114 protein-coding genes (2 of these 114 cut by a window edge) are annotated in these 112,585 nt (G+C 58.2%); 42 read left to right on the top strand and 72 right to left on the bottom strand.

Going from position 1 to position 112,585, the window contains the following annotated elements:
- The 3 genes in view from QPM17_RS04520 to nhaB are tightly spaced (at most 35 nt apart) and all read right to left on the bottom strand, a layout consistent with a single transcriptional unit that may run on beyond the window.
- On the bottom strand, window positions 1–411 hold the beginning of the coding sequence (locus QPM17_RS04520; protein WP_285389135.1) for a universal stress protein. 516 nt of this gene lie to the left of the window's left edge; the window shows 411 of its 927 coding nt (coding positions 1–411); its start codon is at window positions 409–411; its stop codon lies beyond the left edge, outside the window.
- 1 nt (window position 412) lies between these two features.
- Window positions 413–1,900 (bottom strand): SulP family inorganic anion transporter, encoded by a 1,488-nt coding sequence (locus QPM17_RS04525; protein ID WP_285389136.1) that lies wholly within the window; start codon window positions 1,898–1,900, stop codon window positions 413–415.
- Between the two features lie 35 nt (window positions 1,901–1,935).
- Entirely contained in the window at window positions 1,936–3,441 is a 1,506-nt protein-coding gene (gene nhaB, locus QPM17_RS04530; RefSeq protein WP_285389138.1) for a sodium/proton antiporter NhaB, read from the bottom strand.
- 291 nt (window positions 3,442–3,732) lie between these two features.
- Here nhaB and QPM17_RS04535 point away from each other — a divergent pair, with 291 nt between their 5' ends.
- A complete protein-coding gene (locus QPM17_RS04535; protein WP_285389139.1) occupies window positions 3,733–4,068 on the top strand; it encodes a TraR/DksA family transcriptional regulator in 336 nt (111 codons plus the stop codon).
- Between the two features lie 10 nt (window positions 4,069–4,078).
- Here the strand turns inward: QPM17_RS04535 and QPM17_RS04540 are convergent, their stop codons facing one another.
- Window positions 4,079–4,699, bottom strand: a complete 621-nt coding sequence (locus QPM17_RS04540) for a LysE/ArgO family amino acid transporter (protein ID WP_285389141.1) — start codon at window positions 4,697–4,699, stop codon at window positions 4,079–4,081.
- Window positions 4,700–4,782: 83 nt separating this feature from the next.
- Between QPM17_RS04540 and QPM17_RS04545 the strand changes: the two genes are divergently transcribed.
- Together QPM17_RS04545 and QPM17_RS04550 are read left to right on the top strand one after the other, a co-directional pair.
- Complete coding sequence (locus QPM17_RS04545; protein WP_285389142.1) at window positions 4,783–5,673, top strand: LysR family transcriptional regulator ArgP; 891 nt, start codon at window positions 4,783–4,785, stop codon at window positions 5,671–5,673.
- Window positions 5,666–6,946, top strand: coding sequence for an MgtC/SapB family protein (locus QPM17_RS04550; RefSeq protein ID WP_285389143.1), 1,281 nt, complete (start codon window positions 5,666–5,668; stop codon window positions 6,944–6,946). Before QPM17_RS04545 ends, QPM17_RS04550 begins: the two co-directional genes overlap by 8 nt.
- A gap of 6 nt (window positions 6,947–6,952) precedes the next feature.
- On the opposite strand, the gene alkB is transcribed toward QPM17_RS04550, so the two are convergent.
- Window positions 6,953–7,603: a DNA oxidative demethylase AlkB gene (alkB, locus tag QPM17_RS04555; RefSeq protein WP_285389145.1), complete on the bottom strand. Its 651-nt coding sequence runs from the start codon at window positions 7,601–7,603 to the stop codon at window positions 6,953–6,955.
- Window positions 7,604–7,721: 118 nt separating this feature from the next.
- Here alkB and djlA point away from each other — a divergent pair, with 118 nt between their 5' ends.
- On the top strand, window positions 7,722–8,507 hold the full coding sequence (djlA, locus tag QPM17_RS04560) for a co-chaperone DjlA (RefSeq protein ID WP_285389147.1): 786 nt from the start codon (window positions 7,722–7,724) through the stop codon (window positions 8,505–8,507).
- A gap of 7 nt (window positions 8,508–8,514) precedes the next feature.
- Here djlA and QPM17_RS04565 read toward each other — a convergent pair whose 3' ends face one another.
- Complete coding sequence (locus QPM17_RS04565) at window positions 8,515–9,141, bottom strand: methyltransferase family protein (RefSeq protein WP_285389149.1); 627 nt, start codon at window positions 9,139–9,141, stop codon at window positions 8,515–8,517.
- Between the two features lie 176 nt (window positions 9,142–9,317).
- Here QPM17_RS04565 and QPM17_RS04570 point away from each other — a divergent pair, with 176 nt between their 5' ends.
- Window positions 9,318–10,790, top strand: coding sequence for an amidase (locus QPM17_RS04570; RefSeq protein WP_285389151.1), 1,473 nt, complete (start codon window positions 9,318–9,320; stop codon window positions 10,788–10,790).
- Here QPM17_RS04570 and QPM17_RS04575 read toward each other — a convergent pair.
- Entirely contained in the window at window positions 10,763–12,643 is a 1,881-nt protein-coding gene (locus QPM17_RS04575) for a sensor domain-containing diguanylate cyclase (protein WP_285389153.1), read from the bottom strand. The genes QPM17_RS04570 and QPM17_RS04575 overlap by 28 nt on opposite strands.
- 272 nt (window positions 12,644–12,915) lie before the next feature.
- Here QPM17_RS04575 and QPM17_RS04580 point away from each other — a divergent pair, with 272 nt between their 5' ends.
- A complete protein-coding gene (locus QPM17_RS04580; RefSeq protein WP_285389155.1) occupies window positions 12,916–14,730 on the top strand; it encodes a sensor domain-containing phosphodiesterase in 1,815 nt (604 codons plus the stop codon).
- Here the strand turns inward: QPM17_RS04580 and QPM17_RS04585 are convergent.
- Both QPM17_RS04585 and QPM17_RS04590 read right to left on the bottom strand, forming a co-directional pair.
- Window positions 14,697–17,792, bottom strand: a complete 3,096-nt coding sequence (locus QPM17_RS04585) for an efflux RND transporter permease subunit (protein WP_285389157.1) — start codon at window positions 17,790–17,792, stop codon at window positions 14,697–14,699. The two genes, QPM17_RS04580 and QPM17_RS04585, sit on opposite strands and share 34 nt — an antisense overlap.
- Window positions 17,793–17,797: 5 nt before the next feature.
- Entirely contained in the window at window positions 17,798–18,880 is a 1,083-nt protein-coding gene (locus QPM17_RS04590; protein WP_285389158.1) for an efflux RND transporter periplasmic adaptor subunit, read from the bottom strand.
- Between the two features lie 294 nt (window positions 18,881–19,174).
- Between QPM17_RS04590 and ilvG the strand changes: the two genes are divergently transcribed.
- Both ilvG and QPM17_RS04600 read left to right on the top strand, forming a co-directional pair.
- Window positions 19,175–20,875 carry an acetolactate synthase 2 catalytic subunit gene (gene ilvG / locus QPM17_RS04595; RefSeq protein WP_285389159.1) on the top strand — a complete coding sequence of 567 codons (1,701 nt, stop codon included), beginning with the start codon at window positions 19,175–19,177 and terminating at the stop codon, window positions 20,873–20,875.
- A complete protein-coding gene (locus tag QPM17_RS04600; protein ID WP_285389160.1) occupies window positions 20,872–21,150 on the top strand; it encodes an ACT domain-containing protein in 279 nt (92 codons plus the stop codon). The genes ilvG and QPM17_RS04600 overlap by 4 nt, the downstream gene beginning before the upstream one ends.
- A 406-nt stretch (window positions 21,151–21,556) precedes the next feature.
- On the opposite strand, the gene cynS is transcribed toward QPM17_RS04600, so the two are convergent.
- Genes cynS through QPM17_RS04620 form a run of 4 tightly spaced genes read right to left on the bottom strand, consistent with a single transcriptional unit; the run spans window position 21,557 to window position 25,231 of the window.
- Complete coding sequence (cynS, locus tag QPM17_RS04605; protein WP_285389161.1) at window positions 21,557–22,000, bottom strand: cyanase; 444 nt, start codon at window positions 21,998–22,000, stop codon at window positions 21,557–21,559.
- A gap of 30 nt (window positions 22,001–22,030) precedes the next feature.
- The gene (locus QPM17_RS04610; protein WP_285389163.1) at window positions 22,031–22,924 is read right to left on the bottom strand and encodes an ABC transporter ATP-binding protein; all 894 of its coding nucleotides are present in this window, start codon (window positions 22,922–22,924) and stop codon (window positions 22,031–22,033) included.
- Between the two features lie 55 nt (window positions 22,925–22,979).
- The gene (ntrB, locus tag QPM17_RS04615; protein ID WP_285389165.1) at window positions 22,980–23,807 is read right to left on the bottom strand and encodes a nitrate ABC transporter permease; all 828 of its coding nucleotides are present in this window, start codon (window positions 23,805–23,807) and stop codon (window positions 22,980–22,982) included.
- A 2-nt stretch (window positions 23,808–23,809) separates the two neighbouring features.
- Window positions 23,810–25,231, bottom strand: coding sequence for an ABC transporter substrate-binding protein (locus QPM17_RS04620; protein WP_285389166.1), 1,422 nt, complete (start codon window positions 25,229–25,231; stop codon window positions 23,810–23,812).
- A gap of 316 nt (window positions 25,232–25,547) precedes the next feature.
- On the opposite strand from QPM17_RS04620, the gene QPM17_RS04625 reads away from it, so the two are divergent.
- Window positions 25,548–27,476 carry a sigma 54-interacting transcriptional regulator gene (locus QPM17_RS04625; protein WP_285389168.1) on the top strand — a complete coding sequence of 643 codons (1,929 nt, stop codon included), beginning with the start codon at window positions 25,548–25,550 and terminating at the stop codon, window positions 27,474–27,476.
- Window positions 27,477–27,535: 59 nt separating this feature from the next.
- On the opposite strand, the gene QPM17_RS04630 is transcribed toward QPM17_RS04625, so the two are convergent.
- Window positions 27,536–28,579: a proline racemase family protein gene (locus tag QPM17_RS04630; protein ID WP_285389170.1), complete on the bottom strand. Its 1,044-nt coding sequence runs from the start codon at window positions 28,577–28,579 to the stop codon at window positions 27,536–27,538.
- Window positions 28,579–29,727: a zinc-binding dehydrogenase gene (locus tag QPM17_RS04635; protein WP_285389171.1), complete on the bottom strand. Its 1,149-nt coding sequence runs from the start codon at window positions 29,725–29,727 to the stop codon at window positions 28,579–28,581. The genes QPM17_RS04630 and QPM17_RS04635 overlap by 1 nt, the downstream gene beginning before the upstream one ends.
- 174 nt (window positions 29,728–29,901) lie before the next feature.
- On the opposite strand from QPM17_RS04635, the gene QPM17_RS04640 reads away from it, so the two are divergent.
- Window positions 29,902–30,330 carry an SRPBCC family protein gene (locus tag QPM17_RS04640; protein ID WP_285389172.1) on the top strand — a complete coding sequence of 143 codons (429 nt, stop codon included), beginning with the start codon at window positions 29,902–29,904 and terminating at the stop codon, window positions 30,328–30,330.
- 141 nt (window positions 30,331–30,471) lie between these two features.
- Window positions 30,472–31,278 (top strand): oxygen-binding di-iron domain-containing protein, encoded by an 807-nt coding sequence (locus tag QPM17_RS04645; RefSeq protein WP_285389174.1) that lies wholly within the window; start codon window positions 30,472–30,474, stop codon window positions 31,276–31,278.
- A 3-nt stretch (window positions 31,279–31,281) separates the two neighbouring features.
- On the opposite strand, the gene QPM17_RS04650 is transcribed toward QPM17_RS04645, so the two are convergent.
- Together QPM17_RS04650 and QPM17_RS04655 are read right to left on the bottom strand one after the other, a co-directional pair.
- Complete coding sequence (locus QPM17_RS04650) at window positions 31,282–31,686, bottom strand: hypothetical protein (RefSeq protein ID WP_285389175.1); 405 nt, start codon at window positions 31,684–31,686, stop codon at window positions 31,282–31,284.
- A 159-nt stretch (window positions 31,687–31,845) separates the two neighbouring features.
- A complete protein-coding gene (locus QPM17_RS04655) occupies window positions 31,846–32,268 on the bottom strand; it encodes a tetratricopeptide repeat protein (protein WP_285389177.1) in 423 nt (140 codons plus the stop codon).
- A gap of 180 nt (window positions 32,269–32,448) precedes the next feature.
- On the opposite strand from QPM17_RS04655, the gene QPM17_RS04660 reads away from it, so the two are divergent.
- The gene (locus QPM17_RS04660) at window positions 32,449–33,183 is read left to right on the top strand and encodes a YebC/PmpR family DNA-binding transcriptional regulator (RefSeq protein WP_285389178.1); all 735 of its coding nucleotides are present in this window, start codon (window positions 32,449–32,451) and stop codon (window positions 33,181–33,183) included.
- A gap of 1 nt (window position 33,184) precedes the next feature.
- Window positions 33,185–33,898 (top strand): glutamine amidotransferase, encoded by a 714-nt coding sequence (locus tag QPM17_RS04665; protein WP_285389180.1) that lies wholly within the window; start codon window positions 33,185–33,187, stop codon window positions 33,896–33,898.
- A gap of 2 nt (window positions 33,899–33,900) precedes the next feature.
- Here QPM17_RS04665 and QPM17_RS04670 read toward each other — a convergent pair whose 3' ends face one another.
- From QPM17_RS04670 to QPM17_RS04680, 3 genes are read right to left on the bottom strand one after another with little or no spacing between them, the layout of a single operon-like run.
- Window positions 33,901–34,251 (bottom strand): FHA domain-containing protein, encoded by a 351-nt coding sequence (locus QPM17_RS04670; RefSeq protein WP_285389182.1) that lies wholly within the window; start codon window positions 34,249–34,251, stop codon window positions 33,901–33,903.
- A gap of 16 nt (window positions 34,252–34,267) precedes the next feature.
- Entirely contained in the window at window positions 34,268–35,014 is a 747-nt protein-coding gene (locus QPM17_RS04675; protein ID WP_285389760.1) for a PP2C family protein-serine/threonine phosphatase, read from the bottom strand.
- Window positions 35,014–36,672 carry a serine/threonine-protein kinase gene (locus tag QPM17_RS04680; protein ID WP_285389184.1) on the bottom strand — a complete coding sequence of 553 codons (1,659 nt, stop codon included), beginning with the start codon at window positions 36,670–36,672 and terminating at the stop codon, window positions 35,014–35,016. Before QPM17_RS04680 ends, QPM17_RS04675 begins: the two co-directional genes overlap by 1 nt.
- A gap of 217 nt (window positions 36,673–36,889) precedes the next feature.
- Here QPM17_RS04680 and QPM17_RS04685 point away from each other — a divergent pair, with 217 nt between their 5' ends.
- From QPM17_RS04685 to QPM17_RS04700, 4 genes are read left to right on the top strand one after another with little or no spacing between them, the layout of a single operon-like run.
- Window positions 36,890–38,326 carry a phospholipase D-like domain-containing protein gene (locus QPM17_RS04685; protein WP_285389185.1) on the top strand — a complete coding sequence of 479 codons (1,437 nt, stop codon included), beginning with the start codon at window positions 36,890–36,892 and terminating at the stop codon, window positions 38,324–38,326.
- A gap of 19 nt (window positions 38,327–38,345) precedes the next feature.
- Window positions 38,346–39,443, top strand: a complete 1,098-nt coding sequence (locus QPM17_RS04690; protein ID WP_285389186.1) for a carboxysome shell carbonic anhydrase domain-containg protein — start codon at window positions 38,346–38,348, stop codon at window positions 39,441–39,443.
- A gap of 20 nt (window positions 39,444–39,463) precedes the next feature.
- Window positions 39,464–39,865: a PA2779 family protein gene (locus QPM17_RS04695; RefSeq protein ID WP_285389188.1), complete on the top strand. Its 402-nt coding sequence runs from the start codon at window positions 39,464–39,466 to the stop codon at window positions 39,863–39,865.
- Window positions 39,866–39,877: 12 nt separating this feature from the next.
- Window positions 39,878–40,870, top strand: a complete 993-nt coding sequence (locus tag QPM17_RS04700) for a PA2778 family cysteine peptidase (RefSeq protein WP_285389190.1) — start codon at window positions 39,878–39,880, stop codon at window positions 40,868–40,870.
- On the opposite strand, the gene QPM17_RS04705 is transcribed toward QPM17_RS04700, so the two are convergent.
- From QPM17_RS04705 to QPM17_RS04715, 3 genes are all read right to left on the bottom strand, one after another.
- Window positions 40,867–41,523, bottom strand: coding sequence for a class I SAM-dependent methyltransferase (locus QPM17_RS04705; protein WP_285389191.1), 657 nt, complete (start codon window positions 41,521–41,523; stop codon window positions 40,867–40,869). The genes QPM17_RS04700 and QPM17_RS04705 overlap by 4 nt on opposite strands.
- Before the next feature lie 6 nt (window positions 41,524–41,529).
- A complete protein-coding gene (locus tag QPM17_RS04710; protein WP_285389192.1) occupies window positions 41,530–41,853 on the bottom strand; it encodes a putative signal transducing protein in 324 nt (107 codons plus the stop codon).
- A 77-nt stretch (window positions 41,854–41,930) separates the two neighbouring features.
- Window positions 41,931–42,308: a thiol-disulfide oxidoreductase DCC family protein gene (locus tag QPM17_RS04715; protein ID WP_285389194.1), complete on the bottom strand. Its 378-nt coding sequence runs from the start codon at window positions 42,306–42,308 to the stop codon at window positions 41,931–41,933.
- Window positions 42,309–42,415: 107 nt separating this feature from the next.
- Here QPM17_RS04715 and QPM17_RS04720 point away from each other — a divergent pair, with 107 nt between their 5' ends.
- The 3 genes from QPM17_RS04720 (at window position 42,416) to QPM17_RS04730 (ending at window position 44,431) form a co-directional block, all read left to right on the top strand.
- Complete coding sequence (locus QPM17_RS04720; RefSeq protein ID WP_285389196.1) at window positions 42,416–43,642, top strand: RNA polymerase sigma factor; 1,227 nt, start codon at window positions 42,416–42,418, stop codon at window positions 43,640–43,642.
- 84 nt (window positions 43,643–43,726) lie between these two features.
- Window positions 43,727–44,053, top strand: a complete 327-nt coding sequence (locus tag QPM17_RS04725; protein ID WP_285389198.1) for a VOC family protein — start codon at window positions 43,727–43,729, stop codon at window positions 44,051–44,053.
- An 18-nt stretch (window positions 44,054–44,071) separates the two neighbouring features.
- Window positions 44,072–44,431: a YciI family protein gene (locus tag QPM17_RS04730; RefSeq protein WP_285389200.1), complete on the top strand. Its 360-nt coding sequence runs from the start codon at window positions 44,072–44,074 to the stop codon at window positions 44,429–44,431.
- A 99-nt stretch (window positions 44,432–44,530) separates the two neighbouring features.
- Here the strand turns inward: QPM17_RS04730 and QPM17_RS04735 are convergent, their stop codons facing one another.
- Complete coding sequence (locus QPM17_RS04735; protein ID WP_285389201.1) at window positions 44,531–45,037, bottom strand: cupin domain-containing protein; 507 nt, start codon at window positions 45,035–45,037, stop codon at window positions 44,531–44,533.
- A gap of 165 nt (window positions 45,038–45,202) precedes the next feature.
- Here QPM17_RS04735 and QPM17_RS04740 point away from each other — a divergent pair, with 165 nt between their 5' ends.
- Genes QPM17_RS04740 through QPM17_RS04750 form a run of 3 tightly spaced genes read left to right on the top strand, consistent with a single transcriptional unit; the run spans window position 45,203 to window position 47,371 of the window.
- Window positions 45,203–45,856, top strand: a complete 654-nt coding sequence (locus QPM17_RS04740) for an RNA polymerase sigma factor (RefSeq protein ID WP_285389203.1) — start codon at window positions 45,203–45,205, stop codon at window positions 45,854–45,856.
- A complete protein-coding gene (gene rsrA / locus QPM17_RS04745) occupies window positions 45,853–46,089 on the top strand; it encodes a mycothiol system anti-sigma-R factor (RefSeq protein ID WP_285389204.1) in 237 nt (78 codons plus the stop codon). Before QPM17_RS04740 ends, rsrA begins: the two co-directional genes overlap by 4 nt.
- 52 nt (window positions 46,090–46,141) lie before the next feature.
- Window positions 46,142–47,371: a MerC family mercury resistance protein gene (locus tag QPM17_RS04750; protein WP_285389205.1), complete on the top strand. Its 1,230-nt coding sequence runs from the start codon at window positions 46,142–46,144 to the stop codon at window positions 47,369–47,371.
- Here the strand turns inward: QPM17_RS04750 and arfB are convergent.
- Both arfB and QPM17_RS04760 read right to left on the bottom strand, forming a co-directional pair.
- A complete protein-coding gene (gene arfB / locus QPM17_RS04755) occupies window positions 47,362–47,775 on the bottom strand; it encodes an alternative ribosome rescue aminoacyl-tRNA hydrolase ArfB (protein WP_285389206.1) in 414 nt (137 codons plus the stop codon). The genes QPM17_RS04750 and arfB overlap by 10 nt on opposite strands.
- Window positions 47,769–48,761, bottom strand: a complete 993-nt coding sequence (locus QPM17_RS04760) for a CobW family GTP-binding protein (RefSeq protein ID WP_285389208.1) — start codon at window positions 48,759–48,761, stop codon at window positions 47,769–47,771. Before QPM17_RS04760 ends, arfB begins: the two co-directional genes overlap by 7 nt.
- Before the next feature lie 151 nt (window positions 48,762–48,912).
- On the opposite strand from QPM17_RS04760, the gene QPM17_RS04765 reads away from it, so the two are divergent.
- On the top strand, window positions 48,913–49,482 hold the full coding sequence (locus QPM17_RS04765; protein WP_285389210.1) for a DJ-1/PfpI family protein: 570 nt from the start codon (window positions 48,913–48,915) through the stop codon (window positions 49,480–49,482).
- A 47-nt stretch (window positions 49,483–49,529) separates the two neighbouring features.
- Complete coding sequence (locus tag QPM17_RS04770; protein WP_285389212.1) at window positions 49,530–49,898, top strand: ribbon-helix-helix domain-containing protein; 369 nt, start codon at window positions 49,530–49,532, stop codon at window positions 49,896–49,898.
- A gap of 15 nt (window positions 49,899–49,913) precedes the next feature.
- On the opposite strand, the gene QPM17_RS04775 is transcribed toward QPM17_RS04770, so the two are convergent.
- On the bottom strand, window positions 49,914–50,606 hold the full coding sequence (locus QPM17_RS04775; protein ID WP_285389214.1) for an SDR family oxidoreductase: 693 nt from the start codon (window positions 50,604–50,606) through the stop codon (window positions 49,914–49,916).
- Between the two features lie 176 nt (window positions 50,607–50,782).
- Here QPM17_RS04775 and QPM17_RS04780 point away from each other — a divergent pair, with 176 nt between their 5' ends.
- The gene (locus QPM17_RS04780) at window positions 50,783–51,643 is read left to right on the top strand and encodes a PA4780 family RIO1-like protein kinase (RefSeq protein WP_285389217.1); all 861 of its coding nucleotides are present in this window, start codon (window positions 50,783–50,785) and stop codon (window positions 51,641–51,643) included.
- Here the strand turns inward: QPM17_RS04780 and QPM17_RS04785 are convergent.
- The 8 genes from QPM17_RS04785 to QPM17_RS04820 all read right to left on the bottom strand — a co-directional run bounded on the left by QPM17_RS04785 (window position 51,640) and on the right by QPM17_RS04820 (window position 58,687).
- Complete coding sequence (locus tag QPM17_RS04785) at window positions 51,640–52,035, bottom strand: hypothetical protein (RefSeq protein ID WP_285389218.1); 396 nt, start codon at window positions 52,033–52,035, stop codon at window positions 51,640–51,642. The genes QPM17_RS04780 and QPM17_RS04785 overlap by 4 nt on opposite strands.
- A gap of 23 nt (window positions 52,036–52,058) precedes the next feature.
- Window positions 52,059–52,592, bottom strand: a complete 534-nt coding sequence (locus QPM17_RS04790) for a hypothetical protein (protein WP_285389219.1) — start codon at window positions 52,590–52,592, stop codon at window positions 52,059–52,061.
- 125 nt (window positions 52,593–52,717) lie between these two features.
- Window positions 52,718–53,392, bottom strand: coding sequence for a polyamine aminopropyltransferase (locus QPM17_RS04795; RefSeq protein ID WP_285389220.1), 675 nt, complete (start codon window positions 53,390–53,392; stop codon window positions 52,718–52,720).
- Window positions 53,393–53,737: a YdbL family probable chaperone protein gene (locus QPM17_RS04800; RefSeq protein ID WP_285389222.1), complete on the bottom strand. Its 345-nt coding sequence runs from the start codon at window positions 53,735–53,737 to the stop codon at window positions 53,393–53,395.
- Window positions 53,738–53,766: 29 nt separating this feature from the next.
- Complete coding sequence (locus QPM17_RS04805; protein ID WP_285389224.1) at window positions 53,767–53,985, bottom strand: YnbE family lipoprotein; 219 nt, start codon at window positions 53,983–53,985, stop codon at window positions 53,767–53,769.
- 15 nt (window positions 53,986–54,000) lie between these two features.
- Window positions 54,001–55,926 carry an intermembrane phospholipid transport YdbH family protein gene (locus tag QPM17_RS04810; protein WP_285389225.1) on the bottom strand — a complete coding sequence of 642 codons (1,926 nt, stop codon included), beginning with the start codon at window positions 55,924–55,926 and terminating at the stop codon, window positions 54,001–54,003.
- A gap of 7 nt (window positions 55,927–55,933) precedes the next feature.
- Window positions 55,934–57,502 (bottom strand): bifunctional GNAT family N-acetyltransferase/carbon-nitrogen hydrolase family protein, encoded by a 1,569-nt coding sequence (locus QPM17_RS04815; RefSeq protein WP_285389227.1) that lies wholly within the window; start codon window positions 57,500–57,502, stop codon window positions 55,934–55,936.
- Between the two features lie 144 nt (window positions 57,503–57,646).
- Window positions 57,647–58,687: a sodium:calcium antiporter gene (locus QPM17_RS04820; protein WP_285389229.1), complete on the bottom strand. Its 1,041-nt coding sequence runs from the start codon at window positions 58,685–58,687 to the stop codon at window positions 57,647–57,649.
- Between the two features lie 81 nt (window positions 58,688–58,768).
- Between QPM17_RS04820 and ftsH the strand changes: the two genes are divergently transcribed.
- Together ftsH and QPM17_RS04830 are read left to right on the top strand one after the other, a co-directional pair.
- Window positions 58,769–60,658 carry an ATP-dependent zinc metalloprotease FtsH gene (ftsH, locus tag QPM17_RS04825; RefSeq protein WP_285389230.1) on the top strand — a complete coding sequence of 630 codons (1,890 nt, stop codon included), beginning with the start codon at window positions 58,769–58,771 and terminating at the stop codon, window positions 60,656–60,658.
- Between the two features lie 70 nt (window positions 60,659–60,728).
- Complete coding sequence (locus QPM17_RS04830; RefSeq protein WP_285389232.1) at window positions 60,729–61,847, top strand: GGDEF domain-containing protein; 1,119 nt, start codon at window positions 60,729–60,731, stop codon at window positions 61,845–61,847.
- Window positions 61,848–61,855: 8 nt separating this feature from the next.
- Here QPM17_RS04830 and QPM17_RS04835 read toward each other — a convergent pair whose 3' ends face one another.
- Both QPM17_RS04835 and QPM17_RS04840 read right to left on the bottom strand, forming a co-directional pair.
- Window positions 61,856–62,965 carry an ABC transporter substrate-binding protein gene (locus QPM17_RS04835; RefSeq protein ID WP_285389233.1) on the bottom strand — a complete coding sequence of 370 codons (1,110 nt, stop codon included), beginning with the start codon at window positions 62,963–62,965 and terminating at the stop codon, window positions 61,856–61,858.
- On the bottom strand, window positions 62,952–64,682 hold the full coding sequence (locus QPM17_RS04840; protein WP_285389235.1) for a chloride channel protein: 1,731 nt from the start codon (window positions 64,680–64,682) through the stop codon (window positions 62,952–62,954). The genes QPM17_RS04835 and QPM17_RS04840 overlap by 14 nt, the downstream gene beginning before the upstream one ends.
- Before the next feature lie 106 nt (window positions 64,683–64,788).
- On the opposite strand from QPM17_RS04840, the gene QPM17_RS04845 reads away from it, so the two are divergent.
- Both QPM17_RS04845 and QPM17_RS04850 read left to right on the top strand, forming a co-directional pair.
- Window positions 64,789–65,844 (top strand): alpha/beta hydrolase, encoded by a 1,056-nt coding sequence (locus tag QPM17_RS04845; protein ID WP_285389236.1) that lies wholly within the window; start codon window positions 64,789–64,791, stop codon window positions 65,842–65,844.
- Between the two features lie 136 nt (window positions 65,845–65,980).
- Window positions 65,981–68,551, top strand: coding sequence for a GcvT family protein (locus tag QPM17_RS04850; protein ID WP_285389238.1), 2,571 nt, complete (start codon window positions 65,981–65,983; stop codon window positions 68,549–68,551).
- 28 nt (window positions 68,552–68,579) lie between these two features.
- On the opposite strand, the gene QPM17_RS04855 is transcribed toward QPM17_RS04850, so the two are convergent.
- Window positions 68,580–69,962 carry an L-serine ammonia-lyase gene (locus tag QPM17_RS04855; RefSeq protein WP_285389240.1) on the bottom strand — a complete coding sequence of 461 codons (1,383 nt, stop codon included), beginning with the start codon at window positions 69,960–69,962 and terminating at the stop codon, window positions 68,580–68,582.
- 309 nt (window positions 69,963–70,271) lie between these two features.
- Here QPM17_RS04855 and gbdR point away from each other — a divergent pair, with 309 nt between their 5' ends.
- Window positions 70,272–71,396: a choline metabolism transcriptional regulator GbdR gene (gene gbdR / locus QPM17_RS04860; RefSeq protein ID WP_285389241.1), complete on the top strand. Its 1,125-nt coding sequence runs from the start codon at window positions 70,272–70,274 to the stop codon at window positions 71,394–71,396.
- On the opposite strand, the gene QPM17_RS04865 is transcribed toward gbdR, so the two are convergent.
- Genes QPM17_RS04865 through QPM17_RS04880 form a run of 4 tightly spaced genes read right to left on the bottom strand, consistent with a single transcriptional unit; the run spans window position 71,388 to window position 76,900 of the window.
- Complete coding sequence (locus QPM17_RS04865; protein WP_285389242.1) at window positions 71,388–73,124, bottom strand: formate--tetrahydrofolate ligase; 1,737 nt, start codon at window positions 73,122–73,124, stop codon at window positions 71,388–71,390. The two genes, gbdR and QPM17_RS04865, sit on opposite strands and share 9 nt — an antisense overlap.
- On the bottom strand, window positions 73,105–74,034 hold the full coding sequence (locus tag QPM17_RS04870) for a methylenetetrahydrofolate reductase (RefSeq protein ID WP_285389244.1): 930 nt from the start codon (window positions 74,032–74,034) through the stop codon (window positions 73,105–73,107). The genes QPM17_RS04865 and QPM17_RS04870 overlap by 20 nt, the downstream gene beginning before the upstream one ends.
- Window positions 74,035–74,052: 18 nt before the next feature.
- Entirely contained in the window at window positions 74,053–75,414 is a 1,362-nt protein-coding gene (locus tag QPM17_RS04875; protein WP_285389246.1) for a glycine cleavage T C-terminal barrel domain-containing protein, read from the bottom strand.
- The gene (locus tag QPM17_RS04880; RefSeq protein ID WP_285389248.1) at window positions 75,404–76,900 is read right to left on the bottom strand and encodes a hypothetical protein; all 1,497 of its coding nucleotides are present in this window, start codon (window positions 76,898–76,900) and stop codon (window positions 75,404–75,406) included. The genes QPM17_RS04875 and QPM17_RS04880 overlap by 11 nt, the downstream gene beginning before the upstream one ends.
- A gap of 190 nt (window positions 76,901–77,090) precedes the next feature.
- Here QPM17_RS04880 and QPM17_RS04885 point away from each other — a divergent pair, with 190 nt between their 5' ends.
- Both QPM17_RS04885 and QPM17_RS04890 read left to right on the top strand, forming a co-directional pair.
- A complete protein-coding gene (locus tag QPM17_RS04885) occupies window positions 77,091–77,444 on the top strand; it encodes a gamma-glutamylcyclotransferase family protein (RefSeq protein WP_285389250.1) in 354 nt (117 codons plus the stop codon).
- Window positions 77,445–77,493: 49 nt separating this feature from the next.
- Window positions 77,494–77,907, top strand: coding sequence for a DUF2721 domain-containing protein (locus QPM17_RS04890; RefSeq protein ID WP_285389253.1), 414 nt, complete (start codon window positions 77,494–77,496; stop codon window positions 77,905–77,907).
- Here the strand turns inward: QPM17_RS04890 and QPM17_RS04895 are convergent.
- Genes QPM17_RS04895 through QPM17_RS04925 form a run of 7 tightly spaced genes read right to left on the bottom strand, consistent with a single transcriptional unit; the run spans window position 77,846 to window position 82,386 of the window.
- Window positions 77,846–78,892: a serine hydrolase domain-containing protein gene (locus QPM17_RS04895; protein ID WP_285389256.1), complete on the bottom strand. Its 1,047-nt coding sequence runs from the start codon at window positions 78,890–78,892 to the stop codon at window positions 77,846–77,848. The two genes, QPM17_RS04890 and QPM17_RS04895, sit on opposite strands and share 62 nt — an antisense overlap.
- Entirely contained in the window at window positions 78,889–79,974 is a 1,086-nt protein-coding gene (locus QPM17_RS04900) for a sensor domain-containing protein (RefSeq protein WP_285389258.1), read from the bottom strand. Before QPM17_RS04900 ends, QPM17_RS04895 begins: the two co-directional genes overlap by 4 nt.
- Before the next feature lie 10 nt (window positions 79,975–79,984).
- A complete protein-coding gene (locus tag QPM17_RS04905) occupies window positions 79,985–80,422 on the bottom strand; it encodes a PaaI family thioesterase (RefSeq protein ID WP_285389260.1) in 438 nt (145 codons plus the stop codon).
- A 35-nt stretch (window positions 80,423–80,457) separates the two neighbouring features.
- Window positions 80,458–80,853 (bottom strand): acyl-CoA thioesterase, encoded by a 396-nt coding sequence (locus QPM17_RS04910; RefSeq protein WP_285389263.1) that lies wholly within the window; start codon window positions 80,851–80,853, stop codon window positions 80,458–80,460.
- 35 nt (window positions 80,854–80,888) lie between these two features.
- Complete coding sequence (thpR, locus tag QPM17_RS04915; RefSeq protein ID WP_285389266.1) at window positions 80,889–81,479, bottom strand: RNA 2',3'-cyclic phosphodiesterase; 591 nt, start codon at window positions 81,477–81,479, stop codon at window positions 80,889–80,891.
- Window positions 81,472–82,062 carry a CPBP family intramembrane glutamic endopeptidase gene (locus QPM17_RS04920; protein ID WP_285389267.1) on the bottom strand — a complete coding sequence of 197 codons (591 nt, stop codon included), beginning with the start codon at window positions 82,060–82,062 and terminating at the stop codon, window positions 81,472–81,474. Before QPM17_RS04920 ends, thpR begins: the two co-directional genes overlap by 8 nt.
- Complete coding sequence (locus QPM17_RS04925; RefSeq protein ID WP_285389268.1) at window positions 82,063–82,386, bottom strand: antibiotic biosynthesis monooxygenase family protein; 324 nt, start codon at window positions 82,384–82,386, stop codon at window positions 82,063–82,065.
- A gap of 330 nt (window positions 82,387–82,716) precedes the next feature.
- Here QPM17_RS04925 and QPM17_RS04930 point away from each other — a divergent pair, with 330 nt between their 5' ends.
- Window positions 82,717–82,923, top strand: a complete 207-nt coding sequence (locus QPM17_RS04930) for a cold-shock protein (RefSeq protein WP_027831301.1) — start codon at window positions 82,717–82,719, stop codon at window positions 82,921–82,923.
- A 148-nt stretch (window positions 82,924–83,071) separates the two neighbouring features.
- Here the strand turns inward: QPM17_RS04930 and QPM17_RS04935 are convergent, their stop codons facing one another.
- The 3 genes from QPM17_RS04935 to QPM17_RS04945 all read right to left on the bottom strand — a co-directional run bounded on the left by QPM17_RS04935 (window position 83,072) and on the right by QPM17_RS04945 (window position 84,539).
- Window positions 83,072–83,266, bottom strand: coding sequence for a hypothetical protein (locus QPM17_RS04935; RefSeq protein WP_285389270.1), 195 nt, complete (start codon window positions 83,264–83,266; stop codon window positions 83,072–83,074).
- Between the two features lie 115 nt (window positions 83,267–83,381).
- Window positions 83,382–84,053: an SDR family oxidoreductase gene (locus QPM17_RS04940; protein ID WP_285389271.1), complete on the bottom strand. Its 672-nt coding sequence runs from the start codon at window positions 84,051–84,053 to the stop codon at window positions 83,382–83,384.
- Between the two features lie 27 nt (window positions 84,054–84,080).
- Window positions 84,081–84,539, bottom strand: a complete 459-nt coding sequence (locus tag QPM17_RS04945) for an MgtC/SapB family protein (RefSeq protein ID WP_285389272.1) — start codon at window positions 84,537–84,539, stop codon at window positions 84,081–84,083.
- A gap of 149 nt (window positions 84,540–84,688) precedes the next feature.
- Here QPM17_RS04945 and QPM17_RS04950 point away from each other — a divergent pair, with 149 nt between their 5' ends.
- A complete protein-coding gene (locus QPM17_RS04950; protein ID WP_285389273.1) occupies window positions 84,689–85,525 on the top strand; it encodes a M90 family metallopeptidase in 837 nt (278 codons plus the stop codon).
- Window positions 85,526–85,534: 9 nt separating this feature from the next.
- Here QPM17_RS04950 and QPM17_RS04955 read toward each other — a convergent pair whose 3' ends face one another.
- Both QPM17_RS04955 and QPM17_RS04960 read right to left on the bottom strand, forming a co-directional pair.
- Entirely contained in the window at window positions 85,535–86,008 is a 474-nt protein-coding gene (locus QPM17_RS04955) for an ion channel (protein ID WP_285389275.1), read from the bottom strand.
- A gap of 29 nt (window positions 86,009–86,037) precedes the next feature.
- The gene (locus QPM17_RS04960; protein ID WP_285389277.1) at window positions 86,038–86,262 is read right to left on the bottom strand and encodes a hypothetical protein; all 225 of its coding nucleotides are present in this window, start codon (window positions 86,260–86,262) and stop codon (window positions 86,038–86,040) included.
- A gap of 157 nt (window positions 86,263–86,419) precedes the next feature.
- On the opposite strand from QPM17_RS04960, the gene QPM17_RS04965 reads away from it, so the two are divergent.
- From QPM17_RS04965 to QPM17_RS04975, 3 genes are read left to right on the top strand one after another with little or no spacing between them, the layout of a single operon-like run.
- Window positions 86,420–87,160 carry an ABC transporter ATP-binding protein gene (locus QPM17_RS04965; protein ID WP_285389279.1) on the top strand — a complete coding sequence of 247 codons (741 nt, stop codon included), beginning with the start codon at window positions 86,420–86,422 and terminating at the stop codon, window positions 87,158–87,160.
- Between the two features lie 4 nt (window positions 87,161–87,164).
- Window positions 87,165–89,543 carry an ABC transporter permease gene (locus QPM17_RS04970; RefSeq protein ID WP_285389281.1) on the top strand — a complete coding sequence of 793 codons (2,379 nt, stop codon included), beginning with the start codon at window positions 87,165–87,167 and terminating at the stop codon, window positions 89,541–89,543.
- 19 nt (window positions 89,544–89,562) lie between these two features.
- Entirely contained in the window at window positions 89,563–90,771 is a 1,209-nt protein-coding gene (locus QPM17_RS04975) for an efflux RND transporter periplasmic adaptor subunit (protein ID WP_285389282.1), read from the top strand.
- 4 nt (window positions 90,772–90,775) lie between these two features.
- On the opposite strand, the gene nuoN is transcribed toward QPM17_RS04975, so the two are convergent.
- The 13 genes from nuoN to ndhC form a co-directional block, all read right to left on the bottom strand.
- Window positions 90,776–92,215 (bottom strand): NADH-quinone oxidoreductase subunit NuoN, encoded by a 1,440-nt coding sequence (gene nuoN / locus QPM17_RS04980; RefSeq protein ID WP_285389284.1) that lies wholly within the window; start codon window positions 92,213–92,215, stop codon window positions 90,776–90,778.
- A complete protein-coding gene (nuoM, locus tag QPM17_RS04985; protein ID WP_285389286.1) occupies window positions 92,215–93,747 on the bottom strand; it encodes an NADH-quinone oxidoreductase subunit M in 1,533 nt (510 codons plus the stop codon). The genes nuoN and nuoM overlap by 1 nt, the downstream gene beginning before the upstream one ends.
- Window positions 93,744–95,612, bottom strand: coding sequence for an NADH-quinone oxidoreductase subunit L (gene nuoL / locus QPM17_RS04990; RefSeq protein WP_422732723.1), 1,869 nt, complete (start codon window positions 95,610–95,612; stop codon window positions 93,744–93,746). The genes nuoM and nuoL overlap by 4 nt, the downstream gene beginning before the upstream one ends.
- Window positions 95,609–95,917 carry an NADH-quinone oxidoreductase subunit NuoK gene (gene nuoK, locus QPM17_RS04995; RefSeq protein WP_285389287.1) on the bottom strand — a complete coding sequence of 103 codons (309 nt, stop codon included), beginning with the start codon at window positions 95,915–95,917 and terminating at the stop codon, window positions 95,609–95,611. The genes nuoL and nuoK overlap by 4 nt, the downstream gene beginning before the upstream one ends.
- Complete coding sequence (nuoJ, locus tag QPM17_RS05000) at window positions 95,914–96,432, bottom strand: NADH-quinone oxidoreductase subunit J (RefSeq protein ID WP_285389289.1); 519 nt, start codon at window positions 96,430–96,432, stop codon at window positions 95,914–95,916. Before nuoJ ends, nuoK begins: the two co-directional genes overlap by 4 nt.
- Window positions 96,433–96,450: 18 nt before the next feature.
- Window positions 96,451–97,035 carry an NADH-quinone oxidoreductase subunit NuoI gene (nuoI, locus tag QPM17_RS05005; protein WP_285389290.1) on the bottom strand — a complete coding sequence of 195 codons (585 nt, stop codon included), beginning with the start codon at window positions 97,033–97,035 and terminating at the stop codon, window positions 96,451–96,453.
- A gap of 9 nt (window positions 97,036–97,044) precedes the next feature.
- Window positions 97,045–98,022 carry an NADH-quinone oxidoreductase subunit NuoH gene (gene nuoH, locus QPM17_RS05010; protein ID WP_285389291.1) on the bottom strand — a complete coding sequence of 326 codons (978 nt, stop codon included), beginning with the start codon at window positions 98,020–98,022 and terminating at the stop codon, window positions 97,045–97,047.
- Window positions 98,019–100,736: an NADH-quinone oxidoreductase subunit NuoG gene (nuoG, locus tag QPM17_RS05015; RefSeq protein WP_285389294.1), complete on the bottom strand. Its 2,718-nt coding sequence runs from the start codon at window positions 100,734–100,736 to the stop codon at window positions 98,019–98,021. The genes nuoH and nuoG overlap by 4 nt, the downstream gene beginning before the upstream one ends.
- 8 nt (window positions 100,737–100,744) lie before the next feature.
- Entirely contained in the window at window positions 100,745–102,106 is a 1,362-nt protein-coding gene (locus QPM17_RS05020) for an NADH-ubiquinone oxidoreductase-F iron-sulfur binding region domain-containing protein (protein ID WP_285389296.1), read from the bottom strand.
- Entirely contained in the window at window positions 102,103–102,615 is a 513-nt protein-coding gene (gene nuoE, locus QPM17_RS05025; protein WP_285389297.1) for an NADH-quinone oxidoreductase subunit NuoE, read from the bottom strand. The genes QPM17_RS05020 and nuoE overlap by 4 nt, the downstream gene beginning before the upstream one ends.
- 2 nt (window positions 102,616–102,617) lie before the next feature.
- Window positions 102,618–104,390: an NADH-quinone oxidoreductase subunit C/D gene (gene nuoC, locus QPM17_RS05030; RefSeq protein ID WP_285389299.1), complete on the bottom strand. Its 1,773-nt coding sequence runs from the start codon at window positions 104,388–104,390 to the stop codon at window positions 102,618–102,620.
- 50 nt (window positions 104,391–104,440) lie between these two features.
- A complete protein-coding gene (locus QPM17_RS05035) occupies window positions 104,441–105,118 on the bottom strand; it encodes an NADH-quinone oxidoreductase subunit B (RefSeq protein WP_285389301.1) in 678 nt (225 codons plus the stop codon).
- Between the two features lie 69 nt (window positions 105,119–105,187).
- A complete protein-coding gene (gene ndhC / locus QPM17_RS05040) occupies window positions 105,188–105,604 on the bottom strand; it encodes an NADH-quinone oxidoreductase subunit A (protein ID WP_285389302.1) in 417 nt (138 codons plus the stop codon).
- 196 nt (window positions 105,605–105,800) lie between these two features.
- On the opposite strand from ndhC, the gene QPM17_RS05045 reads away from it, so the two are divergent.
- Together QPM17_RS05045 and QPM17_RS05050 are read left to right on the top strand one after the other, a co-directional pair.
- Entirely contained in the window at window positions 105,801–106,241 is a 441-nt protein-coding gene (locus tag QPM17_RS05045) for a universal stress protein (RefSeq protein ID WP_285389303.1), read from the top strand.
- A 144-nt stretch (window positions 106,242–106,385) separates the two neighbouring features.
- Complete coding sequence (locus QPM17_RS05050; protein WP_285389305.1) at window positions 106,386–108,785, top strand: DUF748 domain-containing protein; 2,400 nt, start codon at window positions 106,386–106,388, stop codon at window positions 108,783–108,785.
- A gap of 1 nt (window position 108,786) precedes the next feature.
- On the opposite strand, the gene QPM17_RS05055 is transcribed toward QPM17_RS05050, so the two are convergent.
- A complete protein-coding gene (locus tag QPM17_RS05055; RefSeq protein WP_285389306.1) occupies window positions 108,787–109,356 on the bottom strand; it encodes a hypothetical protein in 570 nt (189 codons plus the stop codon).
- Between the two features lie 258 nt (window positions 109,357–109,614).
- Here QPM17_RS05055 and QPM17_RS05060 point away from each other — a divergent pair, with 258 nt between their 5' ends.
- The gene (locus tag QPM17_RS05060) at window positions 109,615–110,148 is read left to right on the top strand and encodes a host attachment protein (protein WP_285389309.1); all 534 of its coding nucleotides are present in this window, start codon (window positions 109,615–109,617) and stop codon (window positions 110,146–110,148) included.
- 39 nt (window positions 110,149–110,187) lie between these two features.
- On the opposite strand, the gene QPM17_RS05065 is transcribed toward QPM17_RS05060, so the two are convergent.
- The gene (locus tag QPM17_RS05065; RefSeq protein WP_285389310.1) at window positions 110,188–110,700 is read right to left on the bottom strand and encodes a copper chaperone PCu(A)C; all 513 of its coding nucleotides are present in this window, start codon (window positions 110,698–110,700) and stop codon (window positions 110,188–110,190) included.
- Window positions 110,701–110,918: 218 nt separating this feature from the next.
- Here QPM17_RS05065 and QPM17_RS05070 point away from each other — a divergent pair, with 218 nt between their 5' ends.
- Window positions 110,919–111,578, top strand: a complete 660-nt coding sequence (locus tag QPM17_RS05070; RefSeq protein WP_285389312.1) for a tellurite resistance TerB family protein — start codon at window positions 110,919–110,921, stop codon at window positions 111,576–111,578.
- Window positions 111,579–111,604: 26 nt separating this feature from the next.
- Here QPM17_RS05070 and QPM17_RS05075 read toward each other — a convergent pair whose 3' ends face one another.
- The 3 genes in view from QPM17_RS05075 to QPM17_RS05085 are tightly spaced (at most 39 nt apart) and all read right to left on the bottom strand, a layout consistent with a single transcriptional unit that may run on beyond the window.
- Window positions 111,605–112,123 carry a phosphate-starvation-inducible PsiE family protein gene (locus QPM17_RS05075; RefSeq protein WP_285389315.1) on the bottom strand — a complete coding sequence of 173 codons (519 nt, stop codon included), beginning with the start codon at window positions 112,121–112,123 and terminating at the stop codon, window positions 111,605–111,607.
- Between the two features lie 36 nt (window positions 112,124–112,159).
- Entirely contained in the window at window positions 112,160–112,498 is a 339-nt protein-coding gene (locus QPM17_RS05080) for a zinc ribbon domain-containing protein YjdM (RefSeq protein WP_285389318.1), read from the bottom strand.
- Window positions 112,499–112,537: 39 nt separating this feature from the next.
- Window positions 112,538–112,585, bottom strand: partial view of a histidine phosphatase family protein gene (locus QPM17_RS05085; protein WP_285389321.1) — the final stretch only. 537 nt of this gene lie beyond the right edge of the window; only the last 48 of its 585 coding nucleotides appear in the window; the start codon falls outside the window, past its right edge; the stop codon is at window positions 112,538–112,540.

Genomic DNA, 112,585 nt, shown 5'->3' on the forward strand with positions numbered 1-112,585 from the left:
CAAAGACTCGGTGAGGTCGCCATGGCGCTGACGCTTGATGACATCATCGATACCCAGCGTCTTCACTCGATCTTCGGCTTCATCCAGCATGTGATGGCCGTGCTCCAGCGCCAGCTTCGATCGCTTGCGATCCAGCTCGGCCAGTTCGTCCATCAATTGTTCCCGGCTTCCAAGGCCAATGCTGCCTGCCAGATCCGGCTCTGTGGGATAGCGTTCTTCGTCCAGCACGTGCAGCAGTGTCATGGGGGTTTCCATGTGCTTGCTGGCCCAGGCGGCGTAATCACACACAGCCGGTGCGGCCCTGGAGCCGTCGATACAGGCAACTACTCGTAGCATCTCAACCTCGCCTTGGTGATCGTTATGGTTGTTATTCTGACCGGGATCGTTGTTGAATTCCTTGGCTTGTGTCATATCAGTGCCCCATCAGCTGGTCAACGGCATCAGGTTTGTCGTGCACCCCGAAACGGTCGACGATGGTGGCACTGGCTTCGTTCAACCCGATGATCTCCACCTCGGCGCCTTCGCGTCGAAACTTGATGACAGCCTTGTCCAGAGCACCGACCGCGGTAATATCCCAGAAATGCGCGCGGGTCAGATCAATCACCACATTATCGACTGCTTCCTTGAAATCAAAGGATTCCGTGAATTTTTCTGAGGAACTGAAGAACACCTGCCCCACGACATTGTAAGTGCGGGTATCGGTCTTATCGTCGAACTCGGAGGTCACCAGCATGTAATGGCCCACCTTGTTGGCGAAGAACAACGCCGCCAGCAGAACACCTGCCAGCACACCGAACGCCAGGTTGTGCGTTGCTACCACCACGATAACCGTCACCACCATAACAATGTTGGTGGACAGCGGGTGCTCCTTCAGATTCTTGATAGAGCCCCAACTGAAGGTACCAATAGATACCATGATCATCACCGCCACCAGAGCTGCCATGGGAATCTGGACCAGCCACTGGTCCAGCACCAGCACCATAACCAGCAGGAAAACACCCGCAGAAAGGGTTGAGAGACGGGTACGGCCCCCGGATTTGATGTTGATGATGGACTGACCAATCATGGCGCAGCCCGCCATGCCCCCCAGCAGGCCAGAACCGATATTGGCAATGCCCTGGCCTTTGCACTCGCGGTTGCGGTCGCTGGTGGTATCAGTCAGATCATCCACAATGGTGGCGGTCATCATCGATTCCAGCAGGCCAACGACCGTCAGCCCCACCGAATACGGCAGAATAATCATCAGGGTCTCCAGGTTCAGCGGTACGTCCGGCCACAGGAAAATCGGCAGGGTGTCCGGCAACTGCCCCATGTCGCCCACGGTGCGGATATCAATGTTATAGATCATCGCAAAAGCGGTCAGCGCAACAATGCAGATCAGCGGTGATGGCAGGATACGGCCAACCACCGGAATCAGCGGGAACAGGTAGATAATGCCGAGCCCTGTGGCAGTCATGGCGTACACATGCCAGGTGACATTGGTCAGCTCCGGCAACTGGGCCATGAAGATAAGGATGGCCAGGGCGTTCACGAACCCGGTGACCACCGAGCGCGATACAAACCGCATCAGGCCGCCCAGTTTGAGGTAGCCGGCGCCAATCTGCAGCAGACCGGTGAGCAGCGTAGCCGCCAACAGGTATTCCAGGCCATGTTCCTTGACCAGGGTGACCATCAGCAATGCCATGGCGCCTGTGGCCGCCGAAATCATACCCGGGCGCCCGCCCACAAAGGCAATAACCACCGCAATACAGAACGAGGCGTAGAGCCCTACTTTTGGATCCACACCGGCGATAATGGAGAAGGCAATGGCTTCGGGAATCAGGGCCAGCGCCACCACAATACCAGCGAGCAGATCACCCCGTATGTTGGAGAGCCAGTCAGCTTTGAGCTTGTTTACCATAGTTGATGTCCAGTCAATTCGTTCAGGGGGAGAACTTACAGAAAGTTGATGACCGCCAGCAGACCAACCGATCCGAGAACGACGGTGTAGGGAAAGGCCATGATCACCATTCGGCCGTAGGACAGCCGCACCAGGGGTGCAATGGCGGATGTCAGCAGGAACAGGAATGCGGCCTGACCATTGGGCGTTGCTACGCTAGGCAGGTTGGTGCCGGTGTTGATGGCAACAGCCAGATCCTGGAAATGCTCCCGGGAAATAGCGCCCGCATCCAGCGCCTGTTTGATTTCACTGATGTAAACCGTGGCAACAAAGACGTTGTCGCTGATCATCGACAGCAAGCCGTTTGCCACGAAGAACAGCGCAGGCTGATGCACTTCTGGCTGCGCCAGCACGAAGTCGATGATCGGCTTGAACAGATGCTGCTCATGAATCACCGCCACCACGGCAAAGAACACCACCAGCAGCGAAGTGAACGGCAGGGATTCCTGGAACGCCTTGCCTATCTGGTGCTCGTCCGTGACACCGGTAAATGAGGTGATGAGGATAATTACCAGCAGCCCGATCAGCCCCACTTCCGCAATATGGAACGCCAGCCCGATCACCAGCACAACAGCAGCCACGGCCTGAACCCACAGGGCCGCCTGATCTGCCTTCGTGCGCTTCTTGCGTTCGTTGTCCGCAAAGTCTTCCAGCACCTGGCGAACCGGCTTTGGCAGTCGCGCACCATAGCCAAACCAGCGCAGTTTCTCCAGGCACCAGCAGGTAAACAGGCCAGCAACCAGAACCGGCAAGCTGATGGGCGCCATACGCTGGAAAAACTCGGCAAAGTTCCAGCCCACCACTTTCGCGATCAGCAGATTCTGGGGCTCGCCAACCATGGTCGCAACGCCGCCCAGAGCGGTGCCGATAGCGCCATGCATCAACAGGCTGCGAAGAAAGGCGCGGAATTCTTCCAGGTCTTCGCGATGCAGTTCCACCACATGCTCGTCGCTCTGGGCGTTATGGTTGCCGTGATGGTAACCCTTGCCCGAAGCGACTTTGTGATAGACGGAATAGAAACCCACCGCCACACTGATGATAACGGCGGTGACCGTCAGCGCATCCAGAAATGCGGAGAGTAACGCGGCCGCCGCGCAGAACAGCAGGGAAAGTGCCGATTTGGAGCGCACGCCCACCAGTATCTGGGTGAAGGTCACCAACAGCAGCTCTTTCATGAAGTAGATGCCAGCGACCATGAACATCAGCAACAGAATGACCGGCAGGTTGACCAGCACCTCGTGGTACACCGCGTCCGGCGTCGCCAGCCCGATCAGCAACGCCTCCACCGCCAGCAGGCCACCGGGTAGCAGTGGGTAGCATTTCAGCGCCATGGCCAGGGTGAAGATGAACTCTCCCACCAGAAACCAGCCTGCCGTTGCAGGACCAAGCAGCCAGACAATCAGGGGATTGACGACCAGAAACAGGACAATAACCTGCTTGTACCAGACCGGCGCGTTGCCGAGGAAATTGTGGGTAAAACCTGAAATCACTGTTTTGGGCATGGGGAACCGAACGACTTGAGACGAAAACTCAGAGACAATAGAACCGTGGTACCCGCCGTAAGCGAATACAGGCTATCAGCTCAAGGAATTAACCTGGAGGGTGTGCGGAGCGCTAGGGTGGAGTGATCGTCGGGAATGTCTCGGAGACGTTCATTAAAGTCAGTTCATAGGCCGTGAAATTAAGGCGGCGAAGCTTACCAGAACGAGCCCGGGAAAGTAACCGGCATCCCGGAAATGTCTTAGCGTCCTAGATAGAAATTGCGACCCAAACACTGGTGGGATCTGATCATCATGAAAAAAAGCGAGCTGGAAAAATTCCGCAAACTGCTGCTGGACTGGCGCGACGACCTGCACTCAACGAGTGGGGTGCGTGAAGAAGGCAGTGGCACGGTGCACCTGGACCAGCAGAGCGTCGGGCGATTGTCGCGGATGGACGCACTGCAAGGCCAGGCGCTGGCCAAAGCAGGCAAGGAGCGGGCCGAACTGAAGCTGCGACAGATTGAGGCTACTCTGACCCGGATCGACAACAATGACTTCGGTGACTGCATGGAATGCGGCGAACCCATCAACACCAAACGCCTGGAAATCGACCCCACCGTGCTCTACTGCATTGAGTGTGCCCGTTAACCAGCAGTTTTTAAATGGCAGGTCCAGACAACCCGTTACTGGCAAGGTGAAAGGCGATCACCGCCATCATCGAACCGATAGCCCCGTCAATGAACCGCCATGCCATGGGGCTGGCCAGCCAGGGCGACAGCGCAGCACCGCCGAAGGCCAGCAGGCCGAACCACAATATCGAGGCACTGCTGGCTCCGGCCACAAATACTGCAGGGCTTTCCTGCTGGGCGCCGATGGCAGGAATCAAAAGCAAGGTGTCCAGATAGACCTGCGGATTCAGCAAGGTGACCGCCAGGGTGGTCAGCACCACCACCCGAAGGCTGGTAGCCGCCGATGCATCCGCACCCAGCCCTTTCCTCCCGGTGGCCACCTTGTAGAACGCGGCCAGTGCCAGCCAGCCCAGGAACACCACCCCCAGCCAGCGCAGAACATCCAGCGCTTCCGGTACGGCCATCAGCGCTGCGTTGACGCCGAACATACCGGCGGTGAACAGCAGAATGTCTGCTGTCATGCAGATGCCCGCGCTATACCAGTGGTGCTCACGGCGTATCGCCTGGCCCAGGATATAGGCGTTCTGTGCACCGATGGCGATGATAATCCCGCCACAAACGATTAACCCTGTCAGGTAACTTGTCAGCATTCTTACCTCCCGATCTGCTGGAAGCTTACTTGGGGATAGCTATACTTAAAAATCATAAACCTTATATCCCATGAATTTTTCTTATGCTGGACTACAAACTGCTTCAAGCACTGGCTGCGGTTATCGAAAATGGCGGATTCGAGCGTGCCGGCGAGATACTCGGGCTGACCCAGTCCGCCGTATCGCAACGCATCAAGTCGCTGGAAGTGCGCCTAGGCCAGCCGGTACTGGTCAGGCATCCGGAGCTGCGGGCAACACCAGCCGGTAACAAACTGCTCAACCACTTCCAGCAGGTGCAACTGCTGGAACGGGATCTCCGCAAAACTATTCCCGCCCTCGCCGAGGACACAACGCGACTGCGGGTTGCCATCAACGCTGACAGTCTGGCCACCTGGTGGGCCTCCGTCGTCGGCGACTTCTGCAGCCGCGAAGGCGTGCTGCTGGATCTGGTGGTTGAAGACCAGGATGTCGGCCTGAAACGCATGCGTGACGGTGACGTGGCGGCCTGCCTTTGCAGCAGCAGTCAGCCTGTGGCCGGAGGACGATGCGTGGCTCTTGGTGACATGGTCTATATGCCGCTTGCTACACCGCAATACATTCACCGCTTCTTCCCCAACGGCATTACCCCGGACGCCTTTGCCTCCTCACCAGCCATTGTGTTTGGCCCCAATGACCAGCTACAGCATCGTTTCATGGCCGGTTGCGGCTATCACGGGCGTTTTCCCTATCACCTGTGCCCCTCGTCCGAAGGGTTCGTTCAACTTGCCATGGCCGGCATGGGCTACGGTATGATTCCGGCTATTCAGGCCCGAAAATGGCTGGACGAAGGCAGCCTCGTCAATCTGGCTCCGGGTCATGAGCTGGCAGTGCCACTTTACTGGCACTTCTGGCGCCACAGCGGAGCATTACTCCAGCGCCTCACCACCACCCTTGAAGAGGCCTTCACACCCAACAACGGAATACTCCATGGATGAAGTGACGAGCCAGTTTATTGTTAACAACCAGACCACCCTGAACCTGGCCATTGCCCTCCTGCTTGGGGGCATCATCGGTCTGGAGCGTGGCTGGGATGCCCGGGAGCAGGCGTCCGGTGAGCGAATTGCCGGCATTCGCACCTTCGCCCTGATTGGTCTGCTTGGAGGTGTCGCCGCACTACTGGCAAAGGAAGTCACCGAATGGGCATTTCCGGTACTACTCATCAGCGTAGTGGCCATTGCCCTCGTGGCTTTCAGTGAACGTCTGTCCCACATCCGCAATTTCAGCATCACCGGCACCATCGGCATGGTGCTCACTTTCTGTTATGGCGCAATTGCAGTGGCTGTGGACCCGGCCATCGCTACCGGCGGCGCCGTGGTTACCGCACTGATTCTGGATAACAAGAAGGAAATTCACGGGCTGGTCGAAAAACTACAGGCCCATGAGCTGGACGCAGCGCTGAAACTGTTGGTTATTTCGGTGGTAATGCTGCCACTACTACCCAATGAAGACCTGGGCCCCGGTGGCGTTCTCAATCCCCGGGAAATCTGGTGGATGGTGGTGCTGATTGCCTCGGTGTCCTTCGTCGGCTACTTTGCCATCCGTCTGGCTGGCACCAGCAAGGGTATTCTGTTTACCAGCCTGTTCGCAGGGCTGAGTTCATCAACGGCCCTGACTCTCCACTACGCCCGGCAATCCAATCTCTCGCCAGACGTCAGTCCACAGTTTGCCAGCGGCATTCTCATCGCCTGCGGCACCATGTTTCCCCGCATCCTGATTTACTGTGCCCTGATCAACCCTGCGCTGTTACCGAGGCTGGTGTGGCCAGTGGCGGTAATGACGCTTCTTCTGTACTTGCCAGCACTCATTATCTGGCAGCGCAACCGGGGTCGTCTGGAAGTGAGCCGCCCGGAACTGACCCAGAACCCGCTGGACCTGAAGTCAGCTCTGGTCTTCGGCGTGTTACTGGTGGCCATCCTGCTGCTGGGCGAATTCCTGCAGGAGTGGCTGGGTGACCTTGGGATCTACATGCTGGCCGCGACATCCGGCGTTGCGGACGTAGACGCCATCACCCTGTCCCTTACGCGAATGTCCCAGGACTCCCTGGCTCTGCAGACGGCTGTCATCGGGATTGTTATTGCAGCGGCTACCAATAACCTGGTGAAATCAGGCATTGCTGGCGCCATCGGTCGGAAAGAGCTGGGCATGAGGGTTGCTGGCCCCATGATGCTGTCCCTGGTCGCGGGGCTGGCAGTTGCCTGGCTGCAATAACGCCAGTTAGCGCGCTCGTCTGAAGGTCAGGTTGTAACGGCATGCGCCGGTTAACGGATGGTCCGCGGCTTTGAGCGTTAACACGCCGTGATACCGTAATCGAGCCGGGCCTCCCCAGACCACCACGTCTCCGTGCTCCAGCGGCACTCGCCCTGGCCGGTCGCTACGCCGCATGCCGCCGAACTGAAAGGTCACAGGCGTGCCCAGGGACACCGACACAATAGGCTGGTCAAAATCCTTTTCGTTCCGGTCCTGGTGCAGCCCCATTCTGGCGCCAGGCAAATAACGGTTTATCAGACAGGAGTCCGGTTCAAACTCGGCATAACCGGCCTTCAGGGCAGCGTCGGCTGCCAGGATGCGAAACAGTGCCGGCATGTTTGACCAGGGGGCTCCCGAAACCGGGTCCTGCTGTTGATAGCGATACCCCTTCGCATCCGTTACCCAGCCCCAGTCACCGCAACAGGTCATGGCTACGGACATGGTATGGCCGCCCGGCGTCTGCATCTGTCGGAAAGGTGCCTGTCCGGCTACCCGTTCAATCTGCGCCAACAGTTCCGCACCACTTTCACGGGCAAGTCCACGCAGCACAATGGCCCCCTCACAGATGGGTTCGGCCCGGGGTTCCGGTGGCGATTGATCAAAAAGATCCATGGTCATGATGTTTTCACCCTACTTACTGAAATGAAAATTCATCCATTGCTACGGCTAGTCTGCGAATTCTCTCCTGAAACCCGTATACTTTGCGCAGTTTTACACACTTGAGAAGGACTCTGTCATGTTCGGCCTGTTTATCGGCGGTTTAATCGGCTACCTGTTTGGCCGCTTTCCCGGGTTATTGATCGGTGCAGTCGCGGGGGTACTTTTAACCCGTTACATCAAGAGCCGCCTGTGGCAGAAATTGCGTAACGTACAGACGGATTTTCTGGAATCCGTGTTTGCGGTGATGGGCGCCCTGTGCAAAGCCGATGGCGTGGTTACCCGGGACGAAATAAAGGTAGCCGAAGGCCTGTTCGACCGCTTCCGCCTTTCCGGTGAAAGCCGGGAACGCGCCAAGGCCGCCTTCAACCGTGGCAAAGCCAACGATTTTGATCTGGACGCGGAACTGCAGCACTTCCTGCGGGTGAGCGGGCGCCAGCCTGCGTTGCTACAGATGTTCCTTCAGGTACAGGTATCCGCGGTTGCCGCTGATGGGGTGGTGCACCCCGCCGAACATGAAATGCTGGTGCGTATTGCCCGCGGCCTGGGGCTGCCCGAAGCTCAGGTGGACCAGCTGGAAGCCATGCTGCGGGGGGCTCACGCCGGCCAGACCGGTGGTGCAGGCCAGGCCTCATCCGCCAGCCAGATTGAGGATGCCTACAAGGCGCTGGGGGTGTCTCCCTCGGCAAGTGATGCGGAGATCAAGAAGGCCTATCGCAAGCTGATGAGTGAAAACCATCCTGACAAGCTGGCCGGGCGCGGCATGCCCGAGAGCATGCGGGAGATGGCGGAAGAACGCACCCGAGAGATCAGCCATGCCTACGATGTGGTCAAGGAAGCCCGTAAACAATCCTCCGCGGAATAAAACCGGTTCAGAGCCAGCGCGACACCCGCCTGCGATAGGCCTCGTAGGCATCACCAAACACGTGGGAGAGTGCCTTTTCCTCTATCCTCGCCTGTCGCATCAACACTGTCACACCAGCAATCAGGCATACCAGGGAAAATACTGAGGGCAGAGCCAGGAAAAACCCCAGCTGACCCAACATGACCGTCATGAACACCGGGTTACGGCTGCGACTGTAGGGGCCGCCGGTGATCAGATGGCGATCCTGTCCGGGATCGACGCCAGAGCGCCAGTCCTCATGCATGTAGGCCTGCAGGTAATTGACCAGGCTGAAAGACAGCAACAGAAGTACCATCCCCGTTATCAGTACCGGCCCATGATACAGCGAGCTGAACACCCCCAGCCACGGGTCTATATCCACAAAGATACGCAGCACAACTACCGCAAGAATCAGGGTACGGAAGACATTGAAAATATGCCGGTGCCACCAGCCTGCGGACGCTTTCTTACCGTAGTTGATAAACGAGAAACCCATTCTTGCTGAAAGGCCAAGGCTCCGGCAGGTGAACTGCAGGCCGATCATCAGGAAGAAAATACCGAGGAAATAACGGACAAGTGGCTCGGCGAACGTGTCAAAAGTATTCAGAGCTAGCATTAATTTCACTTACTGCGATGATTGTACCCAGAACCAAGCTTATAGCCTGTCAAGGATGCTGAAAACCGATTTTTTCCTTTTGTGCGCGCCCAAGCAATTTCCTGATATGACATATCGTCACGTTTAAACTTTCTATACAGTGAACACAGTCCCGGAACTGACACGGAGTAACTGCCTTGACTGGACAACAACATCCACAGACCCTGCACACCTTCAGTGACGATCTGCTCGGGCAATACGACGCCACCGCACTGGCCGCACTGATTCGCGATGGCCATATCTCTCCGGACGAAGCCCTGGAAGCTACGCTGTCGAGGGCCAGGCTGGCCGAGCCCTTTATCCATGGCCTGGTCACCCCCATCCCTGACGAACGTAGCAAACCCATCGTGAAGGAAGCCGCGTCTGTGAAGACAGGTACCGGCACCTTTGCCGGTGTCCCTACAGTAATCAAAGACAACACTGACATAAAAGGATTTCCCACCACACACGGCACTGCGGCTATTCGGCCCGATCAGGCGACTGGAACCAGCCCGTTTGCCCGTCAGTTGCTGGCTCAGGGCCTTGTCTGTTTCGGCAAAAGCACGCTGCCAGAGTTCGGTTTTAACGCGACCACGGAACCGGCCCACGATACCCCGACCCGCAACCCCTGGAACCTGCAATTCTCGGCTGGCGCATCATCAGGGGGATCCGCAGTCATGGTAGCCGCCGGCGTTGTTCCCATTGCCCACGCCAACGATGGTGGCGGCTCCATCCGCATTCCTGCTGCCTGTTGCGGATTGGTGGGCCTGAAGCCGACCCGTGGTCGACTGATCGACAACGACGCGGCAAAATCACTGCCCATCAATATCGTCAGCGATGGCGTGGTCACCCGCAGCGTCAGGGACACAGCGAACTTCTATTCCGCAGCAGAGCATTATTTCCGGAACCCGAAACTACCGCCTATCGGTAAGGTGGAAGGGCCGTCCGCACGCTCGCTGAAGATTGGCCTGGTCATGGATTCCATTAACGGCCACCCAACAGACACAGCCACCCGGGAGGCGGTTGAATCCACGGCACGGGCCCTGGAAAAGCTGGGACACACAGTAGAGCCGGTGGACGTCCCCGTTGCGTCATCCTTTCCGGAGGACTTTGCACTCTACTGGGGAATGCTCGCGTTCGGGGTTCGCTCCAATGGAAGGCGGCTGATTCATCCGAGCTTCGACAAGTCACGGGTGGATGGTTTGACGCTGGGGCTGGACAAAGCATTCAGAAAGCAGTTCTACAGGCTGCCGGCTACCCTGTGGCGACTGCACCGGTCCCATCATGATTATGCCCGGGCCATGGCAGGTTATGATGCAGTGCTTACGCCGGTGCTTGGACACACAACGCCGGAAATCGGCTATCTGAGCCCAACAGTGGATTTCGACAGCTTGTTCGACCGCCTTACCCGCTACGTGAGTTTTACTCCGCTGGCAAACGCCACTGGCGCTCCTGCCATCGCATTGCCAGCCAACCTGAATCACCACAACCTGCCCGTTTCCGTCCAGTTAATGGGGCGCCACGGTGGCGAACGGACGCTGCTGGAGTTGGCCTTTGCCCTGGAGGACGCCATGGACTGGCCAAAAATCGACGGAGAACACATTCAGGTGCCTGCTGGAGCCACCTCCTGAACTGGCGGAAGCTTACTGGCAACCACCTGGTTCCGTCCTCGCTCCTTGGCTTCGTAGAGCGCTCCGTCTGCCCAGCAGAAGATGGTCTTGGTGGCGTCGGCTTCGTTGGGGCAGTTCGAGCACACACCGATGCTCACGGTCAGATGCAGTACTTCGTCCGATATCCGGAACCCGGTTTTCTCAATCTCCTGACGGATTTTTTCAGCAACCCTCAAGGCCCCCTCCTCAGGCGTATCCGGTAACAGAACCACAAACTCCTCGCCGCCGTATCTGGCGGCCAGATCCTCGGGCCGGGTAACGTATCGGTGGATACAGTCGGCAACCATCTGAAGGCAATCGTCACCCACCAGGTGGCCATAAGTGTCATTGAACGTTTTAAAGTGGTCGATATCCAGCAACAACAGCGAGAGCGGTTGACCAAACCGGTACGCCTTTACCACTGCAGAGCTGAACACCCGATCAAAATGGCCCCGATTCTTGAGGCCGGTCAACGCATCCGTGGAGCTGAGCTCCCGCAACTGTTCGTTGAGGGACTCAAGATCCCGGGTACGCTCGTGTACTCTCTGCTCGAGCAGCGTGTTGGCTTCCTGCTGGACACGAAGGGATTCCTCCTGCGCCATTCGCGCTTTGCGCTCTTCCTGAAGCAACCGCTGCTGAGCCTCAAAAGCACACTTTTTCTCCTTGTTGAGCCGGTCTGCCAGGGCCAGCGACAATAGGATGACGCCAATGGCGGAACCTACCTGGGTCGCGTTTTCCGTTAGCAGGTTTCGGGGCAACATGGTGAATTTGCTGAGGGCCAGAACGATTCCGCCAAACAGCATGAACACCCAGGCAAGCGCATAATAACGGGCAGCGGGATCCTTCTTGATCCAGCGCACAATGCTCAGTACCAGCATGGTGGTGCACCCGAGGAAGGCCACCAGAATGGTAGGCAGGATCATCAGCCGATACGGAACCAGTATCCCGGCTGCCGCCATCAGCCCGGCAACAATCATCAGTGACGCCGTCAGTCGATTCAGTATCGGGTGATTCCGGCGGGTCACATTGATAAATCGAATGCTGAAAGCCCCCCCGAAAAAGACGACAAGATTGAGAAATACAATAATCGCCTGGTCGTTCCAGCGGGTGGCTTCGGGCCACAGATACTGGAAGCTGACACCATGCAGGCTAGCCAGGAACAGGGGCATGGCCGATATATAACCAACGTAATAGAGAAAGCTGCGCTCTCCCACTGCCATGTAGACAAACAGGTTGTAAAGAATCATCACCAGTACAATGCCAAAGTAGATACCTTCAAACATGCTGCGGGACTGCTCCGCCACGTAATAGGCGTCCTGATCCCAGAGTGTCAGCGGAACCTGCATGGAGCTGGTGGTGTCGATTCGGAGGTAAACGGAAACGTTCCCGTCAGTCGGCAGTGAGAGCGGCACAAGAAAATTACGATGATAGATCAGACGATCGTAGAACGGTTTCTTGTCTCCCAGAAAGTGCCGCTCAGTCATTTTGCCATCATCAATCAGATAGACTTCGATGTGGTCCAGCACCGGGTAGCCGATTTCCAGTAACAGGGGATCGGTGGCCTGACCCTGGTTCTCGATCTGGACCCGGAACCAGTACACATCATCGCCATACCCAAGACTTACACTGTCCTTACCATTGCGTTGCCACTGGCTGTCAGGAAGCTCCCGCACCGAATCAAGGGAGGCAGGGCCGGAGGACTCCGGCCAGTATTCCACGAACGGGGATAGCTCCATGCGCCTGGAATGATCATCCCAGGTCGCCGGCTGGGCCAGGGCCAGCATGGGCAAGCCTGCAACAAGAACCAGCAACAACTGCACCAGAGTTCTATTCAAAAGTGGCCCCGCAGTGGAAGATGTCTATTTCGATCAAAGTCCGTCGGAGTATGACCCAGAAACAGGAACTTCGCCGTAAATACAAAAAAATGCTTCAATCGGACAACAAATCTTCACAGATTGACATTTTCCCGCAACGCCTCACCCTGAGCGTTGGACAGAGCGGCAGGCCGGTGCCAGTATATAATTAAGGAGCCAGGAACGACTCTGGCCAACCGCTCGCTTCCATTCATCACTGAAAGCCAGAGTTTATGCAGGATACGGACACCTTTGTGAACTTTCACAAGGCACTGATGGAGCTTAGCCACAGCCCGGCCTTCATCAACAGGGAGCGCAACCAGAAACTCGCCGCACTGACAGCGCTCTGTGCCAGACTGCTCAACGTTGAACGGGTCAGCGTCTGGAAGTTTCCGGAGCAACGTGACCGTATCGAATCAGAATGGCTGCACACGCCCGATGGGGGCACCGGGAAAACAACCAGCCTGTATCAATCGAGCAACCCTGATTATTTCTCTGCACTGGAAAGCGAGCGGGTGCTGTCTGTTCCTAACGCCCATGAAGATCCACGGACCCGTGCCTTTACAGCGGATTACCTCGCACCGAAGGGTATAAGTTCCATGCTGGATGCCCCGGTTTTTGACGGTGCCCGGCTCAGCGGTGTGGTCTGCCTTGAGTCCATCACTCCACGGACGTGGACCCTCCCGGAAATATCCTTTGTTATCGCGATCGCCGACACCATCAGCCTGATGAATACCCATGAAGCCTGGCTGGATTCGAAACAGGCACTGGAATACGCCACCCGCTACGACTCCCTGACGGGGCTGTTGAACATCAGCTCGCTGCGGGACCGCATCAATTATCTGGTGGGCAAGCTGGAAAGGCGTGGGCTTGGCAGCCTGGCGCTTATATGGGTGGACGTGGACCGGCTGAAATCCATCAATGACGGGCTCGGGGCTCAAGTGGGAGACACCGTTATTGAAGAGATCGGCCAGCGGCTCAAGCAGATCAAGGTGCCCGGCAAAGACCTTCTCGCCCGGATTGGCGGCGATGAGTATGCCCTGATCATCCGCAACCACACGCTGCCTGATACGCTGGAAAATACCGCCTCAAAAGTCAGGCACGAAATCGGTAAACCGATTCGTGTGAACGGGCACTCGATCAGGGTCGGAGCCAGCGTGGGCATCTGCCACCTGCCCGGCGACTGCAAAACTACGGAGGATTTACTCCGTGGTGCTGAAGCGGCGATGTATAACGCCAAACACAAAGGCCGGGACCGCGCGTGCTTCTTCGATTCCAGTATCCAGGTCAGCGCCCGCTCACGCTTTGAGATGGAAAATTACCTGCGTACTGCGATAACGGAGCAGAAACTCGAGGTGTTTTACCAGCCGATTGCCAATGCCGCCGGATCCAGTGTGGAATCTGTCGAAGCACTGGTTCGCTGGCAGCATCCTGAGCGGGGCTGGCTGTCGCCCATCGAGTTCCTCGACATCGCCAGGGGCGGTGGGTTGATGTATGCCCTTGGTGAGTGCGTATTGCGCCGCGTTTGCGAGCACTGGCAATGGGCCCGCAGCAACCAGATCGATGTGCCTGAAGTGTCAATAAATCTGGCTCCCGAACAGCTACTGGTCTCCGAACTTCCCCGTCTGATAAGAACCGTCTGTGCCGAGCACAATGTTCCAGTCAATACCCTGCACTTCGAGGTTACCGAGGATGCCATTCAGGGGGACTTCAGCGCCATCACCGCCATTCTTGAGGAGCTGGTTGCCGACGGCGCGCAACTGTCCATTGATGACTTTGGTACGGGTTACTCGTCCCTGTCGCGGCTCAAGGGCCTGCCTTTTTCACGCATCAAGATCGACCGCTCCTTCATCAGCAACATCCCTGATGACGAAGACGATTGTGCCATCATTCTGTCCATTCTCGGGCTGGCGCGAGGCCTCGGCCTCTCCGTCGTAGCCGAAGGCGTGGAAACCAAAGCTCACGAAACCTGGCTGCGTGAACAAGGTTGCGACTACCTTCAGGGCTATCTGTACAGCAAACCCCTACCCTTCGATCAACTGGTCGAGCGGTTCTTTGCCAGTAAGTAGCGTAGCTGTCTCAGCTTACGCCCGGATTTGTCACCCAGAACCAGCAACGCAGGTGTAAGTAACAGGGTCAGTATGGTCGCAAAGGCCAGCCCACCGGCAATGGCACTGGACAGCTGCGTCCACCACTGTGTTGATGGCGCGCCAAGACCCAGGGATGGTGTTATCAGATCCACGTTCACCCCAAGCACCATCGGCATTAATCCCAGAATGGTTGTAATGGCGGTTAACAGTACCGGCCGAAGGCGTAAACATCCGGTTTCCAGAGCGGCCTCAAAGGCTTCCAGACCACTCTCACGCATTTTGTTGTAAGTGTCGATCAGAATGATGTTGTTGTTCACTACAATGCCTGCAAGCGCAATGATGCCCATGCCCACCATCACGATGCCAAAAGACTGGCCGTTGAGCAGCAGACCAAGCAGCACCCCGGCCGTGGACAACACAATGGCAGAGAGAATCAGCAAGGTCTGGTACAGGGAATTGAACTGTGTCACCAGAATCAGCAGCATCAGTGCAATGGCCACCATGAAAGCAGAGGTCAGGAAATTGGACGCCTGTTGCTGATCTTCGTTTTCACCGGCAAAACGGATCGACACGCCCTCAGGTGTTTCCGGCATCTCCTGCTGCAACGTTCTTAGCAGTTGGTCTACCTGGCGGCCAGGCTCCACGTCTGACTTGATCGTTACTGTTCGCTGGCCGTCGACCCGGACAATGCTTCCGGTTTTATCGCCAGGCTGCAGTTCCACAAACTCGGAGAGCGGAACCTGCCCACGGTTGGTATTGATGGTCTGGCGCTGGAACTGATCCAGCTCACGCCAGTTGTTGGGCACCCGCACGGCAATATCCACTTCATCACGCACATCCTCCGGACGATACGTGGCCAATACCAGGCCGTTGGTAATCAGGCGAACAGCGCTTCCGACACTCAGTACGTCGGAACCGAAGCGGGCGGCCGCTGAACGGTCCACATTCAGCCGCCATTCGATACCTGGCAGACTGCGGTCGTCCTCGATATCCACAAAACCGTCGATGGTGCCCATACGTTCGTGGATCAACTCCACATACTGGTCCAGTTTGCTGCTGTCGAGGCTGCTGACCATCAGTTCAATAGGTTTACCGCCGGCGGGACCGCCTTCCTGTTTGCGGAATTCCAGTTCGATGCCGGGAATATCCGCCGTGCGCTCACGGAAGTCTTCCAGAATCCTGGTGGCCGGCCGGCGCTCGAACCAGTCGGTAAACTGGAACTGCAACACGCCGACCACATCCGGTGCCATCTGGTTGCCGGCACTGACCATGGAGCGGGCATACAGAGCCTTCACTTCAGGCAAGCCCTGCAGGCGCTGCTCAACTTCCCGCACAATGACGTCCCGCTCTTCCACTGACAGATCGCCTCGCGCCCTCACCTGCACCTGGGCCGAGTCAGGCTCGACACTGGGAAAGAACTCAACGCCGTGATTGAATTTGCCATACGCCGCGTAGATCACCAGCACGACAGCGAGGACACCCAGCAGGGTAAAACCCGGCATTGCCAGTAAGCGCCCCAGAAGATTCCTGTACAGCCCTGTCATTCGCCCGTCCGGTGATGCCTGGCGCTTCCGCTTGCCGCCACTGATACTGCCTAGAACCGGCAGAAACACCAACGCCATGGCCAGGGAAGCGATCAGACAGATGATGACGGTCATGGGCAGGAACTTCATGAATTCACCCACCACGCCGGGCCAGAACAACAATGGGATGAAGACGGCCAGCGTGGTCACGGTGGAGGCGATAATGGGCCAGGCCATCCGGCTGGCAGCCTCACCCCAAGCAGACCGCACAGGCTGTCCCTCGGAGAGATTTCTGTCGGCCAGTTCCGACACCACAATTGCCCCATCCACCAGCATGCCGGCCACCAGGATCAGGCTGAACAGAACCACAATATTGAGGGTAAGACCCATGCTCCAGATCACCAGGATACCGGTGAGGAAGGCTCCGGGTATGGTCAGGCCTACCAACAGGGCGGAACGGGGGCCCATGGCGGCAATGATCAGGATAATGACCAGCACAATGGCGGTCAGCACGTTGTTGAGCAGGTCGCTGAGGATATCCCTTACCTCACCGGATTGATCCATGATGTAGCGGACTTCCAGCTCTTCTGGCAGCTCCGACTCTGCGGCCCTGATCAATTCTTTGACCTGGCCGACAGTTTCAATAATATTGGCGCCGGTACGCTTGGAAATTTCCAGCACCAGGGCAGGCTCGCCGTTGATCCTTGCGAAGCCGGTGGGGTCCTTGAAAGTACGCTGGAGCATGGCGACGTCACCGAAAGTCACCACGGTGTCGCCATCCACCTTGATGGGCATGGACATCACGTCCTCCACGGACTCAATCACGCCGGGAACTTTCATGGTCATGCGGCCAGCGCCGGTATCCAGGCTGCCGGCGGCCACCAGCTGGTTATTACGGGTGACCAGCGACGCCAACCGATCAAAATCAATGCCGTAGCTTTCCAGTACCTGTGGGTCGACAACGATTTCCAGCAGGTCCTCCCGGTCGCCGCCGATATCCACTTCCAGTACTTCCGGGATCCCTTCAATGGCGTCCTGCAGGCGCCGGGCAATAGTGACCAGTTCACGCTCCGAAAGTGGACCGGACAGACCGACAGACATCACCGGGAACAGCGCGACATTGATTTCGTTAACTCTGGGCTCGTCCGCTTCCCCCGGCAGTTTGCTGCGGGCGGTGTCCACCTTCTCGCGCACGTCCTGAAGCGCCATGTCCGGGTCGAAGCCGGCATCAAACTCCAGCATCACCGAGGCATGGCCTTCCGATGCGGTACCACGCATTTCCTTGATCCCTTCAAGGGACCGCAGCTCCTGCTCCATGGGCCGGATAAGCAGCCGTTCAGCGTCTTCCGGGCTGATGCCTTCCAACGTCATGGACACGTAGATCATAGGGATGGTGACGTCGGGATTGGCCTCCTTGGGAATGGCCTGAAATGCGGCAATTCCCCCCAGAATAAGAAACACCAGCGTGAGAAAAGTTGTTCGACTGCGGTCAAGCGCAGCAAATATCAGGGTTCGCATGCTGGTCAGCCCCGATCCGAATCGCGGTTTACCGGCCGCACCTGTTGCCCGATCGATACAAAGCCGGCGCCACGGGTGATCAGCCGGATTTCCTCTGGCAAACCGGTTACCCAGGCGCCATCCGTTGTGACATTCAGCAGTTTGACGGTGGTAAACACAACCTGGTTATTCTCGCCCACGTAGCGAATACCGGGGCGGCCATCGTCGCCAAGGCTCAGGTAGGCTGGTGAAATAAACATCGCTCTGACCTCCGGCAGTGAAATCCGGAGCGTGGCGCTCCCGCCGGCGACCCGCTTGCGGTCTGGGTTCTCCACCGTCACTTCAACGGCAAAACTGCGGGTTTGCGGGTCTGCCGCACTGGCAACAAAGCTCACCTGCCCCTCCAGCATTTCGCCGTCCAGGGTGTGAATCGTGGCTTTCTGGCCTTCCTCCACATTACCCACTGACTGCTGTGGAATCTGCCCGGTTGCTTTGAGGCGGTCAATCCTTACCAGCTCCAGCAAAGGCGAGCCCACCTGAACCAGGTCACCCAGATCCACATCGCGGCGATTGATCGTGCCGTCGAACGGTGCACGGGGGGTCAGGTTATCCACTGCCAGGCGTGCCCGGGCCAGTTCGGCCCTGGCAGCCGAGAGTTCACTCTGCAGGGTCAGCAGTTCAGATTCTGAAGTAAGGTCACGGGCCCGAAGCTGTTGGGCAGCCGAGAGATCTGCCTCCAGCTTGCGGATGCGGGACTGCCATTGTTCCACGGCTGCACCACGCCCATCCTCGGAAAGGCGTAACAGAACCTTCCCTTCCTCCACCCGTTCACCCTGCTCTACCATCAGCTCTTCCACGGTACCAGCCGCACGCGCCCCTATGGATACCGCCCGCCAGGGCTCAAGTTGCCCCTGAAGCATCAGCCCTGGCTCGTATGGCCTGGCCCGGAGTATATCCACCTGCACCGACGGCATACCCTTGTCCTGGTCAGGTGTCGCTTCCGGCGCCTCATCACGAGCTTCCTTGACGTTCCCCGTTGCCATCCAGACAACCAGTAACACCAGCACCAGCAGAGAAAGGCCGATGGACCCCAGTTTTGCTTTTGTCATTGATTGCTCACAGGTTGAACAGGTGATTTCGGTAGAAAACGGTTGCATCCGGTTATTTTCGTGGGGTAGATTCTACACATAAATTTTTTACAAATTCAGAGCATATCCTGATTTTATGAATCTCAACGCAGTAGTCGTCCTCGTGAAGCTAGTCCTGGTGGTCGTGGTACCGTCCGGGGGCTTTTGCGTGGACAAGCGGGTGAGATAGCAACAACCTGACAAGACACGAGAAGCCCCCGGCACCGAAAGGTCCCGGGGGCTTTTTTTTGCAGCAAGAAAAAGGGAAAAACGACCATGAACGGCGCACAGCACATTCTTGAAGCATTCCACCGCCACAACATCAGCACGGTTTTCGGTTATCCGGGCGGCTGCATCATGCCGCTATACGACGCGCTGGTGGATGATGTGGGCGTGGAACATGTGCTGTGCCGACACGAACAGGGCTGTGCCCTCGCCGCCGACGGCTATGCCCGGGCCAGCGGCAAGCTCGGCGTATGCATTGCCACCTCCGGCCCCGGTGCCACCAACCTGGTTACCGGAGTCGCCAATGCCCACAGGGATTCCATCCCCATGCTGGTAATCACCGGCCAGGTGCCCTCTGGCCTGATCGGCACCGATGCCTTCCAGGAAACCGACGTGCTGGGCATGACCCTGGGGATCGTCAAACACAGCTATCTGATTGACGACGCCGACACCCTGCCCGCCATTATGGAAGAAGCCATGGAACTGGCCCAAAGTGGTCGACCGGGGCCGGTATGGATTGATATTCCGAAGGACCTTCTGCTGGCCGAGGTCGCCGATGCGCCCTTCCCCGCATCAGAGCCACGTGAAAGCAGCTGCCCGGACCTGAACCAGGCACTGGCCATGCTGCGCGCCGCACGCAAACCACTGCTCTACAGCGGTGGCGGGATCAGCCTGGCAACCGCCGAAGACAGTTTCCGGATATTTGCCGAGTCCTCCGCCTTGCCGGCGGTGGTTACCCTCAAGGGCATCGGCAATCCCGGCAAGCATAACCCTCACAACCTGGGTATGCTGGGCATGCACGGCTCCCGCGCCGCCAACAAAGCCGTGGATGAATGCGATCTGTTACTGGTCATTGGCGCCCGCCTTGACGACCGCGCCACCGGCAAGCTCGAAGGCTTCGCCCCCAATGCAAAGATGATTCATATCGATGCCGATGCCGCTGAGATCAACAAACTGCGCCCGGCTGACGTGGCCATCCGTGGGGATCTGAATGATATCCTGGCGACACTGGCCGGTGCATTGGCGGACAGACCACTGGCCATCGGGGACTGGCAGAAGCAGTGCCGTAACTGGCACACCACCGGGGGCTTCCAGGCTGCCGACAACGAAGAACCCCTGGCCCCCATCACCGGCCCTGCGTTTATCCGTCAGCTCTCCCGGATTGCCCCGGACGACACCGTTATCGCCTGCGATGTGGGCCAGCACCAGATGTGGGTCGCCCAGCACTATGAATTCGACCACCCGCGCCATCATCTCACCAGTGGCGGCCTGGGCACCATGGGCTTCGGCCTGCCTGCGGCCATCGGCGCCCAGTTCGCCGACCGCAACAGCACCGTCATCAACGTAACCGGCGACGGCTCGTTCATGATGAACGCCCAGGAACTGGCTACCATCCGCCGCTACAACCTGCCGGTAAAACTCATCGTCATGGACAACCAGTGCCTGGGCATGGTGCGCCAGCAACAGGAGCTGTTCTACAACAACCGGGAAAGCCAGATAAACCTGGACGACAACCCGGACTTCGTGGCCTTGGCCCGCGCCTTTGATATCCCGGCGTTGCACATCGAACGCACCGACCAGATCCGCCGCGGTATCGAGACCATCCTGGCCTTTAAAGGCCCGATGCTGTTGCACGTGGCCATCAGCCGGGAGGAGAACGTCTGGCCCATCGTCAAACCCGGCGCCAGCAACCGCGACATGATCGACGAAACCCGACGCGCCAGCACTGCCAACAAGGAGCACGTAGCATGACCCCGCAAACAGATAGCCCCATACCCAGCTATACCCTCAACTGCCGCATGTCCCGGGAAGCCGCCGCCCTGGAGCGCCTGTGCCAGGTCGTCCGCATCCGCGGCTTCCGCATCGCCACCATGGCGGTCGAATCCGCCGGAGACCATCTCGACATCGCCCTGACCCTGGAAGGCACCCGCCCCATCACCATGCTCCAATCCCAACTGGAGAAACTGCATACGGTTTCAGAAGTCGTCCCTGATCAGGGTTCTGGAGTTCAGGTTCAGACTGCCTGAGACATTGGGAGTTGCCCTCTTTTTTGTAGCCTGTTGGGTTTGCGGGCGGATACGGGGGGTGGGGGTATTTTTTCTTCTGGAAAAAGAACTCGCTTCGCTCAGACATCTTTTTCCTTGCCAGAAAAAATACCCCCACCCCCCTATCGACGTGCAGTACAGGGATACGAAGGTCGAGTGGGCCTTCGTGTGCACGGGACGCCCGATAACTAAGGATCGACCTTACCGGTTGTCTTTTCCTGCGATCCCGCCGTTGTCAGCTCGGCGCGGGGTGGTATCTGGATTTTTTGCCAGAAAAAGATGTCTGAGCGAAGCGAGTTCTTTTTCCAAAAAAATACAGATGCCACCCCGCAAGCCCGCCCCAAAACCGGCAGGCTACAAGAGCAGGCAATTCCCAAGCCAAAAGAAATCACCAGGCCTTATAGGGCAGGAACTTGCCGTTCATGGTGACCACAACGCGGTCGCCCTTCGGGTTCTCCTCCTTCTCGATGTCCATGGTGAAATCGATGGCGCTCATGATGCCGTCGCCGAACTTTTCGTGGATCAGCGCTTTCATGGTGTCACCATACACGCCGACCACCTCGTAAAGACGATAGATCAGCGGGTCCTGGGGCACGCCGCCGTCCCAGGATTTTTTGGGAAACTCCTGCAGGGCCTGCGCTACGTCCTTGTCGAGGCCGAGGGTTTCACACAGGGCAAAGGCCTTGTCTTCGGAAAAACTATTCATGCCGAAACACACGGATGTGGTGAACACCGGCGACATGCCGATGGACTCGGCAATGGCTTCCCAGGTCATGCCTTTACCCACTTTGGCTTCCAGGATTTTTGCGGTCATCAGTTCTTTGTTCATCATGATCATGTCCTCTTGTGACAATGGTTGCTTTCAGGCATTAACCGCTTTTGCGGCAGATTCTTCAGTCGGTGTCGGGGCGGGCTTGGCCATACCCTTTGCCGGTTCGACGAATTTCGGACTGCCATCGTCTTCGGGCAGTGCTGCGCCACTGCGATTGACCAGGAAATCCACCAGGTAATCGCGGGTTTTGTGGTAGGCGGGGTTCTGGAAAATGGTGGCGCGGGAGCGTGGATGGGGCACGTCCACTTTCACGCTCTCGGCAATGCGCGCGTTGGGGCCGTTGGACATCAGGAAGATGCGGTCGGACAGCAGAATGGCTTCGTCCACGTCGTGGGTGATCATGAATACGGTCTGCCGGGTTTCTTCCCATATCTTGACCAGTTCGTCCTGGATGACGCCACGGGTCAGCGCATCAAGCGCTCCGAAAGGTTCATCCAGAAGTAACAGTTCCGGTTGCGTGGCAAAGGCCCGGGCGATACTCACCCGTTGGCGCATGCCGCCAGAGAGCTGGGATGGCTTGCGGTCAAGTGCATGGTCCAGGCCCACCATCTTCAGGTAGCGCTCACTATGCTCTCTTACTTTCTCTTTCGACCAGGAGGGCCAGCGGGCGCGAACAGCAAAAACGATGTTGTTCAGCGTGGTCTTCCACGGCAACAGGCTGTAGTTCTGGAACACCACACCGCGGTCCAGGCTGGGGCCTATTACTTCCTTACCGCTCATCACCAGGTTGCCTGAACTGGCCTCATCCAGGCCTGCGAGAACGTTCAGGATCGTGGATTTTCCGCAGCCGGAGTGGCCTATGATGCAGACAAATTCGCCTTTCTCCAGGCTGAAACGGATGTCCTCGAACACGGTGAACTCGTTACCCTGACCATCCGGGTATACTTTCGACAGACCGTCGACTTCCAGGAATGATTTACTCATGACACGTCTCCATTCGGAGGTTGAAGCCGGCGCCATAAAAGGTGCGCCGGGCACTTCACTCTTTGTATTCCACCAGGCGCTGGGCCTTGCCCAGGGCCAGGTCCAGCAGCATACCTACCACGCCAATCATCAGGATTGAGAAGATCACACTGGCCAGGTCCAGGTTGTTCCACTCATTCCAGACGTAATAGCCGATACCGGTGCCGCCCACGAGCATTTCCGCTGCCACAATGACCAGCCAGGCAATGCCAATGGATATCCGCATGCCAGTCATAATGGTCGGAGCGGCGGCAGGCAGGATGACCGTCAGCGCAGTACGCAGGTGACCCAGTTCGTGGGTGCGGGCAACGTTGATCCAGTCTTCCCGCACATTGGCGACGCCGAAGGCAGTATTCAGCAGCATCGGCCAGATGGAACAGATGAAGATCACGAAGATGGCAGAAGCGTCCGAGTCCTGGATGATGAACAGCGCCAGAGGCATCCACGCCAGGGGCGAAATCGGTCGAAGCACCTGGATGTAGGGGTTCAATGCCTTATACATCAGTGGCGACATGCCAATCAGGAAACCAACGGGTAAGGCAATGGCCATGGCAGCCAGATACCCTGTCAGTACCCGATACACGGAATAGCCCAACTGGATGCCAATCCCCTTGTCATTAGCGCCAGCGTCGTAGAAAGGATTCGACAGCTCTTCCCAGGCCAGCCTGATCACCGCCGAAGGAGGCGGTACCCGTGACTCCTGTTCCGCTCCCCCCATGAGCATTTCATATTCGCTCATGCTCTCCTGGGCCGCAGGAGGCTGGGTGGACATTTCCCAGGCACCCAGTGCCAGGACCAGGAAGCTCACTGACAACAGTGCAGCGCGCACATTCAGCGATGCCATGGCTACACCCTCCCAATCGCAAAACTGCGGGCGTAGGCTTCGGGGCTGGCCGGATCAAAGGTCTTGCCCATGATGGTGTGGGTTTTGTAGGTCTTGCTTGGAGCGGTGTAGCCCATCTCTTCCATCAGCCTGCCGGTCTCACCCGCCAGATATACCTGCTCGGCAATGCCTCTGTAGTCCACATCTCCTTCGATATACCCCCAACGTTTCATCTGCGTCAGTATCCACACACCCATGGAATGCCAGGGGAAGGGATCGAAATCGATACGGTCGGGCACGTTCTGGACCTCACCCAGACCGTCGGCATAGCGGCCCGTCAGTACCTGCTGAATGACCGGCACTGGCTGGTTGAGATAGTTTTTCGGTGCAATGGCCTCGGAAATTTCCTTACGGTTTTCCGGAACGTTCGAGTATTGGGTGGCATCTATGATGGCCCGCAACAACGCCCCGTAGGTGTTGGGATTGTCAGTGGCGAACTTCTGGCTGCAGGCAAAGGCGCAGCATGGGTGCCCCTCCCAGATATCCTTGGTAAGCATGTGGATGAAGCCCACTTTCTCCCAGACCGCTCGCTGGTTGAATGGATCTGGAGACAGGTAGCCGTCAAGATTGCCTGCACGCAGGTTGGCGACCATCTCGGGTGGCGGAACCACGCGGATCTGAACGTCGGTGTCCGGATCTATGCCATTCTCGGCAAGATAGTAGCGCAACAGGAAGTTGTGCATGGAATATTCGAACGGCACCCCAAATTTGAAGCCTTTCCACTGTTTGGGGTCACGCTTGTCCTTGTGGTCAACGTGCAGGACTATTGCCTGGCCATTGATATTTTCCACAGCGGGCATGATGAAAGGTTCCGGCGTGGACCCGGCTCCCATGGTCATCGCCAGGGGCATCGGGGTGAGCATATGAGAGGCGTCATATTCCCCTGCCAGAGATTTATCCCGAGCCACGGCCCAGCCGGCGGTTTTGGTCACGGTGACGTCCAGACCATATCGCTCATAGAATCCCAAAGGGTGGGCCATGATAATCGGTGTGGCACAGGTGATGGGTACAAAACCCACGTTCAGTCTGGTCTTCTCCAGCTTTCCCAGAGATTCCTTGACGGCCGCCTTGGCCTTGTCCATTGGGAACACACTGCCAAGCAAGGCGGCGGCAGTGCCTGCCCCCATCAGTTTCATGAAGCTGCGGCGGCTATGGTCGTTGTGACCAAAGACAGAGCGCACAACGGCGCTTTCAATCGCCCGGTCCATCATGGCTTCGGAGTCCTGCAGGCCCGCATCGGCATCGCGCTTGTCCTGAGGTGTCATCGCTGACGATGCCAGCGCACTGGCGGTGCCGGCACCTTTACAATCCTGACAGTCACATTGCCTTCCGTGAATCAGGGTTTGATCCCCGTCGAATGGATTTCCAAGGCTCTTGGTCGTCATGGTGCACTCTCCCCAAACTGGTTCTCTTCGCACTTATCTGGTGCGCGATGAGTGCCGGGCCGGGCAGGACCATCACCAATCGCGAACCTCCTTCACCAGCTATCGCAGGGTTCGTGCCATGTTCCTCCTATTTTTTTATCCATCTGTTTTTATTCAACTTTACTTTCTGACAAAGCAGCGCTCACCACTACGATTTTTCGTACTCCACGAAACTTCGTGCCCTTGAGCACGAATATTCGTAGTTGGCACGGCAATTGACTCTCCTTTCCCAAATGCCCGGTAAACCCCGGATCAACAAAGATGCCAGGAGGCACCAATGCCAGAGACCAGTGCCGAATTAACAATGCCTTCCAGCCAAATGCCTGGTGGACACTGGGTCGATCACCTGCCAGAACCTGCGCTGCTCGTGGACACGGCACTGGATGTCATACTGGCGCTGAACTCTGCCATGGCCAGGCTGGTGGGCTGCAGCCGGGGTGCCCTGTTGGGCCGCCGCTGTACCGGACTGTTCCAGGACCAACGCCCTCAGCTGATTGCGTTCACCGAGGAAACCCTCTTCCGTGGCAGCGCCTGGAGCCGGGAATTTACACTCCAACACCGGAATGGCCGTGTCATTGAACTGGAAATATCATCTTCACGTGCCGGTGAAGCCGAGGATCACCAGGTTTTGTTCCTGTTGCGTGACCGAAAATTACTGAGAACCCTGCGCGAGCGACACGAAGTCAACCACTACCATCGGGGAGGGTTGCTGGAATGGCGACGGGTGGCTGAACTGTTTAACGATATGGAACGGGAGAACCAGCTTATCCTCCATGCAGTGGGAGAAGGTATCTACGGCGTTGACGCCGAGGGCCGCACCACCTTTGTAAACCCCGCTGCCGAACGAATGCTTGGCTGGCGCTGCGACGAACTTATGGGCCGAGTGATCCACCGGGTCATGCATCATTCCCATGAAGACGGTTCCCTGTTTCCTCTCAAAGACTGCCCCATATACGCTGCTTTTCGCGATGGCAGCATCCGTCGGGTTGGTGAGGACTGGTTCTGGCGCAAAGATGGCTCGGGCTTTCCCGTTGAGTACACCAGCACACCCATCATTGATAACGGACATCCCGTAGGTGCGGTTGTGGTTTTCCGGGACATATCGCCACGGTTACAGGCCCAGAAAGAACTGCAACAGGCTCTGGAGGAAGTGGAGAGTCTCAAGCACCGGCTTGAGATCGAGAATGCCTATCTGCAGGAAGAGTTAAGTGCTGAGTATCACTTCCACGAAATTGTCGGCCAGAGCGATGCCATAAAGGGAATTGTCCGTCGTATTGGTCTGGTCGCCCCGACGGATGCCAACGTGCTGATCACCGGTGAATCCGGCACTGGCAAGGAACTCATTGCCCGGGCGATTCACCAGGCCAGTGATCGCAGGGACCGACCGTTGATCCGGGTTAACTGCGCTGCCATTCCCAAAGACCTGTTCGAGAGTGAATTCTTTGGCCACGTCAAAGGCGCTTTTACCGGAGCCTTCAGTGATCGAGTTGGCCGGTTTGAGCTGGCCGATGGCGGCACCCTGTTCCTGGACGAGGTGGGCGAAATCCCCCTGGAACTGCAGGGCAAGCTGCTACGAGTGCTGCAGGACCAGCAATTCGAACGTGTGGGTGAGAACCGCACCCGGGCCGTAAACGTTCGGGTGATCGCCGCTACCAATCGTGAACTCAAAGCAGAAGTTCAGGAAAAACGCTTTCGTGAAGATCTCTATTTCCGTCTCAATGTATTCCCAATCGAATCAGTACCCTTGCGCCGGCGCATCGAGGATATACCGATGCTGGCCCAGGAGTTCCTGGAACGGGCCTGCGTGAGGTTTAACCGCCCTCGCCTGACATTACGGGTGTGCGATGTAGAGGTTCTCAAGGGATACCACTGGCCGGGAAATGTCAGGGAACTGGAGAATGTCATCGAAAGGCAGGTTATCACTGCCGAACGTTTCCTGGACTTTGACCTCCCATCAAGAGATGTCTCAGCAGGACCTGCAGCAGATACGCCCCCTCCGCGCCATTCAGGGTCGCAGGTAATGACCGAGCATGAACTTCAGGAACTGGAGAAGAAGAATCTGATCAGAGCGCTGACCGCTACCCGGGGCCGGGTTTTCGGTGACGACGGGGCGGCCGTCATGCTGGGCATGAAACCCACTACCCTGTCATCACGCCTTAAGAAACTGAACATCAGCCCGGCTGGCTTCAGGCCAGGTCCGGAGTAATACCAACTGTGCGAGAGGATAAGACAGCATAATCCAGCCAGCGAACTCGTGCTTTCTGATTAATCCGGATGAGCGCTGGTCAGAATATGGGTCAGCCCCCCGCAGTCGACCATCGAGTCTTCACAGTTAACAACAATATCCGCACGGCTCAGCACGTAACTCTTTCCGGTAATGGTATTTTCCACCACTTCGTGATCCCCTTCCTGGCGCACACTCGTGAACTCGCCGATGAAGCCGGTTTCCCGCAGGGAAACAGTTTCCAGGCGGTCCCCCGGTTTGATCATGCCCTCGTAGTTCATCAGCGCAAGCCGCGCCGAGGTGCCGGTACCCGTTGTGCTGCGGCAGATAACACCAGGGTGCACATAGGTGGCTGACCGGGAGCGATAGAAGTGATCCGACAAATGCTCCAGCGGCCCCATGAAATGGAGAAAAGGCAGTGGCCCCACATCGCCCAGGGTGTAGTGGGAGAAACCCCGTTCCGCCTGAATCGCTTCAGTAATATGGTAGGCGCACTCGGCGAGCTGACGCTCTTCATTCAGGTGCAGGGAAAACCCCAGACTTGATGCGTCCACGAGGGCATAGAAGCCACCACTATACGCAACACTGTAGGTCACATTACCAATCGACGGTACGTTGATGCTGGCCCGGTAGGTATGGATATAGCTGGGAAGCCCCCCACATGTAATGGCTTCCACGACACCGTCACGTACAAGGGCATCAATATGGACCAGGCCTGCCGGTGCCTCCAGAACAAAGCTCTGCCAGCCCTCACGCTTGGGTACGATACCCGTCTCAAGTACTGCCGTGGCTGTGCAGATGGTGTTTGACCCTGAGTAGATCGGGTATCCCATCACCTCCATGATAATGTAGCCTGCCACTGCCTCGGGATCGCTCGGTGGCACCAGCAGATCAACGGACATTTCCGGGATGCCATAGGGCTCATGCAGAAGCAGCCTGCGAAGGCCGTCCGCCTCATCGCGCAGGTATTCCATCTGTGCCCGAACGGTATTTCCGGGTAGCTGGCAGATACCGCCAGTCACAATCCGGCTCACGTCGCCGCCGGCATGGGTATCCATCAGTTGCAGGTTAAGTTCAGGATGCATTACTGCTTCTCCAGGGCAAAAGGGGCGCCATGCTCGGCCCACTGAGCATCAGGGACTATCACGATCTTGCCCAGGTAGTTGCTACTGCGGTTAACGAAGTAACGTTCCGCCTCGTGCAAATCCGAGAGCCTGAAGGCTGCGTGCAGCACCGGCTTGAGCTGGCCACCGCGTATCCATGTGACCAATTGATCCGCCTCTTCCCGGGTGCCATGGGACACCCCGAAAACCTGCACCTGGTAAAGATAGATGCGGGTCCACATAATTTCACTGACATTGCCCGCACTGGCACCGGCAATGCTCAGGCGCGGGTAGTCGCCGCGGCTGTTCATATCGAAAATCATGGTATCTATAAACTGGTCGGTCATATCCCCACCGGCCAGGTCCATCACCGCATCAATGGGGCGCCCTCCGGTAACTGCGCGAACCTTGTCGGTGAAGTTGGTCATGTCCGAGCGATCCAGCACAGCGGCGGCGCCCAGCTTGAGTAGCGCCTCCGCCTTGTCCTTCTGGCTCAGTGCATAGGGGGTAGCGCCCATTATCCGGCAAAGCTGAATGAGCGCAGTACCGACACCCCCACTCGCACCGGTAACAAGTATGCGCTCTCCGGCCTTTACCCTTGCAGAGGTAAGCATGTGCAGGGCGGTCTGGTAGGAACACATACCCATAGAGGCCAGTTCAGCATCAGCCAGATCAGCATTTTCGATGTGGTGGAACTGGTCGGAGGACACCGCAATATACTCGGCGAAACCGCCATCGGCACCGTGACCGTAATAGTCCGGTGTGAGGTTGATGTCACGGCGGTCGTCGGCGTACAGATTGAAATCCAGCAGGCCTCGCTGACCCACTCGGGCCTCATCAACACCTTCACCAACAGCAACCACATGGCCGACTACATCCGCCCCCTGAATCCTGGGGAAGGTCAGCGTGGCTGAGCCGCCCATCTGAAAGGAGGTCACCTCGCCCTTGTCCTTGGTCGGATAAAGGCCTTCCCGTGCCTTGCGGTCAGTATTGTTCTTGGCGGTGGCGGTTACACGGACAAGAACTTCTCCCGCAGCGGGTTCGGGGGTGGGTACATCTTCGGTATATTCCAGTTTTTCAATGCCACCATGCCCGGTGAGCAGCATAGCTTTCATGGTCTTTGGGATCATGGGCGTTCTGCTCCTGTATCTGCTGGGTATCTGGTCAGGATAGGTTAGATTTCTGGTGGTGTCAGGAGGGTAATGGTGAAGATCGGGCCATATCGGGGTCATCGGTGCCCTACGACTTTTGTTGTAGCACTTAACCGGATACTCTGTGTGGAACAGTGTCTTAAGAGTGCAGTTATGGCAACCTACAAGATTGAAATTGATGAAACCTTTGATGTGCCGCGAAGCAGGGTGTTTGCCCTGTTTGCCGACCACGAGCGCTTCGGTAAGCTGCTGGGCGCCCCGGTAAAGAGAATTCGTGACAGTGACCAGGCCGACCCCAACGGCGTCGGATCTATCCGCAAAATCGGGCTCGGCCCCATCGGCCTCAAGGAAACAGTGATTACCTTTGAGCCGGACTTGCTGATCGAGTACACCATTTCCAGCATGAGCCCCATTCGCAACCACCTGGGCAGAATTCGCTTTGAGGATGTCGCTGACGACAAAACCCGGGTTCTGTACACCATTTCTTTTGACGACATTGTGCCCTACACCGGAAAACTGGTGAGTTCAGCACTGGATCAGGGCATACGCAAAGGTATTCGGCGCGTTCCCAGGCTTGCCTGAGTGTCGCCACAAAACATTACTTGATGGATGTCAGTTTATTGACCTGACGCAAAAGGTCGCGTTTGCCAATTTTGTACCCTCCCGGAAATTTTGCAGTATCCGGCCATTCGGGCCGGATAGTCAGCCTACCGGGAGACAAGAATGGCAGCGGAACCCATTGTTCTGTTTGATAACGGGCACCACAAATGTCTGATGTTCGATTCACTGGTAACCGGCGAGGGCGTGCAGTCCAACCAGTTCCTCATAGTTGATGGCAAACATGAGGCCCTGATTGATCCGGGCGGGGATCTGACCTATACCCCCCTGTCGGTTGCTGCCTCGCGGTATATGAACATCCGCGACATGGACTATGTGTTCGCCTCCCACCAGGACCCGGATATCATCGGTGCTATTGACCGGTGGATCGTTCACACCCGCGCCAAAATTGTCACCTCCAGACTCTGGGCGCGCTTCCTGCCGCACCTGGTATCCGGCTATGTGACCGGGCAGCTGAGCGGGAGCGTGTACGACCGTATTGTGAGTGTACCGGACGGTGGCATTAACGTGCCTTTCGGTGAATCCTTTATCCAGTGCCTGCCGGCCCATTTCATGCATTCGGTAGGCAACCTGCAGTTCTATGATCCGGTCTCGAAAATCCTGTTTTCGGGGGACCTTGGAGCCTCCATGGGTGGCGAGCACGAGCACGAGCCGGTGACAAACTTCGACAAGCACATACCCAACATGATCGGCTTCCACCGTCGCTACATTGCATCACGTAAGGTGTGTGAGTTGTGGGCCAACATGGTACGGCAGATGGAAGTAAGCGCCATCGTGCCGCAACATGGTAAACGTTTTGAAGGACCGGCAATGGTGGAACAGTTTCTTAACTGGGTATCCAGCGTTGACTGCGGCATTGACCTGGTCAGCCAGGAAAATTATCGCCGACCGGTGGACTATCTCTCGGCGTAACCGCTAGCGGACACCGGCAGGGCCTGCACCGCGACCCTGGGGTGCAGCGCTTGGTTGGCCCTGAATCCGGCGGCTACGGGGATCGTCACCGGAAGATGACGGCAAACCTTCAATGCTCTCCGGATTCACCCCCTGGGCCCGGGCGCGGTCTGCCATTTTCAGGCGGTGTTCATCCAGAATGGCCTGGCGCTCCTGCTGACTGCCGGCCGACCGCATGCGATCCTGCAACTGCTCCCTCTCCTCGGGCGTCATAAGCCCGGAGCCGGTCACGGGCTGGCCGCCCTGGGCACGCATCTGATTCTGGACTTGCACCTGGTCCTGCTGGGGTAAGGATTGCTGGGCCACAGCCAGCCCTGGCATTGCCATTAACAGGGTGAAATTCAGAAAGACAACTGCTGAACGTTTCATCGTTCCGCTCCCGGTCCAAGGATCGCCAGAGTATGTCTGGCAACCGCATCAGTTAGCTATTGGCCCGAGCATACTTACGTTTACCTCGCGAATAAATGGGAGGCTCCGAATCCCTGACATCAATGACCGGATGGTAACACTCCGGCAACCGCTGCCCTGTCAGGGATCCTCGGCCGCCATGACCTGCCAGTAGTGAGCCTGGATCGGGTTTGCCTCGACACCAGTGCCGTCGGCATACGCTCTTGCAACCTCAGCCATACTCAGCCTGTTGCCGGCTTCGGCTGCTTTCAGATACCACCTGAAAGCTTCAGAATCACTCTGCTCCACCCCCAGACCTGCGGCGTACATATTTGCCAGGTTGTACATACCCTGATGGTTGCCCGCCTCGGCAAGTGCCTGGTAGCGTTCGAATGCCAGGTCATACTGGCCCATCTTGTAAACTGCATAGGCCTCCAGAACCCTGACCATTTCGCGAGCCACGCCCAGTTGCTGGTCGGAGTCATCACTGTGTGCGGCTTGCGGTAGCAGCATCATAAAACCCGCGGCCATGGCTATCAGACTGGTGGCGTGTCGAGGTGTCATGGAAGCCTCCCGGCATCAAGGGACACTCTCACGCTATCAGTTGGAAAACACAGCGTCTTTGACCCTAAAGTGCCGAAGGTTTACAACTTTGGGTGGGGCAGGCTGACGGTAAATAACGCTGTCACCGGTGTGTCTTGTCGAGTAAAATCCGCACTTTTGAAACAATATCGAGGCAGCGAAATGGGCAGAGCCTATCAGAACCGCAAAGACTCCATGGCCAAAACGGCCGCCGCCAAAACCAAGGTTTACAGCAAATATGGCCGTGAAATCTATGTCTGCGCCAAGTCCGGTGGCCCGGACCCGGACAGCAACCTGTCACTGCGTGGCCTGATAGACCGCGCCAAAAAGGATCAGGTGCCCGCGCATGTCATAGAGAAAGCAATCGAGAAAGCACAGGGCGGAGCCGGTGAGGACTTCTCCCCTGCCCGCTACGAGGGTTTCGGGCCCGGTAACTGCATGGCCATCGTGGATTGCCTGACGGATAACCCCAACCGTACCTTTGGTGACGTTCGCCTCGCTTTTACCAAAACCAAATGCAAAATTGGCACCCAGGGCAGCGTCAGCCACATGTTCGATCACTGCGCCATATTCGGGTTCAGGGGCGATGATGAGGAAGCAGCCCTCGAAGCGCTGATGATGGCTGATGTGGATGTTACCGACATTGAACATGAGGACGGCATGATTACCGTGTTTGCTCCCCATACGGAATACGCCAAGGCCCGGCAGGCACTGCAGGAGGCCTTTGAGGGCCTGGAATTCGAAGTGGATGAGATTCAGTTCCTGCCCCAGACCACCACCACCATCGAAGGCGATGACATTGGGCTGTTCGAGAAATTCATGGACATGCTCAACGACCTGGACGACGTTCAGAACGTCTACCATAACGCAGTGATCGCCGACGTACAGGAGCAGTAAATTGCCAAGGGTCGTCATTCTGAAAACCGGTACCACTTACCCCACCATCCGCGAAGCATTCGGGGATTTCGACAGCTGGTTTGTAGCCGGGCTTGCGCCGGAGCTCAACCTGCAGGTGGTGGACGTGACCGTTGACGACCTTCCGGGCCGGCCACAGGAGTGGGACGGTATTGTCGTCACCGGTTCGCCGGCCATGGTCAGTGACCGGGCACCGTGGAGCGAGCAGACCGCCAGTTGGCTGGCCGAGGCGGTCGCGGCTGAAATACCGATTCTGGGGGTGTGCTATGGCCATCAATTGCTGGCCCATGCCCTGGGTGGCGAAGCGGGCTTTCATCCCGGGGGCCGGGAAACCGGGACCCACCAGGTAACATTGCTGGATGCGGCGGAGGATGATCCACTATTCAAGGGGCTTCCCCGCGAGTTCCCGGCCCAGCTGACCCATCGGCAGTCCGCCCTCCGGCTGCCGGAAAATGCTGTCCTTCTGGGCTGTAACGACTTTGAGGCTCATCAGGCGTTCCGGGTTGGCCCCTGTGCCTGGGGTGTTCAGTTCCATCCAGAGTTTTCATCGGACATCATGCGGGCCTACCTCAAGGTCCAGGCACCGGACCTTGTCAAAGAGGGGCTTGATGCCGACTCCCTGCTGGCAGGAGTGAAAAACGCACCGGAGGCCTCCTCCCTTCTGGACCGTTTCTCGCAGATTGTCATGAACCCCTGACTCTAGTCGAGAATATAGGCTGTTTTTTCCATGGCATTCTCGTCTTCATCAACAAACCGGAATTCATTCCAGCCAATCCGTACCAGATCATTACTGTTCAGGCGCTGACGTCCACTGATACGGATGTCGTTGACGAAGGTGCCGTTGGTGCTGTTACTGTCGGTGATGTAGTAATCCACCGTACCGTCCAGGTAGGCATTGGGTACCGACTCGATGATGGCGTGACGACCGCTGACGGAAATCTCGTCGATGCGGATATCGTTATCTGCGCCCCTGCCGACACGAACCTCGGGCTGGTCCAGCTCGAAGGTATTCACCACAACGTTGTCCACCAGTTGGGAAAGTGATGCCATACACAGGGCTCCTTCTCTAATCAAGTATCAGAAGAACAACAGAGACGTTGTCCGGTGCTTCATTGTCCAGGCTTGCATTGACCAGCGCCCGAGCCTTTTCTTCCGCCGACTTCGGGCCTGACATCAAGGGTATCCAGTCAGCCTCTGGCAGGGCTTCTGTAAGGCCGTCGGAACACAACAGCAGGTAATCGCCCGGGACCAGACGGACCCGCTGGTAGCTGGCATGCGCGGAAGAGGCTCCCAGAGCCCGGGTGAGTACGTTGCGGAATGGTACGTGGGGTACGTCATCCGGCTGGATACTGCCATCTTCCAGCATATTCTGAACCACTGTGTCGTCCCGGGTCAGACACCGCAGTTCGTTCTCGTGCACAAGATAACAACGGGAGTCACCCAGGTGGGCGATATGGGCTTCGCCATCGATGACCCAGGCAATAACCAGAGTGGTACCCATTCTGGCAAGCTCCGGTTCCGTTGCCCGTCGCTCCTGTATGCGCTCATTCGCAAGGTTTATGGCTACCCGTATGGCCTCCTCTGGCTCGGCCGATTGAAAAGGGGCTGCAGGCACCAGGCAGGCTCTCAGAGACTCCATTACTGTGTCTACCGCGATCTGACTGGCAATTTCTCCGCCCTGATAGCCCCCCATACCATCGGCGACCACCAGCAATGCCTGTCGGTTATCGTCACTGATCAGCCAGTCAATGGCATCCTGATTAGCTGCGCGCACGGACCCCACATCGGTAAGGCCGGCTATTCGGGGAGTCATCACGATGCTTCCTCCTTCGCCTCACGGGATACCTGCCGCCGCAGTGCTTCTGCCATGGTCGCGGCACTAGAGAAGCGCTTGTCCGGTTCCCGTTGTATGGCTTTGTTGATAAGACGCACAATGCCATTAGGCAGCTCCGGATTAAACTCCCGGACACTCCTCGGGCGCTTGTTCAGAATCTGATAGGTCAGATTCGCCAGCGTATCACCCTGATAGGGCGTTTCTCCGGATACCAGTTTGTACAGTGTAATACCCAGGCTGTAGGTATCAGACGCGCCAGTTACCTTCTGGCCCTTAAGTTGCTCGGGAGACATATAGAGCGGGCTTCCCATAACGTTACCGGTGCGGGTCCTGGAATCATCCGAGATCTTGGCTATTCCGAAATCGGTGATTTTGATTTCGCCGTTGTCCGGGTTGAAGATGATGTTGCCCGGCTTTATGTCGCGGTGAATAATCTTCTGGCGATGAGCATAGTCCAGGGCATCCGCGACTCTGGCAACGATGTCCAGCACCGTTGCCAGCGGCAGCAGCCGACCCGGCTTGCAGAAATCACTGAGCGGGCGCCCTCGGGCATAGTCCATGGCAATGAATGCCAGGTCCGCTTCCTCTCCCACGTCATACACGGTGACAATGGCCGGGTGACTGAGGCGCCCGGCAGCCTCCGCTTCCCGGAAGAACCGGGACTTCAGGTCTCGCAGCTCACTGTCATCGAAAGCCTGATAGCTGAGTGTCTTGATCGCCACTGTGCGGGCGATTTTCGGGTCGGTGCCAAGATAGACCACCCCCATGGCGCCACGCCCGATCTCCCGTTCAATCTCATAACGGCCCAGGGTTGGCCGGCTCACACTCTGCTCCGGCAGCACCAGCGTTCGAGTACTGTCGAAGCCTCCCGCTACCGCCGCGGCACCTTCCGTATTCAGGCTTTCCAGGGCCGCCAGGCGCTTGTCTGTATCCCGATACTTACGTTTCTGTTCGAGGATCTGACGGTACGTGGCACAGGCCTTGTCATACTGGCGTTTGCGCTCCTGCTGGATCGCGATATCGTACTGCAGGCCAAGGGTGTCCTCACTCGGAGGGCATTCTGAAAGCACTTCCAGCGCCTCGTCCGGCTGGCCCTGCTGTAGTAACAGTTTGCCGAGACGGGTTCTGGCTGCCTGTACATTCTGTGACAGCGACACGATGTCCCGCCGGGGTTGCAGCCAGAACAGCATGATGATGTAGCCTGTCACCAGCAGGGTGACCACTTCCCCGAGCGGCAGCCAGGCACTCTGGTAAAACATGAAGGCAGCCTGAAGCACCACCAGTGATCCCGCGAGCAGCAGAATAACAGGCAGGGCCACGCCGGCACCCATCCGGGGAACCGCAAGCACCAGGAACAGCGCAGCCCCCATGATACCGGAACGGGTGGCAACGTCAGACCAGAGAGGTTCGGAAAGCCCCCGGGTCTCCAGGGCCTGGGCGAAGTCCCCTGGCGGCATATTCATCACCGCGCCGGTGTCACCAATACCGGAAGGATTTCCGAGAGAGCCAAACAGAATGCGGTCCAGCCAGCCCAGCATCGGGATTGCCTCTCCCATAAAGACAAAGGCGAGCGCAAGCACAACTATGAGCAGGCGCAGACTGAACAGGCGGGAAACTACAAAAGCCAGTGAATTCACAGGAGCCGTTATCGTAAATGATTGATCCTGCAAGTCTAGAAAGTGTTCGCCGGCAGCGATAGGTTACCAGGGGCTGTTTTTTGTAAATGTTTGTGCAGGTGGGACCCGTATCACGCCTCCAGCGGAATAAGCCTTTGATGACAATGGTGTAAAGGACGAAAACAACCATTCTGCCGTATAGTTCGCTGTATGGACGTCTCCGCCAGGAAGCATGACAATGACATTCAAGTTACTGATTGGCCTACTTGTTCTGGCAATCATTACAACCGGCCTTTACCACTCGATCAAATCCCTTCCCCAGGGACTCAGTTACCAGGGTGATGAACAGCCACTTACCGACGCCAGGCTGCTCATCGACAGAACCCTGCACTTCGGCAATGAAGAGCCGCGGCTGGACCACGAGATCTTCGCTGAGATCTTCGAGATGATTGCCAACGCTCAAACCTTCGTGCTGGTGGACATGTTCCTCTTCAACGATAGCCGTGCCGACGGCAGCCGCCAGCTACCGCTGGCACGCATGCTCACGGATGCTCTGATTGCAAGGAAAGACGCTCATCCAGACATGGATATCATTGTGATATCCGATCCCATCAACACGGTCTATGGCGGCACAGTGTCCCCACATTTCAAGCAACTTCGTCAGGCGGGCATTCCGGTGGTGGAAACCCGATTGCAACGTCTGCGTGACAGCAATCCTGCCTGGTCGGGGTTGTGGCGTGTCTGCTGCCAGTGGATGGGCAATTCCGCGTCTGCCGGCTGGCTGCCCAATGTGCTGGGCACACAACCAGTGACAGTTCGCAGCTATCTGGCACTGCCCAATTTCAAAGCCAACCACCGGAAAACCCTGGTAACCGACAGCGGTGAGGGCTTCCGGGCTCTGGTAACGTCCGCCAATCCCCATGACGGCAGCAGCCGCCACAGCAACATTGGCCTTCGATTCGGAGGGCCTGCTGTCGCCGACCTGCTAAGAACTGAGCGTGCCGTGCTGACGATGTCGAGCGCCGATACCACCGCAGTGGACAAGGTGCTGACCAGCCTCCCCGAATCAGAGGCCGAATCGGCGGACACCATCAGGGTGGTTACCGAGTCAGCGATCCTCACGTCAGCCAGAGAAATCATAACCACCGCAGCACCCGGCGACCGCCTGGATCTTGCGATTTTCTACCTGTCCCATCGTACCGTTTTGCAGGCGCTGAAAGAGGCCCACAACCGGGGCGTGGAAGTACGCATTCTACTGGATGCCAATGTCGACGCCTTCGGCCTCAAAAAAAGCGGCATTCCCAACCGGCAGGCCGCCATGGAGCTCCACAACGCCGGTATAGCGGTGCGCTGGTGCCACACCGAAGGCGAGCAATGCCACACCAAGCTTCTTGTCAGGCGCGATCTGAACGGTACTGCACAGCTTCTGCTGGGCTCCGCCAATTTTACCCGCAGGAACCTGGACAACTTGAACCTCGAGACCAGTGTTCATGTACGATCAGACGTTGACTCTGGAATCGTCCGCAAGGCATCGGGCTTTTTCGAGGACCAATGGAGCCACGGCCCCGGAGAAACACCCGTCATGAGCCTGCCATACGAAGCCTGGACGGACGAATCCCGGTTAAGATACTGGCGATACAGGTTGATGGAGGCCACAGGACTGTCTACCTTTTAGATTTGAAGAGGTAACTGTAATGAGCACGCCCGTGCATTCCCGGCCGATCAATGAGCGGATTGACTGGCTGATGGAACTGAGCCGAAACCACTCGGCAGGTTTCTGCAGCCCGGAGAACCACCTGGCCCGTCAACGCTACCTTGCTGAACACAACACCCTCATCATTGCCATGAAGTGCATGGATGGTCGCATTCACCTGCCCCATGTCACTCGCACACCACTGGGAATCATCCAGCCCTTCCGTAACCTCGGCGGCATTTTTGACCTGGGCTGGCCCTACCTGGGAGACCTGCTGGCAGATACAGTGCAAAATGCAGTCAGTGCCGGAAGACGGGTGCTCATTATCATCACCTACCACTATTCCAGGGGGGCAACGGAACGGGGGTGTGCGGGCTTCAACTGCGACCGTGATGCCGCCATGGCCCACGCCTTCGGCATCCGCCGACAGGTCGAGACATTATTCGGTAGAGGACACCAGACGGTGTATCCCCTGGTTTGTGGATTTGAAACCGATGAAGACGCCCTGGTTCTCCATGGTCCGAATGATCAATACCTGGATCTGTCCACCATTCCTCTCTCGGCAACCGACGAGACTGACTCGAAGATAGCAGCTCTGTATCCGGATATGCCGGGAGCGGTGCAGCGGGATCTGTTACCCCTGGTTCGTGGCAATATCCAACACATTGCGGAAATCAGGAAAAGCGACCGGGAACTGAACATTGAACACCGGGAGTGGGTCATCTGCGTGGGAAGAGGCTTCGACTTTCTCCATGCGCCCAATCTTGCCCTGATTGTTGGCCCCTACAGCCCCGACCTGGCACACCCCATACGCCAGGCTGCCGGCATCATCAGGGCCAATATGGAGAGCGGCCGGATACCGGACGACGGATTTCTTTTGCTGTCTTCCGCCCCCTATAAGGAACCTGGAACCCAGAAAGCGCGTGCTACTCTTAAGTCCGCTTTTCTACTGGAATTTGCGGCTAACGTTATTGAACAGGATTTTCCCGAACTGGCAGAGCGGATGGTCACCCGGTCAGCTATCCTCAACTGGCCGGAAAGACGTCTTGAAGTGCAGTCCGCAAAACCGAAGCCGGAACACGGGAATCGTGTTTCATAATCAAGAGCAAGGAGAGACGAATGGAAACTATCAGAAAACATCTGCGGTACGTGTCATTTTTCATGGCCATCATGATGGCCTTTGGCACCGTCTGGGCATCGTCTGCAACAGCAGGTGTCGTTGGCACCGGCGAACTGCTGACGGAGCAACGTGCCGATCTTGACCGCCAGTCACTGCTCGAGATGCTTGAGCGCGACGAAGTGAAAGACAAGCTTGCGCAAATGGGTGTCAGCCAGGAGCAGGTCGAAGAGCGCATCCAGAACCTGACCCCCCAGGAGCTGTCGGCGTTCGAGCAGCAACTGGCGGAAGCGCCAGTGGGTGAAGACGTTGTTGGCATTATCGTGCTGTTCCTGCTGGTCTTCGTCGTCACCGACATGCTGTGTGCTACCAACATCTATCCTTTCATCAACTGTATCCGGTAGCGCGCTGACTTCGTGACTATCTCCACCGATCCGCGTCTGCTGCGAATCGTTGCCAGTGCTTTACTGGCAACGATTCTGGTGGGCTGCGCCAGCCGTCCTCAGTGGCCCGAACCAGACACTCTGGATATGCCCCCTGACGCTGAGAAGCGTGTGGTACTGGACAACGTCCCCTTTTTCGCACAGGAGCGCTATCAATGCGGTCCTGCTTCCCTGGCCATGATGCTTAACAGCCAGGGCCTGAACACCAATCCGGAAGTTCTGAAGGAGCTGGTCTACCTCCCGCAACGCCAGGGCAGCCTGAAGGTGGAGCTGGTAGCAGCTGCCCGAGCCCATGGGCTGCTGGTCTATCCACTGGATGGTTCACTGGAAAGTCTTCTGCAAGAGGTGGCCGCTGGCAACCCGGTACTGGTGATGCAGAACCTCAGATTCGGGTGGTGGCCGCAGTGGCACTTTGCCGTGGTTATGGGATTTGATGCCGAAAAACGGAACATTATTCTACATACCGACACCCGTGATTATCACGAGGAAACGGTGGAGGTGTTCACGGCCACATGGCAGCGCGCAGAAAACTGGGCTGCGGTTATGCTGCCTCCCGACCAGTTACCGGCAACCGCAGAACCCCTCCCTTACCTGATGTCAGCCAATGATCTGGAAACCACTGGCCGGACCCGGGCCGCAACGGCTGCCTACCGGACCGCGGAGCAGGCGTGGCCGGACCAGCCAGCCGCCATCATGGGGCAGGGAAATATCGCCTGGGAGCAGGGCGACCTGGAACTGGCCACGCGCCACTACCAGCGCCTGACCCGGAAATTTCCCGGTGTGGCCGCCGGCTGGAATAACCTGGCCCACTCGCTGGCCGCCCTGGGCTGCGTCAACGCTGCTGAAACTGCGGCCAGCTGCGCCGCCGAGATCAACCCCGAACGTTTTGGCGGGTCAATCCCGGAAGTACTCAACCGGGACAGCACAGGCACCTGCCCGGTGTTGGAATGCCCAGCTTCCGATTAAACCTTCTGAAATAGCGCCACGTCCTTGGCCGGAATATCCAGTGACCAGCCATGGGCCCCGGCGAGCCACTCCATGGTGGCCCGGCGATAGAACACGATATGAGTCGGGTCCCGCCGGTAATGCCAGTTGGCAAAGCGCTCATCATCGGTCTGAAAACAGGTCATAACACCCAGCCAGCCTCCGGGCGCCAGCAGCCCGTCCAGCTGCCGGAAGACCTCCGCCGGACGATGCAGATGCTCCACCACTTCCGTGCAGGTAATAACATCATACTGCCGTTCCAGCACGGAACGCTCCGGATAGAAAAAAGGATCGTATAGTGCCATGTTCATACCCGCCTCCCCCAGCATGACCGCCAGCGCGGGCCCGGGACCACAACCGAAGTCCAGACCACAGGCCCCCGGTTCCAGTCGTTCAAGCAACGGAGTAGTCAGTTTTGACAGAAAACGGCGGTAGCCTTCGTCCTGCGGATTGTTGTCGTGCAGCTCATAGATCGCCTTTTCCTGGCATTCGTCCAGCCAGTCAGCCTCATCCATGACGGTCGCCTCGCAGTTTCCGCAGCGGTGATAGCGGGTGTTATTGATGATCTGAAACGGCACCAGGGCCGGAACTTCGCAAACCGGGCAAAGGGCATTCAATGAGCTCAATTCTTCCATCAACAGTTACAACGCTCCGAACAGCAACACCATTACAAAAGCCAGAACCAACAGAAACCAGGTCGCGTAGCGATTGGCGCGATCTTCAAGCTGTTCCTCATCCGAACGGGGTTCCGACGGTGTAGAAGACTCGTACTCGGCGACCAGCGCACGGGCCAGCGAATAATCGTCATCTTCAACATGGACATTGGTAAACCCTGCAGCACCAATCTCGCCCATGGCACCCTGCAGGTAATGACCTCCAACATGGGACTCAATGCCCCTTGATTCCAGCAGGCCAGCGACAATATGGGCTTCCGCCAGGTCACGGGCACGATAGGCTATTTGCATTGGCAGGCTCCGCAAGCTCAGGGAAAGGCTTACCTGAACCCTAGCCTGAATGTCGCCATTCGTCGACCTGTGTCCGATTACTTTGGCATTCGCCCGGTTCTCTCCAGTCGCTCACCAACCCACTTGTGATAAAGCTTCGCCAGCGCCGGCCGTATCAACGGCAACCCGATCAGCCAGGCGAGGGGTTTCAACAGCCATACCCGTGACATCAGCAGAATATAGGCATCCAGCTCCCGGTGGATATTACCCTGGCTATCTTCCACGTGCAGTTCCTGAAGTGCGGCGTCTGGCTCAATGCCCCGCTGTTTCAGCTCCTCGTCACGGCCGGTGATGTCGACCCACTCCACCGATTCGCCGGTCCTGCCTGCGAGTCGCTCGTAGAGCTTGCGATCCTTGACGCAGCTGGGGCAGGCGCCATCATAAAATACTCGAAGCCGATCGTCCGGTTTACTCATAGCGCTCTCCGTTTCTTGCATTCCATTCACTTGATTACACGATAAAACAATGATTACTGTTATCAAAATGGCCAGAGGATCAGCACAAGGGACGGGGTGTAGCGCCAATGGATACAGAAAGCCAAATCAACGACATCTACCATCGACAGTCCCGCAGGGTACAGGCAACACTCATCCGCGCCCTGGGCGATTTTGATCTGGCGGAAGAAGCCATGCAGGAGGCATTCACCGCAGCCATACAGCAGTGGCCGGAACAGGGTATACCGGACAATCCCGCTGCCTGGCTTATAAAGACCGGCCACCGACGGGGTATCGACCATATCCGCCGGTGCCAGACCGCCAGCCACAACCTTTCCCGTCTCGCTGAAGATACCCCCGTCACATCAGAGCCAGACACCAACCACATTGACGATGACCTGCTGCGACTGATCTTCACCTGTTGCCACCCCGCCCTGGCGGTTGAGGCACAACTGGCATTGACGCTGCGCGAAATTTGCGGACTTACCACCGAGCAGGTTGCCAGCGCCCTTTTGCAGAAGCCCGCCACGACAGCCCAGAGGATCGTTCGTGCCAAACGCAAAATACGGGAAGCCAATATCCCCTACGAGGTGCCGGAGCGCCGCGAGTTACCCGAGCGCCTCAAGAGCGTCCTCAAAGTCATCTACCTGATTTTCAATGAGGGTTACTCATCCAGTGAAGGTGATACCGTTGTTAACGTCAGTCTGGCTGGCGAGGCCATCCGCCTTGCCCGCCTCCTTGCCAGGCTTTTGCCTGGAGGGGAAATATTCGGACTGCTGGCGCTTATGCTATTGCACGATTCACGGCGCAATGCCAGACAGGATGAAAGCGGCGCACTAATCACTCTGGAAGAGCAGGACCGAGAACTCTGGGACCATGAGCAGATCAGTACAGGACTGGCGTGGCTGGAGCAGGCCCTGCGACTGACCCCGACAGGCCCCTACACCCTCCAGGCCTCAATTGCCGCGGTCCACGCCGAAGCCACCAGCACCGAACAGACCGACTGGGGGCGCATCGCGAGACTTTACGAAGCACTCTACCGGCAAATGCCCTCCCCGGTGATCGCCCTGAATCGCGCGGTAGCTGTTGCCATGCGGGACACGCCCGAGGACGGCCTGAAACTCCTTGACCAGCTTGCGGGCCACAAGGCCATCCAGAACTACTACCTGTTCCACGCCGCCCGTGCCGACCTCTTCCGCCGTTCAGGCGACCTGCCGGCGGCAAGGATAGCCTATCAGCAGGCCCTTGCCCTTACCCAACAGGGCCCGGAACAGCGCTTTCTGAGCCAGCGGCTGACAGACCTGGATAACGCCTGACAAATAATTTTCCCCTGGCTGTCGATCTGTCGCGCTCCTGGGCGACCTGGTTATACACATCATCAAGATGGCCAGATCGAAGCCATGATAACCCACGGCGAAACGCCGGCCGCCGAGGAAACGCCAGCAGAATGGCACGACAAGATCATCCACTCGTCCCTGAACCTGGGGGGCCGCCGGATCATGGGGGCGGACATGTCGGGTGACTGCTACACCAAACCCCAGGGTGTCCAGGTACATCTCGAGTACAGCGACGTGAGCCAGGCGGAACGGGTTTTCAATCGGCTGGCGGAGGGGGGCAATGTCTTCATGCCCTTTGCGGAAACCTTCTGGGCCCATCGCTTCGGCATGGTAACGGACCGCTTCGGAACGCAGTGGATGATCAGTAACGAAATCGAAGGCTGCAACTGAGGCTACAGGGAGAACTGCATGAAATACGTAGCACTGGTGTACTACCAGGAAAGCATAATCAACAGCATGACCGAGAAAGAGTGGCATGACCTCAACCAGGAATGCATTGCCGGAGTGGAGAGACTCACCGATCAGGGCAAGTTCATAACCGGTCAACCACTGCAACCGATTGAGGCGGCGACAACGGTAAGGGTCAGGGACGACGAAGTACTGATTTCAGACGGCCCGTTTGCCGAAACCAAGGAACAACTGGCCGGCTTCTACCTGCTGGATGCCAACGACCTGAACGAAGCCCTGCAGTTGGCAAGCCGGATTCCGCCCGCGCGTTTCGGCAGCATTGAAGTCCGGCCGGTTCGTGAACTTCCCCCGAAAGACTGAGACAGAGGAGAAATACATAAAATTCCCCAGCAGAGCGGCAGTGGTTTTGAAACAGTAGAGGGCGGGTAATCGAGTGGCGCCGGCCCCGGCGCCACTGCGTTACTTCCTGGGGTCATCTTCCGGATTCAGATACTCGATACCCCATGGGCCGGTTCCATGCAGCTGTATGACGACTTCCTCCTCAGTGTAACCGAACATGGGGTCTCCCGGTGACATGATGGCAACGCTGCCCTCGGGCAGTGCCGATGCCTTGTCACGGTCGATCTCCTTTCCGTGGGCGAAATGAAACGTACCGGACAGCACCGTCACCCGTTCATATGCGGGATGTATGTGTGGGGCGATCTCGTAGTCCGCCGGTAACTTCAGCCGCATGGTAAACGGCTCTTCTTTGGAAAGATCTCCCTCGATGATCGAGATTTTTGCTCCGGGAGCCATGGAGCCCACGGGGCCCCACTCCAGATCCGAGGGTGTGACCATCATGTGCCCTTCGCCCTGATACGGCGTTGCCGCCATTGCGAGAGGTGATGCGATAAGTAATGTAACCAGTACCAGACTGCAACCGATACTGTAACGATAGGGTGAACGAATGGTTGTGTTGCCTGCCATGGGTTCTATCCTCCTTATAAGTGTGGTTGTGGGCCGGGAACCATCCCGGTCGGCCACAAGGACGCACCAGCGACCATCTTTGTTCCCGCCGTCAGGCCCGATGATTACCGGGAACTTTTCCGCCGGCTGGTGCGTCCTTGCGGCAAGATGGGGGGGGGGAAACACATGGCAACCGGCACACGGCTCAAGGTTCCTGTAAGCCAGCCACGGGAACGCAAAGAGCAGTTTGAAAAACAGGTAACGTGCCTGATGGACCGCCTGTACGGCACTGCCCTGCGCCTGGCAAGACATCCGGATGATGCCGAGGATGTGGTTGCCGAAACCATCTCCAACGCCTGGAAGAAACTGGACCAGCTGGACGACCTGTCTCGCATGGAGGGCTGGCTGTTCAGAATTCTCCACCATACGTTTGTATCCCAATGGCGACGCCGGCAGTGTCGTCAGGACAGGGAGGTAGAGCTCGAACCAGGAGACAATGACAACCCGTTTTCCCTGTTCGAGAAACTGCACCAGCCATTCCTGCTCTGGTGGGGAGCTCCAGAGAAAGAGTTCATGAACGCGTTGCTGCAGGAAGACATCAGTAAAGCCATCGATAACCTGCCGGATGCCTATCGCATCGTGATCGTGCTGGTCGAGGTTGAAGGTTACAGTTACGAGGAAGCGTCCAGGCTGCTGGATCTGCCGATGGGTACAATACGATCCCGCCTGTGCCGGGCCCGCAGTCTTCTGCAGAAGGCGCTCTGGCAGCAGGGCCATGACGCAGGGCTGGCCAGATGCGGCGGTCATTCACCGGGAAACACCAGTGGAGGTGATGTATGAAGGAGTCCTGGATTTCCTGTGAAGAGGTTATCACTCGACTGTTCGACTACCTGGACCGTGAAATGGACAGCGACACCAGTGCCGAAATAGAACGGCATCTGGAGCGCTGCCACGACTGCTTCAGCCGGGCAGAGTTTGAGCGTAGACTCAGAGAACGGATTGCCACCAGTGGTCGCCAGGAAGCGCCACAACGGTTGCGCCGCCGGATAAAAAACATCATCGAGCATTTCTGACACGTCAGGCGCTGACGGGATTGACTGGGTGCACTGAGAGAGGGACGCCATCATGGTTGCCATTCTTGGATACTCGCCACAACAGATCACCGAGGCGGTTCAGCAGATGTACACCGCAGTGGCGGAATTGCCCGATACCCGCTTTCATTTTCCGGTTGGAAGAGAGGCCTTCCACTTTCTTGGCTATGCGGCCAGCGATATCGACACCCTACCTCAGGGTATCCGGGAGTCCTTTGCCGGTGTCGGCAATCCCTTTACAGCGGGGACCCTGCGGCCCGGCGATACCGTACTCGACATAGGCGCTGGCGCCGGCAACGACTCCCTTATCGCAGCCAGACAGGTTAGCCCTGATGGTCGGGTGATTGCGCTGGACCTGACGTCTGCAATGACCCGGAAGCTAAAACACCACACCGAGAACCAATACCCCCGTGTCGAGGTCATTCAGGCCTCTGCGGAACGTCTGCCTCTGACAGACGAGAGCATCGACAGCATCACCAGCAACGGTGCTCTGAACCTGGTACCCGATAAACGACAGGCTATCCGTGAAATGTTCCGGGTGTTGAAACCCGGTGGACGGCTGCAACTGGCCGATGTGGTCATCAACAGACCGGTCAACGTCAACTGCGATTCCGATCCACGCCTGTGGGTGGAATGCGTGGTTGGTGCCACGGTGGAAGACAGCCTGCTGGCCATGCTTGGGGATGCAGGGTTTGAAAACATTCGCATCCTGCGCCGGCTGGACTACTTCGCCCACAGCCCCAGCCAGCAAACCCGTGAAATTGCTGAAAGTTTTGGAGCCCACTCAATTGAGTTGACAGCCAGTAGGTCCGAAAAGGCACCCGCCCGGTTCAGCCAGTGGCTCAGGCGCTGTCATCCGAAACGCTGGCTGGCAGACCTTCACCGCCGCGGCGTGCTCGGCCTGGCTGCGCTGATCATGGCCCTGGTCAGTTGCTACGGCGCGCTGGCAGCGGTAAGCGTACTCGCCACTCTGGGGGCGGGAATGGCTCTCAATCCGGAACTCAGGGCCGGCACCATTGCCCTGTTTACGATCCTGGCAACCGGCTTTATAGCCACTGGCTTCCGGCGTCACCGCTCGGGCGCACCGGCGGTACTGGCGGTTATCGGTGCCGTATTTGTGCTGTACGCCCTGTTTGTCGAGTATGCCGTGCTGACTGAACTGGCCGGATTTGTTTTGCTGGTGGCTGCCGCTGGCCGCGACCTCTTTCTGCGACGGCGAGAGGAAGCGACCCGGCTTGGACTGAAAGGGGGGAATTACACCTGAACCTTGCCTCTCAAGGCTTTGGTTTTGCCTTTTTTGGTTTTCTTATCAACACGCCGGCGCTGGGATCCCTTGGTAGGACGCGTGGGACGACGTGCTTTCTGCTGCTTTACCGCCTCCTGAATCAGCTCCTTCAGGCGCTCAAGGGCATCTTCCTTGTTCAGCTCCAGGGTGCGGTATTTCTGCGCCTTGATGACAATGATGCCTTCCTTGCTGATGCGCTGGTCAGAGAGCGACATCAGCCGCTCCTTGTAGAATGGCGGCAGGCTGGAGTTGAGAATGTCGAAGCGCAGGTGAACCGCAGACGCCACCTTGTTGACGTTCTGGCCCCCGGCTCCCTGGGCGCGGATCTGGGTCAGCTCAATCTCCCAGTCACCCAGTTCAACAGAGTTGGAAATTTTCAGCATGATGGTTCTGTTTTATTGATGGATTCCTGCAGGCTGGCGTCTAACTCGTCTTCATCCGGCTGTTGCTCGCTGATGACCTCGATGCGCGACAGATCCCTTGGCTCGCATTCTGACACCGAGAGGGCACCATCAGCCATATTTATGGTCCGCCAGCCGTCACCAGTGTGCACCACCGCTTTGAACCTGACAAAACGACTGTCCATGGACAACGCCAGCAGACCAGTTTCAGAAAAAACCGTATCCGGGTGAACCCGCCAGCCCAGGCTGAAGTGCCCTTGCCCCTGGTTACTGACCCGCTGCCAGGGTTCGTCCCGGATATCAGGAACAGGCATGGGCTCCGTCGAATCGTGGTGATGATGTGCATGGGGCGACCCTACCTCCGGCAACGCGGTATCGCCATCCAGCCAGCCGATGTTCATTCTGCCCTGCCGGGTATGAAACACAGCGGTTTTGGACGGCTGCAGGCTAGCTACCCAGTCATCGAAACGGGCAAGCTGCTCCGGCTGGCACAGATCCGTCTTGTTGGCCACGACGATATCCGCCGCGGCAACCTGATCCCGGAACTGTACGTTTTCCAGAACCCTCGTCTCCTCCAGTCGCCTTGGATCAACCAGACAGAGCACCGGACCCAGTTTCAACACATCCTGGTAGTGCTCCCCCGTGAGGGTTTCGATGATCTGGGAAGGATGCCCAAGCCCGGTGGGCTCAATCAACAGTCGGTCAGGTCTGGCTTTGTGGATCAACTGATTGAGGCCGATCTGCATGGGCAACCCCGCCACACAGCACATACAACCACCGGGAACTTCCCTTACAAAAGCGCCTTCAGTTTCCAGCATGGCGCCGTCAATGCCCACCTCGCCGAACTCATTTACAAGAACCGCCCATACTTCTCCGTCCGGCTTTTTCTTCAGCAGGTCCAGGATGGCGGTGGTCTTACCCACGCCCAGAAAGCCGAGCACCAGATTGGTGGGTATTGGTGATGTCATAGATTATCCGTGTCGGTAACATGTCGGTCAAAAGAAAGAGTCGGAACCATTAAGTGTTATAACATAACATTGTAGTATTCCCCTAATACCCGCTCTCGCAAGACCCTTGGTAATGTGAACAGGCTACCACCAACAACCACAAGGAGAAGGTATGAGCGGCAAAAAGATACTGATGATTACCGGTGATTTTACCGAGGACTACGAGACCATGGTGCCCTTTCAGGCGCTGCAGGCTGTCGGACACACAGTTCATGCGGTATGCCCGGACAAGAAGTCGGGAGATACCGTGGCTACAGCGATTCACGACTTTGAAGGCGACCAGACCTACACTGAAAAACCTGGCCACCGGTTTGCCCTGAACGCGGACTTCGCCGGGCTCAACCCCGCTGATTATGACGCGCTGGTAGTGCCTGGCGGCCGTGCACCGGAATATCTACGCCTGAACGAGGACGTGAAGAACCTGGTGCGCCACTTCTTCGAAGCCGAAAAACCCGTGGCGGCCATTTGCCATGGCGCCCAACTGCTGGCAGCCGCAGGCGTACTTGAGGGCCGCGAGTGCTCCGCCTATCCCGCCTGTCAGCCGGAGGTGGAACTGGCTGGTGGTCGCTTCGCTGCCATCGACGTTGACGCAGCGGTGACCGATGGTAATCTGGTGACAGCACCGGCATGGCCGGCCCATCCCCAATGGCTGGCGCAATTCTTCAAACTGCTGGACAACTGACAGAATCGGGGCCGCTCCGGCGGCCCCGGACTGATGAGGATAACGCCATGTGCAAACTCTTCGTACATGCGGATTCCGATCTCTGGGTCAGCCGCACGCATTCTCTGCGCATCGACGGTATGGTCACCAGTATTCGCATGGAAAACGCCTTCTGGAATGCCCTCGCGGAAATCGCCGCCCGCGACGGCATGAACCTGCCCCAGATGATCACAAAGCTCTACCACGAATCCATTGATGCCGGGCACGATCTGGGCAACTTCACCTCATTCCTACGGGTGTGCGCCATGCGCTACCTCGCCCTGCAACTCAGCGGCGATATTCCCCGGGACACCCAGGTGCCGATCGCCTCGCTGGATGCCGACAGAATCCTCGCCCGCAACATGGATCAGAAGCCACCCAGCGAAGCGACCCACTGAGCGGCGACTGCGGATTTATTCCAATGGCGGAGTGGGTCGTACCAGTATCTCGTTGACGTCCACATGCGCTGGCTGGGATATGGCGTACATAACCGCCTGTGCGATGTCGTCCGGTTTCATTGCATTCGCCGGGGGCTGATCGAAGAACGGCGTGTCCACCATACCCGGCTCAATAAGAGTGACACGAATACCAGAACCCCTCAGCTCTTCTCTCACACCATAACCAATGGCCGAGACCGCCCATTTGGTAGCGCTGTACATGGAGCCAGGTATAGTGGTCCTGCCGGCGGCAGAGCCTGTGAGCAGCAGGTGGCCCCGGCTTTTTCTCAGTGCCGGCAGGCAACACTGGACGGTCAGCCCGGCACCGTAGATATTGGTCAGGATCATGTCCTTCCATGCCTCATGATTGGCGCTGCTGAACCCTCCAGGCTCACCCCCACGCCCGGCGTTCACAAACACCGCATCAATCTGACCAAAGGTCTCCAGGGCATTATTCACCACCGCCTGCTGGTCTTCCATGCTCTGAACATCACAACGGGCAACCAGTACCCGCTCACCGCCGCCCAGTTCGCTTTGCAGGTGTTTCAGTTTATCCTCCGAACGGGCTGACAGAACCAGTCGATAGCCCGCTTTTTGGGCCGCGCGCGCCGTTGCCTCACCAATGCCGGATGAGGCACCAGTAATAAGCATGACAGGGTCATTGTTCATCGTTTGTCTCCTTTGCCAGGTGTTGCTAACAGTGTTGCAGATTAGCTACGCGACCTGAAGCTTGTACAGATCACTTCGGGCATGAGGGTTCCGGCGTCAATATCAGGTAGTATACGGCCAGACGTGCCGGCCAAAATTGATTGACCGGCCAGGCGAACCAGGCAACCGACGGATTTATGAAGATACCGAAACGATTACAGCCCCTAGTCGATGATGGCATGGTGGACGAAGTGTTGTACCAGTTGATGAGTGGCAAGGAGGCCCAGGTATTCGTTGTACGCTGCGGCGAAAGCGTGCGCTGCGCCAAGGTTTACAAGGAAGCCCAGAAACGCAGCTTCAAACAGGCTGTGCAATACCAGGAAGGCCGCAAGGTTCGCAATACACGCCGCGCCCGAGCCATGGGCAAGAAGACCCGCTACGGCCAGAAAGAACAGGAAGACGCCTGGCTGAACGCCGAGGTAGACGCCCTTTACCGGCTGGCAAGTGCCGGTGTGCGGGTACCAGAGCCATTCGGATTCGTGGATGGTGTGCTGTTGATGGAGATGATTGCCGATGAAGATGGCAAAGCCGCACCAAGACTGGATGATGTAACACTGACACCGGAACAGGCCCGGGATTATCATGCCAGGGTCATCGCTGACGTGGTACGCATGCTCAGTGCCGGTCTGATCCACGGCGACCTTTCAGAATTCAATGTGCTGGTGGACGCTACCGGCCCGGTGATTATCGATCTGCCCCAGGCAGTCAACGCGGCGGGGAACAACAGCGCCGAACAGATGCTGGAGCGGGACGTGGACAACATGCGCCGCTATTTCGGCCGTTTCGCACCGGAGCTGCTGAATACCGATTACGGCAAGGAAATCTGGGCGCTCTACGAGTCCGGCGATCTGCACCCCGAAAGCCGGCTGACCGGCTGCTTCGAGCACGACACCGAAAACGCCGATGTGGACGAACTCATGGCGGTTATTGACGCCGCCAAAGAAGAGGAACGGGAACGCCAGGAGCGGGCCCGCGACGCCGAGGAAGGCGACGACTAGCCGGGTTCGCCGACAAACCTGCCTACTATCCTGTCAGACAGCATCAGGTGGGCAAGTGCCGGGTACGGCAGGTAATGGCTGAGCAGAAATATGACCGCGCCGGTATCCAGTCCGGTGGATAGGCCAACGTAGGCGGCCCAGGCCACGAACAAGGCCCCCAGAAAGCCGCCGTAAGACCAGAGCACCCGCGCCCGCTCATCGGCGGTCGGTACCCGTTTTAACAGGCGGGCCACCGACCAGCTGATATAGGCCGCAATCAGCGCCGCGATAACCACCGAAACCAACACCCCCGTCAATCCCAACAGGAACCGCGCCAGGTAGTTGGTGAGGAAAAACAGCACAATGGCGCTGACTGCAATAATGGTTACCCGCGAACGCTTCAGATCTTCCATAGACAGAATCCCGGCCCGTTACATCAAATGGTTTGCACTGTTTTAACATTCCGGGAATCAAGAAGCGACTTTGCTTCCTGAAGCTGCTCAAAGCTGGACGCGTGGACCGCCAGCACGTACTTACCCTCCCTCAAGGCAGACTGGGCCTTGACCAGATAAGGAGTGTGGTCTGGACGGAGTGTCACACCGCCAGCGACCAACAGCCCGAATACGCCGCCGAACGCGGTCATAACGGAAGCCGCAACAATCGTATTGTCGGTGGCCAAACCAACACCCAGGGCGCTCAGTATCAGAAACAGCACAAAACCTGCTACCGCCCCTATGACACCCAGACCAACGTGGGAACGCACCAGCGTCTGCCAGATTCCCTGGTCCTCCGGCTCCAGTTCCTTGCCCTGATGCCGGTCGGCGGGGCTCAGGACTGTTACCTGCTCATCCGTAAGGCTGGTTTCTTCACATATCGCTTTCGCCGTTCCCCTTGCGTCCGGCTCAGTATCAAAGACTGCGGCCACCTTGTGACCTTGCTGTTCGCCCGTCAAACCCACTGAAGATTTCATGGAAATACCCCCGTGGTATCTCAAAGAATTAATGAACGTCTTACTATAAAGATTTGGCCATTAACTCGGAAAATACAACCCGCCGGCCCTTGAGTCGAATGGCCAACCGGTGCAGGGGTGCGCCTTTACCAGGCCAGCCAGATTACGTGTCGGGCGCCCTTGCCGGGGCGCAGGGCCCTGACAATGACAGGCTCCACAGAAAAACCGGCACGGCGTAGCCTCTCGGTAAACGCGTGCTCGGGACCAGCGGACCAATAGGCCAGTATGCCGTCAGAGCTCAGGGATTTCTGCGCGGCAGCAATGCCTTCGGGGGAGTAGATCCAGTTGTTTTCCTTGCGGGTAAGTCCCTCCGGGCCGTTATCCACATCCAGCAGGATGGCATCCCAGTTGCCATCACCCTCCCGCAGGAGGTCCGCTACATCGCCAATGTGGACGCCGGCCCTGGTGTCATTCAAGGGATGCCCGGCCGCAGCTCCCAATGGTCCCCGGTTCCATGCTTCAACCTCGGGAACCAGCTCGGCCACGGTAACACGGGCATCGGCGTCCAGCGCCGTGAGCGCCGCAGCCAGGGTAAACCCCATTCCCAGCCCGCCAATCAACACCCGTGCGCCGTGCTGGCCGGCGATGCGCTCGCAGGCAAGCGTGGCCAGGGCATCCTCCGAGCCGTGCAAACGGCTGTTCATCAGTTCACCCGTGGTGCCGGCAATTCTGATGGAGAACTCATCATTGCGCTGCAGCAACCGTAGCCGGGTACCGTTGCCGGGAATGGTTGCAGTGCCGATTTCCTCAAAGCGAGCCATCTATTTTCTGACCCACTCGCCGTCCACCAGGATATACTGCCCCGGAGGCGTCTTCTCCAGTGCCTTCTGACCAGCCACCGTTTCCACCTGGGTCACGGGAATGTCGTGTTTCTCAGCAATGCGGACGTATTCATTCCGCCGTGCCTTATTGATGGCCTCGACTATGCTGCGGGCATTACCGCTTGCCTCGACGACCTCCAGATAACCGGTGGGGGTTTCTCCCACCAGCCCCTGCTGTTTGGCGGTATCAAGCTGGCTTTTGGCCTCTTCCAGGCCCATCGAGAACGCCGGCAACGCCAGGCCAAGCACGAGGATAAATACACCGAGTTGTACAAACCGTTTCATGAGTGACTCCCTGGATTCAGAATTGACCATCAGAACAGACCCTTTTCGCCGAAGAGTTCATCCACTTCTTCATCCACCTTCACGTAGATTTCGTGCTGGATCTTGACGTTCAGGTTCACAGTGATGGGCTCCTTGGGCGCCTCCATTCGCACAGTGGGTGTGCATGCCGCCATACCCAGAGCAAGTGCGATTATCATCAGCGTATAACGACACTTTCCGAGCGAAAGGCCCGGCCTGTTTCCGTCCATCTGTTCTACTCCTGATTAGTTGCCCGAACCGGTCGACTGACTTCCCGCATCCCGTTTCCGGATCAGGTTGCGTACCTTCTCTGTTACGGCTTCGTTAACCCGGCCACTGAGTTGCAGGCTGGTCAGCAATGCCGGAATATCTTCTTCCAGATTGATGTTGAGTACGATCGGATGCCCGTCGCGCACGTCAGGACTGCTGCCTTCGAGACGCAATCCCAATACCAGCGTACCATCCTGATCATAGTCTACCGTGCTGTTGAGAACGGTGTAGTTAAAGTTTTGCATGGCCTGCACCACCAGAGCCATGGCCTCATTCTTCTGCGCCATACCTCGCAGACGGTCCGCCGGCAGCTTCAGTGTGCCTCCGGGGGCCACCGCTTCAACCTGTCCGGACTCGATGCTGACGCCCTCCTCGCTGATCCACAGCGGGACTTTTCCCCTTAGCACACCACTGCCGGCCAGGCCTTCCGCCGGATAGACCTGCATCAGTTCGGACAGCTCAATACCACTGAGTTCAAGGGGGACACGTAAAGGCAGGTCCGAAAGTTGCCACTGTGCGGGCTCAACGCGAACCGAGCCACCCAGAAGTTGCGCGGACGCCTGCTCTATGGTCAGTGTCCCGGCACCCATCTGCTCCATGGTCGAACGGTAGCCACCAACAATCTCGACGTTGCTCAGGGCAATGCCCGGGTTCACCGTGTCGAGCGACAGGCGGGAGCTCCCGGCCTCAAGTCGGTCACCTGCTTTCTCAATGGCCACTTTGCCATTGAGACCGGCCCACGCCGTGCGAACAAAAAGACCGCCCAGACCGTCGAACGTTACCTGTCCCTGCATCCGGGCACCCTCCGGCGGGAAACGCAGACCCAGCTCTGTCCTGATGCTCCCCTCTTCAACCTCAAGCCCCTCGGGCCAGGCAGTAAAGGTACCAGACAGCTGCCGGCTTCCCTTTGTGCCCACGGCTGTCATGTCAGCATCCAGTTGCGCAATACCATCAAACGGAAGGCTGGACCTGATATTGGCTACCGCACCGGCATCCGACGAGAGCCTGCCGTCAAACGTAAGGCCCTTCAGGCTCCCCTCCAGGCGGCCGTCGAGACGCCAGGGCTGCGGATGTAGCTGTGACTGTTGAATAGTGGCTGCCGTTGCCACTGCGGTACCCTCAAAGGCCAGTTCCTCCAACGCCATTGGCTGCAGACTGTACCCGGCAGTCAGTTCCATGCCCGCGAGCTTGACCCTGAGCCTGTCCAGTCGCAGGGCGCTGTCGGGGGCTTCAACCCGGGCAACCTCAACAAAGCTCCCGTCACGGAACTCGAAGTCCGCCGACTGCCCCTCGGCCTTGCCGGCAATCACCAGGCTTGCCCGCCCCTTGTGGATCCGCCAGCCGGCCCGGGTCATCGCTGGCACAGGCATATCAATCCGCAAGGCTTTGGTGGCAATGCTCCGGTCATCGGGTGCCGCAAGCTCTGAAAGGGTCAGGTCCCCTGTGGCATGGATACCCTTTGGGAGGGTGAGGGCAAGCTGCTCAATAGCAATATTGTCAGGCAGCCAAGCGGGCAACTGGCGGGGAAGTCCACCAGAAACCTCAGTGGATGCCCCGGTTTGCTGACTGGCGTTGGGCCAGGCAGGAACGTCCACCGCCAGCCGACCTACCAGGACCACATCCGGTGTCGGGCCATACCAGTTCCATTTCCAGCCCAGCGACAGTGCCTCGCCCTCGACACGGTAGGACTGGCCATCTCGCAACTGGGTTATGGCAAAATGCTCAAGCTGAACCCCGGACAGGGACACGTTAACACCCTGCCATTGCAAATTGCGGATGTTATTGAGTTGCTGCCACTCCTGCCAAGCAACTCGGGCGTACCAGCCCCCGGCCACGATCAACACAACCAGCAGGGCCAGCAACCAGAGCAGAAAACGACGCAGCGTCATTACACGGGCCATACTGGACTCACTGTCCGCGCCAGTTCACCGTGTAGAGATCGTGCCGGCGATCCTTCAGGTTCTTGACCGTACCGCTATTGCGGGCGGTAATCAGTGTTTCCGGCCTCAGATCGGCGAAGGCGACGGTCTCGACATTAGGAGTGGTATCCGCTGCGATACCGTCGCGGGCGAACGGGAAATCGCAGGGTGTCAGAATGCAGCTCTGGCCATATTGCAGCTCCATGTTGGGGACATTGGGCAGATTGCCCACATTGCCGGATAGAATCACGAACAGCTGGTTTTCCACCGCCCGCGCCTGGCAGCAATAGCGAACTCTCAGGTAGCTCTGGCGCTCGTCGGTACAGAAGGGCACAAACAGTATCTGGATTCCCTGGTCTACCAGGTGCCGAGTCAGCTCCGGAAATTCGGCGTCGTAACAGACCAGCACGCCGATGGGCCCGCAATCGGTTTCGATCGCGGTTACTCGGTTACCCCCGGTGATGTTCCACCAATACGCCTCGTTCGGCGTGGGGTGAATCTTGGGCTGGGAAAACACCTGGCCGTCCCGCAGGAACACATAGGCAACATTCTGGATTCGACCATCTTCCTCCTTCACCGGTGTGGAGCCGCCGATGATGTTGATGTTGTGCCGAAGGGCCAGGTCCCGCATCAGGTTGCGGAACGGCTCAGCGTACTCCGTTACTGCCTCTATGGCTTCTGCAGGCGTGCCCTCGCGACTTTCAATGGACAGCAACTGCAACGTAAACAGCTCGGGGAACACCACGAAATCGCCCTTGTAGGTGGACACCACATCCACAAAATACCGGACGATCTCACTGAACTCCTCGAACGACGCCACGCGGCGCTGCTGGTATTGCACGGTGCCGATCCGAACAGTATCCGGAACCCGCTTGCCATAACGTTTGCGCTTGCCGTTGTGGCCGTTCCGGGCCACTTTCGGGTTACGCCAGACCAGATGAATGCCGTAACCAAGCGAAGCATGGTCTGCATCCAGGTAATGGGGAATAATGCCGTAGATTTCAAACCCGTTATGCAACTGGAACGACAGCACCGGGTCGCGCTGTTTTTTTGACTTGATGGCGTCCACGTAGGCTTCCACCGACTCAAACTTCTTCAGGCGTCTGGCCAGCGTTGGCAGCCTGCCTGCAAACACCACCCCCTGCAGTTCCAGGGACTGGCACAGATTCTTGCGTGCGTTGTACAGGCGCTCACCAATCTTGTAGCCACGGCAGTCCGGGTCAACACAGACTTCCATACCATAAAGCCACTCCCCTTCCGGATCGTGCCTTGAGGCGTAGCCGTTACCGGTAATCTCCGTCCAGTCATGGGGCACAAGGGCGGCGTCTTCACCGATACGGAAAGTGGCGCAGTAGCCCACAACCCGGTCTCCGAGCATCGCCACGAACTGCCCTTCCGGAAAGGTGTTGATCTGCCCTGTCAGTGGGCCGGCGGTGTAGCCATACATTCCGGTTCCCTCGTAAACCCGGCGGCTCAGGGCAATGATGCCGGGAATATCCTGAAGGGTGGCGTTTCTTACATAAAGACGCTGGGACTGGTCAGTAAAAGGAGGACTCATTGAAACCTCGGGACTGAAAGCATCCATCCATAGTTCGCGAAACAGCCTCAAGTCGTCAAGCGGCGTCGACTGTTCCGGGGTCATCGCCGCCGCCTTCGACGAAGCTCTCGGGCGGCAACTGCCCCGAACCACCCCTTTGACTGGTTATCCACCTGCCAACAGCAACACCACGCCCAAGAGATAGAGCACCATGATAACCACGCTTTCCATCCCGATCTGGCCGATGCCATGCCGCTCTCGACGAATGAGCCCCATCATCAGAACACCCGACATCAGCAGTGTGAGCACTGCCCAGAATTTCGAGTCTTCCGGCATGGCGTGATAGATCGAACCTTCCCGGTAGGCAATGTCAGAGGCTGCAGTAAACAGTGTGTCGAAGGCATTACCTCCGATAATGCCGCCCACGGCGAGGGTGAGTGCGCCACGCCGGACCGCGGCAATGGATGTTACCAACTCCGGAATCGAAGTACTGATCGCTGTCAGCATCACACCGACAATGGTCTGTGTCAGGTTGGTCCTGTCAGCGATTACCGTAGCAGCGGGCTCTAATGTCCACCCTGCAATCCCCAGAATCGCCATCAACAGCAGAAACTCGGTCACAAGCCGAAACAGCGGCGGCATGGTCGTCACGTCGTCAGGCTCGTCTTCACGCGTGTCCCTGGTCACAGAAGGTCGCCACATGGGGGATTCCGTGGCACCGCGCACCAGGTAGATGCCATAGATGTAGACGCCCAGTAAAACCGGGGTTACCGGATGGACCCCGAAGATCGTAAAGTCTGGAAGATAAGGAGCAAACAGAATCAGCGACAGCAGGCATATCAGCAGTCCGTTCTGCATCATGTTGGGTACGGATGCGGCAGCGTGTTCAAGATTGGCGCGGCGGTAAACCATGTCCGCAACCGCCAGAAAGAACGTCTGCACCGCAATACCACCCAGCGCGTTGCTCACCGCCAGTTCAGCATGGCCATTCCACGCCGCTGTTACCGAAAGTACCGACCCACCCAACGATGTGGAGGCACCCAATAGCACCGCGCCAGCCGCAGCTTCGCCTATTCCCGTCCGATCGGCCAACTGGTCCACTATTCGGGTAATACGCGTACCGGCCACTGCAATGACCACAGCACACAGGCAAAACACGAGACTACCCTGCAGCAGGGTCCAGTTTTCTGGATTCATTGGAAACATGGCTCTATCCCTTGCCACCTGTTCTGTCGCGGTGTAAAACACCATTGGCAGGAGATTCTACAGCCATAAAGACGGAACACCATGACCCAGACACAAAAGCCTCAACAGCCAGAACAACCACAACCCCCACAAATACCTGCCCAGTACTCGTTTTTATGGCTCAGTGCCGCAATCATCCTGATGTTTCTCTGGCTTCAGGATGGCCGGCAACCGACGGTGACCGAATTACCCTACTCGCAATTCAAGGAAGCGGTTGCCAGTGAACACGTGGAAGAAGTCACGCTTCGGGCCGACCACATTGAGGGTCAACTGACTGAAGAAGGCGGCAAAGCATGGGCCAGCAATAGCAACACCCTTCGCTTCCATAGCATTCGCCCCCCGATTGAGGATCCGGACCTGCTTCCGCTGCTGGAATCCCACGCTGTTACCATCACCGCCCTGCCTGCAGAGCCTCCAGTATGGCAACAGGTATTGACCAACGTGCTTCCCTGGCTGCTGTTTCTGGCGTTATTGTTCTGGTTCTGGTCCTATGCCCAAAAACGCATGATACAGCAGGGTGGCGGGGTCCTGGGCTTCAACCGTTCCAAGGCCCGCAGGGTAGAAAAGCAGTTTTCCAAGACCAGGTTGTCTGATGTGGCAGGCATCGAGTCTGCAAAACGCGACATCACAGAAATCATTGATTTCCTCACTTCTCCCGAAAAATACAAGGCTCTGGGGGCGGACATGCCCACTGGTATCCTTCTGGTGGGCCCGCCCGGAACCGGCAAGACCCTGCTGGCGAAAGCCATTGCCGGGGAAGCCGATGTCCCCTTTTTCAGTATCAGTGCATCCGAGTTTATTGAAATGTTCGTCGGGGTTGGCGCTGCGCGGGTTCGGGATATGTTCGAAACTGCCCGCAAAGAGGCGCCTGCACTGATCTTTATTGATGAGCTGGATGCCATTGGCCGTTCCCGGGGTGCCGGTTTTGGTGGAGGCCACGATGAACGAGAGCAGACCCTCAACCAGATCCTGACAGAGATGGACGGCTTTGAAGGCCACGAAAACGTGGTTGTTCTGGCCGCCACCAACCGCCCGGATGTACTCGACAGTGCCCTGCTGCGCCCGGGCCGCTTCGACCGTAAGGTAACGCTGGACCGCCCCCACAAAGAGGCCCGCAAAGCGATTCTTGAAGTCCATGTCCGAAAGGTGCCCCTGGACAGCGATGTCAACCTCGAAGAAATAGCCGCCCGCACCATCGGGTTTGCTGGCGCAGACCTGAAAAATCTTGTTAACGAGGCGGCCCTTACTGCTGCGAGACTCAACCTGAAAAAGGTCAACAATGACTGCTTCGAGCATGCCCGCGACCGTATTGTGCTTGGCGAAGAACGCGACGCGGAATTGACTGACGAAGAAAAGCAGGTAGTGGCTTACCACGAATGCGGACATGCCATCATGGCCTACTTCATGCCCAAGGCCGACCCGCTCACCAGAGTGACTATTATTCCCCATGGCATGGCGATGGGCGTCACCGAACAGACACCCAAAGAGGACCGTTACAACTACACCGAAAGCTACCTGACGGACCGTATCAAAGTTATGCTCGGCGGCCGATCATCTGAGAAGCTCATTTACGGTGAGGTTAGCACTGGTGCCCAGAACGACCTCAAAGAAGCAACCAAGCTTTTACGACGTATGTTCGGCCAGTGGGGCATGAGTGAGAAAATCGGCCCGCTGGGGCTGGGCATTGGTGAAGAGCACGTCTTTCTGGGTCGTGAAATGGGCCAGCCCCGTGAATACAGCGAACACATGGCCGAACTGATCGATATGGAAGTCCAGGCAAAACTCATTGAGCTTGAAAAGGCCACAGTGAACTTCCTTTCAGATCATCGACAACAGCTTGAAGCCTTGGCTAACGCTGTTCTGGCCAAGGAAACGCTTTCAGCCACTGAAATCCAACAGATTCTGGAAGGTAGTCAGGAGCAGCCAGCGTGACAGTTAACTGCAGCCATGTTCTTATGCGGGTGACACGAGGAACCTCGCTTACAACGGATTGACAACTGCTATGGACTCAGCACCCGGGAACGACCTCCAAGCTATTCAGACAGAACTGAACCGCCTTGAAAGCTACCGGCGGAGAATCTACCTGGGCGTGCTGATCCTGACTATTGTCATTGTCCTGCTAAGTTGGGCATTTCGTGAAAATGGCGACCCCTTCATCGCTATAGCCTACCCCGTCTTTGCCGTCGTTCTTGCCGGTCTAGGCGTTGCCCTGTGGTACAGGGCAACCTCACTGAGACGGATGGAAATCATCCTGATTGCAGCTGTAGGCACCATGATACTGAGCCGCCTGGCCTGGCACTTCCATTTCGGCGACCCCTTGGGCCAACACCTGCTGTTATTGGCCGGCGGGCATTACTGGGCAGTAGGCATACTAATTGTCAGCGGCTTTATTACACTGGGTTATCGCGGCGGCATGGTTACCGGAGTCGCAACTTTCCTGTTCTCGGCAGCATTGGCAGCCTATGAAATTCTGGGCTGTTCTGCAGCGGCGGAGGGCGCATGCCAGAACTGGGTCTATCTGGCCCGTATCCATCTTTTTCTGGCCATTCTGCTAGCCCTGACCAGTGCCGGGACCTTTTTGCGCGAACGCACCTGGGGCGCATTTACACGAGCTGAAACACTCCAGCACTGGGCCAACACAGACCCTCTCTGTGGCCTCTCGAACCGCAGGGGTGCTGATGGGTTTCTGGCCGCGGAGGCTGCGCTGGCAGACCGTTACCAGCGCCCCCTGACCATCATTCTCATTGATATCGATCAGTTTAAAGGCATCAACGACGACCACGGCCATAAAGTCGGCGATTCCGTTATTCGCGGATTTGCAGACATCCTCGCCAACACCGTACGGGAAGTAGACCTGGCCGCACGCTGGGGTGGTGACGAGTTCCTTGTCGCGACACCTGGTGTTGATCTTCGCGCCGCCCGCCACGCCGCAGAACGTTGCCGAAGGGCTATTGAGCGGGCGCCCATTGCAGGTATATCGGTGACGGTGACCGTTGGTATTGCGCAATACCTTCCCGGAAAGGGAATCGATGATGCCATCAACCGCGCTGACGCCATGCTCTATCGTGCCAAGGCAGCGGGCCGCAACCGGGTCATTACCGAAGCCTGCGAACTGGCCTGACCAGGCTGTCAGCGGTCCAGCCACTCGCGAAACCATTGCTCCCGCAAATCAACGGTCTGCGAATACCAGTGGTGGTCCCGCACAACTGCCGTACCCATGTGGGATGGCGCAGTTGGCATATATGGGCGCATAGGCACACCTGCATCGGTGTGCAGCCCTACCCGTCGCTGGGCCGATTTCCGCGCTGGCCCGTAGCTGATCAGGTTGGCCTGGGCCGCCATGTTCTCAGCCCGTGTGGCAAAGGCAATAAAATCCTCAGACAGATCAGCCTGATCTGTTCCACGAAGAATACTCCAGCTGTTGAACCCGATCAGTTGCCCATCCCATATTACCGAGATAGGGGCGCCTTCCATGGCCCTGGCATGGAAGAAGCGCCCGTTGTAGCCCGTCGCCATGGCTGCCTCGCCACTGGTCAGAAGCTCCACCGGTTCGTCACCACTGGTCCACCAGATAATGGCGTCGCGAATATCGTCCAGGCGCTGTGAAGCCAGGTCCAGCCCGCGCCGGGTGCTGAGCAGGTCGTAGAGCTGCTCACGGGGTACCGACAGTGACAGCAATGCCCACTCCAGCAGCCCCACCGGAGATTTTCGGAGAGCCCGCTTGCCTGGAAAGGCCTCCAGGTTGAAAAAATCTTCCACACTGTCGGGCTTGACACCGGGAAAGGCCCTGTCATCAAAGGCAATGACGGTGGAAAATACGATCTGGGTAATAAAACACCGGTGAATGGCACCTTCCATGAAGTCTTCCTGAGCTGGCGTACCATCAGGTGCGGGCGTCAGGATATCGGGGTCGATGGGCTCAAGCAGGCCCTCCATACAGGCGGCGCTGGCATCGGACTGGATCATGTCGATCACGTCCCACTCCGAGTCACCACTCTCAAGCTGCTCCCGCAGCACCTCTATACCACCGTCATAGTGGACTGTCTCGATCTCTATGCCGGTTGCTTCGGTAAAGGGTTCAAAATAGGCCCTTCGCTGACTGTCCTCATAAGCGCCACCCCAGGTCGCAACCGTAAGCACCGCAGGATCCTGCTCCTCACTTTGTGCCTGAAGAACTGTCGGGACTGCCAGGAAACTGAGCACCATCAATCGCCAGGCCATTAAGCTACGCCGCTTCATTCTCTTCCTCACGCAGATCGTGCACGATTTCCAGGTACGCTCGTATAACCGCCTCTTCCGGAACCACCCCCATCAAACGACCATTACGGTCAACCAACGGGACTGCTTCGCCGAGAAAACCTCGCAGCATTTCCATGGACTGCCACACCGAAGTGTCCTCGTTAAAGGTCGTGTAGGCCGGAATGGCCTTTTCCAGGACCGGTATGGAAGCCTGACTGTTCACGATGCCCTGCAGCCTCACCACACCCAGCAGTTTCCCGCCGCCATTCAGGATCATGGCCTCGGATCGGTGATCATCTATCAGGCGCTGCCGAACATCTCCGATGGTTTCCCCCTCATCGGCGGTGGTGACGTTATCAGAGAGATAGGCGCGAATCCTGTAGGTTTCGAGTATTGCCTTGTCCCGCCCCAGGGACAAGTCGAATCCCCGGGCCCGTAATTGCAGATCAAACAGGGAGCGCCCGATGACCCGGTAGGAAATCAGGTTGGCGAAAACCACGGCTACCATCGCCGCAATGGTCAGGTCGTAACTCCGGGTCAGCTCGAACACAATCAGGATGGTTGTCAGGGGAGCGCCGATGACGGAACTGGCCAGAGCCATCATGCCGCAAATGGCGTAAACCACCAGGCCGGAATGTGGCACTGGCGCTATGTAGGGCAACACCAGGCCATAGAATGCACCGAAAAGAATACCGATCAGCAGGGCCGGGCTGAATACTCCGCCAACAAAACCAAAACCGACACACAACGCTGTCAGTGCCAGTTTGGCCACAATAATCAGTGCCAGCTCACCGATCCCAAAGGCCCCTTCGATGGTGGCGAAGCGGAGGGTTTCCTGACCGATTCCCAAGACCTCCGGTATCCACAGGGCCACCAGCCCGACAATCAGGCCAGCAGCCGCCGGCCGCGCCCACACCGGGGCTATATAATACCTGGCGGCCTTGTCGCTGAATCTCAGCAACAGCATAAACCCCCATGCCAGGCCAGCGCACAAGACCCCTTCCAAAGCGAAGAACACGAACTCGTAGCTGTGCTCAACGCTGCCGAAATTAACCAGGAAGAGAGGCGGACGATCGAAGATCACATTAGCTATGACATAGCCTGTTGCCGCTGCAACCGTAACCGGCGCAAACGCGCGTAACGAGTAGTGGCGCAGGATCACCTCATGGGCAAACACAAGCCCCGCAATAGGCGCGTTGAATGCCGTGGAAATAGCCGCTGCCACGCCGCAGGCTATGGCAATGGAACGCTGATGACGCAGATTGAGCCGCAGGCGCCCGGCCAGATTTCCAAACATCGCGCCCAGATACACCAGTGGCCCGTACTGCCCTACAGACGCTCCGCTACCGAGAGAGACCAGAGCTGCAAGCGTTGAAGCCAAGCTGCTTCTTAACCCCGGAGCCGGACTGCTGGTCTGCGCCGCCAGAATGGCATCCGGAGGCGCCAGGCCCCGTTTCTCCCGCACCAGGAAGTGAACCACCAGGCCAACAACAAGACCGCCAACGGTTGGAACCAGCAATGTTGCTGCCGCCACCAATCCGGGACGGTCATCGGCCTGGATGCGGGCATAGGGGGATATCAGTAGCCGTTCATTGAGATAGTGCACCGCATCCACGAAGCCGATCGCCGCCAGCGAGGCAGCGGCGCCCACTGCGATGGCCACCACCGTCACCATACCGATCTGATATACAATCTGTGGAACGCCGCCCTTATCCATACTGCAAGTAAAGTCCTGAGTAGCGATAGACTCAAGTGTTTACTTTGATCAAAAAATGGGCGAAAACTCCGGTATCGCAAGACATTGATTGTCAAAGGGCCGATTCATGATCTGGTTTGTACTGGGATTGCTGCTGCTTATTGTCCTGATTACGGTACTGGTTCTTCGCGGTGAAAACCTTGCCCATCTGGACCGGGATAACACCCCGAAGCAGGACTACACCCCCAGCCCCGGCCACCGCCAGGTACTGGAAACCATCAGGGACATGAGCCGCTCGGCCAGGGGCCTGAAGGGAAGGGCCCGGCTGATGGCCCTGCGCAAGCATATGGACAGCCTCAGTGAGGGTCGGGAATTCGTCTCGGAATTCCGTCCTGCCGGCGCCAATGCACCGAAAGGCGAATGGGTACTGGCCCCGGGAGTGAATACCCGGCGGCGGCTGCTGTACATTCACGGCGGCGCCTGGGTGGCTGGCAGCCCCCGCAGCCATCGCACCATCACTGACCGGCTTTCGAAAGTGGCCGATGCAGCCGTATTTGCCGTGGATTACCGGCTACTGCCGGAGCATCGCTACCGGGAAGGGCTGCGGGACTGCCTGGAGGCCTACCAGTGGATGCTGGAGCATGGCCCGGACGGCCCGGAATCCGCCGAATTCGTGGTGGTGGCCGGGGACTCCGCCGGTGGCAGCCACACCCTGGTACTGATCGCCTGGATTCGCGACCAGGGTCTGCGCCAGGCAGACGCCGCGATTGCCCTGTCACCCTCCACCGACCTCACGTTGACGGCACCGAGTAACCGGCTCAATATCAAGACCGACCCGTTACTTGGCCCCACGTTTGGCAGCCTGATGCGGGTGCCCCTCCCGGTCCTCTGGTGGTTGAGTTTCTTTGGTATGCGCCTGTCCCCGTCCAGCCCACTGGCCTCGCCGTTACGAGGCAGACTGGACAACCTGCCACCCACCCTGATCCATGCCAGCGACTCTGAAATGCTGCTGGACAACGCCCGCCGCTATGCCAACAAGGCACAGGACGCGGGCTCGCCCGTGGAGCTGAAAACCTGGCCAGGCATGGTACACGTGTGGCACATATTCCCGGATCTGCTGCCGGAGGCGGAAGAAGCCTTCGATGATATCGGAGAGTTTCTGGCCCGCGTCGAGAAGGGCTGAACCCCCTCCCCCTTTGCCGTTTTTGGACGACTTGGTGTCGTATTGGATTTACCACCCCCGACCAATCAGGGCCACATTGAATCAAGGCCGGCCCGAGATGCGCCCGGGCGTCCATTGCAGGCATAGGGGGATCGAGATGGCACAACTACCGAAACGTGCAAAAGTCGTAATCATTGGTCAGGGAGGTATCGTCGGGTCCTCGGTAGCCCACCACCTGATCGAACAGGGCTGGGACGACATCGTAGGGCTGGAGAAATCAGCGATTCCCTCAGACATCAGCTCTACCTCCCACGCCTCGGACTTCTGCTTCACCACCTCCCACGACAAACTGAATATCTACACCACCAAATACAGCCAGGCCTTTTATGAAAAGCGTGGCAATTATGAGAAATGCGGCGGTATGGAGGTGGCCCGCATTGATGACGATGAGCGCATGGACGAACTCCGCCGCAAGGTGGGTTCCGGGAAAGCCTTCGGCACCAATGTGAGCATGATTTCCCCCAGCCAGGCGAAGGAACGGTTTCCTCTGCTCGACGAAAGCCAGATCCAGGGCGCCATGTGGGATCCGGATGCCGGGCTGGTGGTGCCCCGCTCGCAGAAGGTCGCCGGCGACCTGGTGGAAGAAGCGGTAGCAACGGGCAAGCTTCAGGCCTTTGCATACACCCCGGCCATCCGTATCGATGTCCAGGATGGCCAGGTTCGTGGCGTTGAAACCCACAGGGGCTATATTGAAACCGACTATGTGGTGCTCTCCATGGGCATCTGGGGCCCGTTGATGGCAGACACCGCCAATGCGCCTCTGCCACTGATGCCCCTGGAGCATCCCCTGCTTTTCTTCGGCCCCTACGAGGAACTGGCGGGCACCGGCAAACAGATCGTCTACCCGCTGTTCCGTGATCAGGGCAATTCTGCCTATGTACGTGACACCGGCGATCCCACCACCACCGAGGGTGGTCGCATCGAGTGGGGCTATTACGAGGCTGAAGACCCACGGCTGGTCTATCCCGGCGCCATTGCCGAACCGGAAGAGGCGCGGATGTCGCCATCCATGCGGGACCTTTCCCTGGATCAGGTGATGAATGCCTATGAAAAGGCCATCGAAATGACCCCGATCCTGGGCGAGCTGGGCTGGGAGGAAAAGCATTCCTTCAACGGCTTGCTGTCAGTGACGCCCGATGGTGGCTCACTGATGGGCGAATGCCCGGAGGTACGCAACCTGTGGTTCTGCGAGGCAGTCTGGGTCAAGGACGGTCCCGGGGCGGGTAAGGTGCTGGCAGACTGGATGACCCACGGGTCGCCGGAGATGGACCCTCACAGTATCGACATTGCCCGCCACTACCCGCTTCAGAAAACGCCGGACTATGTCTACAACCGCTGCTACGAAACCGCCAAGAAGATCTACACCCCGGCGGTTCATCCCCGGGAGCCCTACCTGAGCGGCCGCAAGATGAGAACCAGCCCGTTCTACCTGCGGGAAGTCGAACTGGGCGCCTACTTCATGGAGGCCGCCGGCTGGGAGCGTGCCCACGGCTATGCGGCCAACGAGCCCACACTAATGGCGAAATACCGGGACCGTATCCCGGTGCGGGAACACGAATGGGACGGGCGGCATTTCTGGGAAGTCTCCAACGCCGAGCAACTGGAGATGAGCGAGTCCGTGGGCATGATCAACCTGTCCCACTTTGCCATCTTTGACATCTCCGGCGACGACGCGGAGGCGCTGCTGGAATACCTGTCGGTGGCCAAAGTCGGCGGCACCACACCCCATGGTAAAGGCGTCTATACCCACTTCCTCGATGACCGCGGCGGCGTGCGCTCCGACCTGACCATCATCCGGCGGGGCGATAACGACTACCGCGTGGTCTGCGGCGGCGACACCGGGCACCGGGACCATTGCTGGATCAAACGCATCGCGCGGGAGAAAGGCCTGGACAACATCCACCTGAACGACCGCACCGACGAGCTGGCAACCCTGGGGCTCTGGGGCCCGAAAGCCAGGGAAACCCTGGCGCAGTTCGTCACCGACCCGGACCAGCTATCGGCGGAGAACTTCCCGTTCGCCACGGCGCAGGAACTGAACATCCAGGGCGTACCAGTCTGGGCTTTCCGGATATCCTACGTCGGTGAACAGGGCTGGGAGCTTTACTTTCCGTTCAGCTACGGCCTGAGGATCTGGGACCTGTTGTTTGAGGCCGGCGTCACACCGGTAGGTATCGAAACCTACGCCAACACCCGACGCCTCGAGAAGAGTCTGCGACTGCAGAACGTGGACTTGGAAACCGAATACAACCTCTACGAAGCCGGGCTGCACCGGCCCAAGGTCAAGGAAGCGGATTTCCACGGCAAGGCCGCCTATCTGGAACAGCGGGAACGGCCCTCACAGGCGGCTTACCTCTGCACCATGACCATGACCGACCACCGGGACGCCAAGGGCACACTGCGCTACCCTGTGGGCCAGTGGCCTATTCTGGACCCGCAGACTGGCGAGGTGCTGGTGGACAGCCTGGGGCGACGCTCCTACAACACCAGCGCTGCCTGGGGCCCTTCGGTGGGCAGTATGATCCTGCTGGGGTACATTCCGGCGGAGTACGCCCAGGAAGGGAGGGAACTGACGCTGGAATACTTCCAGGAACACTATCCGATCCGCATTGAGTCAGTCGGTTACCGGGCGCTGTTTGATCCGGATAACGAACGGGTCAGATCCTGAGCTGTTTTTTCGGCAACCATGCTGGCAGTCAGCATTCGATGATGTTGACTGCCAGCCCTCCCCTTGCGGTTTCCTTGTACTTGTCCAGCATGTCTTTGCCGGTTTCCCTCATGGTGTGGAGTACTTTATCCAGGGAAACATAGTGTGTGCCATCCCCCCTGAGAGCCATAATGGCGGCATCAATGGCCTTCACCGAAGCCATGGCGTTGCGCTCAATACAGGGTATCTGCACCAGCCCGCCGATGGGGTCACAGGTCATACCCAGATGATGCTCCATGCCGATTTCGGCAGCGTTCTCCACCTGCTCCGGTGAACCTCCAGTCGCCGCTGCAAGACCGGCCGCCGCCATGGCACAGGCCGAACCAACCTCCCCCTGACAACCCACTTCGGCCCCGGAGATGGATGCATTTTCCTTGAACAGCACGCCGATAGCACCGGCGGTCAACATGAAACGTACAATCCCGTCTTCGTCCGCCTGTGGGCAGAACTCCCAGTAGTAATGGAGCACCGCCGGAATAATACCCGCCGCACCGTTGGTTGGCGCTGTGACAATCCGCCCGCCGGCGGCGTTTTCCTCGTTGACGGCCAGGGCATAGAGGTTGACCCAGTCCAGCGCGCTCAGGGACGGCGAGATCAGATCCACTCGTTGCTTGTCCATCAGCGAACGGTACAGCGACGCGGCCCGGCGCCGGACCTTGAGGCCGCCGGGCAGTTCGCCTTCATGGGCAATGCCGTTCTGCACGCACGCCCGCATTACCCGCCAGAGCTCCAGAATGCCGCTGCGAATCTCATCCGGCGAACGCCAGGCCTGCTCATTGGCGTGCATGATATCGGCAATGGTCAGGTCGTGTTCCCTGCAAAGGGCTAACAGCTTCCTGGCGCTGCTGAATGGATACGGCTGCGGGGTGTCGTCCTCCCGGATTTCCGGACTGCCTTCAACGGTTGCATCCACTACAAATCCACCGCCCACCGAATAATAGGTTTTTTCGTACAGGCATTGGCCTTCACTGTCGAAAGCCTGGCATGTCATGCCATTGGGGTGATCCGGCAGTGATTTACGACGGTAATAAACCAGGTCGCCATTCTCGCGGAAGCGAATGGATTGCTGCCCTGAAATCGACAGGGTTCCGGTGCCTCGAATCTGTTCAAGGCGGGCCGGCATTTCCTCGGGGTCAATCCGGTCAGGCCGTTCACCCTCCAACCCCATCATCACTGCCGGCCCGGTGCCGTGGCCCTTGCCGGTGGCACCCAAAGAGCCATAGAGGGACACCCTGACCCGGCACACGGACGTCAGCAGTCCTTCGGTCACAAGAGCCCCTGCAAACCGTCGCGCCGCCTTCATAGGCCCAACCGTATGCGAACTGGAAGGACCGATGCCCACCTTGAACAGCTCGAAAAGACTGATCGCCAATTTGTTCACTCCTGCCGTAGGATGTACTTCAACAATAACGCCGCCGATGCCCGCCCGCATGCTTGCTGGCGACATCGGAACGATAATTTACGACAGCAGGACAAGTCGCGTAGAGACCATCCCGGAACCTGGAATGTCGCATTTGGACCAGTGGTATTCTGATTACCGCTTTAGACTGAAGCCAGATTGGAATTGAGCACTTATTGCACTATCAGAGTGCAACAACTAGTGTTCAGGTTGTGGTGGTTAACATGGATATTCCGGATATTGACTGCTGCACCAGGCCCAGGTGGGGCAAGGGGGTTAATCGTGACCAATGACACAGGCTCGCTCACAAAAAAACCCACTCAAGAGCCCTACCGGGTTGGCTTTCTGCTGATCGAAAACTTCACACTGATTGCGCTCGCCACCGCCGTTGAGCCCCTGCGTGTGGCCAACCAACTGGCGGGCACCGAACTTTATTCCTGGAAACTGCTGACGGCCAGTGGTGACTACGCCCGCGCCAGTGACGGCATTACCATGGTGCCGGACGCCTCCATTGAAGAAGAACACAGCTTTGACCTGGTTATCGTCGTTGCGGGCATTGATGTCACCCGGAGTTTCTCTCGCCGGGAAGTCACCTGGCTGAAACAGATGGCCCGGCGGCATGTCCTGCTGGGAGCGGTCTGTACCGGGCCCTATGTGCTGGCCAGTGCCGGCCTGCTGGACGGCTACGCCTGCAGCGCCCACTGGGAATGTCTGGAAGCCATGCAGGAGGGTTTCCCCCGTGTCCAGACCAACAACCGACTGTTTACCGTCGAACGGGAACGTATGACCTGCACAGGCGGTACGGTGCCAATGCACATGATGCTGAGCTTTCTGGCCCGGCGTCATGGGCAGGAACTCAGTAACGCTGTCTCCCATATGTTTGTTTGCGACCGGGTACGGGAAGAAAGCGAACAGCAGCCCATGCCCATGCATCCCAGACTTGCCTGCGCGCAACCCAAGCTGGCAGAAGCTGCCCAGTTGATGGAAGCCAATATTGAAGAACCCATCGAGCTGCAGGAACTGGCGTCTTTGGCCGGTATATCACGCCGGCAACTGGAACGGCTATTCCTGAAACACATGGGCTGCACGCCGTCGCGCTATTACCTACGGGTAAGGCTGAACCGCGCACGCCGGCTGCTCAAGCAGACCTCCTGTTCCATTGTGGAGATTGCCTCCATGTGTGGCTTCGTCTCTGCGACCCACTTCAGTCGCTGCTATCGCAAGACCATGGGGCGTGCTCCCAAATATGAACGGATGGAATTCTTCACCCCTGCCAGGAGCGATGGCAACCTGGCAGATACCATGGCGAGTTTGCCGTCTTCATCGCTGCAGGCTCTGAAGCGAGCCCGCACCGAACCGACCTACGGCACCTTTGAGGGCCCGCGCGAGGATACCGTCTCAAGTTAACCCCACGACGAGCCCATTCTCATCCAGAGCAATGTCCAGGGCGGCAGGACGCCGGGGCAGTCCGGGCATGGTCATGATGTCGCCACACACCGCCACCACGAAGCCGGCGCCGGCCGCCAGGCGCACTTCCCTCACCGGCAAGGTGTGACCAGAGGGAGCACCTTTCAGCGAAGAATCCGCCGAGAAACTGTACTGGGTCTTGGCAATGCACACTGGCAGATGCCCGAACCCCAGGCTTTCATACTCCTCCAGTTGCCGCTTCGCGACCGTTGTAAACTCCACACTTCCTGCGTGGTAGATGCGTGTGGCAATGGTGCGGATCTTGTCCGCAAGCGGCAGGCTGTCCTCATAGAGAAATTTAATCTCCGGCGTGCCCTCGTCCATCTGGTCAAGCACCGCCTGAGCCAGTTCAGTAGCGCCTTCTCCTCCGGTTGCCCAGTGATCGGCAGGTACCGCCCTCACGCCAAGATCTTCGCTGATGGACTGGACCAGTGACATTTCCTCCTCGGTATCATCCGGAAAACGGTTGATGCACACCACCGGGGTTAACCCGAACTGCTGCAGATTGCGGATATGCCGCTCCAGGTTGGCAGCGCCCTCCCGCAATGCCGCCAGGTCCGGAATACCCAGTTGGCTGCGGGGAACACCACCCTGCATCTTGAGTGCCCGAATGGTACAGACCACCACGGCAGCATCGGGGCGCAAACCGGTATGTCGGCATTTGATATCAATGAACTTCTCCGCGCCCAGATCGGCACCGAATCCGGCCTCGGTCACTACCACATCATTCAGGGCAAGCGCCGCGCGGGTGGCGGTGACGGAATTACACCCGTGGGCGATATTGGCGAAGGGCCCACCATGGATAAATACCGGATTGTGCTCCAGGCTCTGCACCAGATTCGGCTGTAACGCCTCTTTCAGCAGGACCGTCAGCGAGCCCTCCACACCCAGGTCACGAACAGTGACCGGGGTCATATCGGAACGCCGGCCAACGATAATGTTTCCCAACCGTTGCTTCAGATCCGCGCGTCCGTCCGCCAGGCAGAGTATCGCCATGATTTCCGAGGAAACGGTAATATCAAACCCGGTTTCCCGGGGTACGCCATGGGCGGCGCCACCCAGGCCGGACACCATGTTGCGCAGTGAACGGTCAGTGATGTCCATAACTCTTCGCCAGCTTACATAGCGAGGGTCGAGGCCAGTTTCGTTACCCCAGTGAATGTGGTTGTCGATCAGTGATGCCAACAGGTTGTGGGCACTGGTAATGGCGTGGAAATCGCCATTGAAGTGCAGGTTGATATCCTCCATCGGAATTACCTGTGCCCGGCCTCCCCCGGCAGCCCCGCCTTTCATGCCAAAACAGGGGCCCAGGGAAGGTTCCCGCAGGCACACGGAAGAGCGCACGCCCAGACGATTGAAGCCGTCATTCAGCCCCACACTGGTGGTGGTCTTGCCCTCCCCGGCCGGCGTAGGGGTGATGGCGGTCACCAGAACCAGCTTGCCCCGCGGGGCCGTATCGGAAGTATCCACATACGCCATATCCAGCTTGGCTTTGTAATGGCCAAAGGGCACCAGACTTTCCGCCGGCAAGCCGAAACGCTGCTGGGCCAGCAGCAACATCGACAGGGGCTGGACCGAGCGGGCAATCTCGATATCGGGAGTGCCCGGCGGCAGGAACTCCGCCGGTGCGGGCGTTACGGATGTCGATTTACTGTACTGAAGACTCATGGAACTGTCCCCTCTGGTCCTCAACGGACCCGCTATGCTCTTGAATCCATTGCGCCGACTGGCGCAGACCACCAAACGGAAATAGATGAATGCCCCGCAGCAGGGTATCCGGGTTATCCAGACAGTACTGGACCAGTGCCTTCACCATCCCATCCGGCGTCCAGGCACGCAGCAGTCTGGCACTGCCCGGCCGCCGCAACATCACTCGGGCAGACGCCCCGACACCGCACTGGGCAGCGTAGGCGATGAGGGTTCTCACCCGCGTCGGCCCGGCCATTCCGATGTAGACCGGCACCTCCTCCAGCACGTTGCCGAGACTCTGCAGCCAGTCGATCACCACATCCGCGTCAAATGTGAACTGAGTGACCACCCACAACCGCGTCGAGGTGGTACGGGCGTACTCGCGCTTGATACTGAGGGCCTGGCTCAGGGTGGCCCGGTCTGCCATGGGGTGCCCGTCCGGGTGAGCTGCAACGCCAATTCCGTGAAACCGGAACTGCGCCAGCAGACCCGATTCCAGCACCGCCAGAGTATCCGGGAAAGGGCCGGCAACCGAGTCGCTGTCACCGGCAATCAGCAACAATCGGTCAACGCGGATTTCATCGAGCTGTGCCAGCCAATCCCGCAATTGGCTGCGGCTTTCCGCCATACGGGCGGGCACATGGGGAATCGGCTGCATCCCCAGATCCAGGAGATGCCGGCAGGCTTCCAGTGTGTCACTGAACTGCCCCTTTGGCAGAAACGGCACGTAGACGCAAGTGCCCGCCGGTAGCAGCTCCGGCAGATCCTCCGTTGTCAGTATCTGACGCGGTGTCGCCTCGATGGAGGCTGAGCGCACCAGGGCACGGAACCGTGCCGCTGCCTCTCCACCACGGGAGCTGAACGCCTGTTTTTCGTTCACCAGTTTCATAACCCCTGCACCCCATTGCTAGTCGGCGAAGTCGATACCTTTCGCCCGGGCACGCTCGCGGGCGTTGGGGTTTACCGATGGCCGGAAGGGCATTTCCACCACTTCCGCCTCAACATCGGTTGAGCCATCCGCAGCCGCGTACTCCACTGGCAGGTGTACGGTCAGACGGGTGCCGACAGTGCGCAGGTCATACGGTACATAGGCCAGTGCTATGTTGGTCTCCAGCTCCGGCGAGTACCACGGCGATGTCACGTAACCCTCCGGCTCGCCACCATCTGGCCCGCTGATCAGCCAGAAATCGTTGGCATAATCCGTTACCGGGCTGCCGCCGAAGCGGATACCCACCATGATGTGGCTGAAGGGCGGACGGCCGGCATCGATCTGCTCGCGAACCTTCTCCAGCTTCTGCTTGCCGATGTAGTCCGCCTCCTTGTTGCGCGGCACCTGGTAAGCCAGGGCGCACTGGAACGGCAGGGTTTCCTGGTCCACGTCCTGGCCCCAGGAAAGAATGCCCGCGGCAATACGACGGTGGTGTGCCGGGGCAATCACCCTCAGATTGTGCGGTTCGCCGGCCGCCAGCACCGTGTACCAGAGATCCTCGGCGTACTTCGTGGCTTCCTTGAGATAGATCTCGTAGCCCTTCTCGCCGGTGAAGCCGGTCTGGGAGACGATTACATCATGGCCGGCAACCTGGCCTTCCATCAGCCCGTAGTAGGGAATGTCCCTCACCTTTTCACCGAACAGGTCGGCCATGAGCGCTTCGGATTTCGGTCCCTGGATCTGAACGGGGGCCACATCAATCTCCGCGATGCTGACATTGAAGCCCATACCGATGTTCACGCCCCGCATCCAGAGCTCCAGATCACTGTCGGAGAGCGAAAACCAGAACTCATCCTCGGCGACCCGCAGCAACACGGGGTCATTAATAATGCCACCCTCCTCGTTGCACAGGATGACGTACTTGCCGCGCATGGGTTTTATCTTGGTGGCGTCCCGGGTGATTACGTAATTCACGAAACGTTCCGCATCCGGGCCCTTGACCTGAATCTGGCGTTCCACTGCCACGTTCCACATGGTGACGTCATTGATCAGTGACTCGTATTCCACCATGGCGCCACCGTCTTCCGGGCGGATATAGCCCCGGGGATGGTACATGCGGTTGTAGACGGTCGCCCGCCAGCAACCAGCCTCGTACGCCAGATGCCAGTAGGGTGACTTGCGCACCCGTGTGGAAATCAGCATCTCCACCGGCGTCGGCCCAGACTGGCGCAGGTTGATGGGAACGCGACGGTCAGACTGATCGACGCTGTCGGGTTGACGTGCGGCACCCGCCCGTTGTTGCGGATAATCCTGAAGTGCGTGTTCGAATTTAACGGCCATTGCTATCTCCCCTCACCGGGTTGTTGATAGCTCTAATGTGGCCCTGTTTGGATTTATCGGGTTGAACCAATACGACACTGGCGCAACCAAAAACGTCAGAGGGATGGCCGTGGCCATCCCTCTCGTTCCCACCGTGCCAGTCGTGGGGTATCGGGTCCGGGCTCCGGTCCCAGCCCACCATGACCAGTGTCGCCACCACACCGATCAACAGGCCAATCCAGGGCTCGAAGAACGCCAGAGCGGCGCCGATCAGCACCACTGTGCCCCGGGAGGCATTGTCCCTGGGAATGGACATGGCGATATAGGCACAGGCAAAGCCGGTCAGCACCAGAGTCAGCGAGAGGGCAATGCCCAACAAAGGCTTGAGGCCGGTCAGTAGTGGCAACAGGAAGTAGATAAACGGCAGCCCCATCAGATAGTAGGACGCAAGACCGCTGTGCAGGCTACCCATGGCCTGTGGCCCCTGCTTCCAGCGCTGCACCACGATCACATGAACACCGGTCCACACGGCTCCCTGGGTGGGGAAAAACGGGGCAAAGATTCCCATCAGCGCGTTACGGATCGACAGCGAGAAATGGGTACGGTTGAGGTTGATGTCGATGTGCTCGTCGATACGGGTCTGCATGCCGTCCCGCAGTACTTCGTTGCCGGTCACGATATCGCCAAACAGGATAATGTAGGCAATCAGCGCCAGCGGAATACTCTGGGCAATCATCTCCATGCTCGGCCAGCCGTTGACCAGCGGCGATGCCTTGGCAAACGCTTCCGCAAACGGCGGCACGACAAAGCCCCACTGAATGTCAAAGCTGACCTCCCCTACGAACGGTCCCACCATGGCGGCAATCAGGAAGCCTGGCAGTAGGCCGAGTGCCCCCACCATGAAGAAGAAACGGTTACGGGCCTTCAATTTCTGCATGGGTACGGAAAATGTGAAGATCAGGCAGATGGCACAGGCCAGCGTGGTGGCAATGGGCTGTTCCAGCAAAAACCGCTCGGCATCGTCAATGAACACGCGTTTCAGGGCGGCGATGGCGGCCCCCAGGATAATGCCGGCCTTAAGGGTGTCCGGCAGCCAGATAACAAATCGGCGCCCCAGTCCGGTAATCCCGAGGATGAACACCAGCAACGCAAATACCAGGGAAAGCGCCGTCATGGCCTGGAAACGACTGGAAGGATCCTCGTAACCACCTATGACGAAGGCAAGGATCAACGGCAACGCGGGCGTTATCCACCCGCCGGCATAGGGCTCGCCAAAAATGATCACCGCCGAAGCAATAAGGAAGGCATGGACCATGGACAGAGCGACCGCTTCTTCAAAGCTCAGCCCGAAATAGGCGGTCATTACCGGAATCAACGCCAGGCCCGTTGCTGCAGAAACCAGCAATCCCTGCAGGAATTCCGACCAGCAAAGCCTGGTGTGATAGAACGGTACCCGGAAAGTAAACGGGCCCCAACGCCAGCCCGCCAGCTCTTGTCTTTCTGCCATTTCAGATTACCCGCTTGTCGTTATATTTATAGTGACCTGAGTATGAGAAGGGTTCGGGTATTCCGCGAATGAATTTTTCTGATTGAAGGTGATAAACGGGATTGATGTCCGTCAATGGCTGGCCGACTGGATCAATGCCCCAACAACGTTTTAGACTCCGGGTTGATTTTTGTCTTCTCCAGGGAACCTGATGAAACATCTTGTTGCGGTTTACGGCACGCTGAAAAGCGGCTACAGCAACCATCAGCTGCTCGATAAAGCCTGCTATATTGGTTCGGACAGGCTCACCGGAGTGACACTTTACAATCTGGGCCCTTACCCCGGGGCACTGCCGAAACCGTCTGACGGGGTATGGGTGGAAGTGTACGCCGTAGACGATCAACTGCTGGCAATGCTGGATAGGCTGGAGGATTATGACCCGAGAGCGGAAAAGACCAGCCTTTACCTGCGCAAGAAGGTACAGACCCGTCATGGGCAGGCCTGGGTTTACCTCTACAACAGGCCGGTCCGCAGTGGCCAGCGTATCCACAGTGGCAACTGGTAAAGACTGAACGAATCCGATCGACCCGTCGATACAAACCAAGGAGCATACGTTGACACTGACCACCCCCGCCCTTTTATTCCCTGCCATATCGTTGCTGTTGCTGGCCTATACCAATCGCTTTCTCGTGCTCGCCCAGCTTATCCGTCAGTTGAAGCAGATGGATACCGAGGAAGACCATGCCCTGATCGCACGGCAGATCAGTATGCTTCGCAAACGCATCGTGCTGACAAAACGCATGCAGGCTTACGGAGTGCTGAGTTTCTTCCTGTGCACCATGTCCATGTTCGTGCTTTTTGTGGGGGCCCAGCTTGCCGGAGCCATCGCGTTCGGAATCAGCCTGATACTGCTGTCCATATCACTGCTGTACTCGCTCTACGAAATCGTGATCTCAACCAATGCCATTAATGTTGAGCTTGAGAGTTTTGAGGCGAGGAAGCAGGGGGAAGCGGAAAAACAGGAATGACAAACTCCTCCAGCAGCGCGTTCTGTTGTTGCATGAAAGAGGGAGACGCAGGTGGTTGTGGGTCAGAGGTCATTACCACGGTCATTTTCAGATCCGGGAAGACGTACAGCATCTGCCCGCCAAATCCACGGCCGTAATAGGCACGATGCCCTCCCAGCTCGGTCACAAACCAGCCATAACCGTAACGGTCGTCGGTGTACCGGGAAGTGCCGCGCTCTGTCCAGGACTGATCAATCCACTCTTTTGAAAGCAGCTGTTCACCAGCATACACCCCATCGTTGCGGTAGAGTTCGCCAATTTCCAGCAGCGCCATGGGAGACAGGCGCATGTTGTTGCCACCGAAGTAGATTCCCTGAGGGTCCTTAAGCCATGGTTGAATCTCTATCCCCAGCGGATCGCCCAGCCAGTCACGGGTGATATCAAGAGTACTGCGCCCGGTACTTTTGGTGAGTGCCGCAGAAAGCAGGTGGTAGCTGCCGGTGGAATAGAGCATCTTACCGCCCGGTTCCGCCACAAAAGGACGACTGAGTGCGTAGTCGACCCAGTTGTCACTGTTGACCCACTCTCCATAATAGCGGCCAGACGTACGTTGCAGGCCGGCCTGCATGGACAGCAAATGGCCTATGGTCACCTCGTCGATGCGTTCGCTGGCGTCTTCAGGTGCCGTCAGAATATCCGCAATGGGCTGATCCACGCCAGCAAACACTCCACGATCTATGGCCATGCCGACAACGACGGAAAGAACCGTCTTGGAAAGGGATTTGATGTTGGCTGGCTCATCTGGTTCGGGGCCCCGGAACGCCTTTGCAAACACCGGTTCGCCATCCACGGCGATCACCAGGCTATGGAGGCGACCAAGCCCGGCAGCCTGCTCGGCCAGGCCCGGAAATAACCCGGGGTGCCTGTCTGCCACGGCAATCACAGCAGAAATCATCAGAGGTGCCATCAGCAACGCAACCACCAGACGGCGTAACAACGTTCTCAATTCTCCCCCCTTTTGACCCGATACATGGCGCCATCCGCGTGGCGAATCAGCGTCTCGCGGTCCTCACCATGCTCGGGGTACACGGCAATGCCGATGCTGGGGATCAGGGTCAGGGTTGCCGCAGACAATTCATAGGGCTCACTGAGTGTGGCCAGCACTTTTTCAGCAACATTGGCCGCATCCTCCGGCTGCTTGATGCCATCCAGAAGCACAATAAACTCGTCGCCGCCCAGCCGGCCAACCGTATCCGCAGCCCGCACACACTCAACAAGCCGGCGCGCCATTGCCTCCAGAACTTCGTCCCCGACGGCATGACCGTGGCTGTCGTTAACCTGTTTGAAATCATCCAGATCAAGGTAGAGCACCGCCAGAAAGCCCTTTTCTCTGGACGCACGGGACAGTGCGCTCTGAATACGGTCCATAACCAGGTGGCGATTGGGCAGGCCCGTCAACTGATCGTAACTGGCCATATACTCCAGCTGGGAGTGCATCTGCTTGCGCTCTACTGCCGCTGCAACCTGTGTCCTCACGAACTCAAGCAACTCCCTGTCTTTCTCGCCATGGGGAATCTTTAGCTCTTCACCATCCGGATCATCCAGCGCATCCATGAAACCGGGCGCTGACAATAAATCATCCACCACCCGGTGAATCCGCTGAATCATGGCGGGTACACTGTCCGGGCTGTTCGCAGCCTCAGAAATGGCATACATGGCCGCCTGCATGGCTTCTGACCGCCTGCGCTCGGTAACATTCCGCGCCACAGCTACACGAACCTGCTCCTCTTCAGACCAGCGGGCGGACCACATGATATGGGCTATCGAGCCATCCTTCTTGACGTAACGGTTTTCAAAGTTCGGTTTCAACTCACCCTGCAGTATCTCTTTGACCGCCTGCTGCGTCTTGCCCTTGTCCGCAGGATGAACAAAATCGAGAATAAGCCGGCCAACCATCTCCTCCGGTTGATAACCGAAGACCCGCTCACTGGCAGCACTGACATATCGGACGTAGCCTTCGCGGTCCACCACGCAGACTGCGTCCAGCAGCAGGTCGATAAAACTTTCCGGAGGGATGACTGGTTTCATCAACTATCGGTTACCCCGGATTCTGGCCACGCGGACTGACAACGGCCAGTGTCACCATTGCCTTGGAGACAAGGCGCATGTCATCAGCCGTGCCGCAATATACCTCGGATTCTACGACAGTCAGCGAGGAGCCCGCCTTGAGCACTGTGGCAATACACTCAAGATGCGTTCCTCTCGCCGATCTCAACAGCTTCAGCGAAAAATCCGATGTGAGTACGATCTGCCCGGGCTTTGCCGTGGAAGCGCCGGCTGCGCCGGCTGTATGATCAGCTACCGTGGCCTGAACCCCGAAGTGAACAAAGCCGTCCTGCTGTAGATGTCGGTTCGCCAACACCAGTCTGGAGCGACATTCGCCCGATTCAATGGCGACCAGCTCCAGGCCCATATCGGCAATGAATGGCGCGGACGAAAAAATCCGTTCCACCTCGTTTTTGTTAAAACTGTCCACAGCACCTCCTGGCTCTTTCTACTGGAGATCCATCCTTATTCTTCAAAGAGGTGTCCAGCCAACTGGCTACGAATCTCATCAGGAACAGCGACGGATTTTTGAGTCTCATAATCGAAATGAATCAGTACGGTCACCCCACGCGCCACCAGTGCGCCGTTCTGCCACGCCTCCTGGACAACCTCGAATGATGAATTGCCAACCTTACCGATTCCGCTGCGTATCTCCACCGGAGTGGCCCAGTAGCACTGTGCCTTCAGGTCTATTTCCATTCTGGCGAGAATCAGTGGCCAGCCCGCAGGTGTCAGGGAAGGATGGAAGATCCGGAAGACCGGGGTTCTTGCCTGCTCGAACCAGACCGGATAGACGGTATTGTTGATATGGCCGAGGGCGTCGGTATCGCTGAATCGTGGTTCGACTTCGTAATAGAACATTCGGTGTACCCCAGAAAACGATTTCAGCGCAGATCTTACCGAAAATTCCCGTCATGTGGGCGGTCAATATAATTGGAGCTCCTCAGGGGAAACCTTTCGATTACCTGATAGACAGAACCGCCCTCTCCCAGGAGGCTTTCAAACAACGTGACCCGGTCCACCAAAAATGAGCCTGCGTGCCGCCTTTCATCACTCTTGAGTAGCCCGGCAACCGAATCGGCGCCGTTCTTGAAGCGAGCCAATGTGATATGCGGCCAGAAAGTTCGCTTCTCCTGCGCGAACCCGGACAATGCCAATCGTTGATTGAGCAAGCTTTGCACCTCTGCCAGCTCATCCACCGGCTGCACCCCGGCCCAGAGATTCTTCGGGCGACCGGGATGGCCAAAACAACCGATCCCACTCACAGTGAGACTAAACGGTTCAACCGGCAGATTCCGGGCAGCATCACGAACATTCGGCAGTTGTTTCTCCTCCACACTGCCCAGAAACACCAGGGTCAGGTGCAACTGATCCGCCCGCTGCCAGCGCGCCCCGGCGACCGGCTGCTGAATAGTCAGCAACCGTTGTTTGACTGCGTCCGGAAGTTCCAGCCCGAAGAACAGGCGAAACTTTGCTACCTTATCCAATCCGCACCCCGAACCATTGCGGAAACCTGCGCAGGCAATACAGTGCAATCATGTCGTAGACACCATGCCAGACCATCACCAGGAGCAGGCTGTCAGTCAGCATATAAGCTGTTCCCAGCACCAGCCCCAAACCGGTCGCCACTATGAAGTAGGTGAACGAGAGGTAGTGCACCAACCCGAACAGCACCGACGCTGCCACAATCGCAACCACTGCGGGCACATACTGTGCCAGCCAGCTCTGGATTGCACCCCGGAACAGTAGCTCTTCACCCACGCCGGCAAGTGCGGACAGGGTAACCAGCACAGGCCAGGAATAATCACAGGCAAACCGATGCAACTGCTCCAGATGAGATTCCAGTGACTCACGAAACAACCCCGGTAGCCGGGTGAGCATCATGATCACTGCGTAAGTTGCCAGACTGCCCCCCACCCCCCAGAAAACGGCAACACCATAACTCATCCCGTCGAGCTGAACCGGAATTCCAAACAGAACGATAGCCAGCAAGCCAACAACCCCGATGCCACTCTGGAACATCAACGCGGCGCGGGGCGAAATCTGCGGGCGTTTTTCTGCATGGGACACTCAGTTGCCTCGCTTGCCCGGTGGCATCACAACCCATTCCGGATCTTCAAATTCACCGATGGGGGTAATCTCACAAAATGGCGCCGCACTGCGGATGATGCGTGCCACCTCCGGATTATGCTGCCCCTCCATCGCGTCCCGGTCTGCCTTGCTCTCCCAGCTGGCAATGGCAATCAATACATTCGGGTCGTCAATCTTCCGGTGTAGTTCGGTTCCCCTCGCGCCTGGTGCCTGCTGGATGATCTCACTGGCACGAACCCAGGCGTCAGCGTATTCCTCGGCAGTGTGTCCTTCCCGGATACGAACCTCAAAAATGTATTTCATCAGTTACTCCTTTATCGAATGCCGTTAGTGCAGAACCAGATACCGATCATCCCCTGGCGCTCATCTGAAGCAGGAATATCTTTCTTTATCATTATCACATCGGTAAGTGCCTATAAAAATAAACTTGGCAAACCCGGGTGTATAGGAGTACAGTTCGTTTCGTAGGAAAGATTTAGCACAGCAGTTCACGAATAAGACGCATCTTAGTTGTTTGGTAGTTGCCCGTCCTGTTTTTGATTCCGCGCGTTTTTTGTTTCCGCACAACGCTGATCAGTCATCATTTCAGATGGTCTGGCTGCACATTAAATTATCGAATTCAGGATTATTATTATGTCTACAACTACCGGTACTGTTAAGTTTTTCAACGAAGCAAAAGGTTTCGGCTTTATCACTCGCGAAAGCGGCCCGGACGTCTTCGTTCACTACAGCGCTATTCAAGGTGGCGGTTTCAAGACCCTGGCTGAAGGCCAGCAAGTCGACTTCACCGTAACTGAAGGCCAGAAAGGCCCTCAGGCAGAAAACGTAGTTGCTGTTTAAATAACAGCCAGCACGTTTGAAAAAGGCAGCTTCGGCTGCCTTTTTTTATGCCTGCGCTTCCCACTTTTGCCTCTCCCCGGCAAAAGAAAAGGCAGCTTACGCTGCCTTTTCCCTCAGAGCCGTGATGATAATCCAGTAACGGCAGGATCTAATACGTCACTCCGTGGCGATCAAAGATCTCTTCTATCTCTTTACGTTCTTCCGTCGGGATCATTACCTTGATCACCTGTTCGTCATTATCAATGTAGATATTGTCCTGAGGAATTCCAGACCCTACCAGGTCGTCCCATACGTTCTTGGCCTGATCTTTCGAAGTGAAACTTCCATTCAGCGCTTTACTCATCAGACTACCTCCAGATCATTCAAGTGCTCACCCTTAAAACTGGTTCATCCTTAAGACTAGAAGAGGATCGAATACCTGTAAATTACTGGAATGATAACTGATGGAGAAATGCCCCTCACCAGGGCAACTCCTCGCCATTGCTGTGCCAGAATGAACCGGTGTTCTCCAGGGTCAGGTTTTCGATTCTTGCGGCCAGGCCCTTTGCTGACTCCTCGGGCGTAATCAACCCACCAAAATTCACCATGCGGGTTTGCACATAGCCGGGATGGAGCTGGGCCACCGCGATACCCCGGGGTTTCAGGTCAATGGCCAGGGACTTGCCGAACGCATTCAACGCCGCCTTTGAAGCGCGGTAGCCATAGCGCCCGCCGGAATCGTTATCGGCAATCGACCCCATACGGCTGGTGATATTGGCGATCTTACCGCCGGAAGGTATCTGGGACACCAACGCCTCCGCCACCCGAAGCGGAGCATAAGCGTTGATCTCCATCTGGGCGCGAATGGAGTCGAAGTCGATGCTGCCCAGTTTTTCGTCCTGCAACAGGCCGGCATTATTGATCAAGAGATCGATGGACTGCCCCTTCAACCCTTCGGTCAGTTTCTGTATGCCGTTGTCGGTGGTTACATCCACTCCATCAATGATCCGGGCGGCCACCTCTTCAAGCTCGGCAGATGCTTCCCGGCAAACACCAATTACATCGCAGCCCTCTGCGGCGTAATGGCGGGCGAGCTCAAGGCCAATGCCACGATTGGCGCCGGTAATCACAACGGTTTTGTTATCAGACATGAAAACCTCCTGGTCTGTGATAAGGGTTCACTGATTCTTGTCGGAAACCAATTCGCGCTCAAAGCGGCCAAGGACCACCATGATCACCAATGCCAGAGCCGTCACTATCCCTGCCAGGTAAAAATTATTGATACCGGCAGAAACCCCAATGGCGCCCGCAAGCCAGATGGAGGCACCGGTGGTAATACCCTGGATCTGGCCACCACTACGGATGATACTGCCAGCACCCAGAAAACCGATACCGCCAATCACGCCCTGTACAACGCGGGTGGGATCGATACGGGCGGAGGGGTCTCCCTCCGCTGTGGCAAAAAGAACACTCATACCGATAATAATGAAGGTCGCCGATCCAAGGGAAACGAGCATGTGGGATCGTAATCCGGCGGGCTTTCCCCGCAGTTCCCGCTCAAGGCCAAGGAACAGCGCCAGGCCAGCGGCAACACAAAGCCGGATGAGCATATCCAGAGGAGCGATTTCAGTTTCCATGGCTTGCCTCGAAAAAAGATTTGGCTGACAAACGACAAAGATTCTGCCCAAGGGTACCACTGCAGGTTGGTCACGGTAGAGTCTGGTGACGACTACCGATACGAATTACACTGTCAGCCCTTCACTTGACCACGGCCGGAGCCCAGCCAATGCTGATCTACACCCTCTGTATGCTGGCCATTATCGGGTTCTCGGTTTTCTATCTGTTTTTCTATCGCGGCTGGTGGCGGGAAAAGCAACTTCAAAAACCATTCCCGAGGCACTGGCAGGCGTTGCTCCAGGCCCAGGTGCCCGCTTACAACAAGCTATCCCAGAAACTCAGGCAGCAGCTTGAACAGCACGTGCAGTTATTCCTGGCGGAAAAATCCTTCTACGGTTGCGATGGATTTGAGGTAGACGACACCGTGCGCCTCACCATTGCCGGGCATGCCTGCCTGTTAATCGTTGCCCGCAACTTCTCGGATTTTGACGAGGTTAGCAGCATCCTGGTGTATCCGGACGCGTATCACGTCAGAGGCATTGAAAGCGACGGCATTGTGGTAAGCGAGAGCAACCAGATACGCTCGGGCGAAGCCTCAAGCCACGGCCAGGTGGTGCTGGCATGGGCCCAATGTGAACAGGGTGCAGTCAATCCGGCCGGGCACCATAATGTGATACTGCACGAATTTGCCCACCAACTGGATTACCTGGACGGCACTGCCGACGGCGCACCCCCACTCAACGGCGAACAGGCCCGTCGTTGGCAGGAAACCATGACCCGGGCCTATGAACATCTGCGGCATTCACTCCGCCATCACAAAAAGCCATGGCTTGACCCTTATGGCGCAACGGAGCCGGCGGAGTTTTTTGCCGTGCTGACGGAAACCTTCTTTCAGCAGCCCGGCCATCTTAAAGAAGAGCAACCGGAAGTATACGAGGTGCTCTGCGGCTTCTATCGACTGGATCCAATCACAATGACGAAGGCAAAGCCGGCTGCAGGCCTCTGAGCAACACCATCAATCGTCGTCGTTACCCCAGGCACGGACCATGATCAGGTAACTGAACGAGGCTGACCAGGTTATCATCATGAAACCAACGAGTGCCTCGGTGCCAGCCAGAAACCGGACATGCCCGGACGCCGCCAGATCGCCCCACCCTACCGTGGTGTAATTCGCAGCAGAAAAGTAAACACAGTCCAGCAAGCCGAGATGGACATAACCATTGATGGTTCCCAGGCCATTCTGATCCAGCAAATACCAGAACGCCACGCCGAATAGCCAGATCTCCACCACGTGGGCAATCAGCAAAACAAACATGTTTGCCAGTATGATTGGCCGGTTCCGGAACCCATTGGGGGATGATAGTTGGCGGCGGGGGCAGTAGCGGTTCAGCAGTTGAATCACTTCGAAGTGAAATACGACCACCAGGCTAACCACCAGCGCCGTGACGGATACGACAACCAGTTCACCTCCCACGAAAAACTCCTCCATTACCTACCTTCCGGGCTCACAGACCGCATTCACTTTCTTACCCCCAACCTGTCCAGGTAAACGTGAAGCTCTGCCTCGCTGATGTTAACGTGTTCCACCACCCGGCCATAGAGCATCACCGTGGGTACATTACGACCATTCAGTTCGCGTTGGGTTTCCCGCAATACATACAGGATGATCCTTTCGGTGCGGGTAAGGCCGTCCCGTGCATCGGGGATGGTTTCCAGCAGGGTTTCAAGTTCTTGAGGGCTCAAAGTCAATTCAGCACACGCCTTTCAGTTTATGGCTTACACCCGGAATATCAGACGGGACACCAGCCTGCTCTAGTATAGAGAAGTCTATAGGAATAGATTGTGTTGTACCTCCATCGGTCGAATCACTCCGCCGATGTCTATGGACACGAGCCAATTCATGGCAAAGGCCTACTACATGGACAGAGCAACCTCCAGCCCACCGGTTTTCCACACCTCGCAGCTGACCAAGACTTACCAGCAGGGGGAGGTCAAAGTACACGCTCTGCGGGGAGTGAACCTTGACCTGTATCCAGGCGAACTGGTGGTGATGCTCGGCGCTTCAGGCTCGGGCAAGTCCACCCTGCTCAATATTCTTGGCGGACTGGATGTGCCTACCAGCGGTGAAGTGAAATACCAGGACATCGACCTGACCCGGGCGAAAGACCGGGATCTGACGCGTTATCGCCGGAATTATGTCGGTTTCGTGTTCCAGTTCTACAACCTGATCCCCAGCCTGACCGCGCGAGAAAACGTTATTGCTGTCACCGAAATCGCCCGCAACCCCATGAGCCCGGAGGCGGCGCTGGAACTGGTGGGGCTACAGAAGCGCATGGACCACTTCCCCGCCCAGCTTTCGGGCGGTGAGCAGCAAAGGGTAGCTATCGCCCGTGCCATCGCCAAGCGTCCGGAAGTGTTGCTTTGCGACGAGCCTACTGGCGCCCTCGACTCTGCCACTGGTGCACTGGTTCTCGCAGCGCTGGATACCGCCAACCGCGAAACCGGCACCACCACCGTAATCATCACCCACAACGCCTCCATAGCGCAGATGGCAGACCGGGTGATTACGCTGTCGGATGGCACCATCAGTGGCGAATACCGCAATACAACGCGGCAAGACCCGCGCACCCTGAGCTGGTAGCGCCATGTCGCTCTTTCGCACCAGTGCGCTGCACACCAAACTACGCCGGGAACTATGGCAGATGCGGGGTCAGACCCTGGCCATTGCCCTGGTAATCGCCGGTGGCATCGCCGTGTGCCTGCTGTCGCTGGTGAACTACTCGTCGCTGACCGCCACCCGCGCCCAGTACTACCAGGAACACCAGTTTGCAGATGTGTTCGCCGCCCTGAAACGTGCGCCTCGGCATGTACTCCAGCGGGTGGCAGACATACCTGGTGTAACCCGCATCAGTGGCAGGGTGGAAGGCGTCGCCAAACTTGAAGTAGCCGGCTTCAGCGATCCAGCGTCCGCGCGCCTGGTTTCATTGCCGCCGGAAGGCCAACCGGACGTCAACCGGGTTTACCTTCGTCAGGGGCGCCTGCCCCACGCGGCGCGCAGCGATGAGGTAGCCGTGATCGGCAGCTTTGCCGACGCCCACGATCTGCGCCTGGGTGACCGCCTTGGGGGCATCATCAATGGCAGACGCCAGAGCCTGACTGTTGTGGGCATTGTTGAATCCCCGGAATTCATTTATGTCATTCCACCAGGTGGAATGCTGCCAGACTACCAGCGTTACGGGGTGCTCTGGATGGCCCGCGACGCACTGGCCTCGGCCATGGACATGCGCGGCGCCTTCAATAGCCTGGTACTGCAGGTCGACCCGGCGCTGCCGGTTGCCGGTGTCATTGATCTGCTGGACCGGTTGCTGGCGCCTTACGGCAGCACAGGTGCCTACGCCAGGGAGGAGCAGTTTTCCCACCGTTTCCTGAGCGACGAACTGAACCAGCTGAAAACCATGGCGGTGATATTCCCCTCCATCTTCATGGCAGTGGCCATGTTTTTGCTCAATGTCGTGATTACGCGGCTGATCAGCACCCAGCGGGACATCATTGCGGTATTGAAAGCCTTTGGTTATAGCAACTGGCAGATTGGCTGGCACTACAGCCAACTGGTGCTCACCATCGCCTTCATCGGCCTGCTGATCGGCACTGCGGCGGGCATGTGGCTGGGCCGGGCTCTGGGCGAGCTGTACATGGATTTCTACCGGTTTCCGGAACTGCTGTTCAGCATCAGCCCGTGGTGGGTATTGCTGCTGGGCGTACTGACCCTTCTGGTGGCCCTGCTCGGGGGCTGGCGCGCCATTCGCAGTGCTGCTGCTCTGCCCCCGGCCGAAGCCATGAGGCCGGAAGCACCGGCCAGTTACCGGGTAACCATCACCGAACGCATGCTGTCCTGGATTCGCTTCAGCCAGCCGTCACGCATGATTGTGCGGCAACTGGCACGGCGGCCGGCCCGCGCCGCAATGTCTGTAACAGGCATCGCCATGGCAACGGCCATTGTGATGGTGGGCAACTTCCAGTTCAGCTCTGTTTCGCTGATGGTGCACACGCAGTTTGCCCGGGTTCAGCAACAGGACCTGACCGTCAGCCTGACCGACCCGGTTCACCAGTCTGCCATGTATGGCATGACGCGGCAGCCGGGTGTGAGGTACACCGAGGGCCGACGTGTTGTGGCGGTAGAACTGGTCAATGGTCACCGGCAGTGGCGAACCGCCCTGACCGGCATTCCTGATAACGCCCGGTTGCAGTTCGTGGTGGACGAGCATCTTAACCAGGTGCCCATACCTCCTGCCGGTCTGCTGCTGACTGACTTCCTGGCAGCAGAGCTGGGGCTCGCCGCTGGCGACACAGTTCAGGTGCAAGTTCTGGAGGGGCACCGCCCGGTGCTGGATCTGCAGGTTGCCGGAGTAACCAGCGAGTTTCTCGGCGTGGGCGCCTACATGAACCTGGCTGCCATGAACCGCACACTGAAGGAAGGCCCAGTGGTCAACCAGGTATTGATGAACCTGGATCCAGCGCAGGCGGAAACCGTTTATCGTGACCTGCGGGACACCCCACGGGTCATGGCTATCAATGTCCGCCAGGCCATGCTGGACAGTTTCTTCGAAACACTGGCAAAAACCTTTCTCACCTATACTCTGGTGATCAGCTTGCTGGGCGGCATCATCGCCTTCGGCGTCATCTACAATACCGTGCGCATCTCACTGGCAGAACGCGGGCGGGATCTGGCAAGCCTGCGAGTGCTGGGCTACAGCCACAACGAAGTGGCCCACATTCTACTGGGTGAACTGGCCATCCTGCTGATACTTGGCATCCCTCTGGGCTGGGCCATAGGCCACGGGCTGGCAAGCCTGGTGGTCACCATGATGCAAACCGAGCTGTACCGGGTACCGTTGATCATCACCGGCAGAACCCTGGCCCTGGCAGCCAATGTGGTGATCGTGTCTGCCCTCGCATCCGGATTCATTACCTGGTGGCGCTTGCGTAAACTGGACCTCGTGGCCGTCCTGAAAACCCGGGAATAATCAGACAGGAATATCATTAATGGCGGAAGGTAAGCGTATTGCGGGCAAGTGGCTGTTCTGGTCTGTACTGGGAGTTCTGGCCCTCGTTGTGGTGGCTTATATCCTGAGGCCCGAACCCGTCTGGGTAGACCTGGCAACCGTGCAACGCGGGCCCATGGAGGTCACCATTCTGGAAGAAGGCAAAACCCGCGTGAAGGACCGTTACGTTGTTTCTTCACCCGTGACGGGTTACCTGCACAGGGTAGAGCTCGATGTTGGTGACCAGGTCATCCCCGGTGAGTTGTTGACCGAAGTGGACCCGATGCCAGTGAGCGTTCTGGACGCAAGAAGTCGGGCCGAAGCAGAAGCAAGAGTGGAGGCCGCGCGCTCGGCACTGAACTCCATCCGCCAGAAAACCCGGGCAGCCGAGGCCGACGCCGAACTGGCTGAAACAGAGTACCAGAGGCTGCTCACCCTGGACCGCGCAGACTTCGTGTCGGACGAACGCCTGCAGCAGGCCCGCTCCACCGCCGCCCGCAATCAGGCGATCCTGCGGTCCGCCCGCTTTGATGAAGAAGTGGCCGCCCACGAACTGGCAGCCGCCAGAACCCGGCTGGAGATTTCCGCAACACGATCTGAGGGCGAGCAACCGGCTGAACGACTGGCAGTCAGGTCGCCCGTCAACGGAAACGTTCTGGGCCTGCTACGCAAAAGTGAAGGTGTCATCCAGGCGGGCGAACCCATCCTGGAGCTTGGCGACCCGGGCGCCCTGGAAGTTGTGGTGGATGTACTCAGCTTTGACGCCGTAAAACTGGGACCCGGCGTTAAAGCCCGGCTGAACGGCTGGGGTGGAACCCCGCTGGAGGCCGTGGTTCGGCGGGTTGAACCCGTTGGATTCGAAGACATCTCTGCCCTTGGCGTGGAAGAACAGCGTGTCAGGGTAATAGCAGACATGGTCACCCCCCGCGAGAACTGGGAAATGCTGGGAGACGGTTACCGGGTAGACGCCGAGTTCATCCTCTGGCAATCAGCGGACGTGCTCCAGGTGCCCGCATCCGCCATTTTCCAGCACGCCGGGCAACCCACGGTCTTTCTCGTTGACAACGACCTTGCTGTGATGCGGGCAGTGAAAACAGGCCGCAGTAACGGGCTGATGACAGCCGTGGAAAGCGGGCTGACCGAAGGCGAACAGGTCATCCGTCATCCCGGCAGGGAATTGAGCAACGGCGACCGTATCCGCTCCAGGTAGCTTCTCAAAAACTGATCGTTGACAGTGCTGTTACCCAGTCGATCATGGGCGTGGGGTAGACCCCCAGCACCAGGACCATCACGGCGACGACTAATAGTGTCAGCCCCCCTATCCGGTTACCCCAGTCGTTAGGGGCGTCCATCCGTCGCATTCCGGGCTCCGGCAGATAAAGTGTGACCATTACACGCAGATAATAGAACAATCCGATAGCACTGCCTGCGACAATGCCGCCCACCAGCCACCAGTGGCTATCCGCCACGCCCAGTGCCAACACGTAGAACTTGCCGATAAAGCCCGCTGTGAGCGGAATCCCGGCCAGGGAGAGGAAACTCACTGTCATCACCGCTGCCAGCCATGGCCGGCGCCAGAAAAGGCCGCGGTAGTAGTGCAGTCCGGCGGCATCCTCACCCTCGAAAGGGCTGGAAAGCTGGGTTACCACACCAAAGGCTGCAAGCGTGGCAAGCAGGTAGGTGATGAGGTAAACCCCGACGGTTTCTACCGCCAACGTGCCCCCCACCACAATCGCCACCAGCAGGTAGCCAAAGTGGGCGATGGACGAGTATCCAAGCAGGCGCTTCACATCCGACTGGAACAACGCCAACAGGTTGCCTGCCAGCATGGTGACTAGCGCCAGCAGTGTGAACAGGGAATCCAGCCAGCCACTACTGAAGACCGGCGCCGTCATCATCAGTCGCACCAGCAGCACGAAAACCGCCAGCTTGCTGACCGTGGCCAGGAAAATCGTAGCCGGCGCCGGGCCGCCCTGATACACGTCCGGCGTCCACAGATGGAAGGGTACTACCGAAAGCTTGAACCCCAAGCCTACCACCATCAGCCCGGCTCCAGCCAAAGTCCAGACGTCGGCACTGCCCGCCACGCCCGCAGCCAGGCCAGCAAGGTCCAGGTGACCGGTACGGGCGTAGATCAGCGCCATACCGAACAGCAGGAAGGCGGTGGCAGCGGCTGACAGGATCAGGTACTTGATGCCCGCCTCGAGGGCCCGCGCGGCCCGGTAGCTGTAGGCCAGCATCCCATACAGAGGCATGGAAAGCAGCTCCAGGCTGATGAACAGGGTGGCCAGGTGGCTGCTGGCCACCAGCCCCAGTGCGCCGGTCACCGCGCACAGTAGCAACAGGTAGAACTCCTCCTTTGCACCGAGGTAGCCGGCTAGGTAGTGGTGGCTGAGGGCCACGGTTACCAGGGCACATAGCAGCACCAGCACAGTGCCCATCAGTGCCAGACCATCGACCGTCATCAGCGGAGGGGATGAAAGCGCTGTCGAGGACAGGGGCACGCTGGCCAGGGCCAGGACCAGGCCTGCGGCGGACACCACCGCAGTCCCACCGTGGTGACGCTGCCAGGCAATACCCAACATGATCAGAACCGCGGTGGTGGCCACGATGATCAGCGGAATAACAGGCATAAGGTTCGACAGGGTCAGCATCAGTTCACCTCCCCTGCCCGAACTATCAGATCGGCACCGTTGTTGAACAGCTCCGCCACCGGTCCGGCCACGGCAGCAGTTGTATCCAGCAGGGGTTGCGGGTAGAGCCCCACCGCCAGGGTGAATACCACAAGCGTCAGCATCATGCCGTACTCCCTGGCATCAGGCCCGGCCAAAGGACCTGTGCGGTACTCGCGGCCATAGTGCACCCGCTGCATCAGCAACAGGGAATAGATGGCGGCCAGTACAAGCCCGATGCTGGCAATCACCACCGTTACCGGCGCGCTGGGGAAGGTGCCGAACAGGATCATGAACTCCCCCACGAAGTTGGCCGTGGCCGGCATCCCCAGGGACGCCGCCACGAAGCACAGGGTGAATCCCGGCAGCACCGGAATGCGCCCCCAGAGCCCTCCCATCATCCGCATATCTCGGGTATGGATGCGTTCATAGAGCTGACCACTGAGAATGAACAGGCCGGCGCTGGAGAATGCGTGAGCCACCATCAGCACGATGGCCCCCTGGATCGCCAGTTCCGACCCGGAGTAGAGCGCAATCAACACAAAGCCCATGTGGGAGATACTGGTGTAGGCAATCAGCCGCTTGATGTCCTGCTGCCCGCAAGCCAGTACCGCGCCATAGATAATCCCCACCAGCCCCAGAGTCATGGCAACAGGCGCGAAAGCCTGGGACTGTTCAGGGAACAGCGGCAGCGCAAACCGCAGGATGCCGTAGGCAGCGGTCTTCAACAGGATGCCAGCCAGGTCCACACTGCCAGCCGTTGGCGCCTGGGCGTGGGCATCCGGCAGCCAGCCGTGGAACGGCACCACCGGCAGCTTCACCGCAAAGGCAATGAAGAAGCCGAGCATCAGCCAGAATGCCAAGGGCTCCGGTACATCGGCATTTCGCAGCACGTCATAGCTGAACGACAGCTCGCCGGTGTTGCTGTAATGGACAAACACCAGTGCGATGATCGCCACCAGCATCAGCAGGCCACTGGCCTGGGTGTAGATGAAGAAACGGGTGGCGGCGCGAATACGGGTCTGCCCCGGGGAGCCGCTGTGGCCCCAAAGGGCGATCAGGAAATACATGGGCACCAGCATCATTTCCCAGAACAGGAAAAACAGGAACAGGTCCAGGGCCAGGAAAACGCCCACCACACCACCAAGAATGAACAGCAGGTTCAGGTGGAAAAAGCCGATCCGCTCAGCAATCTCGTGCCAAGAGCACAGCACCGCCAGCGCTCCCAGAAAGCCGGTGAGCGCCACCAGGATCAGAGACAGGCCATCAAGGGCCAGGTGGATCTCGATGCCGAAGCGGGGAATCCAGGGTGCACGCCATTCCAGAATCCACTGGCTGCCGCCAGCAACCGGCAGGCTGAAATCCCCACCCCACCAGAGCACCACACTGATCACCAGCACGAACAGCATGGTGCCCAGGGCAATCCAGCGAGGAGCCTGCTCACTCCAGCGCTCCGATTGCCAGCACAACAGACCGCCAATGAACGGAATCAGTATCAGCCACACCAGGATCATGCGGCCCCTCCCGGCATCAGCACCAGCGTCAGCAGGATCAGCGTGGCGCCGAATACCATTACCAGGGCGTAGCTGCGCAAGCGGCCATTCTGGCTGCGCACCAGACCGGCGTTCAAGGCCCGCGCCGCTATTGCCGGCAGGTTCATCACAAGGTTTACCAGGTCGACCCGCAGGTATTTCACCAACAACTGCCAGGGGCGAACCAGAATCCGGTCAAACAGGGCGTCGAAACCCCAGGCGTTGTGCCATACCATCCACAGCCGGGCACCAACGCCCTGGCGGACCTTCCCGGCAAGCCAGTCGCGCTGCCACAGGAACAGCCATGCCGCCAGCAGCAGGCCAGCAATGGCAGCGCCCATGGCCAGCACCTGCAACAGGGTATGGCCGGTGTGAACCGCGTCCCCTGGCGATGTGGGAAACAGATCCCCAAGCCCCGGATAGAGCCACGCCCCGATAAAGGTGGACAGGATGGCCAGCACCGCCAGCGGCAGGTGATGGGTAAACAGGTGGGTTCCGGGGACCGGGTGATGGGCATGATCGCTACCCGGCTGTCCATGGAAAGTACCCAGGATCAGCCGCACCGTGTAAATGCCGGTAAGCACTGCCCCGACAAGGCCTGCTATCAGCAACCCGGTCTGCTCTGCGGCCATGGTCTGCCACAGGATCTCATCCTTGCTGAAGAAACCCGCGGTCACCAGCGGCAGGGCCACCAGCGCTGCTCCACCCACGATAAAGCCACCATAGGCCACCGGCAGCTTGCGCCAGAGCCCGCCCAGGCGGCGCATGTCCTGCTCATGGTGACAGCTTATGATCACCGCCCCGGCGGACAGGAACAGAAGCGCCTTGAAAAAGGCGTGGGTAACCAGGTGAAAGATGGCGGCATCGAAGGCCCCGACGCCCAGGGCCAGGAACATGTAACCGATCTGGCTCATGGTGGAGTAGGCCAGCACCCGCTTGATATCGGTCTGGGCCAGGGCCGCGAAGGCCGCCAGCAGCAGGGAAACGGCGCCGATCACGCCCACCAGCAGCATGACATCCGGCGCCAGCAGGAACAGGCCGTTCAGACGGGCGATCAGATAGACACCGGCGGTCACCATGGTGGCGGCATGAATCAGCGCCGACACCGGCGTGGGGCCAGCCATGGCGTCCGGCAGCCAGGTGTGCAGCGGCACCTGCGCGGACTTGCCGAGGGCACCGCCAAGGACCAGCAGAGCCGCAAGATTGGCGGTGGCACCGCCCTGCTCCCAGAGTACCGGCGCCCGGGCCAGCACCGTGGCAATATCCAGCGTGCCCAGTTCCATAAAGATCAGGAACAGCCCCAGGGCCAGGAACACATCACCAATGCGGGTAACCACAAAGGCCTTGAAGGCAGCCCGACCGTTGGCGCTGTTGCGGTAGTAGTAGCCGATAAGCCCGTAGCTGCACAGGCCGACCCCTTCCCAGCCCAGGAACAGCAGCAGCAGGTTGTCACCCAGTACCAGCAGCAACATGCTGAACACAAACAGATTCATCCAGGCGAAGAAGCGGGTGATGCCCTCCTCGCCCGTCATGTACCAGGCGGCAAAAAGGTGGATCAGAAAGCCCACCCCGGTGACGACCGACATCATCACCAGTGACAGGCCATCCACCGCCAGCCCGATGGTGGGCTGAAACTCCCCTACCTCGATCCAGTTCCAGAGGGTCACACCCTGGGTGACGCCGTTATGGGCGAGTACCGCCCACAGGGTGGCCAGGGCCGCCAGCCCGACGCTTCCCACACCTACAACAGTGCTGGCGCGGGGGCCCAACCGGCCGGCCAACAAGGCCAGAACCAGGGTGCCGGCCAGGGGGATCAGGAACGAGAGTGTTACCGCGAGTGCCATCATCCGCGCATCCTGCTGACTGCATTCAGATCAAGAGTGCGGAAGCGCTGGAACAGCTGAATCATCAGCGCCAGGCCCACGCTGGCCTCAGCCGCCGCCAGTGTAATCACCAGCAGGAACATGGCCTGCCCGTCCGGCTGGTTCCAGGCCGTGGCGCCGACCACAAACGCCAGCGCTGCCGAATTAAGCATCACTTCAAGACTCATCAGCACGAACAGCATGTTGCGTCGCAGCATCAGCCCCAACAACCCCAGGCTGAACAGGATGGCCGCGAGGATCAGTCCATGCTCCATGGGAATGCCCGTCATGAGGCACCTCCACGATTGCCCGATGATTTCCTGTGCCGGCCCACGTGTGAAGCCGTTACCAGGGCTGCAAGCAGCAGAATGGCCGCCAGCTCTACCACCAATAACCAGGGTCCGAACAGCGTCAGTGCCACTGCGCGGGCGGTGAGCAGCTCGCCATCAATGATCTCGCCCACGCCGCCCTGGCCGATCAGTGCCACCAGCGCCGCCAGCAGAACCAGGGCCAGCAGAGAAGGCCCTGCCCAGTATCGTGGGTGCGTCAGGGTCTGTTCCCGGTCCTCGTCCGGGCGCAGGTTCAGCATCATCACCACGAACACAAACAGCACCATGATTGCTCCGGCATAAACAATGATCTCCAGTGCACCGGCAAAGGGTGCGCCAAGGGCGAAGAACACCAGCGCCACGGCAATCAGAGATACAATCAGGTACACCACAGCGTGTATGGCGTTGGTGCCTGTAATCACGCCCAGGGTGGCCAGAACCGCCACCAGGCCGCTGAGATAGAAAGCGAGTTCCATCAGTAACTCCTCGTCCAGTCAGGGCAGAAGCGTGCGCACATCTTCCGGTGCCTCCTCGTTCTTTGCCTCGCCCTTGTCCTTGCCACCAATGGCCAGGCCCGCCACCTTATAGAAGTGGTAGTCGTGATCCTTGCCGGGCCCATTAATCAGCAGGTCTTCCTTCTCATACACCAGCTGCTGACGATCGTACTCGCCCATCTCGAAATCCGGCGTCAGCTGGATGGCAGAGGTGGGGCAGGCTTCCTCGCACATGCCGCAGAAAATGCAGCGGGAAAAATTGATGCGGAAGAACTCCGGATACCAGCGGCCGTCCTCCTGCTCCCCCTTCTGCAGTGAAATGCAGTCCACCGGGCAGGCCACAGCGCACAGGTTGCAGGCCACGCAACGCTCCTCACCATCCGGGTCGCGGGTCAGCACGATACGGCCCCGGTAACGTGGCGGCAGGTAAACTTCCTCTTCCGGGTAATTCACGGTCTCCCGTTTGCGGAAACTGTGCATGAACACCATGCCCAGGGTGCGCACCTGCGACCAGGTAGCCGGTACCAGCCTCAGGAAAGAGGTTGAGAGCAAGGATCGGATCAGTGGGACTTTCTCTTCTTCCATAAGTCCTCCCTATGAGCGCACCAGGAGCATCACCGCCCCGGTGGCCAGTAAATTGATCAGCGTGAGCGGCAGGCACACCTTCCAGCCAAAACTCATTACCCGGTCGTAGCGGGGTCGTGGCAGCGATGCCCGCAACAGGATAAACAGCATCAGAAAGAAGCCTGTCTTGAGCGCAAACCACACAATCGGTGGCAGCCAGGGTCCATGCCAGCCGCCAAAGAAAAGGGTGACAATAAGTGCCGACACCAACACCATCCCCACGTACTCGCCAATGAAGAACAGGCCGAACTTCATCCCGGAGTATTCAATGTGGTAACCGTCCGCCAGCTCCTGCTCCGCTTCCGGCTGGTCGAAGGGATGACGGTGGGTGACTGCAATACCGGCTATCAGAAAGGTGGCGAACCCGAAGAACTGGGGAATCACAAACCACAGCCCCTCCTGTGCGGCAACGATATCCCGAAGATTGAACGAGCCCGCCAGCGCTACCGCGCCCATAAGTGACAGGCCCATGAACACCTCGTAAGACAGGGTCTGGGCGGAGGATCGCATAGCACCCAGGAGGGCGTATTTGTTGCCGCTGGCCCAGCCTCCCAGCAATACGGCGTAGACATTGATACCTGCCATGGCCAGGAAGAACAGTAGCCCGATGTGCATATCCGCCACGCCCCAGCCCGGGGTGATGGGAATAATCACAAAAGACATCAGCAGTGAGGAAAAAGCGATAATCGGCGCCAGCACAAACAGCGGCCGATCAGCGAACGGCGGTATCCAGTCTTCCTTGAAGAAAATCTTCAGCATGTCGGCAATCAGCTGCAGGGTGCCAAATGGCCCTACCCGATTGGGCCCGTGTCGATCCTGCCACAAGCCCAACAACCTGCGTTCGACAACAGTCAGAACCGCGCTCAACAAGACGGTACCAAGCAGAATCAGCAGTGCCTGAAACATGGCCCACAGGACAGTCGCCAGTTGTGGAGTCCACCAGCTCATGGCTCACCTCCCGACACCCGGCCCACCGCAATGGTGTCGCCCTGCAGCAGTCCGCCAATCAGCCCGGCGGGAAGGCCTGCCCAACCGGTGGGCCAGTTATCCTGCTCATGGAGCAGCAGTTTTGTCACGCCATCAATGGTGACAACATCGCCGGCCCTCAACTCCAGCCGGAGAACATCATCAGGACTCAGGATGACGTAGGGTAATTCCGTGCGCTGCCGAATAGGCGTGGCCCGGGCAGACGTCTCTTCACCGCCAAATAGCCGGGGCAGGATCAGGGCCTTCAGGGCCTCCGGGCTTTCGGTACCCTGAATCGGCTGGCTATAGCGGCCCTGCCCTGGTACCGGGTGAATCAGGCGCACCCCCGGGTCACCACCACGCAGGTGGCCCCCCACCTCATCAGTAAACTTGTTCCACGCCTGGGGTGAGTTCCAGCCCGGCGCCCAGGCAAACGGTATCTGTTGCCGGTGTTGCTGGTATCCGCTGTAGCCCTCCATGGAATGGGCAAAGGCCGAATCCGGGTCCTGTGGTACCCTTGGTTCACTGACATTCTGATCGGCAACCATGGCCGTACGGCCGCTGTACCGGTGCGGCTCCCGGGCCAGTCGCTGGCCGTCGATACGATAGTGGGAGTCCGGCGCGGCATCGACCATGCCGGCCAATGCCGGATGGGCCTCGGCGCAGTCGCGGACAACGGTATCCAGGTTGATCTCGCCCGTCGTTTCGCCCCGCAGGTTTGCGCCCAGGGCATGTAACCAGCGCCAGCTTTCGCGGATGCGTGTCTCCGGGCGCATATAGGCGGGCTGGTATACCTGGAAGAATCGCTGGGCACGGCCTTCCAGGTTCACCAGTGTGCCATCTGACTCGGCGAAGCTGCCGGCAGATAACAGGAAGTGTGCCCGCGCGGCAGTGGCCGTGCGCTGGTGGTCCAATACAACGGCTATTTCCGCCCGCGCCAGGGCTGCATCCACCCTCTGGGCAGGGAGGCGCTGGTAGAGGTCGTTTTCCAGCACAACCACGGCATCGGCCTTCCCCTGGGCCAGCTCGTCCAATACCCAGTCCAGGGGCTGGCCGCCCATCAGGGACACCCCCGTGCTATTGGCTTCCCGGCGGATCAGCACCATACCTGCCTTTTTTGCCCGCCGTGACAGGGCCCGGGCCACACTGCCCGCCGCCTCAAGTACGGCCCCGGAGCACAGTGAGCCCCCGCTGACCACCAGCGGCCGCTCCGCCGTCATCAGCGCCCTGGCGATGCGCCCGGCGGCTTCGGTCAGCGCGGGAGAAAGACCTTCCACCACCGGCGCAACCGGGTCGATGGCATGGGCTACCGCAAAGCCAAGCCGGGCAATATCATCCGGGCCCAGGGCGTGGCGGGCTTCGGCCACATCATCAAGATCCGTGGGCGCAGGCCAGGCGATAAAGAGCGGGTAATAGCGGTCCTGCGCGAGGGTTTTCAGAGCCTCGGCGTTCCAGTCCGGTACACCAATGGTTTCGCCCAGCGCCTTACTGCGAGCCAGGGCTGCCTGGCGCAGATTCAGGCCCAGCCGGCCTGCGCTCTGCACCGGATCTTCTCCCAGAACCAGCATCGCATCATGATCTTCAATCTCCCGGGGCGTCGGGGTTGGCAGACCGGCGTGTCGCTGCAGATGGTTCATCTGCTCAAGGCAGGCCTGTTCCCGGGCTTCGATGCCCGTTGAGAAGTTGTCCACGCCTACCAGGGTCAGCAGCTGGTGATTGCTCTCCAGGCTGGCCCTTGGTGAGCCAATGCCAATAACCCGGCGAGCGTGTCGCAGGGCCTCGCTTACCTGAGCCAGGGCATCATCCACGCCCAGACTGACTGGTTCGCTGTCCGGCGCTTCCCGCCGCTCAGGCACACTGGGGCGGTCGGTGCGATTTACGTAGCCATAGCCGAAGCGACCGCGATCACAGAGGAAGTAACCATTCACCTCGCCATGGTAGCGGTTCTCGATCCGGCGAATTTCGCCATAGCGTTCCCCGGGGCTGATATTGCAGCCCATCGCGCACTGGTGGCAGATGCCGGGGGCAAACTGCATATCCCACTTGCGGGTGTAGCGCTCTGAATGGCTCTTGTCAGTAAAAACACCGGTCGGGCACACCTCGGTAAGGTTGCCGGCAAAGGGGCTCTCAAGTGTGCCTTCCTCATAACGACCAAAATAGACATTATCCTTGCTGCCGAAAGTGCCGAGATCGGTGCCGCCGGCGTAGTCATTGTAGAAACGCACACAGCGGTAGCAGGTAATACACCGGTTCATCTCATGGGTAATGAAGGGGCCCAGAAACTGGTTACGGCGGGTGCGCTTGCTGAACCGGTAACGGCGGCGGTCATGGCCGGTCATGACCGTCACGTCCTGCAGATGGCAGTGGCCACCCTCCTCGCAGACCGGGCAGTCGTGGGGGTGATTGATCATCAGCGACTCAATGATGCTGGCGCGGAAGGCCTTTGCTTCCTCATCCTCGATGTCGATTCGGGTCTGGTCAGCCGCCGGGGCCATGCAGGACATCACCAGCATGCCCCTGTCGTCATCCTTGTCCTTGTACTGGCGTACGGCACACTGGCGACAGGCACCCACGCTGCCCATGGCGGGATGCCAGCAGAAATACGGAATGTCCAGGCCCAGGGACAGGCAAGCCTGGAGCAGATTGTCGGCTCCGTTAACCTCGTAGCTTTGTCCATCCACATGAATCGTTGCCATGATCCTGCCTATCCTTCTACCGCTTTAATCCTTGGTTTGCTGATCCCTTGCTCGAACTCATGCCGGAAATGCTTCAACGCCGTATGCAGGGGCATCGCGGCACCGGGTGCATGGGCACAGAAGGTCAGGGTTGGGCCGCAGTCCGCAGCCAGCTTCTCCAGCAGTTCGATATCGCCGGTCTCACCCTGCCCCAGCTCCAGGGCCCGTAGCAATTTGGCGGCCCAGGGCAGACCGTCGCGGCATGGCGTGCACCAGCCACAGGATTCCCGGGCAAAGAACTCCTCCAGATTGCGCAACAGCGCCACCAGGCTCTGCTCCTGCGGCACCATCGTCATCAGGCCGGTGCCAAGGCGACTGCCCTCCTTGCCAACCGTATTGAAATCCAGGGGAAGATCGAGATGTTCCGGTAGCAGAAAGCCGGTGCTGGCACCTCCGGGAAGCCAGGTCTTGAGCTCACTTCCGTTACGCATGCCCCCAGCCCGGTCCAGGATCTCGGCTCCGGTTGTGCCCATGGGCAGCTCCCACAGGCCGGGGTTTTCCACCGGCCCGGAAATGCCGTAGAGCTTGGTGCCGCCATTGTCGGTACTGTCCCCGGAGAGGTCCTGGTACCAGTCGGCACCATTGAGGATCACCCCTGGCGCGTTGCACAGGGTTTCCACGTTGTTCACCACCGAGGGTTTGCCCCAGGCTCCGGACTGCCCCGGGAACGGCGGTTTGGTCCGGGGGTTGGCGCGCTTGCCCTCCAGAGAATTGATCAGCGCAGTTTCCTCGCCGCAGATGTATCGCCCGGCACCGGTGTGCACAATAATGTCGAAATCGAAGCCGCTGCCGTTGATATCAGCGCCCAGCCAGCCGGCATGCCGGGCCTCTTCGATAGCCCGCTTCAGCACCCGCGCCGCCGTGACGTATTCACCCCTCAGGAAGATGTAGCCAAAGCAGGAATTGTTGGCCAGGGCGCCCAGTATCATGCCTTCAATCAGCAGATGCGGCTGCTGCTCCATCAGTAACCGGTCCTTGAAGGTGCCCGGCTCCATCTCGTCGGCATTGCAGATCAGATAACCCCGGGGTATGTCCTCCCCCTGCAGGGTCAGGCTCCACTTGAGCCCGGCGGAGAAGCCGCCACCACCGCGACCACCCACATTGGCGTCCTTCATGGTGGCGATAATGGCCTGGGGGTCGCGGTCAGCCAGCGCCCTGCGAACCGACTCATAGCCGTCCTTGCGCAGATATTCCTCAAGCCAGATCACCTCGCCATCGTCCCGCAACCGCCAGGTCAGCGGATGGGTGTCAGGGTGTCGCTCTGTCTCGGGTTGCTGCAACCGGCTGCGATAACGCACCGAATCCCCCTGGCTGCCAATGGACACACTCATGGGTAATCCTCCAGCAGGCCCGGCAGGTCATCGGGGGATACCGGGCCATAGGTGTCTTCGTCAATCATCAGCGCCGGCGCGCCATCGCAGGCACCGAGGCAGCAAACCGGCAACAGTGTGAAACGGCCATCATCAGTGGTCTGGCCGTAATCAATTCCGAGCTGGTTCACCAATGCCCGCTTCAGTTCATCAAAGCCGGTGAGAAAACAGGCACTGCTGTCGCAGACCAGGAGTACGTGGCGCCCCACCGGCTGACGGAAGATCAGGCTGTAAAAAGTGGCCACGCCTTCCACCTCACCTGGCCCGATACCCAGCACCCGGGCAATTGCATCGATGGCGCCATCTGGCACCCAGCCATGCCTGCGCTGGACTATTTTCAGGGCCTCGATACAGGCAGCCTGGGGCCGCTCGTAGTGCGCAACCTCCTCAAGGATCTCGGCTTCGTCTGCCGGATCAAGTTCGAAACTGTCGCTGGCGATCAGTTCGGTTGTCTGTGGTGTGTCTGCCATTATCAGCGATCCACGTCTGCCATCACGAAATCAATGCTGCCCAGGTGGGCAATGAGATCCGGAACAAAACCACCTCGAATCACCGACGGTATCTGCTGCAGGTGCGGAAAACTCGGTGTACGAATACGGGTGCGGTAACTCATGGTGTTGCCGTCACTGGTCAGGTAGTAACTGTTGATACCCTTGGTGGCCTCCACCATCTGCAGGGACTCCTGGGGTTTGAGCACCGGCCCCCAGGACACCTGCAGGAAGTGGGTGATCAGGGTTTCGATATGCTCCAGCATGCGCTCCCGGGGTGGTGGCGTGGTCAGCGGATGGTCCGCCTTGTAGTCACCGGCGGGCATGTTGTTCACACATTGCTGGATGATCTTCAGGCTCTGGCGCATCTCCTCGATGCGCAGCTGGCCCCGGTCGAATACATCGCCGTTGTGGCCCAGGGGCACCTCGAAATCGAACTGGTCATAGCCGGAATAGGGCCGCTGCTTGCGCAGGTCGAAGTTGCAGCCGGTCGCCCGCAGATTAGGCCCGGTAACGCCCCACTCCAGGGCTTCGGTGGTACTGAAGGCAGCCACATGGCGGGTGCGATCGCGCACGATGGCGTTTTCCATCATCGCGCGCTCATACTCCCGCAGCCGTGCCGGCATCCAGTCCAGAAAGCCCTGCACCAGCTTCTCCCAGCCCTGGGGGAGGTCCTGCATGACCCCGCCAATGCGGTACCAGGCCGGGTGCATACGAAAGCCGGTTATACCTTCAATGACCTCATAGCCCCGCTGCCGGTCACTGAAGGTGTAGAACACCGGGGTCATGGCCCCCAGATCCTGTAGATAGGTACCCAGAAACAGCAGGTGGCTGGTAACACGGAACATTTCCGCCATCATCACCCGGATCACCTTTACCCGGTCCGGCACCTCAATACCCGCCAGCTTTTCCGCAGCCAGCACATAAGGCAGGTTGTTCATCACCCCGCCGGTGTAATCAATGCGATCGGTGTAGGGAATAAAGCTGTGCCAGGACTGGCGCTCGGCCATCTTCTCCGCACCCCGATGGTGGTAGCCGATATCCGGCACACAGTCGACAATTTCCTCACCGTCCAGCTGCAACACGATGCGAAAAGCGCCATGGGCAGAGGGATGATTGGGCCCCAGGTTCAGGAACATGAACTCGACCCCGTCACGTTCCCGCTGCATCCCCCAGGCTTCCGGCTCGAACTGCATGGCCTCCTGCTCGGTCTGCTGTCCCTCCACTGTCAGGGTATAGGGATCGAACTCGGTGGCCCGCGCCGGGTAGTCCTTGCGCAAAGGATGGCCGGACCAGGTCGGCGGCATCAGGATACGCGCCAGGTGGGGATGACCGGCAAAGGTGATACCGAACATGTCCCAGACTTCCCGCTCATACCAGTTAGCCGCAGGGAACACCCCGGTCACTGTGGGCAGGCTCAGGTCATCCTCCGAAAGCGCAACTTTCAGCATGATGTCTGCATTGCGGGTGACAGAAAGCAGTTGGTAGAACACCGTGAAGTCGGCCGGCGGCAGACCCTCGCGATCATTGCGAACACGCTCATCGGTCGCCGAGAGGTCGTAGAGCAGGTCAAAGGGCGCTCTCAGGCTTTTCAGGTAGCCGAGCACATCCGTCACCGCATCCCGGGTCACCCAGACCACGGGCATACCGGTGAAAGTGTGCTGCTCGTGGAGCACACGGTCACCGAAATCCCTTCTCAGGGCGCCGGCCAGATTGTCACCGGTAGCGTCCGGGTTACTGATGCTCTCCATGTTCATGGTCGTATTTCAACTCCTGAAAATCAGTGGTGAAACGACAGCGAACGGCGTCAGAGTTTGTCGGGTGTCCTCAGTTCCGTGGCCTGGATACGCTGATCACGCCATTTTTCCCGCTGGGAAGGCATCTCGGCTCGGTAGACGCCCTGCTCCCCCAATACCCAGGATAGCGGCCGGCGCTCCTCCTGGATTGAGTCCTGCAGAAGCCGTAAGCCCTGCAGAAAAGCCTCAGGGCGAGGCGGGCAACCGGGAACATAGACATCAACCGGCAGGAATTTGTCGACGCCCTGAACCACCGAATAGATGTCGTACATGCCACCGGAATTGGCGCAGGAGCCCATGGAGATGACCCACTTGGGTTCCAGCATCTGGTCGTAGAGTTGCTGGATGACCGGCGCCATCTTGATAAAACAGGTACCGGCGATGACCATGAAATCCGCCTGCCGGGGCGAGGCCCGGATCACTTCCGAGCCGAAGCGCCCGATATCATGGGGCGACGTAAAGGCGGTGGTCATCTCCACATAGCAGCAGGACAGCCCGAAGTTGTAGGGCCAAAGGGAGTTTTTACGGCCCCAGTTGACCGCGGAATGGAGCACCTCGCTCAGTTTGCCGGTAAACACATTGCGCTCAAGCTGGCGCTTGACCGGGTCCTCAGCCGGCTCCTGCCGTTGCACCGGATAGCGGGTGCTGCCTTCTGTCTTCTGCTCTGCACTGGTCAGGGTATAGGACATATGGCTCTCCATGCAGTGGACTCAGCGGTGAAGCCACCGACGGCCCACGCATCTATCAGGAACGTTGGATCAGCCTGCCGGATGACGGGGCCTGCCGCTGGATGATTCCGGCGCCCAGTCCAGGGCGCCGGTACGACTGTCATATAGCAGACCGGCCAGCAGGATCAGGATAAAAACTGCTGCGCCCCAGAACCCGGTCCAGCCCACGTCAGGGATGACAATGGCCCAGGCAAACAGGAACACAGCCTCGATATCAAAGATCACGAACAGCATCGCAACGAGGTAGAACTTGACGGAAAAGCGCTGACGGGCATGGCCAGTACCGACAATGCCTGACTCGAAAGGAAGCGGTTTACTGACACCCTGGCTGCGCCCACCCAGTAGGCTCGAAGTGCCCACCATAGAGGCACAGAGGCCCAGTGAGGCTATAATAAAAAAGCCCGTAGCCCAATAGCGGGCCACCAGATCGGTGACAGTGTCAGCCATGCGCTCTCCATGGCAGCAAGCACGCTGCCGTCGGGAAACCGGTAGTGCTTCAGAATGCAGCTCTATTTAAAAACCTAACAGTGGATTGACGATTGCGCAAATAATGGTCGTGGCGCGGTTCAACCACCCAGCATTCGAAGGACGCAGGAATTAATGCTAAGTTCATAACACATTCAACAGAGACGCAGAGGATATAATGGCCAAAGGTACTCAGTGCATAGTGGTCGCTTGTGACGGCTCAGAACAGTCCATTCACGCGGCAAAAACAGCAGCCGATCTGGCTAAAGCCACCGGCCATCCGCTCAGACTCCTGTCTGTTTTTCCGGGTTCAAAGGCACAGAAGCTGATTATCAGTGGCGTAAGGCCTGATGAACTTGAGAAAAAAGAAGAAGAGTACGCGCGTAAGGTGTTCGATGCCGCCAGAGAAGCCGTGAGTGACAAAGCGGAGCCCAAGGAAGTGATTCTCCTCAGAGGTAATCCTGCCGAGGAAATCATCGAATACCTGGAAGAAAATCCGGGGGCTCACATGGTCTTGGGAAGACGCGGCCACTCACTGGTTCGCAGCCTCACCCTGGGCAGCGTAAGCGAAAAGGTAGTCCGGCATGCCAATGGGCCGGTTACCGTAGTAAGCGAATAACATCGATTCTGGTCCGGGGCATGGAAGCCCCCGCCAGCAGAAACGCGGGGACCAAGGGCAATCGTCCTCGTTCAGGCTGGGCACAACTGGTGGCTCAGGCCGTACTTTTCCAGAATTTCACACATATGGCCGCTAGGCACAGGCATGTCTACACTTTGTAGTATGTCTCATTCCAATGGTCGTGATCTGATGCACAGCGGTTCACTCCGCCGGTTTGGCGGCTACCTGCGAACAGGATGGACTTCACCGCGCCGGATCCGGTTCTGGCTGCTTGTGTTGGTCGTTCTGTACACCCTGCTGGGTTTTTTTGCGCTGCCCTGGATCATCCAGTACGTCGCAGTGAACACTGCCCAAGAAGATTTTGGGCGCGAACTGCGCATAGAGTCGGTACAGACCAACCCCTACACACTGACACTCCGGATCGACGGACTTGCACTTGATGATATCGACAACCGGCAACTGCTCGGCTGGAACCGGCTCTTCATTGATCTTGCCTGGTCGAGCACCATCGACAGAGCCTGGATCTTCGAAACAATCCAATTCGACAAACCACTGGTTCAGGAAGAACACTTCGCCTCGGGCGAAACCCGCCTCTCCAGGCTGGCCGCCCAGCCACCTGATAACCCCCGGGCCGAAGATGAGCCTGCGCCATTGCCTGCGCTACGGATCAACGAGCTGTACCTTAATGACGGCATTCTGCGCTTCGCTGACAATCTGGAGACCACGGCGGCTAACACTGACAAGCCGACACAGGTGTCGCTGGCACTGCGGGATATCGGAGTATCCATCAAGGAGTTCGAGCTGAGAAAAGGGACGCGCTTTCCTCTGCACCTGAAAGGACAGCTTGAAGGAGGCGGCATGCTGACCTTTGACGGTACGCTTCAACTCCTGCCCACCGCCGCCCTGGCAGGCAGTGCCCGTATCGATGAGCTGGCACTGATGCAGGTCGCCCCCTACCTGCAGCAGTTCGTGGACGTAGAGCTCGGTAGCGGGACACTGACCCTGAACGGCCAGATTCACACAGATGCCCAGCAACCCTTTGCATTCCAGGGCTCCGCTGGGATCAGCGCACTGAGCATCAGCGAGGGCCCCAATGACGAGCCACTCATCGGGTGGCGAAGCCTTCAGACCGAACAACTTGACCTGCGCCTCAAGGAGGGACAGCTTGAGACCGACTCCATCATCCTCGACGGTCTGACTGGCCGGGTAGTTATCCATGAGGACCAGACCACCAACTTCGGGCAGATCATGGCGAAGCCCCCGGGCGACGCCGAGGATAATGAAGCAGCAGCGGCCACAGACGAGGAAACCGCCCCATTCGGTATTGCCATTGAAAGTATTGAGCTGACCGACGGCGCCCTGCGGTTTGCGGATTACTCACTGCCGCTGCCCTTCTCGACAAGCATCCACACGTTGAGCGGCAAGATATCAACGTTGAGCTCTACCTCGGCCGAGCCTGCACGGGTGAAGCTGGAGGGCCAGGTTGCAGAGTTCGGCCTGGCGCACGTAGAGGGCGCCGTCCATGCCTGGCACCCCATGCGCCAGACCAATGTGCAGCTGAAGTTCCGCAATCTTCAGATCCCGGAATACTCCCCCTACACAGTGGACTTCGCCGGTCGCAAGATCGCGGGGGGCACCATGGATCTTGATCTCGACTACACAGTCAGGGAAAAGCAACTCGAAGGACAAAACAAGTTGGTGCTCAAGGACCTGAAACTTGGTGAAAAGATGGCGTCCAGCGACGCCATGGACCTGCCACTGGACCTGGCCATAGCCCTGCTCCAGGACAGCGACGGTGTTATTGATCTCACCCTCCCGGTGACCGGGAATGTCGGCGACCCGGAATTCGACTTCAACAAGGTCATTCGCCAGGCCCTGGGAAACGCCATTATGTCTGTCATCAAGGCGCCCTTCAGCTTTCTGGCAGGACTCGTGGGCGCAGAGTCAGAGGACCTTGGCAAGGTTGAATTCCCGGAAGGTCGCACCGACCTGCTCCCTCCCCAACGCGAGCGCATAGCCAGGCTCCGTGAGGCGCTCAACAAGCGCCCGGCACTGGTCCTGGAACTCGCCGGCCCCTTCAGCCGCACTTTTGACGGCCCGGCCCTGCGGCGCGAGAAAGCCATCAAAGACCTGCGGCAACGCCTGGAGAAGGCGGGCCGCGAAGTCGCGGAGCCCAGCCTGACGGCTGAGTCCAGCCAGGGCATTGTCGAGACGATGTTTAGCACGTATTACCCGGAGGCTGACCTGGAGACCGTCCGGGCGCGTTTCACTGAAAAACAGAATGAGTCATCCGACGGAACGGGGTTGGACGCCCTGGCCTATCGCAACTACCTCGCCGAACGGGTCACCGCCGCACAACCCGTTAAAGACGATGAGCTCGAAGCCATCGCCAACGCCCGCGCCTCAGCGGCACGGGACGCTCTGGTCAAGCCAAGTGGGGATACCGGCATTGCAGACGACCGGGTTCGCCTGCTGGAGCCAAAAGAGATCGACTCCGTCGCCGGAGACCGCATTGCCATGGAAGTTGGCATCAGTGCGCGTTGATTTACATAAGCTTCAGGATATCCCTTACTGATTTCCTGAATCCATTGAGTTGTGATCTCATGGTCTGAACCTCAAGATTCAGTCTCTGAAAAATCTCGGATTTTTTCTGGTCGAAATCATCTCCTGACAGACTGCTCAGTTCGTTGCCATATACATACATTTTTTCTGTGATGCCCCTCAGGCCATCGACAACCAGGCTTTCGCCATTGGCCAAATCTCTGATCAGGTCTTCCACAGCCTTTATCTGCCCTATATTTATAGAGCCCCTAATGGAAGAAAACACCTCATCGAATCGATCTGCCAGCCCATAAAGACCTGCACAGATCTTGAATTCATTGTAGGAACTCATCAGATTGCTCGATGCCCCCTGGAGATGATCAATCAATTCCTGGTCAGGGATAATTCTTTTAGTGCCATCGATATACAGTATGGCCAACTCGATAGCTCTTTCCATCTCCGTTTGCACTGAGAGAACGACCTCTCTTATCTCTTTCCTGTTCTCACGGTTTTTCTTTGGGAGGGTGACAACGAGATCGGAAAGAGCATCAATGATTTTATCAAGCAGTAACATAAAACCCCCTTACCTGTTGTTGTAGAGCATCCTCTCCGCTCTGGCGGTTGCCCGCCTGGCGGGAACGCAACCGAGCACTACAAAGGAGACGGTTCATGGAACTTTTACGATAGCACCACCACCATTGTTGTGGAATCGATCTGTACTCCCCCTTGAAATGCCTTCCCCACAACCAGACATCTCAAGTAGAGGCCAACTCCCGGAAAGCGGTTCAACAGTGGCTGAACAGTTACAACGGAACAAACCTGGAGGCACAACATGGCTGACTACTGTGTTATTGCAGCAGAACTGGCGAAAGCCCGGATTTTCACACTGGAATCCTCTGAAACACCGGAATTGGAAAGGTCTCCATACCTGACTGAGCGTAAGACGCTCTCCAACCCGGAGCACAAGGCACATGAGAGTGAGATCTGGAGCGACACCCGTCGCGGGGCGAATCGCGAGCATCAGGGGGCCCAGATTGCAGGCCAGACCACGGGTATACCTCACCACAATTACGACGAGCACCGCGACCAACGCGAGCATCGGGCCAACCGGCAGTTTGCCAAAGATATCGTGGCCGACCTTAAGCAGGTCATCCGCGAAAAAAACGTAAGCCGTCTGATACTCTGTGCCGAAAGCCAGATGCTTGGAATCCTGAGACCGGAGCTCAAGGCCCTTCCAACAGACGAGGTAACGCTAACAGAGGTCGACAGGGATCTCGCGAACCTTCCGCCTCATGAGCTACATTTCAAACTGGCGGAGGATGGCTTCCTGCCCCGGGAAAAGCGGCCCAGCGTGGGCGGGCCATGATCGCTTACAAGGGCAAGGTGACGCTTTGCCCTTCGCCCCTCAATGCCCGGAATGGTCCATTCCGGGCTCCTTTTTCTGCATACCACCATCCAGCGGTTTGACATCCAGCCTGATGTCCATGTCCGCAGCACCCTCGAAATTCAGGGTCAGGGGAATGCTCTCCCCCTCTTTCAGCGGGCTTTGCAGTTTTTCCAGCATCAGGTGGTAGCTGTGGGGTTTGAGTTCCACGGTTTCACCGCCGGGGATGGTCAGGCCTTCTTTGAGCGGGCGCATGCTCATGGTGCCGTTTTTCATGGTGCTTTCGTGGATGGATACGCTCTTTGCCCTGGAGGTACTGGCATCAATGAGGGTCACGTCGCTGTCACCATGGTTGGTGATCGCCATGTAGCCAACCCCCATGGGGACGCCCGGCGGTGTTGGGCGGCTCCAGGGGTAATCGATGGCGATCTTGCCTTCGGTGTATTCCTGAGCCAGTGCGGTAGTGGAGAGTGTGCCTGCCAGGAGGCTGAGGCCCAACAGTGCATGGGCGGCCAGTGTGGTGAGTGTTTTCATGGAGCCTCGCTTTATGGTTTTGTCATCACTAGGTTGGGAGAAGGAATGGATATAGTGTCACTTTCACCGCCCCTGATGACAAGTGTTACCGATGGCCCTGCATCCGGTGTTTTCCATTCGGGCACCAAAACTGAAAGTGTCGGTCATACCAGCGGATACGGAAATACCTTCCACTAAAAAGACCAGCTTAACCATAGACGCCACGCAGGGGTGAATAGATGAACGCCATGAACATTCTCAAGCAGTTGATGAACCAGACGTCTGGTAGCCAGCCCGGTACCGGTGGAGGCTTCGGAGGTGTCGACGTTAAAAGCCTGCTTGGCGGCGGTGCTGTCGGGCTGATGCTGGGGTCGAAGCGCGGCCGGAAAATGGGTGGCACGGCGCTGAAATACGGTGCCGCGGCGGGAATTGGTGTGCTGGCGTGGAAGGCCTATCAGAACTACCAGGCGCAATCGTCCGGGCAGGTAAGCGACAACGCCCGGCAAGGCCAGCCCCTGGAACAGCTTCAGGGCAACGAACAGGAACAAAGGGGCCTGGAAATACTGCAGGCCATGATCATGGCGGCTCGGGCCGACGGCCATATCGATGCCAATGAGCGCGCACTGCTTACTCAGGAGATCGAAAAACTCGGACCGGATGACGAATTGCACGCCTGGATCCAGCAGCAGTTCGACGCCCCTCTGGACGCCAATGCCCTGGCCCGCAGCGCAGACTCACCCCAGGCCAGCCGCGAAATCTACATCGTCAGTGCGGTAATGATCGACGATCAGAATCCTATGGAACGGGCGTGGCTGGACCAGCTGGCAAACGCCCTCAGACTGGAACCAGGCCTTGCCCGGGAGCTGGAACAACAGGTTCAGGTTGCCGCGCGCGTATAACCCGGCATCCTACGCACAAAGGGCGATCAGTCATCCCAGTTGTGATACTGGTTGCCCTGCCGCAACAGCCAATAGGTAACACCTAGCGCCAGTGTGGTGGCGGCAATACCGATCAGGTACATGGGAGTCAGTGTTTCGAAATCCAGCACGATGACTTTCCGGGCAATGGCCATAAGCGCGGTAGCGACAACCAACTGCACAGGAAAGACATTGGTACCAAGATAGAGCCGTATATTAATAAAGATTTCTACGGCGATCAGCACTGCCATAAACGCCCCGAACGTATAGAAAATATCGTTGATATTCAGCAGCAGGAAAGGCGGCGTAATCAGTCTGTCGTAGATAATGTAAACAACATCGCCAACGCCCCAGAGAATAACCGCGACCATAAGTACTGCAAGCACCCGAATCGCAAAGCGTATAACCCGGTGCAGGCTGCGAAAAAACGGATCGGGAAAATCAACCGGAAGCTCCTGATGCAGTTCGTGCCGCCTCTCCGGCGCTGGTGGCTGAGCAGGCGGTGCATCTTTATCGTGATCGGCCATTCGATTTCTCCGTTAAGCCCCGATGAATACTGCGAATCAGGCTTTTTTGACAAACTCAGACTTCAGTTTCATGGCACCAATGCCGTCGATCTTGCAGTCGATGTCGTGGTCACCTTCCACAAGACGGATGTTCTTTACCTTTGTGCCAACCTTTACCACGGAGCTGGAACCCTTGACCTTCAGATCCTTGATCACCGTGACCGTATCCCCTTCCTGAAGTTCATTGCCGTTGGCATCACGAACGGCCGAAACAGCCTCAGCAACAGCGGCTTCTGCCTCGCTCCACTCATGCCCACATTCAGGGCATACAAACTGAATGCCGTCTTCATAGGTGTATTGGGAGTTGCACTCGGGGCAAGGGGGAAGCTGGGACATGTCATTTCCTGTCAACTGAATGAGCGCAGGATTATATCACTACCTCTCCGGCGAAACCCTCGCCAGCACTGTCGGGTTATCAGACAG

Source organism: Marinobacter azerbaijanicus, assembly GCF_030250645.1.
GTDB lineage: Bacteria > Pseudomonadota > Gammaproteobacteria > Pseudomonadales > Oleiphilaceae > Marinobacter > Marinobacter azerbaijanicus.

Excerpts from the sequence above, each read along its gene's own strand:
- QPM17_RS04845 (WP_285389236.1), top strand. The coding sequence starts at position 64,789 with ATGATCTGGTTTGTACTGGGATTGCTGCTGCTTATTGTCCTGATTACG.
- QPM17_RS04635 (WP_285389171.1), bottom strand. The coding sequence starts at position 29,727 with ATGATCCCAAAGACCATGAAAGCTATGCTGCTCACCGGGCATGGTGGC.
- QPM17_RS05075 (WP_285389315.1), bottom strand. The coding sequence starts at position 112,123 with ATGGCCGATCACGATAAAGATGCACCGCCTGCTCAGCCACCAGCGCCG.
- QPM17_RS04710 (WP_285389192.1), bottom strand. The coding sequence starts at position 41,853 with ATGCAAATAGCCTATCGTGCCCGTGACCTGGCGGAAGCCCATATTGTC.
- QPM17_RS04865 (WP_285389242.1), bottom strand. The coding sequence starts at position 73,124 with ATGAGTCTTCAGTACAGTAAATCGACATCCGTAACGCCCGCACCGGCG.
- QPM17_RS04645 (WP_285389174.1), top strand. The coding sequence starts at position 30,472 with ATGGCAGCGGAACCCATTGTTCTGTTTGATAACGGGCACCACAAATGT.
- ndhC (WP_285389302.1), bottom strand. The coding sequence starts at position 105,604 with ATGGCTGACACTGTCACCGATCTGGTGGCCCGCTATTGGGCTACGGGC.
- nuoK (WP_285389287.1), bottom strand. The coding sequence starts at position 95,917 with ATGACGGGCATTCCCATGGAGCATGGACTGATCCTCGCGGCCATCCTG.
- QPM17_RS04780 (WP_285389217.1), top strand. The coding sequence starts at position 50,783 with ATGAAGATACCGAAACGATTACAGCCCCTAGTCGATGATGGCATGGTG.
- QPM17_RS04790 (WP_285389219.1), bottom strand. The coding sequence starts at position 52,592 with ATGAAATCTTCAGTGGGTTTGACGGGCGAACAGCAAGGTCACAAGGTG.
- QPM17_RS04620 (WP_285389166.1), bottom strand. The coding sequence starts at position 25,231 with ATGACGACCAAGAGCCTTGGAAATCCATTCGACGGGGATCAAACCCTG.
- QPM17_RS04965 (WP_285389279.1), top strand. The coding sequence starts at position 86,420 with ATGGCAAAGGCCTACTACATGGACAGAGCAACCTCCAGCCCACCGGTT.
- QPM17_RS04660 (WP_285389178.1), top strand. The coding sequence starts at position 32,449 with ATGGGCAGAGCCTATCAGAACCGCAAAGACTCCATGGCCAAAACGGCC.
- ilvG (WP_285389159.1), top strand. The coding sequence starts at position 19,175 with ATGAACGGCGCACAGCACATTCTTGAAGCATTCCACCGCCACAACATC.
- QPM17_RS04975 (WP_285389282.1), top strand. The coding sequence starts at position 89,563 with ATGGCGGAAGGTAAGCGTATTGCGGGCAAGTGGCTGTTCTGGTCTGTA.
- QPM17_RS04800 (WP_285389222.1), bottom strand. The coding sequence starts at position 53,737 with ATGAAACGGTTTGTACAACTCGGTGTATTTATCCTCGTGCTTGGCCTG.
- QPM17_RS05070 (WP_285389312.1), top strand. The coding sequence starts at position 110,919 with ATGAACGCCATGAACATTCTCAAGCAGTTGATGAACCAGACGTCTGGT.
- QPM17_RS05065 (WP_285389310.1), bottom strand. The coding sequence starts at position 110,700 with ATGAAAACACTCACCACACTGGCCGCCCATGCACTGTTGGGCCTCAGC.
- nuoI (WP_285389290.1), bottom strand. The coding sequence starts at position 97,035 with ATGGAAGAAGAGAAAGTCCCACTGATCCGATCCTTGCTCTCAACCTCT.
- rsrA (WP_285389204.1), top strand. The coding sequence starts at position 45,853 with ATGAAGGAGTCCTGGATTTCCTGTGAAGAGGTTATCACTCGACTGTTC.
- QPM17_RS04740 (WP_285389203.1), top strand. The coding sequence starts at position 45,203 with ATGGCAACCGGCACACGGCTCAAGGTTCCTGTAAGCCAGCCACGGGAA.
- QPM17_RS05020 (WP_285389296.1), bottom strand. The coding sequence starts at position 102,106 with ATGAGTGTGTCCATTGGCAGCCAGGGGGATTCGGTGCGTTATCGCAGC.
- QPM17_RS04600 (WP_285389160.1), top strand. The coding sequence starts at position 20,872 with ATGACCCCGCAAACAGATAGCCCCATACCCAGCTATACCCTCAACTGC.
- QPM17_RS04610 (WP_285389163.1), bottom strand. The coding sequence starts at position 22,924 with ATGAGTAAATCATTCCTGGAAGTCGACGGTCTGTCGAAAGTATACCCG.
- QPM17_RS04720 (WP_285389196.1), top strand. The coding sequence starts at position 42,416 with ATGGATACAGAAAGCCAAATCAACGACATCTACCATCGACAGTCCCGC.
- QPM17_RS04910 (WP_285389263.1), bottom strand. The coding sequence starts at position 80,853 with ATGTTCTATTACGAAGTCGAACCACGATTCAGCGATACCGACGCCCTC.
- QPM17_RS04830 (WP_285389232.1), top strand. The coding sequence starts at position 60,729 with ATGGACTCAGCACCCGGGAACGACCTCCAAGCTATTCAGACAGAACTG.
- QPM17_RS04675 (WP_285389760.1), bottom strand. The coding sequence starts at position 35,014 with ATGACTCCCCGAATAGCCGGCCTTACCGATGTGGGGTCCGTGCGCGCA.
- cynS (WP_285389161.1), bottom strand. The coding sequence starts at position 22,000 with ATGATGAACAAAGAACTGATGACCGCAAAAATCCTGGAAGCCAAAGTG.
- QPM17_RS04775 (WP_285389214.1), bottom strand. The coding sequence starts at position 50,606 with ATGAACAATGACCCTGTCATGCTTATTACTGGTGCCTCATCCGGCATT.
- nuoL (WP_422732723.1), bottom strand. The coding sequence starts at position 95,612 with ATGATGGCACTCGCGGTAACACTCTCGTTCCTGATCCCCCTGGCCGGC.
- QPM17_RS04545 (WP_285389142.1), top strand. The coding sequence starts at position 4,783 with ATGCTGGACTACAAACTGCTTCAAGCACTGGCTGCGGTTATCGAAAAT.
- QPM17_RS04655 (WP_285389177.1), bottom strand. The coding sequence starts at position 32,268 with ATGACACCTCGACACGCCACCAGTCTGATAGCCATGGCCGCGGGTTTT.
- QPM17_RS05035 (WP_285389301.1), bottom strand. The coding sequence starts at position 105,118 with ATGTCCTATACCCTGACCAGTGCAGAGCAGAAGACAGAAGGCAGCACC.
- QPM17_RS04870 (WP_285389244.1), bottom strand. The coding sequence starts at position 74,034 with ATGAAACTGGTGAACGAAAAACAGGCGTTCAGCTCCCGTGGTGGAGAG.
- QPM17_RS04725 (WP_285389198.1), top strand. The coding sequence starts at position 43,727 with ATGATAACCCACGGCGAAACGCCGGCCGCCGAGGAAACGCCAGCAGAA.
- QPM17_RS04940 (WP_285389271.1), bottom strand. The coding sequence starts at position 84,053 with ATGTCTGATAACAAAACCGTTGTGATTACCGGCGCCAATCGTGGCATT.
- QPM17_RS04750 (WP_285389205.1), top strand. The coding sequence starts at position 46,142 with ATGGTTGCCATTCTTGGATACTCGCCACAACAGATCACCGAGGCGGTT.
- QPM17_RS04795 (WP_285389220.1), bottom strand. The coding sequence starts at position 53,392 with ATGGCTCGCTTTGAGGAAATCGGCACTGCAACCATTCCCGGCAACGGT.
- QPM17_RS05045 (WP_285389303.1), top strand. The coding sequence starts at position 105,801 with ATGGCCAAAGGTACTCAGTGCATAGTGGTCGCTTGTGACGGCTCAGAA.
- QPM17_RS04715 (WP_285389194.1), bottom strand. The coding sequence starts at position 42,308 with ATGAGTAAACCGGACGATCGGCTTCGAGTATTTTATGATGGCGCCTGC.
- nuoN (WP_285389284.1), bottom strand. The coding sequence starts at position 92,215 with ATGCTGACCCTGTCGAACCTTATGCCTGTTATTCCGCTGATCATCGTG.
- nuoC (WP_285389299.1), bottom strand. The coding sequence starts at position 104,390 with ATGAACATGGAGAGCATCAGTAACCCGGACGCTACCGGTGACAATCTG.
- QPM17_RS04770 (WP_285389212.1), top strand. The coding sequence starts at position 49,530 with ATGTGCAAACTCTTCGTACATGCGGATTCCGATCTCTGGGTCAGCCGC.
- nuoJ (WP_285389289.1), bottom strand. The coding sequence starts at position 96,432 with ATGGAACTCGCTTTCTATCTCAGCGGCCTGGTGGCGGTTCTGGCCACC.
- QPM17_RS04690 (WP_285389186.1), top strand. The coding sequence starts at position 38,346 with ATGAGCACGCCCGTGCATTCCCGGCCGATCAATGAGCGGATTGACTGG.
- QPM17_RS04875 (WP_285389246.1), bottom strand. The coding sequence starts at position 75,414 with ATGGCCGTTAAATTCGAACACGCACTTCAGGATTATCCGCAACAACGG.
- nuoM (WP_285389286.1), bottom strand. The coding sequence starts at position 93,747 with ATGATCCTGGTGTGGCTGATACTGATTCCGTTCATTGGCGGTCTGTTG.
- nuoE (WP_285389297.1), bottom strand. The coding sequence starts at position 102,615 with ATGGCAGACACACCACAGACAACCGAACTGATCGCCAGCGACAGTTTC.
- QPM17_RS05055 (WP_285389306.1), bottom strand. The coding sequence starts at position 109,356 with ATGTTACTGCTTGATAAAATCATTGATGCTCTTTCCGATCTCGTTGTC.
- QPM17_RS04540 (WP_285389141.1), bottom strand. The coding sequence starts at position 4,699 with ATGCTGACAAGTTACCTGACAGGGTTAATCGTTTGTGGCGGGATTATC.
- QPM17_RS04880 (WP_285389248.1), bottom strand. The coding sequence starts at position 76,900 with ATGGCAGAAAGACAAGAGCTGGCGGGCTGGCGTTGGGGCCCGTTTACT.
- QPM17_RS04735 (WP_285389201.1), bottom strand. The coding sequence starts at position 45,037 with ATGGCAGGCAACACAACCATTCGTTCACCCTATCGTTACAGTATCGGT.
- QPM17_RS04535 (WP_285389139.1), top strand. The coding sequence starts at position 3,733 with ATGAAAAAAAGCGAGCTGGAAAAATTCCGCAAACTGCTGCTGGACTGG.
- QPM17_RS04805 (WP_285389224.1), bottom strand. The coding sequence starts at position 53,985 with ATGGACGGAAACAGGCCGGGCCTTTCGCTCGGAAAGTGTCGTTATACG.
- QPM17_RS04815 (WP_285389227.1), bottom strand. The coding sequence starts at position 57,502 with ATGAGTCCTCCTTTTACTGACCAGTCCCAGCGTCTTTATGTAAGAAAC.
- QPM17_RS04585 (WP_285389157.1), bottom strand. The coding sequence starts at position 17,792 with ATGCGAACCCTGATATTTGCTGCGCTTGACCGCAGTCGAACAACTTTT.
- alkB (WP_285389145.1), bottom strand. The coding sequence starts at position 7,603 with ATGACCATGGATCTTTTTGATCAATCGCCACCGGAACCCCGGGCCGAA.
- QPM17_RS04970 (WP_285389281.1), top strand. The coding sequence starts at position 87,165 with ATGTCGCTCTTTCGCACCAGTGCGCTGCACACCAAACTACGCCGGGAA.
- QPM17_RS04900 (WP_285389258.1), bottom strand. The coding sequence starts at position 79,974 with ATGAAACCAGTCATCCCTCCGGAAAGTTTTATCGACCTGCTGCTGGAC.
- QPM17_RS04550 (WP_285389143.1), top strand. The coding sequence starts at position 5,666 with ATGGATGAAGTGACGAGCCAGTTTATTGTTAACAACCAGACCACCCTG.
- QPM17_RS04730 (WP_285389200.1), top strand. The coding sequence starts at position 44,072 with ATGAAATACGTAGCACTGGTGTACTACCAGGAAAGCATAATCAACAGC.
- QPM17_RS04840 (WP_285389235.1), bottom strand. The coding sequence starts at position 64,682 with ATGGATAAGGGCGGCGTTCCACAGATTGTATATCAGATCGGTATGGTG.
- QPM17_RS04565 (WP_285389149.1), bottom strand. The coding sequence starts at position 9,141 with ATGCTAGCTCTGAATACTTTTGACACGTTCGCCGAGCCACTTGTCCGT.
- QPM17_RS04765 (WP_285389210.1), top strand. The coding sequence starts at position 48,913 with ATGAGCGGCAAAAAGATACTGATGATTACCGGTGATTTTACCGAGGAC.
- QPM17_RS04695 (WP_285389188.1), top strand. The coding sequence starts at position 39,464 with ATGGAAACTATCAGAAAACATCTGCGGTACGTGTCATTTTTCATGGCC.
- QPM17_RS04935 (WP_285389270.1), bottom strand. The coding sequence starts at position 83,266 with ATGAGTAAAGCGCTGAATGGAAGTTTCACTTCGAAAGATCAGGCCAAG.
- nuoH (WP_285389291.1), bottom strand. The coding sequence starts at position 98,022 with ATGAGCTGGTGGACTCCACAACTGGCGACTGTCCTGTGGGCCATGTTT.
- QPM17_RS04650 (WP_285389175.1), bottom strand. The coding sequence starts at position 31,686 with ATGAAACGTTCAGCAGTTGTCTTTCTGAATTTCACCCTGTTAATGGCA.
- QPM17_RS04625 (WP_285389168.1), top strand. The coding sequence starts at position 25,548 with ATGCCAGAGACCAGTGCCGAATTAACAATGCCTTCCAGCCAAATGCCT.
- nuoG (WP_285389294.1), bottom strand. The coding sequence starts at position 100,736 with ATGGCAACGATTCATGTGGATGGACAAAGCTACGAGGTTAACGGAGCC.
- QPM17_RS05060 (WP_285389309.1), top strand. The coding sequence starts at position 109,615 with ATGGCTGACTACTGTGTTATTGCAGCAGAACTGGCGAAAGCCCGGATT.
- ntrB (WP_285389165.1), bottom strand. The coding sequence starts at position 23,807 with ATGGCATCGCTGAATGTGCGCGCTGCACTGTTGTCAGTGAGCTTCCTG.
- QPM17_RS04950 (WP_285389273.1), top strand. The coding sequence starts at position 84,689 with ATGCTGATCTACACCCTCTGTATGCTGGCCATTATCGGGTTCTCGGTT.
- QPM17_RS04640 (WP_285389172.1), top strand. The coding sequence starts at position 29,902 with ATGGCAACCTACAAGATTGAAATTGATGAAACCTTTGATGTGCCGCGA.
- QPM17_RS04835 (WP_285389233.1), bottom strand. The coding sequence starts at position 62,965 with ATGAAGCGGCGTAGCTTAATGGCCTGGCGATTGATGGTGCTCAGTTTC.
- QPM17_RS04705 (WP_285389191.1), bottom strand. The coding sequence starts at position 41,523 with ATGGAAGAATTGAGCTCATTGAATGCCCTTTGCCCGGTTTGCGAAGTT.
- QPM17_RS04670 (WP_285389182.1), bottom strand. The coding sequence starts at position 34,251 with ATGGCATCACTTTCCCAACTGGTGGACAACGTTGTGGTGAATACCTTC.
- QPM17_RS05080 (WP_285389318.1), bottom strand. The coding sequence starts at position 112,498 with ATGTCCCAGCTTCCCCCTTGCCCCGAGTGCAACTCCCAATACACCTAT.
- QPM17_RS04885 (WP_285389250.1), top strand. The coding sequence starts at position 77,091 with ATGAAACATCTTGTTGCGGTTTACGGCACGCTGAAAAGCGGCTACAGC.
- QPM17_RS04525 (WP_285389136.1), bottom strand. The coding sequence starts at position 1,900 with ATGGTAAACAAGCTCAAAGCTGACTGGCTCTCCAACATACGGGGTGAT.
- QPM17_RS04590 (WP_285389158.1), bottom strand. The coding sequence starts at position 18,880 with ATGACAAAAGCAAAACTGGGGTCCATCGGCCTTTCTCTGCTGGTGCTG.
- QPM17_RS04850 (WP_285389238.1), top strand. The coding sequence starts at position 65,981 with ATGGCACAACTACCGAAACGTGCAAAAGTCGTAATCATTGGTCAGGGA.
- QPM17_RS04955 (WP_285389275.1), bottom strand. The coding sequence starts at position 86,008 with ATGGAGGAGTTTTTCGTGGGAGGTGAACTGGTTGTCGTATCCGTCACG.
- QPM17_RS05050 (WP_285389305.1), top strand. The coding sequence starts at position 106,386 with ATGTCTACACTTTGTAGTATGTCTCATTCCAATGGTCGTGATCTGATG.
- QPM17_RS04925 (WP_285389268.1), bottom strand. The coding sequence starts at position 82,386 with ATGAAATACATTTTTGAGGTTCGTATCCGGGAAGGACACACTGCCGAG.
- djlA (WP_285389147.1), top strand. The coding sequence starts at position 7,722 with ATGTTCGGCCTGTTTATCGGCGGTTTAATCGGCTACCTGTTTGGCCGC.
- QPM17_RS04685 (WP_285389185.1), top strand. The coding sequence starts at position 36,890 with ATGACATTCAAGTTACTGATTGGCCTACTTGTTCTGGCAATCATTACA.
- arfB (WP_285389206.1), bottom strand. The coding sequence starts at position 47,775 with ATGCTGAAAATTTCCAACTCTGTTGAACTGGGTGACTGGGAGATTGAG.
- QPM17_RS04785 (WP_285389218.1), bottom strand. The coding sequence starts at position 52,035 with ATGGAAGATCTGAAGCGTTCGCGGGTAACCATTATTGCAGTCAGCGCC.
- QPM17_RS04930 (WP_027831301.1), top strand. The coding sequence starts at position 82,717 with ATGTCTACAACTACCGGTACTGTTAAGTTTTTCAACGAAGCAAAAGGT.
- QPM17_RS04630 (WP_285389170.1), bottom strand. The coding sequence starts at position 28,579 with ATGCATCCTGAACTTAACCTGCAACTGATGGATACCCATGCCGGCGGC.
- QPM17_RS04945 (WP_285389272.1), bottom strand. The coding sequence starts at position 84,539 with ATGGAAACTGAAATCGCTCCTCTGGATATGCTCATCCGGCTTTGTGTT.
- QPM17_RS04760 (WP_285389208.1), bottom strand. The coding sequence starts at position 48,761 with ATGACATCACCAATACCCACCAATCTGGTGCTCGGCTTTCTGGGCGTG.
- nhaB (WP_285389138.1), bottom strand. The coding sequence starts at position 3,441 with ATGCCCAAAACAGTGATTTCAGGTTTTACCCACAATTTCCTCGGCAAC.
- ftsH (WP_285389230.1), top strand. The coding sequence starts at position 58,769 with ATGACCCAGACACAAAAGCCTCAACAGCCAGAACAACCACAACCCCCA.
- QPM17_RS04810 (WP_285389225.1), bottom strand. The coding sequence starts at position 55,926 with ATGGCCCGTGTAATGACGCTGCGTCGTTTTCTGCTCTGGTTGCTGGCC.
- QPM17_RS04820 (WP_285389229.1), bottom strand. The coding sequence starts at position 58,687 with ATGTTTCCAATGAATCCAGAAAACTGGACCCTGCTGCAGGGTAGTCTC.